Below are 111,189 nucleotides of genomic sequence, written 5' to 3' on the forward strand. Positions count from 1 at the left end.
AGCAGGTCGCGGATGTGCACCATGCCCTCGGGGTCGTCGAGCGTATCGTTGTAGACGACGAGTCGTGAATGCGAGGCGCTCTCGAACAGGCTCATCAGTTCGCCGAGCGTGATGTCGCGCCGGACCGCGACGATGTCGGCGCGATGCACCATGACATCGGCGATCCGCCGCTCATGGAGATCGAGAATGTTGCGCAGGAGCGTGCGCTCGACGGCCGAGAAGCCGATGTCGTCGGGCGTCGACGCATCGAGCACGACCTGCAGATCGTCGCGCACCGATCCGCCGCCCTTCCAGCCGAACAGATTGCGCAGCGCGCGCAGCAGCCAGCTCTCGCTCGGCGAACGGCCGACCTCGGACGGCGGCACGACGGCCGGCAGATTGCGCGTGTTGCGCGGATTGTCGTGGATGGGCTCGGAATCGGCCATGATCAATTCATCCGCTCCCGGTCGGCGTAGGGATCGGGGATGCCGAGATGGGCCAGGATCTCGCGCTCGAGCGCTTCCATCTCCTCGGCCTCGGCGTCGGTCTCGTGATCATAGCCGATCAGGTGCAGGAAGCCGTGCACGGTGAGATGGCCAAGATGGTGGTCGAACGGCTTCTGCTCCTCGTCGGCCTCGCGCCGCAGCGTCTCATAGGCGATGGCGATGTCGCCGAGCATGCGCGGCGCGTCGTCGTCGCCGCGAGGGCCGGTCGGCTGCAGCGCCGGAAACGACAGCACGTTGGTCGCCTTGTCGATGCCGCGCCAATTGCTGTTCAGGGTGCGGATGCCGGCATCGTCGGTCAGCATGACCGCGATCTCGGCGTCGCCGACATCGGCGTCGACCATCTCGGCCGCGGCGACGATGGCGCGATGTATGACGTCCTCGGCGTCGGGCTGGTCCTGCCAGCAGTCGGCGGCGACGATCACCTCGGTGGTTGGAATGGGACTTTGTGGCATCCTGGTCGAGTTCTGTGCGGATGAGCGCGCTCACGTCACGCGCCGATCGGCGAGCTTGCTTCGGGGGTCAGCGCGCCTTGGGGCCCTCATAGGCAGCGACGATGCGCGCCACCAATTCGTGGCGAATGACGTCCTCACCGGTGAATCTGACCTGGGCGATCCCTTCGACACCGTCGAGCAGGCGCGCGGCCTCCGCGAGCCCTGACGTCTGGCCGTTGGGCAGGTCGACCTGCGATGGATCGCCGGTGATGATCATGCGGCTGTTCTCGCCGAGACGCGTCAGGAACATCTTCATCTGCATCGATGTCGTGTTCTGCGCCTCGTCGAGGATGATCGCCGCGTTGGTCAGGGTGCGGCCGCGCATGAAGGCGAGCGGCGCGATCTCGATCTCGCCAGCCTGCAGCGCGCGTTCGACCACACGGGCGTCCATCAGATCGTACAGCGCGTCGTAGATCGGACGTAAGTAAGGATCGACCTTCTCGCGGAGATCGCCGGGCAGGAAGCCGAGCCGCTCGCCCGCTTCCACCGCGGGACGCGACAGGATGATGCGGTCGACTTCCTTGCGCTCGAACAGCTGCGCGGCCTGCGCCACCGCGAGCCAGGTCTTGCCGGTGCCGGCGGGGCCGATGCCGAACACCAGTTCGTGCCGCTTCAGCGCGCGGATGTAGGAATCCTGCGCGGCGGTGCGGGCGCGCACCGGGCGCTTGCGCAGGTTGATGCTCTCGAACGCGTTCTTCGCGTTCTTGGCGTCGAATTCGAACAGCGAGCCTTGCGCGACCACGGCACGGATCGCACCTTCGACGTCGCCCTGCGCGACATCCAGCCCCTTCACCGCCTGGGCATACAGCGTCTCCAGCACCCGCCGCGCCGCATCGCAGCCGTCGCGGGAGCCGCCGATGGTGATGTGATTGCCGCGGGAATCGACGACGACGCCGAGCCGGCGCTCGACCAGCGCCAGGTTCTGGCCGTAGGGGCCGACCAGCGCGGAAGCGGCACGATTGTCGTCGAAGTCGATGACGACCTGGGTCTCAGGTGGTGTGGACATGTCGCGGTCGAACTTGCGGCTGGGAGCGAGGGAAGATGAATCCGATGCGCTCTTGGGCAAGTGCTCAGCCTCCGATGGACAAGAGGGGCGAAGCGGCGTCGGGGATCGGGGCCGCCATCGTCGTGACGAGTTCGCCAAGCAGGCTGTAGCGTTCGAGACTGTCGATCCGCACCGGCAGAAACTGGCCGATGATGGCGTCGGACGCCATCACATGGGCCGGCTGCAGATAGGCCGTGCGACCGACCAGCTGACCGGGCTTGCGCGCCGCGCGCTCGAACAACACGTCGACGACCGAGCCGATCGCGGCCCTGTTGAAGGCCGCTTGCTGGCTGTCGATCAAGCTCTGGAGGCGCTCCAATCGCTCGTCCATCTCGGTCGCTGACACCATCTCCTGCATGTCCGCCGCCGGGGTGCCCGGGCGCGGCGAATATTTGAACGAATACGCTGCAGCGTAGCCGATTTGTGCGATGAGCGCGAGGGTGGCGCGAAAATCTTCCTCGGTCTCGCCGGGGAACCCGACGATGAAATCCGAAGAGAATGCAATATCGTCGCGCACGGCGCGGAAACGGTCGACGACTTTCCGATAATCGGACGCGTTATGTTTCCGGTTCATAAGTCCTAGGATGCGATCGGAGCCCGACTGAACCGGCAGATGCACGAACGGCATCACCGCGCGGAGATCGCGATGCGCCGCGATCAGGCTGTCGTCGACGTCGTTGGGATGGCTGGTGGAATAGCGGATCCGCGCCACGCCCGGAATTTCGGCGATCCGATAGAGCAGCCGGCCGAGCGTCCAGGCGCGGCCGTCCGGGCCTTCGCCATGATAGGCATTGACGTTCTGGCCGATCAGCGTGATTTCGCGGACGCCGCTTTCGGTCAGCTGCATCACATCGTCGACGATCCGCGCCACTGGGCGCGACATCTCGGCGCCGCGCGTATACGGCACCACGCAGAAGGTGCAGAACTTGTCGCAGCCCTCCTGCACGGTGACGAAGGCCGAGACGCCGCGGGCGCGGATGGCCTCGCGGCTCGGCCGGGCGAGGAAGCCGAACTTGTCCTCGGCCGGAAATTCGGTGTCGATCGCCCGCGCGCCGCGGCTGGCCTGAGCCAGCAGTTCGGGCAGGTGATGATAGCTCTGCGGCCCGACCACGACGTCGACCGTCGGTGCGCGCGCGATGATCTCCGCGCCCTCGGCCTGGGCCACACAGCCCGCGACAGCGATCTGCATGGTGCGGCCCGCGCGGGCAGCCTCCTCCTTCGCCACCCTGAGACGCCCGAGCTCCGAATAAACCTTTTCGGAGGCCTTCTCGCGGATGTGGCAGGTGTTGAGGATGACGAGATCGGCGTTGCCGGCATCGGCGGTCTCGACGAAGCCCTCAACCCCCAGCGTGTCCACCATGCGCTGGGCATCGTAGACATTCATCTGGCAGCCATAGGATTTGATGTGCAGCTTGCGCGGCGGCGTCATGAACCTTGCATGCGGTCGGAAGCGTCGGGGGCGCGCCAACCTCGGCGCCGGGCTCAGATATAGGCTAGGCGGCCGAAAATCCAGCGAGCGGGGCGGCTTTCTCGCCCAGCCGGCCAAGAATGATTGGCAATTGCCGCATATCGTCGAACACCAGGGCGGCGCCGGCGTCCCGCAAGCGGTGCGCATAGTCCGGCCGGCAATGGCTGCCGCCGTGGAACCCGAGCACCGTCATACCGGCGGCGACGCCGCCCCTGATACCGGCAATGCTGTCCTCGACGACGACGCAGGCGGCCGGCCGGGCCTGCATCTGGGCCGCGGCGAACAGGAACAGGTCGGGCGCCGGCTTGCCGTTCTCGACCTGGGAGGACGAGAAGATATGCGGGGCCAGACGGTCATAGAGCCCGGTGGCGCCGAGGCTCACGCGCATGCGCTGATGCGAGCCGGACGAGGCGACGCAGACCGGCAGGTCGAGCGCGTCGAGCACGCCGGTGATCCCTGCAACCGGTTGCAAATCCTGCTCGAAGGCGCGGAACAGCCGCTCCTGCAGCCTGACGTTGAAATCGTCGGGCAGACTGCGACCGAGCTCGGCCTCCACCTCCAACGTCGCCTGCTTCGAGGAGCGCCCGAGAAACCGGTCGAACACCTGGTCGGCGGTGATCGGATAGCCGCACAGGCTGAGAACGTCGGCATGGGCCTGACAGGAGATCACCTCGCTGTCGACCAGCACGCCATCGCAATCGAAAATGACGAGATCGAGGTTTGAAGCCGGCGCCGCGTCAGCCATTCGTCTCTTCGTCGAGAGGCACGCAATACAGCTCGAGGCGATGGTCGACGAGTTTGTAGCCGAGCTTGCGGGCGATCTCCGCCTGCAGCTTCTCGATTTCCTCGGAGGTGAATTCGATCACCTTGCCGTCGCGCAGATTGATCAGATGATCGTGATGGCTGTCGCGCATCTGCTCGTAGCGGGCGCGGCCTTCGCGGAAGTCGTGGCGCTCGATGATGCCGGCGTCCTCGAACAGTTTCACGGTGCGGTACACCGTGGAGATCGAGATCTTGTCGTCGACAGCGACACAGCGCCGGTACAGCTCTTCGACGTCGGGATGGTCGGAGGCTTCCGCGAGCACGCGGGCAATGACGCGGCGCTGCTCGGTCATTCGCATGCCGGTGGCCGCGCAACGGGCCTCGATGCCGGTGGAACTGAGCGCTGGCGTGGTTTTCAAGGAGGTCATCGTATCTCGCCTTAAGGATGCGCTTTCTGCCACCAAGCGCAGGTTACGACAAGTCCCGGCGCATCAGAAGTGCATTCAACTGTTCTCCGCCGGGCTGGAGGTAATAGCGTTCCCGCCGGCCGACGGTCGCAAATCCGGCACGTTCATAGAGGCGGCGCGCCGGCTGGTTGTTTTCCTCCACTTCGAGAAAAACCGTCTGGACGCCGCGGCCCGCCAAGTGCCCGAGATGCTGCAGCAACAGATCACGAGAAAGTCCGCGGCCGCGCTGATTTGGGTCAAGTGCGACCGACAAAACCTCGGCCTCGTCGGCGCCGATTCGCGACACGATGAACCCGACGATCTTGCGACCGAGTCGCAGCCGGTGGATCATCGTGTTGCGTTCGGCCAGCATCGTCTCGAACTCGCCCTCGCCCCAGCCGCGGTGAAACGAGGCGGCATGAATCTGAGCCAGTCGGGCCGCATCGCGCAGCGCGGCGGCCTCGATCGAGGGTTTGGGGCGGCTCAGCCACCGGAAGAACATGTTCATTGCGAAGCGGCCGTCCGCGCGGGCTCGAGTGGCGTCTTGGCCGGCGGCTTGACGTCGGGCGCACGCAAATAGAAGGGCCGTGCCGCGGCATGGGCCGGATCAGCCGCAGCCCCGAGCCAGGCCACCCATGCGATGTCCGGTCCGGCCCTTGTGTCGACCGCCACCGGCGCGACCGCGTCGGACGGCCACCGATCGGCCAGGATCGAGGCGGCGTTGCCGACGAGATGCGGCGCGCCGGATCGCGCGGCGGCGAGCACGTCGGCGATCGTCGCCACCTGGGGCGCGACCAGTTCTTCGCCGCTGCCGCTCACCACTTGATAGTAGAGATGGTCGTGCCGGGCATCGATCGCCGAGATCACCGGGCTGGTGCGGTCTTCGCTGACGATGGGGGCCGCATAGGCGGACAGCGTGGTCACGCCGACGACCGGCCTGTGCGCCGCCAATGCAATGCCGCGCGCTGCGGAGAGGCCGACGCGCAAACCCGTGAAACTACCAGGCCCGGTCGTCACCGCGATCCGGTCGAGTTCGTGGAAGCCTGCTCCCGACTGGCGCATCACGCGCGCGATCAGCGGCATCAGCGCCTCGGCGTGGCCGCGCTTCATCGACAGCGTTTCCTCGGCGCGCATCGCCGCCGAATCAATGTCCAGAACGGCAGCCGCGCAATGGTCGAGGGCAGTATCGATCGCGAGTATCAACATCCGGTCAGATTCGCATGGAGGTGGGCGCCAATACCTTTTTCGGGTATCTCGATAAAGTCGGGCGCGGCCTTCTTACATCCCCATCGGGAAAAACGCATCAAGGCGCGCCAGCGATAAGCTAAACTGCTGAACTGGCAGCCATTTAAGCAAATTTTTCCGGGCCTGCGGGAATTATCCGTCCGTTACCCTCAGGGGCGCGCGCGCCGCCGCCCTTCGAGAGCGGGGCCTCGAGGCATCGTGGCGAGGCAAGTCGGCGTCGCGCGGCGCATTGGCAGGAGCGCAGCATCGAGGGTGCCGCAAGATCCGGTGCACGGGCTGTCGGCGCAGAGCGCCGGCCACAAGCGGGATGTCATCGAATAGGCGCCAGGCCGCAGCCGAAGCCGCCATGGTGAGCAGCGAATGGCGAACGGGAGATCGCGCTATTCGCGACGCCCATTCGCTATTCGCCTCTCCCTCACATCGGCCGGACTTCGACCACCTCGGGCACGAAGTGCTTCAGCAGGTTCTGGATGCCGTGCTGCAGGGTCGCGGTCGATGACGGGCACCCGGCGCAGGAGCCCTTCATGTTGAGATAGACGATGCCGTCCTTGAAGCCGCGGAAGGTGATGTCGCCGCCGTCATTGGCCACCGCCGGGCGGACGCGGCTCTCGATCAGGTCCTTGATCATGCCGACCGTCTCGGTGTCGGCCTCGTCGAAGAACTCGTCGTCCTCGTCGGTGGATTCGTCGTTGGCGGCACTGCCATCGGCGAGCAGCGGCGCGCCGGACATGTAGTGCTCCATGATCGCGCCGAGGATGGCCGGCTTCAGGTGCTGCCATTCGCCGTCGGTCTTGGTCACGGTGATGAAGTCGGCGCCGTAGAACACGCCCGTGACGCCGTCGACCGCGAACAGGCGCTCGGCGAGGGGGGAACGGGCGGCGGCGTCGCGGCTCGCGAACTCCATCGTTCCCGTCGGCAGCACGGTCCGGCCCGGGATGAATTTCAAGGTCGCGGGATTGGGGTTAGCTTCAGTCTGGATGAACATGGCTTTCTCCGGCAGCGCCGGTTCAAGGCCGGCCTGTGGGCTTCTCTTAGCAGATGGCAAGGTGCTGCGCACGATCAAGAGGGGGAGGCCCGCGTTTCGCAGTCAACCCTATGAAAGAGCGTCGATATCCGCATCCTTGAGATCGCCGGGGACAATCACGAGCGGGATCGGGAACGCGCCGCTCGTCTTGGTGACATGGGTGACCAGCGGTCCCGGGCCTTCCGGGCCGGAATGGGCTGCGAGCACCAGGAGCGCGATGTCGCTGTCGTGCTCGATGGTCGCCAGGATCTGAGCCGTCGGCTCCCCCTCGCGGATGACCCTTTCCGGTGCGGTGATGCCGATCGTGGCCAGCAGCCCGGCGGCCTGGTCGAGTTCGGCATTCGCCTCGTCCTGGGCCTCGGCGCGCATGAGGTCGGCGACCCCCAGCCATTGCTGGTTCTGGTCCTCGGTCTCGATGACGTGCAGCATCACGATGCGGCCGCCGGCGCGCACCGCCCAGCGCCCGGCGTATCGGATCGCGCGGTCGAATTCCGCGCTTTCGTCGACCACGACCAGGCATTTCGGCGCATGGCCGGTCTGGTAGCTCTGCCGCTGCGCCGCCATCGCGCTCCCGCCTGCTGCTGCGAGTCGATCCGGTCACGATGCTGCCACAGCCCATCTCCGTTGGGGAGAGGGCCGTTGGTTCCATTTGCGACGGAGCGCGTTCGCCCCGGTCGGGACGTGCCCGCGTCAGGGCCTGCGAATGAAGCCGACGATGTCCTTGGCGGTCTTCATCGTCTCCGCGGCGATCACCTGGGCGCGCTCGCCGCCGTCGACCAGGACGGAGTCGACATAGCCCGGATCAGCGGTGAGACGCTTCATCTCGGCGGCAATCGGACCGAGCTTGGTGACGCAGAGCTCGACCAGCGCGTTCTTGAAGCTGGAGAACTGCCCGCCGCCGAACTCGCGCAGCACGTCGGCCTTGTGGCGGTCGGACAGTGCGGCATAGATGCCGACGAGGTTGTCGGCTTCGGGCCGCGTCTCCAGGCCCTTCTCTTCGGTCGGCAGCGGCTCCGGATCGGTCTTGGCCTTGCGGACCTTCTGCGCGATCGTGTCGGCATCGTCGGTCAGGTTGATGCGCGAATAATCCGACGCATCCGACTTCGACATCTTCTTGGTGCCGTCGCGCAGCGACATCACGCGCGTCGCCGGCCCGGTGATGAACGGCTCGGGCAGCGGAAAGAACAGCCCATCGCCGAAACCCTGGGCGCGGATCGAGTCGCCGAAATCATTGTTGAACTTCTGCGCGATGTCGCGCGAAAGCTCGAGATGCTGCTTCTGGTCCTCGCCGACCGGTACATGGGTGGCGCGGTACAGCAGGATGTCGGCCGCCATCAGCACCGGATAGTCGTACAGACCGACCGACGCATTCTCGCGGTCCTTGCCGGCTTTCTCCTTGAACTGCGTCATGCGGTTCAGCCAGCCGATGCGCGCGACGCAGTTGAAGATCCAGGCGAGCTCGGCATGACCGGAGACCTGGCTCTGGTTGAAGACGATGTGCTTCTTCGGGTCGATGCCGGCGGCGATGAAGGCCGCCGTGACCTCGCGGGTGTTGCGCGCGAGCTCGGCCGGGCCGCCCCAGACGTCGATCGGCATCGTGATCGCGTGCATGTCGACGACGCAATAGATGCAGTTGTGTGTCTCCTGCATCTTCACGAAATTGACGATCGCGCCGAGATAGTTGCCGAGATGCAGGTTGCCGGTCGGCTGGACGCCCGAGAAAACCCGTTCCACGAAGGCCATGGTCGCTTCTTCCAGATGATGGATTTGCTGCGTCGTTTGGCACGGGCGCCTCAAAGGTGCAAGTCGCCGGCGGGCTGCCGCCGGATGGCCCGGACCGTGTCCTGCCAGCGGACCACGTCGAGCACGACGAGCAGGGCCGCATAGAGCAACACGGCGGCCGCGATCAGCGCCAGCAGCGCGGCCGCTGCACCGATGCCGTGGCCGCCGGAAGCGTCCAGGATCCGCCCCGACGCGCCCCAGAGCACGGCGGCCATCGCTATCGCGGCGAGCGCGATGCGCAGCAGCCGGTGCCGCGATGTGCTGGAGATGGCGAAGCCGAAACGCGTGGCGCCGCGCCGGACCAGAACGGCCGCATTGGCCCAGGCGCCGAGCGCCAATCCCGCCGCGATGCCGCTGGCGCCGAAGGCCTGTCCGAGCAGAAACGCCAGCGCGATCGCGACGCCGCATCCGATCAGCGTGGCGCGCAACGGCGTCTGCGTGTCCTCGCGCGCGAAGAAGCCTGGCTGCAGCGCCTTGGTCAGCACCTGCGCCGGCAATGCGGCCGCGAGCCACGTCAGGATCCGCGCCGTCGCGACGCTGTCGTCGGCGGTGAACGCGCCGTGTTCGAACAGCAAACGGATGACCGGCTCGTTCAGGATGATCAGTCCGAGCGTCGCAGGCAGCGCGAGCCCGATCGTGAGTTCGAGGGCGCGTGACTGCACCTCGGCCAGGGCATGTTGATTGCCGGCGTGCAGGGCGCGGGTCAGTTCCGGGATCAGCACCGTCCCCATGGCGACGCCGACGAGGCCGAGCGGCAGTTCGATCAGGCGGTTGGCGAAATAGAGCCATGACACGGCCGACGGCGTCGTGGAGGCGATGATGGCGCCGCCGACCGCGAGCAACTGCGGTCCGGCGCTGGCGACCATGCCCGGCCACGCCTTGGCGAAGAAGGCGCGCATCTCTGCATCGATCGACACGCGCGCCGGTGAAGCGACGCTGCCGCCGTGCCGGCGATGGGCGAGCACCGCGAGCTGCAGCAGCCCGGCGAGGCCGATCGTGGCGGCGAGCAGCAGCGCCGCGTCTGCCGGACCCGGATGGTGTAGCAGCAGCGCGACGGTCACGGTGATCAACGCGACGTTGAAGAGCAGCGGCGCAAAGGCCGTCAGCGCAAAACGTCCTTGTGCACTGGAGAGTGCAAGCAGCACGGTCGACGGGCCGGCGAACGCGAGATAGGGTAGCATGAGCCTGGCTTCATTGACCGCCAAACCGAGCGTCTCGTCGCCGGCGAAGCCGGGGGCGAGCACCGTGATCACCCATGGCATCAGTGCCGCCAACACCAGCGTGGCCGCGAACAGCCCCGCGCTGACGGTGCCGAGCACGCGCCCGGCAAAGATGGCCGCCTGCGTCATCCCGTCCTGCCGGTAGATTCGCAGCCAGGCCGGCACCAGCGCGGCGTTGAACGCGCCTTCGGTGAGCAGTCTGCGGATGACGTTGACGAGCTGAAAGGCAGCGAGAAACGCGTCCGCGACCGGTCCGGCGCCCAGCAAAGCGGCCATCAACGCGTCGCGGACGAAGCCGAGCAGGCGCGAGGCCAGTGTTCCTGACACCACGGTCACGAATGAGCGGATCATGAGGCTTCTATAGCAGCGCCGCCTGTGATAGGCCGCAGCGTTTGTAAAACGCCGTAAACGGGGCCCGTGGATGACTGACGCGAAATACGATGTTCTCGGCATCGGCAATGCGATTTTCGACGTGTTGGTGCAGGCCGATGAAGCCTTTCTCGCCAGGCATGGCATGACCAAGGGCGGCATGACGCTGATCGACGAGGCGCGTGCGGCGGCCATTTACCGCGACATGGGCCCGGCCACCGAGATGTCGGGCGGTTCTGGCGCCAACACCATCGTCGGCCTCGCGAGCCTCGGCGCGCGTGCCGCTTACGTGGGCAAGGTCAAGGACGACCAGATCGGGCGGATGTATTCGCACGACATCCGCGCCGCCGGCGTCGCCTTCGACACCGCGCCGGCTTCCGATGGCCCGGCCACCGGCTGCTCCTACATCCTGGTCACGCCCGACGGCGAGCGCACCATGAACACCTATCTCGGCGCGGCGCAGAACCTCACGCCCGCCGACATCGATCCCGCCGAGATTGCGGCGGCGCGCATCGTCTATCTGGAAGGCTATCTGTGGGATCCCAAGGACGCCAAGGACGCGTTCGTGAAGGCCGCAGCGGTCGCGCATGATGCCGGCCGCGAGGTCGCGCTCACTCTGTCGGATGCGTTCTGCGTCGACCGCTATCGCGACGAGTTCCTCGAGCTGATGCGCGGCGGCACCGTCGATCTCGTCTTCGCCAACGAGGCCGAGCTGCATTCGCTGTATCAGACCTCCGATTTCGACGGCGCGCTGAAGCAGCTGCGTGAGGACGCCACGCTTGGCATCGTCACCCGCAGCGACAAGGGCTGCGTCGTGGTGTCGAACGACGGTGTGATCGCCGTGCCCGCGCATCCGATCGCGACGCTGGTCGACACCACCGGCGCCGGCGATCTGTTCGCCGCCGGTTTCCTGTTCGGGCTGGTGCGCAAGACCGGCTACGAGATGGCCGGCCGCCTCGGCGGCCTCGCCGCCGCCGAGGTGATCCAGCACATCGGCGCAAGGCCGCAGGTGTCGCTGAAGGAATTGGCGGCGCAGAACGGGCTGAAGGTCTAACTCAAAGGTCAGCGTGGGAACGAGACCGGCGCCGCTGGCTCGGTCCCTCCGACCTCGCCCCGCTTGTGGGGAAAGGTCGGATCGCATCGAAGATGCAATCCGGGTGAGGGGGCTCTCCGCACGGTGGGTGCGCACGGCTGCCCTTCACCCCAACCCTCTCCCCGTAAGAACGGGGAGAGGGAGCGCACCTTTCGTGCCGCGTGAGCAACTCATGAGTTCAGTGGAACAGCTCTTCGGGTGCACGCGATCTTTGTGATGATCGGCTTCCGCCCCGTTCACCCGCTCACGCCGCCTTCTGTCCGCCCGCGGCGCCCAGCCCGGCATAGACGCCGCGCTCGAAGCCGGCAAACGTCTCCAGGCACAGCCGGTCGGCGAACGGCAAGAGCTGCATCAGGATCACGCCGGTGACGTCACGGGCGGGATCGATCCAGTAGTAGGTGTTGGCGAGGCCGGCCCAGGCGAGGCTGCCGGCGCTGCGGCCCTCCGGCGTCTGCGCCGTCGTGATCATGAAGCTGAGGCCCCATTTCTTGACGATGTCGGGATAGAGGTCGACGTCGTTGGTCACGCCGGGCACGGCCGCGGCCATCTTGGTCATTTCGAGCTCGCCGATGTGGTTGTCGCGCATCGCCGCGACCGTTTCGGGCTTGAGCACCTGGTTGCCGTTGCCGCGGCCCTGGTTGAGGATCATCCGGGTGAAGCGGATGTAGTCGCCCGCTGTGCCATAAAGGCCGCCGCCGCCCATGTGGAATTCCGGCTCCTGCTCGAGCTCGAACGGGATCGGCGCCAGCGCGCCGTCGTCGCCGCGCGCATGCATGCCGACAAGGCGTTCGCGCTGTGAGGGGCCGAGCTTGAAGCCGGTGTCGTCCATGCCGAGCGGCGCGAACAGATGGTCGCGCAGATAAGCGTCGAGCTTCTGGCCGCTCGCGGCCTCCACCGCCTTGCCGACGAAATCGATGTTGATGCCGTATTCCCAGCGCGTGCCGGGGTCGGACGCGAGCGGCAATGTCAGCGCGTCGTTCTTGCAGGTGATGATGCCGGGCGTGCCGGCCTTCTGCACATAGGCCGCCATGTCGCCGTTCCACATGTCATAGCAGAAGCCGGCGGTGTGGGTCATCAGATGCCGCAGCGTGATCGCGGTCTTAGCCGGCCGCAGGATCGGCTCGCCCTGCGCATCGAAGCCATCGAGCACCTTCGGCGCCGCGAGGTCGGGCAGCACCGTGCCGATCGGCGCATCCAGCGACAGCCGGCCCTGCTCGACCAGCTGCATGCCGGCGGCGCAGGTGATCGCCTTGGTCATCGAGGCGATCCAGAACACGCTGTCGGTGGTCATCGGATCGTCGCGGCCGAGGTCGCGTTTGCCGAACGCGCCTTCGTAGATCACGCCATTGCTGTCGGCCGCGACGGCGACGACGCCGGGGATCTCCCGCGCGTCCGCCTTCTGCCGCAGCACGCCGTCGATCTCGATCTTGTTCTGCATGTTGTCCTCCCGTTCCGTTCTTGTTTGACGGTCCGTGATTGTTCCCCGGTCCGCTGCAGGCGGCAAGAAGCCGCGGGCACACATCCGGTCGCGATCTCGTGATGATGCGGTGCGCAGGGGACAGGCAGGAAAGAAACGGGACGCGCGGGCCACAGCCCTTCAAAATCGTTGCAGAATCATGATTAGTTATAGCCAGCCGCGAGTCCGACACATGGGCGCCATGTTCCCACCACGGGCCTCGGCCTGTTGTGAGTTGAAACCATTTCTGCATTAAAAGGTTCAGGAACCGGCTTTTTCAGGCCGATGATATGGCTGTGGCGGTAACATCCGCCGATGGGGGCGATATGATTTCGACATGGAGCGAGTGGAAGCGGTATCCCCGTCCCGGACGCGGTGACAATATTGAGGCACCGATCACCCCGGGAATCTATGAGGTGCGCATTGCCGCGACCGGAGCGCTGCACTCTTTCGGCGCGGTCGACAATGTGGCGCAGGCGCTGGCGCTGCTGCCGGTGGGGCAGAAATCCTGGTTCGGCCGCCGCGATCCCGCCGCTTTGCCGGATCTCGAATACCGCACCTGCGCGACCTCGACCAAGGCCGACGCCAAGGCGGCAGCGGAGCGCATGATCGGCCGTCGCGAGACCTATATGAGCGGCGCGGCCTGATTTGGGCCGTCCCGGCGACGGGTCTCGCTCACGGCATTTGGTGCCGTAGAGGTACTGATGGCCCGATCGAATGTACCGTTGATGAGGCGCGCAAACCGTGCGCCGCTACTGTGCCGTGGCTATATTCGGGGGGAAATACCGCTCGCTTTCGAGGAGTTGCCCGATGACCCCACCCGCCACCGCCCGCGCGTCCGCCGCTGCTGCCAGCCTGCGTGACCGCCTGAAGGACCCGTCGCTGCTGCGCGAGCAGTGCTACATCGACGGCGCCTGGGTCGGCATGCCGGTCTTTCCGGTCGTCAATCCCGCCACCGGCGCGGAACTCGCCAAGGTCGCGCAGCTCGGCGCGGCGGAGACCACGCAGGCGGTCGAAGCCGCCGCGCGCGCCTTCCCGGCCTGGGCCAAACTGACCGCCAAGCAGCGCTCCAACACCTTGCGCAAATGGTTCGAGCTGATCGCGGCGAACCGCGAGGACCTGGCGCTGATCCTGACCTCCGAACAGGGCAAGCCGCTGACCGAGGCGCTCGGCGAGGTCGACATCGGCGCCGCCTATATCGAGTTCTTCGCCGAGGAGGCCCGCCGCGTCTATGGCGAGACCATCCCGACGCAGAAGCCGGACGCGCGCCTGCTGGCGCTGAAGCAGCCGATCGGCGTCTGCGGCGCGATCACGCCGTGGAATTTCCCGAACTCGATGATCACCCGCAAGGTCTCGCCGGCGCTCGCCGCAGGCTGCACCGTGGTGTTGAAGCCGGCGAACGAGACGCCGCTGTCGGCGCTGGCGCTGGCCGTGCTCGCCGAACGCGCCGGAATTCCTGCAGGCGCGCTCAACATCGTCACCGGTGATGCGCCGCCGATCGGCAAGGTGCTGTGCGAACATCCGGCCGTGCGTTTCGTCGGCTTCACCGGCTCCACCGAGGTCGGCAAGATCCTGTACCGGCAGTCCGCCGGCACGGTGAAGAAGCTCGGCCTCGAACTCGGCGGCAACGCGCCGTTCGTGGTGTTCGACGATGCCGACGTCGATGCGGCGGTCGAAGGCGCCATCGTCTCGAAGTACCGCAACATGGGCCAGACCTGCGTCTGCGCCAACCGCCTCTATGCGCAGGACAAGATCTACGATTCGTTCGTCGCGAAGCTGGCGGCGAAGGTGGCCGCGATGAAGGTCGGCGAGGGCACCGAGGCCGGCGTGACGCAGGGCCCGCTGATCAATGCGGAGGCGGTCGAGAAGGTCGAGCGCCACATTGCCGACGCGGTCAAGGGCGGGGCCAAGATCGTCACCGGCGGCAAGCGCCATGCGCTCGGCCGCACCTTCTTCGAGCCGACGGTGCTGTCGGACGTGAAGGCCGATGCGCTGGTCGCGCATGAGGAGACGTTCGGGCCGCTCGCCCCCGTGATCCGTTTCAAGGACGAGGCCGACGTGATCGCGATGTGCAATGCCTCGCCATTCGGTCTGGCTTCGTATTTCTATGCCCGCGATCTCGGTCGCGTCTGGCGCGTCGCGGAGGCGCTGGAGTCCGGCATGGTCGGCGTCAACACCGGGCTCATCACCACCGAGGTCGCGCCGTTCGGCGGCGTCAAGGAAAGCGGCCTGGGACGCGAGGGCTCGCATCACGGCATCGAGGAATATCTCGAGATCAAATACGTGATGATGGCGGGGGTCTAAGGACAGGCCGTCTCGGGATCAGGCTGTCTGGGGATCAGGCTGTCTTCGGCAGCTTGTCCACCGGCACCATGTAGGACTTGTTGCCGACCTGGTAGATGACCTTGCCGGTCTTGCCGTCGTCGGTCGAGATCTGCGTCTGCCCGAACATGATGACGTTCTTGTAGACGATGCCGGTGCCCTGACGCGTGATGCCGTTGGCGATGACGCTGACCTGCGCTTCCTTGCCGTTGACGGACAGGACGCGAAAGCTCGCGCTCATGCCGTTCTCGCCCGAATAGCCGGCCCAGCTCCCAACCAGATTGCTCTCGCTGGCGGGAGGCGGTTTCTTCTCGAGCATCGCCGTGGCCTTGCCGCCGCCGGCCGAGAACAGCAGCACCGCGTTCTTGCCGTCCTTGGTGCCGAGCGTGACGGCGCCGAAGTCGATGGTCGATCCGTTGACTTGGCCGATGCCCCGCTCGGTCCGCCCATTATGGGTGTATTCCACCGTCGCCGCGGCGCCTCTGATGTTGACGACCTTGAAGCTGACCGCCTGGCCATTGGCCGTCCAGCTGCCCTTCCATTCGCCCAGCAAATTGCTCTGGTGATAGACCCGCTCCATCGCGGGAGAGATCTGGTTGGTGCTCTGAATGACCGCCATGTGCACTTCCAACGAGCGTGGCTGCTCTGTGTCTCCGTAGGCCGGATCGTGTCTGAATGTTGCTAACGACAGGTAGGTCGACGGAGTTAACGCCGGATTAACGAGTGCTTCATGGCGGCGGCGCGCGCCCCGGGACGCCGCGCGACCTATCGCCTCAGCCCTGGCAATTCGCCTCAGCCTTGGCAATGACCCGATCGGCGGCGCCCGCCCGCGCGGTCGTCGTCGGTCCGCAGCGTCCTTCAGATCCGGCGACAGTGCCTTGGCCGCGTGGACGCAGGCGAGCCGCTTGCGGAGAAGCGATTGATCGTCGACCATGGCACGGCGAACCGCCGTCCCTGCCTTGTGCGAGCTCGACCATGACCGCAGCCCCCGCGCGCACACTCGTCGGCCGGCTACCCGAGGCGGACGCGCGCCGCCTCGACGAGGACGGCTATCTGCTGCTGCGCGGCGCCATCCCGGCCGACTGGATCCCGCTGCTGCGGCAGGCGTTCGAGGCGGGCACCGTACCGTCGGAGCAATGGCCCGTGCCTCGCGGCCGCGACTGGCGCCATGCCATGGTCGATCTCGATCCGGCCGTGCAGCGCGTCTGCCGGCTGCCGGTCATGCTCGCAGCGGTCCATCATATCTTGAAGGCGCCGTTCTTCCTCGGTCAGGTCGAGGGCCGCGAGCCGCGCGCCGATGGCGGCCAGCAGCCGCTGCATCGCGACAGCGTCGAGCGCTGGCGCACCGACTCCGTGTCGGCGCTCGCTTTTCTCGATCCGTTCGGCCCCGACAATGGCGCGACGCAGGTGGTGCCCGGCACGCACCGCCGCGGCACGGATGATGCGACGGCCGCGGCCGCCGCGTTCGTCACCGCGGGCGAGGCCGGCGACATCCTGCTGTTCGACGTCGACATGCTGCATGGCGCGACGCGCAACCGCAGCGGCGCGCGGCGCCGCTCGCTGCTGATCACCTACGCCACGGCGCCGCAACAGGAGCAGTGGCGCGCGACGCGCGCCTTGCGCGCGGTGCGGATGGATCAGGATGAGATTTTCGGCGCGGCGTAGCAGCGCCGTCCCGCGGCCTTCGCGCACCGTCCAGCCACATCACGCAGGGAGAACGCTCATGAAGCTGTACGATTCCGCGACCGCGCCAAGTCCGCGCCGCGTCCGCATCTTCCTTGCCGAGAAGGGCCTCACGATTCCCATCGTTCAGCTCGACTTGCGCGCTGGCGAGCAGTTTGCGCCGGCATTCCGCGCGCTGAACCCGCAATGCACGGTTCCGGTGCTGGAGCTCGACAGCGGCGCTGCGATCACCGACATCATCGCGATCTGCCGCTACATCGAGGAGCTGCATCCCGAGCCTGCCCTGATGGGACGCAGTGCGGAGGAGCGCGCCTTGATCGAATGCTGGGTGCGGCGGATCGAGTGGGACGGCATCCATGCCATCGCGGAGGCGTTCCGAAACAGTGCGCCCGGGCTGGAGGGCCGCGCACTGCCCGGGCCGTTGTCGCTCGCGCAGATTCCGGCGCTCGCCGAGCGCGGGCGTCTGCGCGCCGCGCACTACTTCGCGTGGCTCGACGCGCGGCTGGCCGATCATGCCTTCGTCTGCGGACCCGGCTTCACCATTGCCGACATCAGCGCCATGGTGACGGTGGATTTCGCCGCGCGCGCCAAGCTCGACCCGCCGGATCATCTGCGCCATCTCAGGCGATGGTACGGCGAGGTGTCGAGCCGTCCGAGCGCAAAGGCTTGAGGCGCGCGGCCGGCCCGCGTCCTCAGCGTGATCCGAAGCGCTGTCTGGCCGCGTCGGTGACGGGCGTATACAGGCTGACGATCGTCCCCTCTGGGTCGCGAAATTGAGCGGCGCGATTGCCCCATGGCATCGTCTTCGGTGCGTGCACCACCTCGACCTCGTCCTTCAGTCGCACGAAATCCCCGTCCACGTCATCGACCTCGAACTCCAGAATGGCGCTGCGGTTGGCGCCGGGCTCCGCGCTGCCCTCCTTGAACAGCGCCACCGTCTCGGCGCTGCCGATCGCGAGCGTTGCGCGCGAGGTGACGATCTCGGCGAATGCCGGCGCCAGCCAATCCGCCTTCTGCCCGGTGACCTTCTCGTAGAAACTGACGAGGGCCTTTATGTCGGCCGCCACCAGGCGGGTCGATGCGAACTTCATGATTTTTCCCTTGCATTCGAGGATCGCTCGCCGACCCCTATGGCAGGGCTGCTGACAGCCTTGTGTCAGCAGTGATGGCCGAGCATCGCATCATTGCGCCGCGAGCTTCGCCAGCCCCTCCCAATCGAACGCAATGCCATGGCCCGGCCGCGTCGGTGCCAGAGCCATGCCATTCTCCAGCACCAGCGGATGCGCAATGTAGCGATCGAGGCCAAAGCCGTGGGCTTCGAGGAAGGAGCGGTTGGGGCAGGCGGCCAGCAGGTGCACGGTGATGTCATGCGCGCCGTGGCTGGTCACCGGCAGGTTGAACGCTTCGGCCAGCCGCGCGATCTTCATGAACGATGTCACGCCGCCGCAATTGGTGACATCGGGCTCGGGATACGAGACTGCACCGGCGGCGATGTAGTTCTTGAAGTCCCACAGCGAGCGCAGGTTCTCGCCGGCCGCGATCGGCACGCCGCCGGCGTTGAGGATGCGGGCATGGCCGGCGATGTCGTCGGGGATGGTCGGCTCCTCCAGCCAGGTGAGATCGAATGGCTGCAACGTGCGGGCGGCGCGGATCGCCTCCTCGACCGTCCACTTCATGTTGGCGTCGGCCATCAGCGGAAAGCCGTCGCCGAGATGCTGCCGCATCGCGCGCACGCGCGCGACGTCGGCGGAAAGCGCGGGCCGGCCGACCTTCATCTTGATGGCGCGAAAACCCTTGGCGAGATTGTCGTCGGTCTGCGTGAGCAGCGCGTCGACTGAGAGATCGAGGTCGATGCCGCCGGCATAGCAGGGCACATGCGCGTCGAAACCGCCGAGCAGGCGGAACAGCGGCAGCTCGGCGCGCCGCGCCTTCAGATCCCACAGCGCGATGTCCAGCGCCGACAGCGCCAGCACGACCGGGCCGCCGCGCCCGCCATAATGCAGCCCCCACCACACAAGGTGCCAGATCGCCTCGGTGTCGTCGGCCTCGTGGCCGGCAACCAGCTCGGTGATCTCGCGCCTGACGATGTCGGCCACCGCAGGGCCGTTGCGGCCGACCGTATAGGTGTAGCCGACACCCTCCGCGCCGTCGGCATCGCGCACCCGGCAGGTGATCAGCTCGAACGCCGTCATCTCGCCATGGGTGCTGTCGGACAAGGTCACACTGAGTGGAATGCGATACAGCCCGGTCTCGATCGATGCGATCACGGCCATCGGCGCGGTTCCTTCCCTGGATTTTTGGCGAAGGTTATGCTCGTGGTAGGGCCAGGGCAATTGCGAACGGCGCATGATCGACACGGGCCGGGCCTTCAAAGCGATTCACGTGCCCCTGGATGTGATGAGAGTGCATGGTGGGAGAGCGCGACATCCTGGCCCTGGGCGACCTCGACGGCTCCGAGATCCTTGGCATGCTGGCGCGAGCGCAGGAACTTGCGGCCTGCTGGCAGGCGCGCGAGATGCCGCAGACGCTTGCCGGCCGGCGCATCGGTCTCGTGGTCGATGATGGCGGCTGGCGCAACACCACCGCCTTCGATCTCGGCGTGCAATCGATGGGTGGGCTGTGCGTGCACGCCCCGATCCGCCTCAACGGGACGGAGGCGGTGGAGGATCTCGCCGCCTATCTCGACAACTGGTTCGATGCGGTGGTCTGCCGCACGCCGGAGCTGGAGATGCTGTATGCGTTGTCGCACTGGGCGCAGGCGCCGGTGGTCAACGCGCGCACGCGGCAGAACCATCCCTGCGAGACGCTCGGCGACCTCGCCTTCCTGATGCATCGCCGCAGCGCGATCGAGGGATTGAAGATCGCTGTGGTGGCGCCGGCCGCGAACATCCTGGGCTCCTGGATCGAGGCCGCGCAGGTGCTTCCGATCGACATCGTGCAGGTCTATCCGGCACGATGGCATGCGCCGGGAGATTCGCCGCGCTTTCGCGTCGCGACCGATCTCGGCGAATTGCAGGACGCCGACGTGATCATCACCGATTGCTGGCTGGGAGATGACGATTCCGGCGACCTGCAGGCCTATCAGATCACCGCAGCACTGCTGGATGGCCTGCGGCCGGACCTGGACTTCCTGCCCTGTCCGCCGGTGACGCGGGGCCACGAGGTCTCTGCCGATGCGATGCTGCATCGCGCCTGTCGGGTGGTGCAGGCCAAGGCGTTCCTGCTGCATGCGCAGAATGCCGCGCTCGAATGGGTGTTCGATCGGGGCGGGGATCGATGACTTGACCCGGGCTTACCGTGCTTTCGCGCTCGGCCGTTCTTCGATCATCTCGGCAACGCGACCGGATTGGACGAGCTCATGCACGGCCCGCTCAATGGCAGTTCTCGTCACGGTTTCGACGACAACCAGATTTGGTTTCAAGAACGGGTGTCCGCGTTCGAGGTCGGATTGAATTTCTTGGCTGAGACGAACCGGATCATAGAAGTTCAAGAGGTACCGTCGGCCTGAAACGATCATTGCGATCGTGAGCCAGCCCTTCGCAGTAACTTCCCATTCGTAGTCCGCGAAGTCATCAGGAATCTCTATGGAGACGTCCACCCTTCCAATCCTCAAGACATGCTGGGCCTCGACGCCCAGTCCACTTATCATCCGCCAAAAGAGATCAGGCGCAAGTGGCAGTTTGACGAGCTGCTCGCTCCATCGTGTGGTGTGGACATTTACGCTTTCGCCGCCCGGCGCTATGCTCGGCCATGTTTTCGATCCATTCGGTCCTGCTCGACCTCGACGGCACCCTGATCGACTCGCGTCCCGGCATCGCCGCAAGCACGCGGGCCGCCTTGCGCTCGCTCGGACATGCGCCTGACGACACGCTCGATGTCACTGCGGTCATCGGCCCGCCATTGCAGGACATGCTGCGCGTGCTGCTGCAGGCCTATGGCGACGATCGCGTCGACGACGCCGTCTTGGCCTATCGCCAGCATTATGGTGACACCGGCCTGTTCGGCAGCACGCTCTATCCCGGCATCCGCGAGGCCGTGCAGGAGATGCACGCCGCCGGCTTGCGGATCTATCTCGCGACCTCGAAGCGCGAGCTGTTCGCGCGGCGCATTCTGGAGCATCTCGATCTCGCATCGTATTTCCAGGCCATTCACGGCTCGATCCCGTCGGGGGCGCTCGACCACAAGCCCGAGCTGCTGGCGCATATTCTCACTGAGCAGAATATTGCCGCGGGCGACAGCCTGATGGTCGGCGACCGCCGTCACGACGTCGCCGGCGCTCACGCCGTGAGGATGAGGAGTCTCGGTGTGCTCTGGGGCTATGGCAGCCGCGACGAGCTCGAAACCGCGGGCGCAGACCGTCTCGTGGAAAATCCAGATGATCTGGCGCGTGCGGTGTTCGCGATGCTGAAGCGCTAGTCCGCTTCGCGGCATCGCGAATCTTGCACCTGAACCGGAAAGCCGCGAAGATCGCGCGCAAATAATCTCAGGGCAGGATTACCACGCACATGGAATTCGACGACGTCATCCTCGGCCGCCGCAGCATCCGCGGCTACAAGCCGGATCCCGTGCCGAAGGCGCTCATCGAGGAGATCATCACTCTGGCGATGCGCGCGCCGTCATCGATGAACACCCAGCCGTGGAATTTCTACGTCATCACCGGCGAGCCGCTCGATCGCATCCGCGCCGGCAACACCGAGCGGACGATCGCCGGCGTGCCGCAGTCGCGCGAGTTTCGCATCGGCCAGCCGTTCGATGGTGCGCATCGCGAGCGCCAGATCGGCGTCGCCAAGCAATTGTTCTCGGCCATGGGCATCGCGCGCGACGACAAGGAGAAGCGCCAGGACTGGGTGCTGCGCGGCTTCCGCCAGTTCGATGCGCCGGTCTGCATCATCGTCACCTATGACCGCGTGCTCGCCGGCAGCGACGATACGCCGTTCGACTGCGGCGCCGTCACCAATGCGCTCGTCAATGCCGCCTGGTCACGCGGCCTCGGCGCCGTGATCAACAGCCAGGGCATCATGCAATCGCCCGTGGTGCGCGAGCACGCCGGCATCGCCGACGACCAGGTCATCATGAAGAGCATCGCGCTCGGCTGGCCGGATCATGATTTTCCGGCGAACGCCGTGGTGTCGGAACGCAAGTCGGTCGAGGAAGCGACGGTGTTCGTCGGGTTCGAGGATTAGCTGCGCGCTCGTCGTCTCCCGCTGATGCGGCCATTGCTGGCGAATAGGGCGAAGTGTCGTCTGAAGCTGCATCTTGGCTGCGCGCTTCACGCCGCGGCTCATCGCGGCCCTGTGCTGGCGTCGCGGCGATCAAGCTGGCCCGTTCAGCAGCACCCAAAGCCGCGCAATCCGGCCGTCGACGATCTCTGCCACGTCGGCGCCGGTCACCGCGACGGGGCCTTCTTTCGGTCCCGCCTGCCAAGGCAGATGTGCCAGGCCATGGTGACCTACCGCGCTTCCCACGGGCACGAAGGCGAAATCAGGCCCGAACTGTTGCAGCAGTTCGCCGGCAATACGCGAGATTTCGGCCCGGCCCTGTACGACGTTGGTCGGCTCGAACATCACAGGCGCTTCAACGAACAGCTCGGCGATCGCCTCGGCGCGCTTCGCTGGATCGCGCTCATTGAAGACGCGGTTGAGGTTCGATCGAAGAAGATGATCGTAATCGACTGACGAATGCGACATGGCTCGCTCCTCTGATTGGTTGTCGGCGCCGCGTGCGGCAGGACTCGCGCGCGAATTGTTGGCAGTAGCTTTAGGTTGGGCAGGTCGCCGCCGAGAGTCTCGCAGAATGGATCGCCGGGCGGCGCCTTTGCCCACGCCACGAGGCTCTCGCTGTGCCGAGAGCTAGAGGGAATGCCCCAATGGCAGAGCCGCTGCTGCCTTGCGGGTCTGGATGGCGATGTTGCTTTTGACCTCCCGCACGATCGGCAAGTTCAACAACCGCTCGACGAGGAATTGCCGATAGTGCGCCAGGTCGGCGGTTACGACCTCCAGCAGGTAGTCCGAATCTCCCGACACGAGATGGCAGGCGAGAACTTCGGGCATCGCGCAGACGCTCTCCTCGAAGGCCAAGGCGTGCTCGTTCGCGTGCCCTTCGATCTTGACCGCCAGGAAGGCCGAGAATCCGAGACCGACGTCGTCACGATTGAGAACAGCGCGATAGCCCTGGATGATGCCCTCTTGCTCCAGACGCTTCACGCGGCGAAGGCAAGGGGATGGCGATAAGCCGACCCGCACGGCAAGCTCGACATTGCTCAGCCGGGCATCGGCCTGCAACTCTCCGATGATGCGCTGGTCGATCGCGTCGAGCTTGGCTTTTGGCATGTCTGTAACAACCGCAGCATGAGATGAGGCATTTGTTGCGTAACAGGCGAGCACCATAGCACAGTTCGCAAGGACATGCGTGCCGGTCCCGGGCCAGAATTGTCGACCACCAGCCAACCCGGAGCCGCTAAACATGACCAACCCCGCTGCGCCCACGGCGTTGCTCGCCGCCGTCGAACGATATTTCGAGACGATGTTCGACTCCGACGTCGATCGCTTCGATCGAGTCTTTGCACCGACGGCTCAACTGCACGGCCTGCGCGACCAGAAATTGCGCGTGCTGACCGCAGCTGCGTATCGTGATCTGCTCGCGGCCAACCCCTCTCCGCAGTCGAAAGGGGCGCAGCGTCAACAGGAGATTCTGCTGGTCGACGTTGCGTCACCATCGCAAGCCGTCGTGAAGGTGCGCGTTCGGATCGATCTGATTCTTTATCTCGACTATCTCTGTTTTCACCTGATCGACGGAGAGTGGATGGTGACGGCCAAGTCGTTCCACATCGAGCCGTAGTGTGGGCAAAGCGGCCGCCGACAGGCGGCGGCGTGCCCACCGTCGATCCGCGCAGGGATCAGCGAGATGGTGGGCACGGCGCCACCGCGATCTCGCTCTGGGAGACAGCATGGCTGCGCCTTTGCCTGCCCTACGGCACTGCCCGTCGGGCTATTCTGTCGCAGCCGTCTATGCTTGCTAATTTTCCGAAATCATGGTCTTATCCGCGCATCCCGCCTCATGCAGAGGGGCGTACGCGTCGTCACGATACGTAGAGGCGGGGAGCGGTGGCCGCGGGCCTGTCAGGTGCTGATGCGCTGGACGATTGGCAAGCCTACGGACGGTCAAGCCGTGTGGTCCTGGCGCCCCGATGCTGGCGCTAAGCCCTGGTGACATGACGTGTCATCAGGATGACGGGGGCGAACAAGCCGGTCCCCGGGGAGAGCGCGGAGCAGCCGTTCAAACTATCGCGCAGGGAGGGCCGGGATGTCTCGGCTGAACCTGTGGTACCTGCCGCCTGCATTTTTTTCCGCAGGCGGGCCATGGGAGCAGCCAGCTCCCGGCCTTCCCTGCGCCCTCGGCATTTTCCAGGGCGTGAACGATGCGCACAGCTCGGGCAAATCAGGCCGCGAGATCGCTGAGGCGCGTCCGATCTTCAGATGCTCAGCAAAAATCGCGCGTCCGCATTGTTGGTGATCAGAATGTACTCTCGGCGGAGCGCTCGCTGCTCACCTCGCCCCCCGTGCGGCGGGGCTCTCGCATTTGACGATCGGAGTGTTGCGCTCATCTGCCTCCGCGTCGTCATGGCCGGGCTTGTCCGGGCCATCCACGTCGTCCGGCATGCTGAGAACGACGTGGATGCCCGGGACGGAGCCCGGGCATGACGATGTGGAAACGGTTTCGCGAAAAACTCAGATTGGTCATATGCGAGAGCCCTGCCGGACGCGGGGCGAGGTCGGATTGCGTCGAAGATGCAATCCGGGTGAGGGGGACGCTCCGCGCACCGAACTCATGGGGAGTCCCCTTCACCCCAGCCCTCTCAGCGCGAGCGAAGCCCGGCGCGACCCTGTATCCGCCTTCGCTCTGCGAGCTACGGCGGACAAGAGCGGGGCGAGGGAGCGCACTGCCGATGCGCTACCAGTTCAGCTTTCGCTCCGAAGAAAACGCTGCCTTCGGCTCAGCAATCGCCGCGAGAGACGTACAGTCCTCAAATCTTCAGCTCACGTCCCGTGACGCGCCGGAACGCGTCGAGATAGCGCTGGCTGGTGGCGTCGACGACGCTCGGCGGCAAAGGCGGCGGCGGGGCTTCGCCGTTCCAGCGGCCGGCCTTGCGCTCGGAATCGAGATAGTCGCGCAGCGGCTGCTTGTCGAAGCTCGGCTGCGGCCGGCCGGGCTGATAGGCATCGGCCGCCCAGAACCGCGAACTATCCGGCGTCATCACCTCGTCGATCAGGATGATGTGTCCGTCTTTGTCGCGGCCGAACTCGAACTTGGTGTCGGCGATGATGATGCCCTGCTCACGCGCGAGCTTTTCGCCGAGCGAATAGACCGCGCGCGTCATGCTCTCCAGCGTGTAGGCGGTGTCGTCGCCGACCACCTCGCGCATGCGCGCGGTGGTGATGTTCTCGTCATGGCCGGTCTCGGCCTTGGTTGCCGGGCTGAAGATCGCGGGCTCGAGCTTCTCGCTCTCGACCAGGCCCGCGGGCAGCGCCTCGCCGGCGAGCGTGCCATGGGCCGCATATTCCTTCCAGGCCGAGCCGGAGAGATAGCCGCGGATCACGCACTCGATCGGAAACACATTGGTGCGCTTGCACAGCATCGCGCGGCCGAGGATCTCGTCGCGGTGCGGCTTCAGTGCCGGCACCGCGGCGATGATCTCATCAGCATCCGCCGAGATCATGTGGTGATGCACCACGCCCTCGAGCGCGTTGAACCAGTAGGCCGAGATCTGCGTCAGCACCGCGCCCTTCATCGGGATGGTCTCGTTCATCACGACGTCGAAGGCGGAGATGCGGTCGGTGGTCAGCAGCAGCACGCGGTCGTCGCCGACGGCATAGATGTCGCGGACCTTGCCGCGGCCGATCTTCGGAAGCGGCAGATTGCTGGCGAGAAGCGTGGTCATCGGGTCGAGCCTTCGAAAGGGAGCATGGCTCCCCATAGCCTATTCCGGCAGCGGAATGAACTCGTGCTCCTGCGGAACGGCGGCGAAGCGGCCGGTTTTCCAGTCCTGCTTGGCCTGCTCGATGCGCTCCTTGCTGGAGGAGACGAAATTCCACCAGACGTGGCGCGGCCCTTCGAGCGCATCGCCGCCGAGGAACATCATCCGGGTCGGCTTGACCGTGCGGACGCTGATGGCGTCGCCGGGGCGGAAGATCAGCAGCCGCGGGCCCTCGTGGCGCTCGCGCGCGATCTCGATCTCGCCGTCGACGATATAGATGGCGCGCTCCTCGTGGTCAGGATCGAGCGGCACGACGGTGCCGGCCTGCGCGGTGACCTCGACATAGAACCAGGGCGAGACCATCGTCACCGGCGAGGCTTTTCCGAACGCCCTGCCGGCAATGATGCGCGCGGAGAAGCCGGTATCGCTGACGGTCGGCAGCGCGCCCGCCGCATAATGCTGGAAGCTCGGCGCGATCTCCTCGGATTCCACCGGCAGCGCGATCCAGCTCTGCAGGCCCAGCATCTGCTGCCCGTTCTGCCGCTGCAGGTCGGGCGTGCGCTCGGAATGCGCGATGCCGCGGCCGGCGGTCATCAGGTTCATCGCGCCGGGCTGTATCTCCTGCACATTGCCCTCGCTGTCGCGATGCATGATGGCGCCGTCGAACAGATAGGTGACGGTGGCCAAGCCGATATGCGGATGCGGCCGCACGTCCATGCCCTTGCCGGAGACGAATTGCACCGGGCCGAAATGATCGAAGAAGATGAACGGCCCGACCATCTGCCGCCGTCCATGCGGCAGCGCGCGGCGCACCGCAAAGCCGTCGCCGAGATCGCGGGTGCGCGGCACGATGACGTGCTCCAGCGCATCGCAGGAGGCGGGATCGCCGAATTCGGGATCGATCGATGGCTGCCAGCTCATGGGAGGCTCCTGAAAAATCGTTGCGCCAGCTTAGCAGTTTCGCGAAGGCGAGGGCAGGGCATGACGTCGCGACATCCGTGCGATTTGAAAGCCGTCAAGGCCCGGCCTAGAGTTCCGGCGCCGATCATGGACGTGTGATGATGCCGCTCGACCACCTGGATCTTGCCCTTCGCGCCGCAGCCATCGCGCTGCTCGCCATGCTGGCCGTGTCGTTGTGGCGTGATATCGGCAGGCAGTCCGTCGGCCGGCTCGCCGTCGCGCTGGCGCTCGGCTCGGCCGCGCACGCGGCGACGTTCAACATCGGCGGCATCGCGGCGCCACTGCTCGCGGCGTCGCCGCTGATCGCGCTGGCGACCGCCGACATCGTCGTGCTCTGGCTGTTCTGCCGCGCGCTGTTCGACGACGGCTTCGCGCTGCGATGGCAGCACGGCCTGATCTGGCTCGCGGTGTCCAGCTTCAGCCTGATCAGCTGTCTCGTGCTCGGGCCGGCGGGGCATGCTCGGATCGTCATCGTCGCCAACAATCTGCTGGCGCTTGGTTTCGTCGGATTGAGTCTGGCGCAGACGATCCGGTCGTGGTCGGCGGATCTCGTCGAGGGCCGCCGTCGCGTCCGCGCCTTCGTCGTCATCGCGGCGCTTGGTTACGGCGGCGTCAACGCGCTGCTGCAGATGGTCGCGTCTGGCAGCGGTCCGTCGGAGCTCGCCAATGTCGTCAATGCGGCGATGTTCTTGGCCGTCGTCGGCGCCGTCGCGGCGATGCTGCTGAAGGTCGGTGCGTCCGATGTGTTCGCTCCCGAGGCGCCGCATGATGGTGCGATAAGCGTGCCGGAGCCGGTTGTCGCGGCCCAGCCTGCCGCCAACCGCAAGCTGGTCGACGCGTTGATGCGGCTGATGGCCGACGAGCGGATCTACCGGCAGGAGAACGTCACCATCGGCATGCTGGCGACCCGGCTCTCCATTCCCGAGTACCGGCTGCGCCGGCTGATCAATGGCGAACTCGGCTACCGCAACTTCAACACCTTCCTGAACAACCACCGCATCGAGGAAGCCAAGGCCGCGCTCGCCGATCCCGCCCAGGCCGAGGTGTCCGTGATCACCATCGCGATGGACGCCGGGTTCCAGTCGCTCGGCCCCTTCAACCGCGCCTTCAAGGCCGCGACCGGGGTGACGCCGACGGAGTATCGGCGCATGAGGTTGGCCGCGGCGTGATGTTCCGGACGCTGAAATCACAGGAGAATTCCAAAATCGGTGAGACCTTCGCCAGTTCCGGCGAGTGCATGTTTCGAAATCGGCGAGCCTCCAGGCTCCCGTCGCGGTGTGGTCCGGCAGGTCCATCTGCTGGAGCTCTCCATGACCCGCCGCCGCCTGCTGCTCGTCTTCGTGTCGACCGTCGCTCTGACTGCCCTGGCGATGGGCGCCGCCCGCGCGCGCGACGTACCCCAAGTGGCGACGGGCTTCATCGCCAGCGTGCTGTGCTCGGAGACGTTTGTCTCGGGCCTCAATCCAGACCGTGTTCTCGCCGAAACCCAGGCGGCGATGCCGGGCGCGGGGCTGCTCACCTGGGCGATGGACATTCGGGTGGATCACGCCGGCAGGGACGTTACTGTGACCCTGTTCGGGCTCGGCCGCAGCCATGCTGTCTATCGGGATGGCCTTGGCTGCCATCTGGATCATGGCGAGGCGGAGGGTTGGCCGGCGATCCGGCCTGTTGCTCGGGGGCCCGCCCCGCCGCCGGACATCGCCCCACCTCGGCCGGTCACGCCGGCCACAGCGGCTCTCGCAGCCGCGCTCGACCGCGCCTTCAGCGAACCGGAGGCGCCGCCGTTCCGGCGGACGCATGCGGTCGTCGTGCTCAAGGACGGCAAGCCGATCGCCGAACGATATGCGCCGGGCTTTACGCCCGAGACGCCGTTGCTCGGCTTCTCCGCGACCAAGTCGATGACCGCGACCCTGGTCGGCATTCTCGTCCGCCAGGGCAAGCTCGCCCTGCATGCGCCCGCGCCGGTCGCGGCGTGGGGGAGCGAGGGCGATCCGCGCCATGCCATCACCGTCGATCACCTGCTGCGCCACACCGCCGGGATCGCGCTCGGCAACTCGCTGCAGGCCTCGCTGCTGTCGGCGCTGGAGCCGGTGAACCGGATGAAGTTCGTCGAGCCCGACCGCGCCGCGTTCGCCGAATCGATGCCGCTCGAAACCGTCCCGGGCGCGGTCAGCAATTATCACGACGGCAATACCGTCATCCTCTCGCATCTCATCCGCGACGCCGTCGGGGGCAGTGCTGCGGATGTCCTGCGCTTTGCGCATCGCGAACTGTTCGATCCACTCGGCATGCGCAACGTGACCCTCGAGTTCGATGCCGCCGGCACGCCGGAGGGATCGAGCCAGATGCTGGCCTCGGCGCGGGACTGGGCGCGGCTCGGCCAGCTGTATCTCGACGACGGCGTCGTCGGCGGCCGCCGTATCCTGCCCGAGGGCTGGGTCAAGTACGTGGCCACGCCGACCCCGGGCGCCTTCGTCGGGCTCGGCGCCGGCTTCTGGACCAACCGCGGCGACAGCTTTGGCGCTACCTATCGCGTCTCCCACGGCTGGCCGCGCGATGCCTTCTTCGCCAAGGGCTCGCTCGGCCAGTATGTCATCGTCATCCCCTCCGAGCGCCTGGTCATCGCGCGTTTCGGCCGCACCTTGAACTGGCCGCCGGAGGCCGACGGCGTGGCGCAGCTCGTCAGCGACGTGATCGCGGCGACGCGGGGAGAGTAACGCTTGGATCAGGCCCTCCCCAAAGCGGTGGCCTGCGCGACACGCTCAAAGCGCTCCAGCGACATGATCGCGTCGGCAAAGCTCTGTGCCCGGCTGCTCAGCACCGGCCGCGCCAAGGTGATGAACTTGTCGCTCATCGCCTGCGCGGAGGGGAACGAGGTCGGCTCGCCGGAGGGATCGTCGTGCAGCCGCTCGTGCACGCCGTCCTCGGTGGTGATGGTGACGCGCGCGCCGAACGGATGGCTGCGGCCGAGTTCGAGCTTGTCGTCCTGCACGACATCGAACTTGTCGGCCAGCGCATTGATCGCGCTATCGCCGAGCCTCGTGTAGTCGTCCCAGCCGAAGCGGCCCTGGTCGAGCGCCAGCGCGCCGGTGAAGAACATCGAGAACTGGCCGCCGACGATCGAGGTCGGATGCCGCTTGGTGGCGGCGTCGCCGGTCAGGGTGATACCGTTGCGATGCAGGCCAACCTCGACGCGCTTGACCTGGTCCGGCGTCAGATTGTGCTCGCGGCGCAGCGCGATGATGGCGTCGATCGCCGCATGGGTATAGCGGCAGCTCGGATACGGCTTCACGCCGATCTTCATCGTCTCATAGGTCGAGCCGAGCCCGGCCACGGCCTTCTCGTGGTGCGGCGTGTCGGTGTAGCCGACCAGCAGGCCGTGCTTGCCCTCGACGGATTCGACCGCGCCGACGAAGTCGTTCTTGGCCAGCGTTGCTGCAATGACGCCGTTCATGGCCGACGCTCCGACCTGATAGCGCTTGTTCCAGGCGCCGTTGACCAGGAATTGCAGCGAGCCTGCCGCCTGGCTGCCGGAGACGCCGAACGCAGAGATGAGCTGCTGCTCAGACAGGCCGAACAGTTTGCCGGCGGCCGCCGCCGCGCCATAGGTGCCCGCGGTCGCGGTCGGATGGAAGCCGCGCGCATAATGCGAAGTCGGGTCGAGCGCGTTGCCGAGGCGGCAGCAGACCTCATAGCCGGCAACGATCGCGGTCAGCACCTCGCGGCCGGAGGCGCCGACCATTTCGCCGACGGCGAAAGCGGCCGGCACCACCGGCGCGCTCGGGTGCAGCGAGGAATCGGCGTGGGTATCGTCGAAGTCGAGCGAATGGCCCATCGTGCCGTTGAGCAGTGCCGCCACCGCCGGCGTCCACGTCCTGGAGTCGCCGAACACCGTCGCTTCGCCCGCCGAATCCAGCTTCAGCGCGGCCAGCATCTTCACCACCGCCGGCGTCGATTCCGCCTCACGGCGGGCGCGGATCGCGCTGCCGAGAAAATCCAGCGTCAGCACCTTGGCGCGGTCGAGCACCTCGGGCGGGATATCGTCATATTTCAGCTCTGCGACATAGGCGGCGAGCGTTGCGGTTTCCTGGGCCATCGTGTTTCCTCGTTTCTTGCCGGCCAGCGTAGGCAGACTGATTCCGCCTTTCAAGCCGGCCGGGCCCGGTGGGAAGCTGCCATGCCCTCGCGCCGGTGGTTTTCAAGGTGAGCGATTGATGGTGTTTTTGAAGCAGCTGTTCGGCCGGGTGCGCGCCCGCAAAGCCCAGATGGCACTGGCCGTCCGGGGCACGGTGGCTGCGACGCTTGCCTTCGCGATCGCAACCGCCTTTCAGCTCAAGCTGCCGCTGTGGGCGGTGCTGACCTCGCTGATCGTCACGCAGGGCAGCGTGGGGCGATCGCTGAAGGCGACGCGCGACTACATGTTCGGCACCATCGGCGGCGCGCTCTATGGTGGCGCCATCACCTTGCTGATCCCGCATTCGGGCGAATTGCAGCTGCTCGGCATGCTGATCCTGGCGGTGACGCCGCTCGCTTTCATTGCCGCGCTCAATCCGAGTTTGAACGCGGCGACCGTCACCGCCGTCATCGTGCTGCTGGTGCCGACCATGGGCCATCTCGATGCCGTCGGCTCGGCGGTCGACCGCGTCTTCGAGGTCACCGTGGGGGCGCTGACGGGACTCGTGGTCTCGTTCATCGTGCTGCCGTCGCGCGCCCATGTGCAGATCCGCAGTGCGGCCGGGCGGCTGCTGGAGCTGATCGCCGCGGCGATGACCGAACTGCTGGCGGGCCTGTCGCGCGGCCGCGACAACGATGCGCTGCACCGGATCCAGGACGGCATCGGCACGGCCTTGACCGCATTGAATGCGACCGGGGCCGAAGCAGAGCGCGAGCGCGCGGCGCGGCTGTCGTCCGGCGCTGATACCGGGCCGCTGCTGCGCACCATCCTGCGGCTGCGCCACGACGTGGTGATGATCGGCCGCGCCAGCGTGGTGCCGCTGCCGTCGGAACTGCAGGCGCGGCTGTCGGGGCCGGTCACGCGCGTCAGCGACGCGATCGCGAGCTATCTGCGCGGCTGCGCCGCAGCCATCCGCAACGGCTCCGGCCCGCCGCCGATCTGGCCGATCCATGTCGCGGTCAAGGCCTATGCCGAGGCGGTCGCCGCCGTGCGCACCGATGGCCTCACGCGGGGCCTGCCGGGCGACGCCGCCGAACGCTTCTTCGCGCTCGGGTTTTCGCTGGAGCAGATGCGCCAGAACCTGATCGATCTCGAACGCGTCGTGGCGGAATGGGCAGGAGCATCGACCGGCAAGCCGCATCGGCCCGAGCCGGAGGAGAAAGCCGATACGGCGGGCGCGTGAGTCTCTCATCTTGACAACCGCAGGAAGCGCAGCACCAATAGCGCGGAGTAGATGGCGGTGCCGATCGACAGCCCGATCCAGATCCCGATGGCGCCGAGCGCGGTGTGCAGGCCGAGCAGGTAAGACGCGCAAAAGCCGATCACCCAATAGCCGAGCACGGCGAGCAGCAGCGGCACGCGCGTATCCTTGATACCGCGCAGCGCGCCGACCGTGATGGTCTGCAGGGCGTCGGTGATGAAGAAGGTCGTGCCGACCAGCAGCAAGGTCGCTGCCAGCGCCGCGGTCGCCGCGGCATCGGCGAGGCCGGCGCCGAGGAACAGCTGCACGATCTCGAATCGCGCCAGTATGATGCCGAGCGTGAACAGCACGGCAAGGAGAAGGCCGAGCAGCATCGCCATCAGGCCGGCACGGCGCACGCCGCGCGCATCGCTTCGCCCTGCGGCGTGGCCGACGCGCACCGTCGCGGCCATGCTGATGCCGAACGGGACCATGAACAGGATCGCCGTGATCTGCAGCGCGATCTGATGCGCCGCGAGTGCGGGCGTGCTGATCCATCCCATCAGGATCGCGGCTGCCGAGAACAGACCGTATTCGAGCAGGAACGACAGCGAGATCGGCGCGCCGATGACGAGGAGCTGCCGCATCAGCCGCCAGTCGACGTCTCCGAGCTGCGCGAGCACGCGATAGTCGCGGAACGGCGGACGATACGTGGCGAACCACAGCCCGGCGAGAAAGGTGCCAGCATTGACCAGCGAGGTCGCGAGGCCGACGCCGGTCAGTCCGAGCCGCGGAAAACCCCACAGTCCGTACAGCAGCGGGTAGACCAGCAGCGCGTTGAGCGGGATGGCGGCGAGCGTGATCCACAGCACCGGTTCGGGACGGTTGACCGCACCCATGAAGCTGCGCAAGGCCAGGAACCACAGCATCGGTGCGATGCCCCAGGCGAGGCCGGCCAGATAAGCCTGCGCGAGATGCGCCACGCCCGGCGCCTGTCCCAGCCCGAGCAGGATGGCTTCACCATTCAACGCGATCAGCATGATCGGCAGCGCGATGACCAGGCCGGCCCACAGGCCGACACGCAGCGCGCGCCGCACCAGGGCAGTGTCCGCGGCGCCGAACGCCTGCGCCGCGAGCGGCGCCACGGCGGACATCAGGCCCATGCCGAAGGTCGAGCCGACGAAATACACCGTGCCCGCCAGGGCCGCCGCCGCGACGGCGTCGCCGCCGAGCCGGCCGATGAAGGCGAGATCGGTCGACATCATCGCGATCTGCGACAGCTGCGTCAGCGCCATCGGCGCGGCGAGCCGGATCGTCTCCCAGAGCTCGTGCGCAAGAGAAGGTGTCGGCGCCGTGGGTAGCGGCGCGGGGTCGGTTCTAGTTGTCGAGGTCATGATCGCCGGTATAGCAGCGGCTCCTGCGCAATGCACATCGCGCGGAAGCGGGCGTGTCGATGGCCGGACCATCCGCGCGGAACGACGGCGCGCCGCGGCGAAGCCGGTTGCCGCAGTCGTTCGCGACGGCGTCCCGATCTCTGTTGTGTGTGACCACATGAAGCGACAACAGCCCGCGTTCCCGCGGCACGCCATGCCCGGGTGATGCTGTATTTCGTCCCCTCGTTAGCAAGAGGGGCAGGGAAGGCCGGGTGCTTGACCACACCCATGGCCCGCCTGCAAAAGAAGTAGCAGGCGGCAGTCACCACAGGTGGGCCGCGCATCCGGCCTTCCCTGCGCCATGGTTGGAACGGCTTATACGTACTCTCCCCGGTGCGCCGTGCGTGTTGGCCACCGTCACCAGCAGATCGTTCGCCGGCTTGACCTCAGCGTCGGGAGGCCAGGACCATACGATTTCGCCGTATGCGACCGCTCCTTCGTCCACGTGCCGACCTCGAGTTGCCCCAAGCGCACGCTGAAAGCCGCCGCATCCATCGCATCCCACGCTCAACGTTCGTGACGATCGCGAAGCGTCCCTCTCAACGAGGACGGGATGGCGGCATTGTTTCTGATTTGCGGAATAAACGCAAGCCTAAAATTCGGAAAAATAAAAGCGCAAATGGCTGACGTGGTCGGAGCTGCCGGCGCCTCAGATGCGATCTGCGTCTTTGTGAGGTGAAACGTTCGAACTCGTTGCGGAGGACAGAGACGCGTTGAACGCAATCAGGTGGCCACTGCGACCTGCCGGAGCGTGGCTTGCACCACGAGGCGATGAAACGGCGTGATGACGGCGAGATAGATGCGGCCGAGTGCGTTGTGGGTCTGGACCAGGGTCGTCGCGGTCACCTGCGAGGTCGCGCCGATCGTCGCAACGTCGACCAGAACGCGGAAGTCCAGATGCTTGTCGTCGAAGCCGAGCACCAGTTGCCTTGGCGTTTCGCTGATCACCGGGAATATCCCGATCATGGGGCCCGGATGGCGTGCGTCCGCGCCCGAGGTCTTCAAGCCGAACGGCCGGACCAGCCCATTGCGGAGATTCAGGAGAGCTGCCATCCACCAGGGCGAGTGGCCGAGCATGTGCTCGGCCGCGGTGCGGGCATTGAGGCCCGGTCTGTCGACAGTGATGCGGAAGGCATCGGCGAAGTCGGCACCGGCGAGCCATCGGTCACGGTCGACATCGGCAGTGATCTCGCTGATCGTCATGCTGCTTGAGCCTCACATATCAGGGCCGCTCCTGCGCCGTACGACGCCGGTCCGTACAAGCCAAAGAGGCCGATGGCCCCATCGACAGTCCATCAACAGGTCATTGCGAGCGCTCGCAATGACGGAAGAGCGATCAGCGCGAACCTCGCTACCGCCCCCGCTCTGGCACCCGCGTTATCTTCGCGCCGAGCGCGTTCAACCGCTCGTCGATGCGCTCGTAGCCGCGTTCGATCTGGTCGGCGTTGTCGATGTAGGAAGTACCTTCGGCGCAGAGCGCGGCGAGCAGCATGGCCATGCCGGCGCGGATATCGGGGGAGACGACGCGGGCGCCGCGCAGCTGGCTGGGGCCGGCGACGATGGCACGGTGCGGGTCGCACAGCACGATGCGGGCGCCCATCGAGATCAGCTTGTCGACGAAGAACATCCGCGACTCGAACATCTTCTCGAACATCAGGATCACGCCCTCGCATTGCGTGGCGGTGACGATCGCGATCGACATCAGATCGGCAGGGAAGGCCGGCCAGGGCTGGTCCTCCAGCTTCGGCACGTGGCCGCCGAAATCATCCTTGATCTTCAAGGTCTGCTCGGAGGGCACGATGAGATCATCGCCCGCGACCTCGCAGACGATGCCGAGCCGCTCGAAGCCCATGCGGATCGAGCGCAGATGCTCGGTGCCGGCGCGCACGATGCGGAGCGGCGAGCGCGTCACCGCGGCAAGCCCGATCAGCGAGCCGACCTCGATGTGATCGGGCTGGATGGCATAGGACGCCTGGCCGAGCGCGCTGGCGCCATGGATTACCATGGTGTTGGTGCCGATGCCCTCGATGTTGGCGCCGAGCGCGACCAGGAAATGGGCGAGGTCCTGCACGTGCGGCTCGGAGGCGGCGTTGCGCAAGTAGGTCGTACCGTGGGCGGCGACGGCCGCGACCAGCGCGTTCTCGGTCGCGGTGACGCTGGGCTCGTCGAGGAATACGTCGGCGCCTTTCAGGCCGGAGGCGCGCAGCTCGATCTTGTCGGTGGCGGTGACGGTGGCCCCTAACTGCTCGAAGGCGAGGAAATGCGTATCGAGGCGGCGGCGGCCGATCACGTCGCCGCCGGGCGGCGGCAGCGCCACCTCGCCGCAGCGGGCGAGCAGGGGGCCGGCCAGCAGGATCGAGGCCCGGATGCGCGCGCACAGATCCGGATCGAGATCGGCGGCGCGGATCTCCTTGGCGTGGATCGCGAGCCGGTTGCGGCCGCGCCACTCGGCGGAGGCGCCGACCGAGCGCACCAGTTCGACCAGCGTCTCGGTGTCGCGGATGCGCGGCACGTTGTCGAGCGTGACCGGATGTTCGGTCAAGAGCGCTGCGGCAATGATCGGCAGCGCAGCGTTCTTGTTGCCCGACGGCTCGATCGCACCCTTGAGCCGGTGGCCGCCCTCGACGATGTATTGAATGGGCGCCATGCGCGAAGTCCGTTCTGAGATGGTGCTTGATCAGGGTGCAACCGGCCACGGCGGAACGTGGATCGCGGGACGGAAATAACACGGAAGGCGCACGCAGGCCACTGCCCCAGGCAAGCGACTTTCCGGAGGCGGGCCGTGCCGTGGGACATCGTCTTGGGCCACGGGAACGCTGATATTCAGGGTGGGAGCTGCCATGGTCCATGTCGTTACGGTATCGGTGCGAAAGGCGCGCGAGGCGGCACGGCGGCAGCGGGTGGCCGATACCGTCATGGCCGAGTTGGAGGCTTTGCGGAACGCCGCGGCGGCCGCTTCATCGTCTTCGGCTCGGTTGCGCAACGGCTGATGTCGTTCGACAGTGATTTCGACGTCATCGTCGACGTCCCGCGCGAGCATGAGCTTGCTGCCGTCGAACTCGCGGAGGACCTGTGTCGCCGTCAAGAGCTGCCGGCCGACATCCACCTCAGGTCTCAGGCGAGTGCGCGGCTGCTTGCGCGCATTGCCGGTCACGCGGTGACGTTGCCATGAGCGATGATCGCTGGAGCGATGTCGAGGCCGATCTGGACAGCGCCATCAACCAACTCGAGATGTCGCTCCGGCGCAATTCAAGACCATCGTAGATCCCGACCGGTAACGACGGTCGCGGGTGCGGTCGCGTACCGTCCTCAGGCCGCAGCGATCCAAGGATCGATCACCGTCAGGCCGGCCGCCGTGAATGCGCTCGTATCGCGGGATGCGACGGCGTAATCATGATCTGCTGCGATCGCAGCGATATAGCCGTCGGGCGTCGGAAAACCCTTTCCGGCAGCGCGCGCCTTGACCGCCAGCTCGGCGTAGCGCCGCGCCGCACTTGTATCGAACGGCAGGACTCGCGTGCCGAACAGCTCCAATATGCCATCGAGTGTGGCGGATAGCCTGTCTTTGCGCCGGCCCTTCGGCAGCGCGCCAATACCGAACATCAGCTCCGCGACGGTCACACTGGACAGATAGAGGGTCTCCGCAGCCTGTTCGTCGAGCCACGCGCGGACCGCTGGCGACGGTTCAGGCTTCATCGCCTCGGACACGACATTGGTGTCGAGAAGGATCATTTGAAGCGTAGCGGCTCGGCAGGCTTGGCGTCGCGGTTCTGCTCCAAGGCTTCGACGTCGGCATTGGTGAGTCCGATGTTCCGGCTCATTTCAGCCAGTGCGGTGCCGAGACGCAGCCGGCCTTCCGGCCGCACGGCGGCTTCGAGGATGGCGCGGATCTCCGCCTCCGTGCTGCGATTGTGCTGGGCCGCTCGCACCTTCAAGGCACGATGCGTCTCATCCGAAAGGTTGCGAATGGTGACGGCTGGCATGACGGCAGGATCCGGAGTCGATTCAATGATATCAATATCAAGAAATGATATCAAACGTCAAGCGCCAGCTGTCGTGGCGGGTGTATCGACCTCAGCCCGGCGGAACGGTCTGCTCCTAAACGTCGACGTTGGCGCTGAGCGAGTTGTCCTGGATGAATTCGCGGCGTGGTTCGACGACGTCGCCCATCAGCTTGGTGAAGATGTCGTCGGCCTCGTCGACCTCCTTGACCTTCACCTGGAGAAGCGTGCGCGCGTCGGTGTCGAGCGTGGTCTCCCAGAGCTGTTGCGGGTTCATCTCGCCGAGGCCTTTGTAGCGCTGCATGGCGATGCCCTTGCGGCCGGCGTCGGTGACGGCCTCGAACAGGTCGACGGGGCCGTGGATGACGGTCTGGGTGTCGCCGCGGCGCAGGGAACCCGGTTTGGCATAGGCTTCCTGCAGCCGCGCCGCGTAGTCGTCGAGCTTGCGGGCGTCGACCGAGCCGAGCAGCGCGTCGTCGATCACGGCGGCGTCCTTGACGCCGCGCACCGTGCGCTCGAACGTAAAACCCTGGCCTTCCATGAAGTGGCCGATCCAGCCGCGCTCGACCTCGTCGGCGAGCACGTCGAGCCGTTTGGCGATGTACTCGGCCGCGGCGTCCGCGGTGGCGATGTCGCGGGTGATGTCGGGCCGCAGCACGCCGGCGATCGCGGCCTGCTCGACAACCTTGCGGTCGTAGCGGTTGTGCAGGTTGCGCAGGATGTTGCGGACGAGGCGGGCCTCCTCGACCAACGCCAGCAGGTCGCGGCCCTTGCGCTCCTCGCCCTCCGCCGTCTTGAACACGCAGTCGTCGAGCCCGGTGCCGATCAGATAGTCTTCGAGCGCGCGCTCATCCTTGAGGTACTGCTCGGACTTGCCGCGCGTGACTTTGTAAAGCGGCGGCTGGGCGATGTAGAGGTGGCCGCGATCGATGATCTCGCGCATCTGGCGGTAGAAGAACGTCAGCAGCAGGGTGCGGATGTGGGCGCCGTCGACGTCGGCGTCGGTCATCACGATGATCTTGTGATAGCGCAGCTTGTCGATCGAAAACTCGTCGCTGATGCCGGTGCCGAGCGCGGTGATCAGGGTGCCGATCTGCTCGCTCGACAGCATCTTGTCCGGGCGGACGCGCTCGACATTGAGGATCTTGCCGCGCAGCGGCAGCACCGCCTGGAATTCGCGGTTGCGGCCCTGCTTGGCGCTGCCGCCGGCCGAGTCACCCTCGACGATGAACAGCTCGGATTTGGCCGGGTCCTTCTCCTGGCAGTCGGCGAGCTTGCCGGGCAGCGAGGAGACGCTGAGCGGGCTCTTGCGCGTCAGCTCGCGCGCCCTGCGGGCGGCCTCGCGCGCGGCTGCGGCCTGGATCACCTTGCCGACGATGGTCTTGGCCTCGCCGGGATGCTCCTCGAACCAGGCGGCGAGCGCCTCGTTGAGCACGTTCTCGACCACGGGGCGGACTTCCGAGGACACCAGCTTGTCCTTGGTCTGAGACGAGAACTTCGGATCCGGCACCTTCACCGACAGCACCGCGGTGAGACCCTCGCGGCAGTCGTCGCCGGTCAGCGCGATCTTTTCCTTCTTGGCGTTGGCCTCGGCATAGCCGTTGACCTGGCGCGTCAGCGCGCCGCGGAAGCCGGCGAGATGGGTGCCGCCGTCACGCTGCGGAATGTTGTTGGTGAAGCACAGCACGTTCTCGTGGTAGCTGTCGTTCCACCACAGAGCGGCCTCGACGGTGATGCCGTTGACCTCCGAGCGCACCATGATCGGGGCGGGAACGATCGCCTTCTTGTTGCGGTCGAGATATTTGACGAACTCCTCGACGCCGCCGTCGTAGTGCATCTCCTCGCGCTTCTCGACCGCATGGCGCATGTCCGAGAGCACGATGTTGACGCCGGAGTTGAGGAAGGCGAGCTCGCGCAGGCGATGCTCGAGCGTGGCGTAGTCGTATTCGACCATCTTGAAGGTGTCGGTCGAGGCCAGGAACGTTACCTCCGTGCCGCGCCGCCCGTTGGCGTCACCGACCACCGCGAGCGGCGCCACGGCGTCGCCATGGGCGAACTCGATGAGGTGTTCCTTGCCGTCGCGCCAGACCCGCAGCTGCAATTTGCTCGACAGCGCGTTGACGACGGAGACGCCGACGCCGTGCAGGCCGCCCGACACCTTGTAGGAGTTCTGGTCGAACTTTCCGCCGGCGTGCAGCTGGGTCATGATGACCTCGGCGGCCGACACGCCTTCGCCCTTGTGGATGTCGACCGGAATGCCGCGGCCGTCGTCGCGCACGGTGACGGAGTTGTCCGGATTGAGCACGACCTCGACCGCCGTGGCATGACCCGCCAGCGCCTCGTCGATCGCATTGTCGACGACCTCGTAGACCATGTGATGCAGGCCGGAGCCGTCATCGGTGTCGCCGATATACATGCCCGGGCGCTTGCGCACGGCATCCAGGCCCTTCAACACCCGGATCGATTCTGCGCCGTACTCGTTCGCGGTTGCAGGCTCGTTTTCGGCGATGGTTTGCCGGGCGGGTTCGGTCATGTGAGGCCTTTGAGAGGATCCCGAGGGGCGGTGTCGCGCCGGGATGCTGATAACGCTATTTGTGCCATGAAAGAGGAGGCGCGCCTAGCGCAAAGTGGCATATCCTAAGATATTGAAGAGATGGGTTTTTTTAACGGATTTTCAAGCCGTTCGAGGGCCCTCTGCGGGGCGCGCGAAAGGGCGATTCGGACGCCTGTTTGGCGCCGTTCGGACCGCGCCTGGAAAGGTCTCGACGGGGGTGTTCGGAGCGCGATGGTTCACGCCGGTCGACCGACGGGGTCGACCGCGGGAGGGCTCACGGCCGGGCGGCGATCCGCCCCGCCTCGACGTCGAAGATCTGGCCGAGTCCGCGGAGTTCGGCGAACGCCGCCGGGTCCGCGCCGGTCAGCCACACCTGAGCACCCAGCGTGCCGAGTTCGGTGAACAGCGCGCTGCGGCGGCCGGGATCGAGATGGGCGACGATCTCGTCGAGCAGCAGCATCGGCACGATGCCGGTGGTCTCGGCGACCAGGGTCGCGTGCGCCAGGATCAGGCCGATCAGCAGCGCCTTCTGCTCTCCGGTCGAGGCATCGCGCGCCGGCATCGCCTTGGGCGCGTAGACGACGTGCAGGTCGGTGAGATGCGGGCCATCGAGCGTGCGGCCGGCCGCGGCATCGCGCGCGCGATTGTCGCGCAGCATGGCGCGGTAGCGGTCCTCGACGGCCAGCGCGGGCTCGTTCGAGAGCGCATTCTCCATCCAGCCGTCGAGCGCGATCTCGGCGGACGGGAACGCGGAGGCGGCGCCGCGGGCGTGCAGCATCGCGGCGAGCTTCATCGCGGTCTGGCCGCGGCTCGCGGCGACGGCGACCGCGAGCTCGGCGGTTTCGCGTTCGATCGCGTCACACCAATGGTCGTCGAAATTGCGCACCTCGAGCAGCCGGTTGCGCGAGCGCAGGGACCGCTCCAGCGCCGAGACGCGGCTCGAATGCTCGCTGTCGATCGCCAGCACCAGACGGTCGAAGAAGCGCCGCCGCTCCGAGGCTGCGCCCATGAACAGCCCGTCCATCGCAGGCGTCAGCCACACCATGCGGATGTGGTCGCCGAACGCGGCGGCCGAGCCGACCGGCTCGCGGTCGATCCGGCAGCGGCGCGTGGTGTTGGCATCGCTGCGCGGCGGCTCGATGCCGGTGCCGAAGGTCGCAAGCCCGAGCGCGCCCTCGATCTCCGCGGACACCGCCCAGGAGCCGTCACCCTGGTTGTCGGCGACGTCCTCCAGGGTGGCTCGGCGCAGGCCGCGGCCCGGCGCGAAGAACGAGATCGCCTCCAGGCAATTGGTCTTGCCGGCGCCATTGGCCCCGACCAGCGCCACCATGTCCGCCTGCACGCTGACGCTGGCGGCGCGATAGCTGCGGAAATGCGTCAGCGCGAGGCGGTTGATGCGGGAGGGGGTCATTGGAAGATCTATGCCACACGTTCAAATTCCCCTCTCCCCTTGCGGGAGAGGGTGCCGCCGAAGGCGGCGGGTGAGGGGTATCTCACGGCTCGCTCAACTTCGTGAGGATGTCCTCTTGAACGGCGGACGAATTGTACAGCACATCGTTGTTCCAATAGCGAACGATGCGAAAACCGGCGGTCCTCAAGATGGAATCTCGCTCGGCGTCTGCCGTGTTATCCGCATGTTGACTGCCATCGATCTCAATGATCAGCCGCTTCTCGAAGCAGACGAAATCGACAATGTACTGCTCTACCGGAGACTGGCGACGAAACTTGTAGCGTTCGAATCTCCGATCACGCAGCAATCGCCACATCACGGCTTCCGACTCTGTCGGTTGACTTCGCATCGTCTTGGCAAAGCCGCGGATGCGTCTGGATGTCGTCCGATGGCTCGGTGATCGTGGAGGCATACCCCTCACCCGCCTCGCTTCGCTCGGCACCCTCTCCCGCAAGGGGAGAGGGGATTCTTGCCGTGTGGTTGGCCTGGCGAGGCGGACCTCCACACGTTCCGCGCGGTGCGCTTTGAAGCCGTGTTGCTTCACACCCGCATTGGCATCAGCACGTACAGCGCGTTGCGGTTGTCGCGGTCCTGGATCAGGGTCGGCGAGCCGGGATCGGCGAGGCGGAGCACTGCGACCTCGCCCTCGATCTGGGCGGCGATGTCGAGCAGATAGCGCGAGTTGAAGCCGATATCGAGCGCGTCAGCGGCGTATTCGACCTCGAGTTCCTCAGTGGCGCTGCCGGAGTCCGGATTGGTCACCGACAGCATCAGCTTGCCGGCGGACAGCGCGAGCTTCACGGCGCGGCCGCGTTCGCTGGAAATGGTGGAGACGCGGTCGACGGCGGCGGCGAAATCGGCCTTGTCGACGACCAGCTCCTTGTCGTTGTTCTGCGGAATGACCCGGCCGTAGTCGGGGAACGTGCCGTCGATCAGCTTCGAGGTCAGCACCACCTGTCCGAGCGTGAAGCGGATCTTGCCCTGCGACAGCTCGATCTTGATCTCGCTGTCATTGTCCTCGATCAGGCGCTGCACCTCGCCGACGGTCTTGCGCGGCACGATCACGCCGGGCATCTCGGCGGCGCCGGCAGGCTGCGGCAGGTCGACCTGGGCGAGACGGTGGCCGTCGGTGGCGACCGCGCGCAGGGTCGGCTGCTTGGCGCTGCCGCCGGCATGCAGATAGATGCCGTTCAGGTAGTAGCGCGTCTCCTCGGTCGAGATCGCGAACTGGGTGCGGTCGATCAGGCTCTTGATGTCCTTGGCGGGGACGCCGAAGGCATGCGTCATTTCGCCCGCGGCGAGATCGGGGAAGTCGCTCTCCGGCAACGTCTGGAGCGTGAACTTGGAACGGCCGGCGCGGATCGCCAGCACCGCGCGCTCGCCGTCGCTCTCCAGCACGATCTGGGAGCCGTCCGGCAGCTTGCGCACGATGTCGTAGAACATGTGCGCCGGCACGGTGGTGGAACCCGCGGTGGCGGTCTCGGCGGCCAAGGTCTCCGTCACTTCCAGATCGAGGTCGGTCGCGCGCAGCGACAGCCGGGCATTCTCGGCGCGCACCAGCACATTGCCCAGGATCGGGATGGTGTTGCGCCGCTCGACCACGCGATGGACGTGGCCCAGCGACTTCAGGAGTTGCGCGCGTTCGACGGTCACCTTCATTGCACTATCCGCCCGTTCCCAACTGAGCTCGTCCTGGAATGCCGGCGGGCTGAGAGCAGCGCCGCGGCCGATGGCACCTCGCGCCCGAACAGCGCTTTTTCAGCGTCCAGGAGCGTGAGGGGGAGGCGTAAAGTGGCGCGGATGGGGCCCGAGCGCAAGGGATGGCGGGCCGATTTCCCATGTTTCGGCAGGCGTTTCCACCAACCGGGGAGCTGATCCGAGGGACGTCGGAGTAACGGGACAACCGCGGCTGGGGCCGGACCTTCTGTCCGCACCCCTGGCCGTGCGGGCAGCTAGTCCTGCAGCTGCCGCTTGAGGGATTCCACTTCCTCGTTGAGTGCGGTGTCCTTGCCGACCAGCCCCTCGATCTTGCGGACCGCGTGCAGCACGGTGGTGTGGTCGCGTCCGCCGAAGCGGCGGCCGATCTCGGGCAGGGAGCGCAGGGTCAGCGTCTTGGCGAGATACATCGCGACCTGACGCGGACGCACGACATTGGCGGTGCGGCGCGACGACAGCAGGTCGGAGCGGCTGACATTGTACTGCCGCGCCACCACACGCTGGATGTCCTCGATCTTGATCCGCTTCGGCTCCTGCGGGCGCACCAGGTCGCGCACCTCGCGCTCGGCCATGTCGAGCGTGACCGGCTGGTTGTTGAGCTTGGAATGCGCCAGCAGGCGGTTGATGGCGCCTTCGAGGTCGCGGCCGTTATGGGTGATGGAGCGGGCGAGATAATCGAGCACCGGCTCCGGCACGTCGAAGCTCGCGTGATGGGCGCGGGCCGCGGCGACGCGCGACTTCAGAATCCCCAGGCGCAGATCCTCTCCGAGTGTCGCCATCTCGACGACGAGGCCGCCGGCCAGCCGCGAGCGGACGCGGTCGTCGAGGCTTTCGAGATCGGACGGCGGCCGGTCGGCTGCGATCACCACCTGGCGACCGGCATCGATCAGCGCATTCAGCGTGTGGCAGAACTCGGCCTGGGTCGACTTGCCCTGCAGGAACTGCAGATCGTCGATCACCAGCACGTCGATGCCGCGCAGCGCTTCCTTGAACGCCAGCGCCGTCTGCGATTTCAGCGCGGCGACGAAGCCGTACATGAATTTCTCGGCGGTGAGGTAGAGCACCTTGCGCTCGCCGCCGGCGTTGCCGGCCCAGGTTACGGCCTGCAGCAGATGCGTCTTGCCGAGGCCGACGCCGGCATGGATGTAGAGCGGATTGAACATCACCGGGTCGCCGCGGCGGCCATCGGCGACCTGACGCGCGGCGGCATGGGCCAGCGTATTGGCGCGGCCGACGACGAAGCTCGCAAACGTCAGCCGCGGATCGAGCGGCGAGCCGCCGAGCGCGTCATGGCTGGTCGCGAGCGACGCTGCCGCCGCCATCCGCGTCTCGGCATTGGCCGGCTTGGCGTCGCCGCGCTCGGCGCGGCGGGCTTCAACCGCAACCGGGGCTTCCTTGACGGGGGTCGCGCAGCGCATCGCCGAACGCACCGACAGATCGATCCGGTGCACCTCGGGCATCTCGGCCTGCCAGCACGACAGCACGCGCTCGGCATAATGCGCCTGGATCCAGCTCTTCAGGAACCGTGTCGGCACCGACAGATGAACGCTCTCGTCCTGGACGGCTTCGAGGTCCATGCGGGCAAACCAGCTCGTATAGACGTCTTCGCCGACGGTCGAGCGCAGCCGACCCTTCACGCGAGACCAGCGTTCCTGTTCCGAATTTGTCATGGCAAGTCGCAACTTTTCGAATTGAGTGGTGGTGTCGTGTGGCCGCCGGGCGGACGTCGAACGAAGGAACGCGTCTGCCGCAGCGAGACCTCGAGCGGAGGCTCAACTCCAGGCATGGCTTACCGTTCGGCACGCATGCCGTCGGGCAAATCGATGCTGGGGGAAGAAAGTTCTCCGCGAGGTCAGCGCATACTCTGATGCGCGAAGGAGGCGGGAGGCGGGCCGATGGCCGCGCTGGTCATGACCTTGCTGGCGATGTCGATCACTTCAGTGTTGACCGCCAAGGATGCGTGATCCGGAACTAGCCTATGGTGTTGAACCGCGATGTGTCCGTAAAGCATGCAACCTCCCCGCCTTACCGTGATTGCTCACGGCAAGTTGTCATCCCAATGCCGCCGCGTCCGAACCCCAAGATTCAGCCGCGCCGTCGTAGATCCCGTCCAACTTGTCCACTCACTGAGCGAAGCCGCCGCAAGCTTCAGCCGGTCGACCGATGCCGTATCTCTCTTGTTCAAAGCGGCGCAACGATGATGCTGCGCCTGAGAAATTTCGACAACATTCGGTCGTTCCCCATATTGCTATGGAGATTGATCCGGCCACCGCTTTGGAAAGCGTCGCCAACGCGCACACCGCCGCCGATTTGCACGTCCGCCCCGTTTCTAAAACCGCGCTGGTCTCAAGATCGTGGGCGCCGCGAGTGGATTTAAGAAATACACGATGCGACGGGACTCGCAATCCATTTGATGGATGCGGGCGTGACGAGTCTTCGCGGCACTTGCGGCGCGATGCTGCGCGTTAAGAAAGCAAGGTTTTGAATCATCGCGAGGAATCTCGGATGTGACAAACAACATCGTCTGCCCAAAATTTCTTCATAATTTTTTTACGTAGAAGGCGAGCGCAGTCGGTTTTCCAATCACTTCGTCGCGCTATGCGCTTAAGTCATTTTCGAGCCGATGTTTTTCGCGATTGCCCAAGGCGGGTAACTCCCGTCGCTCGGAGCGGCCCGCGCATCCCGCGCTCTTGACAGCGATGCGCATTCACGCCGCGCGGCAGCGCGGCCGTTTCGAGTGAGACAAAATTGTCACCGCGTAAAATTACGGAACTGCACGTACGACTACGGAAGCCGCCGGGGCGGCCTTCCATCACGATGTTCCGATACGCGCGGAGGTCGCAATGATCCTGCCATGTTGCAATGAAATAGAACGTGGCGCGACGACGCGAGAGAAGAAAAGCGTCACATGTTAATGCACAAAGCAAAAGCCGGTGCGCAAAAGAAAAGCCCGGCGCGAGCCGGGCTGTTTGCATCTTGATAGTTCGTCAGTCGTTCGAACAGTTCAATTACGAACGGTTCACTTACGGACGGTTCACTTGGCGAGCTTCGCGATCTGATGCGTGAGGCGCGACACTTTGCGGCTGGCGTTGTTCTTGTGAATGATGTTGCGCTGCGCGGCGCGCATCAGCTGCGGCTCGGCGTTGGCCATCGCCTTCAGCGCGGCTTCGCGATCGCCCTTCTTGATCGCGTCTTCGACGGAGCGAACCGCGCCGCGCATTTGGGTGCGACGCGACTTGTTGATGATGGTGCGGCGGGCAATCTTGCGCGTCGCCTTCTTCGCGGAGGTCGTGTTGGCCATGCTCTCAAATATCCTTCGGCGGCGAGCGGTCGCCGCGCTTGCGGGTCCGCGCGCGGCCCGCTTGACGCGGTCCCATCGACGCGGTGGGTTGTTCGGACGCCTCTCTGAGATTGCGATGACCGGAGCGGGTGGCTCGGCGGATCGGCGCTGCTCAAAGAACAGCGGCGGCGGGATTGCGCCCACCGCCAATGGCGCCCTTATAGGGGCAGGCCAGCGGAGCGTCAACGGTCTCGGAGCGCCGCCGGGCGCCGGGAAGCGGTCAAAAGCGCGTTCTAAACCCCTGACGAGGTTGAATTTCTAAGGCACCCCCGCTATGGCCTTGCTGCCCGCGAGGGCGTGCGAGAGAGAGCAGGTGAGGCATGATCCGCGGTTTTTTCCGCCTGGTGGGGCTGTTGCTGCTGGCCGGAAGCTTCATCTTCCTGGTCTATGACGGCGCGCGCTGGGTGGCCGACCAGACCCTGCAGTTCACCCGTTTCGGCCAGTTCTGGAACGACGTCCACCAGGCCAGCCAGGCCGCCTTCAAGGCCTGGATCGAGGCCAAGGCCCCGTTCCTGTGGGAGTGGATCGTCAAGGCGTTCCTGGATCAGCCGGTGTTCGCCGTGCTCGGGCTGCTCGGGATCCTGCTGATGCTGCTGTTCCGGCCGCGCAAGCCGCTGATCGGCTATGCGCGCGACTGACCGCGCAGGACCGGCGCGCGGCGTAACATCGCTGCGATCAGCCGCGTAGAGACCTATATATTCCCCGACCAACGGCCATCGCGCCGCCGGACCCCCTCCGGCGGGCCGGATGCCATGCCCGGAGACATCCCATGTTCTTCACGCGCAAATCCCTGTCCCTTCCGACCGCTGCCGACGCGCTGCCCGGGCGGGCCCAGCCGATCCCAACGGCCACCAGCCACTTCGTCAACGGCCGCGCCCTGCTGCCGCCCTATCCCGCCGGCCTCGAGCAAGCGGTGTTCGGGCTCGGCTGCTTCTGGGGCGCGGAGCGCAAGTTCTGGCAACTCGGCGACGGCATCCACGTCACGGCGGTCGGCTATGCCGGCGGCCATACGCCGAACCCGACCTATGAGGAGGTGTGCTCGGGGCTGACGGCGCATACCGAGGTCGTGCTGGTGGTGTTCGATCCCAAGGTCATGCCCTATGAGCGCCTGCTGAAGACGTTCTGGGAGAGTCATGATCCGACGCAGGGCATGCGTCAGGGCAACGACGTCGGCACGCAATATCGCTCCGCGATCTACATCTTCAACGATGCGCAGCGCGACGCGGCGCAGGCGTCGAAGGCGGGTTATGAGCGAGCCCTGCGCGCCAAGGGGCTCGGCACGATCACGACCGAGATCGCGCCTTCGGGTCCGTTCTATTTCGCCGAGGATTATCATCAGCAGTACCTGGCCAAGAATCCGGCCGGCTATTGCGGGCTCGGCGGCACCGGGGTCGCCTGCCCGATCGGTGTCGGCGTCAGCGCGTAAGGGCTGCGGCGCACCGCCACACCGAGAATCCGAGGTCCCTCTCTCACGCCGTGGGAGAGGGATTTTTTTTTGGGGCCGGCCGTCATCCGTGCACACTTGCGGCATGCCGGGAGCACACGCGCCAACGGTTTGTTAACCTTAACCGCGCATGACTACGGGACATCCTCATTCAAGGATTGTTCGAGTGCGCGCGTTGTTTGTTCCGGTCATTGCCGTCGTCTCTTCCATCCTGCTGTCGGGCTGCATGCACACGACCTCCCCCGTGGCCGCAATCCCAACGCAGAGCGATCTCGACGCAATGGCTTATGGGACGCCTTCTTCCAGCCCGGTTGCCGCCACCGGGCAGGGCGGGGCGATTCCGGCGCTGCGCGACGCGTTCGCCGCCGCACCGCGTGGAGCCGGAGCCTATGTGGTGCCCGCCGGCTACGCGCCGGCGCGGCGTGATGCTGCGTACCATCTCGATGCCGGCGACAAGCTGCGCGTCGTCGTCTACGGGCAGGAGGGGCTGACCAACACCTATGCGATCGACGCCTCAGGCTCGATCACGATGCCGCTGATCGGCAGCGTGCCCGCCCGCGGCCGCACCGCGGCCGGCCTTGCCGCCGAGATCACGGCCAAGCTGCGCAACGGCTACATCCGCGAGCCGTCGGTGGCGGTCGAGATCGAGGCCTATCGCCCGTTCTTCATCCTCGGCGAAGTGCAGGCGCCCGGCCAATATCCTTACGTGCCCAACATGACGGTCGAGAGCGCGATCGCGATCGCCGGCGGCTTTTCGCCGCGCGCCCGGCGCGACATCGTCACGCTGACCCACACCGATGCGTCGGGTGCCGCCCGGTACGAGGTTCCGCTCGGCACCTCGCTGAAGCCCGGCGACACGATCCAGGTCGGCGAGCGCTGGTTCTGATCTGCCGTTCCTGCGTGCGCTGAGACAGGTCGTGGAGCGACGTGAGGCTCCATCCGCCGTCATTGCGAGCCAACGGGTCCGCGCGAATGCGCGGCCCGATGACAGGCTCCGCGAAGCAATCCAGGGCTTGCGCGCGCGACTCTGGATTGCTTCGTCGCTTCGCTCCTCGCAATGACGGAGGCGTCGTTCAGCGCAGGTGCTGCGCAAAGAACGCCAGGCTGCGGGTCCAGGCGAGATCGGCGCTCGGCTTGTCGTAGCTCGCGCGTTCGTCGCAGCCGAAACCGTGCTGCGCGCCGGGATAGACGAAGATCTCGACGTCCGGCCGCTTGGCCTTGATGGTGTCGACGTCGGCGAGCGGAATGCCGGCATCCTTCTCGCCGAAATGCAGCTGGGTGGGCACGGCCGGCTTGTCGTCGGCGAAGCGCACGACGGCGCCGCCGTAATATCCCACCGCCGCCTTCAGCCCCGTGAGCTTGGTCGCAGCCACATAGGCGATGCTGCCGCCGAGGCAGAAGCCGATGACGCCGACCGCCCCCATGTCCTTCACTGCATCGATCGCGGCCTGGGTGTCGCGCAGCATCGCCGGCCAGTCGGGATTGGCGACGAACTTGCGCGCTACGGCGATTTCGTCCGGCGAATAGCCCGAGGTGAAGTTGGGCTCGACGCGATCGAAGATCGCCGGGGCGATGGCGACATAGCCTGCGGCGGCGAGACGGTCGCAGATGCTGCGGATGTGATGATTGACGCCGAAGATCTCCTGGATCACGACCAGCGCGCCTTTTGCCGTTCCGATCGGATCGGCGCGGTAGGCGCCGAGCTCAAAACCGTCCGATGCCGTCAGCTTGATGTCTTGTCCCACGTTCTGTCCTCAATGCCGTCGCGCGGCGCTGCGTCAGCGCCACATCCAGTTGGTGCCGTAGTCCTCTTTCCAGCCGGTCAACCGTCCGCGGCGGAACTTGAGGAACAGGCGGTGATGATGCGGGACCAGGCCGCTGCCGCCGAGATCGCGCAAGGCCAGAAAGGTCTCGTTGCCGGGCGTACCGTTCACGTAGATCAGCGGCTGCTCGAGCACGCGCGATGTCTCCCCGACATCCATGCCGAAGGCAAGCGGCGTCACGTTGGATAACGTCGCTGTGAAGGGCAGGCGAGCGGCAGACGGCAGCGCTCGTTGGGTTTCGGCGTGGCCTGCCGTCGGCAGGCCGAGGAGGAGTACGGCGGCAACAAGGCGCAACCTTGCGAGTGCGGACGTTCTCATGGGCTGAGCTCTCCTTCGGGCAACGGCGTCACGGTACCTTGTCATAACCCGTGCCGCGCTGCGATCCCAGCACCGCCGCGACGCACAACGTCGATTGCGGATTCATTTCGCGGTGTGCCGTTTCAAATCCCGTTGCGTCTCCGTGCCAACGCGATCATTCTCATGATGGCTGGCATCTAACCGGTGGGTGCACGCGAATCGACAAAACCGAACTTCGCCGTAAGCGAAGTCGTACGCCGGGCGGGGAAGAAACCAATGCCCAATCTCACGATCAACGGGCGGACCATGTCCGTCGACGCGGCGAACGACACGCCGCTGCTATGGGTCATCCGCGAGCAGTTGCAGATGACCGGCACCAAGTTCGGCTGCGGCGCGGGGCTGTGCGGCGCCTGCACCGTGCATGTCAACGGCGAGGCGGTGCGCTCGTGCCAGACCATGGTCGGCGACGTCACGAACAAGAAGATCACCACCATCGAGGGCCTGTCGCAGAAGGGCGATCATCCCTTGCAGAAGGCGTGGATCGCCGAGCAGGTACCGCAATGCGGCTACTGCCAGTCCGGCCAGATCATGCAGGCGGCCTCGCTGCTCGCCAAGAACAACAGCCCGAGCAAGGAGGAGATCACAGCGCATATGGACGGCAATCTCTGCCGCTGCATGACCTATTCGCGGATCCAGAAGGCGATCCAGCGCGCCGCGTCCGAGATGCGCACCGCGTCCAATTCGAGCGACCGGAGGGCGACATGAACCAGCACGTGAAGACCAACTCCTCCGTCGCGACAGATCTCAGCCGCCGCTCGTTCCTGGTCGGCACCGCGGCCACCGGCCTCGTGCTCGGCTATGCCGGCTTCGGCGATTCCGCGCTCGCCGCCGCCGCGCCCGCCAGCTTCGAGCCGAGCGTCTGGTATGCGATCGCGCCTGACGGGCTCGTCACCGTGACCTGCGGCAAGGCCGACATGGGCCAGCACATTGCGTCCACCATGGCGCAGATCGTGTGCGAGGAGCTCGGCGCCGCCTGGAAGGACATGCGCGTCCAGCTCGCCTCCAACGATCCGAAGTTCAACGACCCCGTGCTCGGCGCCCAGATCACCGGCGGCAGCTGGAGCACGATGATGAACTTCGATGCGATGAGCCGCGCCGGCGCTGCGGGGCGGATCGCGCTCACCGAGGCGGCTGCGACCGCGATGGGCGTGCCGGCCAAGGAACTGGTGGTGCGCGACTCCGTCGTGATGCATCCGAAGTCGAAGAAGCAGATGACCTATGCCGAGATCGTCAAGAGCGGCAAGATCACCAAGAGCTTCACGCCCGACGAGCTGAAGGCGATCACGCTCAAGACGCCCGATCAGTACAGCATGATCGGTGTCTCGGTGCCGCAGATCGACATTCCGTCTAAGACCAATGGCACGGCGAAGTATGGCATCGATACGATGCTGCCGGGCATGGTCTACGGCAAGGTGGTGACGCCACCGGTGCGCTTCGGCGCCACCGTCACGGCCGTCGATGACAGCGCGGCCAAGAAGGTCCCCGGCTTCATCAAGGCTGTCACGCTCGATGACAAGACCGGCTCGACCTCGGGCTGGGTGGTCGCGGTCGCCAACACCTTTGCCAATGCCAAGAAGGCGGCGGACGCGCTCAAGATCAGTTACGACAAGGGCCCGCACGCCCATGTCAGCACCGACAGCATCATCACCGAGGCGATGCGGCTGCAGGCGCAGGATGATGCCGGGCAGTTCTTCGTCAAGGACGGCGATGCCGCGGCGGCGCTCGCCGGCGCGGTCAAGGTGCTGGAGGCGGAGTACACCACCAGCATCAACATCCACGCGCCGATGGAGCCGATGAACGCGACCGCCGAGTTCAAGGGCGACATCCTGCACATCTATTCCGGCAATCAGTTCGCGACCCGCTCCGGCGCGATCGCAGCGGGAGCTGCCGGGATCGATCCGAAATACGTCGTGATGCATCAGGCCTGGCTCGGCGGCGGCTTCGGCCGCAGGCTCGATGCCGACATGATGGTGCCGGCGGTGCAGGCGGCCAAGGCCGTCGGCAAGCCGGTCAAGGTGATCTATTCCCGCGAGAACGACATGACGATGGACTACTCGCGGCCGCTCACCTATCAGAAAGTCAAGGCGGGGCTCGATGCCAGCGGCAAGCTGATCGCGCTGAGCCACGACGTCGTCTCGGCCTGGCCGACGGCGCGCTGGGGCATTCCCGACTTCCTGTCGCCGTCGGTCGACAAGAAGGGCCCGCTCGACTCGTTCACGGTCAACGGCGCCGACTTCTTCTACACCGTGCCCAACCACCATGTGCGCGCGATCAAGAACGAGCTCGCGCACAATGCGACGCCGTCCGGGCAGCTCCGCTCGGTGGCACCGGGTTGGACGTTCTGGGCGGTCGAGAGCATGATCGACGAGGTCGCGGCGGCGGCCGGTCAGGATCCGGCTCAGTTCCGCATCGCGCTGCTCGACGGCAAGGGCAAGAACGACGGCGGCGCGCAGCGGCTGCGCAACACGCTGCTCGCGGCGATGGGCCTGTCCGGCTACGGCGCCAAGAAGCTGCCGAAGGGCGAGGGCATGGGCGTGGCCTGCGTGTCGTCGCAGGAGCGGGCGACCGCGAGCTGGACGGCGTGCGTGGCGCATGTTGCGGTGGCGGACAGCGGCGCGGTCACGGTGAAGAAGCTCACCGTGGCGACCGATGTCGGCACGCAGGTGCATCCCGACAACATCCGCGCCCAGGTCGAGGGCGCGGCGCTGTGGGGCCTGTCGCTTGCGATGTACGAGAAGGCGACGTTGAAGGATGGCGGCATCGAGCAGACCAACTTCGACAGCTACACGCCGCTGCGCATGAGCCAGGTGCCGGAGGTCGCGATCGCCGTGATCGCCAATGGCGAGAAGGCGACCGGCGTCGGCGAGCCCGCGGTCACGGTGGTGGCACCAGCGCTCGGCAACGCCATCTACAACGCCTGCGGCGCGCGCCTTCGCTCGCTGCCGATCACCGCCGAGGCGGTGAAGGCCAACATGAAGGCGTAGTCGCTCGCCCCAGCTTGCCGCACTGTATCAGGAAACCGCCGGAGGTTGTCTCCGGCGGTTTTCGTTTGCCTGCGGTCCGCGCTGTCGTCACACAATTTGAACGATCGTCTTAACGCTCCGCTTACCTGAAAGCAGACAGCTTGAATGAACGGATTAAGCCGCGACGAACCCGTATCCCGGTAACCTGCTCGGGCAGCAAACCGCAGGGGTGAGCACGTATGACCGCGACAGCCGAGCAGACCGTGACCCAGAGCGCGACCAGGCGCCATCTCCTGCTCGCGTCCGATCGCGGTGACCAGAGCAGCGAGCTGGCGCGCATCCTGCGCTCGGTCGGCGACGTCGACACGATGCCGACCAACGAGATCCCCGAGAACCCCGGCAACCGTTTCTCCGGCGTCATCGTCGACATCAACCTGCGCTCGCCCGAAAGCGTGCAGCGGGTGCGCAAGAAGCTCGCCGCACGCGCCTATAGCGAGGTGCCGCGCCTGTTCGTGCTGGCGGAGGCGCTGCACCACGCCACCATGCAGGCCTGGGCGCTGGGCGCGACCGATACGATCGCGCGGCCGTTCAGCCCGGCCGACGTGTTGCAGCGAGTGCGCTCCGCGCTTCCGGCCGATGACGGCTATGACGAGACCGACCGCGGCAAGCTCCTGAACCGCGGCGTCGAGGCCGCGCAGGCGGTGATGGTCAAGATCTTCGAGAAGCTGCCAGCCGGCATTGCGCTGAGGATGGAGGACATCGTCGCCGCCGAGCGGAAGATCCTCAAGGCGATCAAGCATTCCTCGCTGCGTGAATGGCTGACCGTCGTCGGCTGCCATCACAACGACACCTACAGGCATTGCCTGTACGTCACCGGCTTCGCGGTCGGCTTCTCGATGCATCTTGGCATGCGCGAGGACGACCAGCGCCGGCTGGTCCGCGCGGCGCTGCTGCACGACGTCGGCAAGGCCTTCATCCCGGTTGCGATCCTCGACAAGCAGGGCAAGCTGACGGCCGAGGAGATCGCGATCCTGCGCCAGCATCCGCGCCGCGGCTACGAGGCGCTGTGGCGGCAGGGTGGCTTTCCGCCCGAGATGCTCGACGTGATCCTGCATCATCACGAATTCCTCGACGGCTCCGGCTATCCCGACGCGTTGCACAACGAGCAGATCAGCGACATCGTGCGCCTCACCACGATCGTCGACGTCTACGCTGCGCTGATCGAGGATCGCGCCTATCGGCCGGCCTTCACGCATTCGCGCGCATTCCAGATCATGGAGAACATGGGGCCGAAGCTGGATCAGCAATTGCTGCAGGCGTTCCGGCCCGTCGCGATGGGTGCGCATTGAGACGATCTGCCTGAGACGATCGGTCTGAGACGGAGTCCATCGACCGTCGGCAGCTGCTGAACGCAATTGCATCCCCGCGGCGACGCACTATCCTGCCCGCAATCGATCAGTTTGCGGGAGGATCGGCATGGGCGCGGCGGCAGCGGCCGAAGAGGCTATTCCCCAGGACATCGCGGCCAAGCTGGTCGATCCGGCCTGCTACGCCGACCACCGCATCCACGACGCCTATCGCTGGCTGCGCGCCAACAACCCGCTCGGCCGCGCCCAGCTCGACGCCTTCGATCCGTTCTGGGTGGTGACCCGGCACGCCGACATCCTCACCGTCAGCCGCCAGAACGATCTGTTCCACAATGCGGACCGCGCGACCACGCTGACCAACAAGGCCGTGCTGGAGCGGGTGACCAGGATCACCGGCCAGCCCAATCTGGTGCGCTCGCTGGTGCAGATGGATGCCCCCGATCATCCGAAATATCGCGCGCTGACGCAGGGTTGGTTCATGCCCGCCAACATCGCGAAGTTCGAGCCGCGCATCCGCGAGCTCGCGCGCGCGACCGTCGACCGCATGGCCGCCCGGGCTGCGGCCCATGGCGGCGCCTGCGATTTCGTCGCCGACGTCGCGCTGCATTATCCCCTGCACGTGATCATGGAGATCATGGGCGTGCCGGAACAGGACGAGCCGCGCATGCTCAAGCTGACGCAGGAGCTGTTCGGCCCGCAGGATCCGGACACGGCGCGGGTGCGCGAGGCGCTGTCGGCCGAGGTGTTCGCGGCGATGATGCAGGCGGTGGTGGCCGATTTCGGCGCCTATTTCGAACGCATCACCGAGGACCGCAGGGCGAGGCCGCGCGACGACCTCGCGACCGTCATCGCCAATGCCAGGATCAACGGCGAGGAGATGCCGCTGCACGACCGCACCAGCTACTACATGATCGTCGCGACCGCGGGCCACGACACGACGTCGTCGTCGACGGCGGGTGCGATCTGGGCGCTGGCGGAAGATCCGGACCAGTTCGCGCGCGTCAAGGCCGATCCCGAGCTGATCCCGGGCCTCGTCGACGAGGCGATCCGCTGGATGACGCCGGTCAAGCATTTCATGCGCAGCGCCACCGCCGACACCGAGCTCGGCGGCCGCCGCATCGCCAAGGGCGATTGGATGATGCTGTGCTACGCGTCGGGCAATCGCGACGAGGCCGTGTTCGAGGACCCAGATACGTTCCGCAGCGACCGCAAGCCGAACCGCCACGTCGCGTTCGGCTACGGCGCGCATCTGTGCCTGGGACAGCATCTCGCCAAGCTCGAGATGCGCCTCCTGTTCGAGGAACTGCTGCCGCGCCTGACCTCGCTCTCGCTCGACGGCCAAGTGAAGATGACGCAGGCGACCTTCGTCAACGGACCGAAGAGGCTGCCGATCCGCGTCACGATGGCCTGAGGCTTCGCTCAATCGAGCAGCTTGCGCAGCTCGGCCTTGGCGACCTTCTCCAGGGTCGAGCGCGGCATCTCGTCGACCAGTCTGACCTCGCGCGGCACCTTGAAGTCGGCGAGCCCCGCGCGGCAGGCGGCCAGCACCTTCTCCGGCAGTTCGTCGCAGGCAATGCCGGCCTGCGGGATCACGAACGCCACCGGGATTTCGTCCAGCATCGGATGCTTCCTGGCGACGACAGCCGTCTCGCGCACGCCGGGCACCGTGATGATCACCTGCTCGATCTCGGACGCCGCGACGTTCTCACCGCCGACCTTGAGCATGTCCTTGGCGCGGTCGCCGAACTTGATGAAGCCGTTCTCGAGCCGCGTGACGCGGTCGCCGGTGAGGAAGAATCCGTCGGCATCATAGCTCGTCCGCGTCGCCTCCTCGTTGTAGAGATATTCGGCAAACAGCGACAGGCCGGGCACGCCCTTGATGGCGAGATTGCCGGTGTCGCCGACCGCGGTCGGCCGGCCGTCATCGTCGGTGATGCGGATGGTGTATTCCGGCGCGGCGCGGCCGATCGACATCGGCGTGTTCGGCTGGTCGATCTCGCCGACGATGCCGTGGGTGATGGTCTCGGTCATGCCCCACCAGCCGATGATCTTGATGCCGAACCGCGCGAACGCTGGCGGCTCCGACATCGCGGTGCCCCATAGCCGGAATTTGTGATCCCTCGGCATCTCCTGGTCGAGCAGCGCCTTCATGCAGAACGGAATCGTGGAGGTCCAGGTGCAGCCGTGCTCCAGCGCGACGGGCCAGAACCGGCTCGCCGAGAAGCGCGGCTGGATCACACAGGTCGCGCCCACCCACAGGCTTGCCAGCATCGAATAGGCCAGCGCGTTGGTGTGGAACAGCGGCAGATAGGTCTGGTGCACGTCGCGCTGATGCAAATCCTCGTGCACGGCATTGACCTTGGCGCCCCATAGCGCATTGGCGTGCGTCCACAGCACCGCCTTCGGTCGCGACGTCGTACCTGACGTGTACTGCACGCTGCATGGCGCCAGCGGGTCGACCGCGCGCCGCGGCCGGTCGGCGCTATCGGCGAACAGCGTCTCGAAGCTGTCGCCCACGCCGACCGCGGCCGTGTCCGGCTGCCCCGGATCATGCGAGATCACCGCGAGCCAGCGGATGCCGCGGCAATGCGCCGAGATCATCTCGGCGTAGGCCGGCTGGGTGATCGCGGCCACGGCGCGGCAATGATCCGCGAAGTAGTTCATCTCAGCGGCCGCCGAGCGCGTATTGGTCGTGACCGCGAGCGCGCCGAGCTCGACGCAGGCGAACCAGGCGAGCATCGCCTCGACGCAATTGTCGAGATGGATCAGCACCGCGTCGCCCGGCTTGATGCCGCGCCTGACGAGACCCGCGGCGAGCGCGCCGACGCGGTCGTGAAATTCGCCATAGCTCCAGCGGCGCGCCGGCGCCTCGAACGGCGTCCAGATCAGGAACGGATGATCGCGCCGGGTTTCGCTGCGCAGCTTCAGGAGCCAGGGCACGTCCATGCCGTCGAACGGCGTGACGACGCCCGTCGCGGTCTTCATCTCGTTCATCTGTCCTCCCATTGTTCTTGTTCTTTTCGTGCGGCCCGTGTCGGCCGCTTCGTGTCCGTCCGCCTCTTTTGCCATCCGGTGCCGCCGCGATCAAATCAGGATTGAACCCGCCTCTTTCCGGGCGCGACCAATGGCGCGGCAAGACACGACCGGAGGTTCGCATGCAGGCCCTGGCACGACCATGGCGGCTGCCCGATGCCCGCTATTTCCAGATCGCGGCATTGGCCACGCTGCTGGCGATCAACTTCGCGCTCATCGATTTCGGCGCGCGCCCTGCGGCCAGCGTGATCGCGATCGCGATGGCGCTGCTCACGCAATGGGCCTGTTGCCACCTCTCCGGCACGCCTTTGGACCTCAAATCGCCGTTGATCACGGGGCTCTCGCTCAGCCTGCTGTTGCGCGCCGATGCGCTGTGGCTGCATGGCGCCGCTTCTGTCATCGCGATCGGATCGAAATTCGTGCTGCGGATCGACGGCAAGCACGTCTTCAATCCCGCCGGCCTTGCGATCGTGGTGCTGCTGTTCACCGCCAAGGGCGTGTGGATTTCGCCCGGACAGTGGGGCGCCGAGATCTGGTTCGCAGCGCTCGCCGGCTGTTTCGCCATTCTCGTCCTCAGCGCGTCCCGCCGGGCCGACATCGCCGTCTATTTCTTGGCCAGCCACGCCGCGCTGCTGATGTTCCGCGCCGTCTGGCTCGGTGATCCCCTGGCGATCCCGCTGCATCAGCTACAGAGCGGCTCGCTGCTGATCTTCACCTTCTTCATGATCTCCGATCCACGCACCACGCCCGATTCGCGCGCGGGCCGGCTGCTGTTCGCGGTGACGGTGGCGGTGGCCGCGCACTACCTGGCCTTCTTCATGCAGATGCGGCCCGCGCTCTATGTCGCGCTGATCGCGCTCTCGCCGCTCACGCTGGTGTTCGACCGGCTGATCCCGGCGGCCCGTTTTTCCTGGCGTTCGTCCGTTCCCGAAGGAGTGTCGACATGATCCTGCGTCTCAGCAACAACATCGTCCGGACCGGTGTCGCGGCCACCGCGATCCTCGCCCACGCAGCGATTGCCCCGGCCAACGCGTTCTGCGGCTTCTATGTCGCACAGGCGGACGCCAAGCTGTTCAATCAGTCCTCGAAGGTCGTGCTGGCGCGGGACGGCGACCAGACTTCGATCACCATGGCCAGCGACTTCGAGGGCGACGTCAAGGAATTCGCGGTCGTCGTTCCCGTGCCGACCTTCATCGAGCGCAAGCAGATCGGCGTGGTCGAGCCGAAGACGATCGACCATCTCGACAAATACACGGCGCCGCGGCTGGTCGAGTATCACGACGAGGATCCTTGCCATCCGATCATGTACCGCATGGCCGCTGGCGTTCCGATGCCCGCCGCAGTTGCGAGAGGCGAAGCATCCATGTCCCGCCAATACGGCGTCACCATCGAGGCGAGCTACGACGTCGCCGAATACGACGTGCTGATCCTGTCGGCGCAGGAGAGCGACGGGCTGACGCGCTGGCTGACCGACAACGCCTACCGCATCCCGCAAGGCGCGGAGGCCGTGCTCGGCAGCTACATCAAGCAGGGCATGCGGTTCTTCGTCGCCAAGGTCAATGTCGAGCGCATGAAGGCGCTCGGCAACGGCCAGTTGCGGCCGCTGCAGGTGCGCTACCAGAGTGCCAAATTCATGGTTCCCTTAAGGCTCGGCACGGTGAACGCCAAGGGGCCGCAGGATCTCATCATCTACGCGCTGACCAGGAGCGGCCGCATCGAGGCCGCCAATTATCGCACCGTGAAGATCCCCTCCGACATCGACGTCCCGCTGTATGTGAAGAACGAGTTCGGTCCGTTCTACAAGGCGCTGTTCGAACGCGCCGTGGCGCGCGAAAACATGCAGGCGGTGTTCGTCGAATATGCCTGGGACATGGGATGGTGCGATCCCTGTGCCGCCGATCCCTTGAGCAACAAGGAACTGGCCGAGCTCGGCGCGCGCTGGATCGGCAGTGATGACGACACCGCGTTCCGCGCCAGGCGCGGCGGCGGTTCCGACGCCTTCGTGACCCGGCTGCACGTGCGCTACGATGCCAAGACCTTCCCCGAGGACATCGTGTTCATCGAAACCAAGGACCGCAGCAATTTCCAAGGCCGCTACGTTCAGCACCATCCCTGGCGCGGCGAGGCGACATGCGAGGCGACCAAGTCCTATCAGGAGAGGCTCGCCGCGCGCTTCGCCAAGGAGGCGGCCGATCTCGCCGCGGTGACCGGCTGGTCACACAGCGAAATCGTCGCCAGGATGGCGCAGAGCGGCGAAACCGTCACGAAGTGACGCCGACCTTGGCTCCGTCCTGATACGAGGAAATCTCGATCAGGCTGCCGTCGGGGTCGCGGCAATAGACCGAGCGCAGGGAGCCGCGGGCGCCCTGCCTGTCGACCGGGCCTTCCTCGATGGCGATGCCGAGAGCCTTGAGATGCGCCACGACCTCGTCGGGCGTGCTGCCGGTCAGAAAACACAGGTCGTCGCTGCCGGCCATGACATGGTCGGCGGTGAACCAGTCGACCTTGTCCGCGTCCTTCGGTCGCACGTTGATCTTCTGGTTGCCGAACAGCAGCGACGTCCGCTTGGCCCGCCCCGGACCGGGGTCCGACACCTGCAACGCCATGCCCAGGACCGTTTGATACCAGGCGGTCGTGCGCTCCACGTCGGCGACATTGATCACCAGGTGATCGAGGGCATCGATCTTGACCGGCATGAACTCCTCCCTCCCGATTGAGACATCGACCTCGCCGCGACAGCGGCATTCTGATATACTACGCACCAGCCGTTCGTTAACGAACGCTCAACGATATATCCGAGGAAACGCATGATTTCACGTCGTACTGCGCTTGGTCTGATCGCTTCTGCCGTCCCGTCCGTCGCCGCCATTCGCAGTGTGTCCGCAGCGGACTATCCCGTCCGCCCGGTCCGTTTCGTGGTCGGCTATCCGCCGGGCGGCGCGACCGACATCCTCGCGCGGCTGATCGGCCAGCGGCTGTCCGAGACCTTCGGCCAGCAGTTCGTGGTCGAGAACAAGCCGGGTGCCGGCAACAACATCGGCACCGAGTCGGTCGTGAACGCGACTGCCGACGGCTACACCATCCTGCTGGTCAATCCGGCGAACTACATCAATGTCAGCCTCTACACCAACCTGAAGTTCAATTTCGTGAGCGACATCGCGCCGGTCGCCTCGTTCAACCGCGTGCCGAACGTGATGACGGTCAACAGCGACATCAAGGCCAAGACCGTCGCCGAGTTCATCGCCTATCTCAAGGAGAACCCGGGCAAGGTGAACATGGCTTCCTCCGGCAACGGCACGTCGGTGCATCTGTCGGGCGAGATGTTCATGGCCATGACCGGCACCAAGATGCAGCACGTGCCGTATCGCGGCGCGGCGCCGGCGATCACCGACATGCTCGGCGGACAGGTCCAGGTCATCTTCGACAACATGCCCTCGATCATCCAGCACATCCGCTCCGGCTCGCTGCGCGCGCTCGGCGTCACCACCCAGGAGCGTTCGGCGCTGTTGCCAGACGTGCAGGCGATCGCGGAAACCGTGCCGGGCTATGAGGCCAGCGCGCTGTTCGGCGTTGGCGCGCCGAAGAACACGCCGAAGGAGATCATCGAGAAGCTCAACAAGCAGGTCAACGCGATCCTGGCCGAGCCCGACATCAAGAAGCGGCTGGTCGATCTCGGCGGTGATCCCCTGATCCAGACGCCGGAGCAGTTCGGCGCACAGGTGGCTGCCGAGACCGACAAGTGGAAGAAGGTCGTCGAGTTCGCCGGCCTGAAGCTGGATTGACGAGAAGCGGTCGCGCTCGGCGATGACGTGCCGCCAGCGCGACACGCCATCGCCTTGGTTGGCGACCGGCTTCGCCGATTTGTCGTTTTTTGACCATGCGAGTGTGGTGCAACCCTCCTCCCACAAGAGGAATGGATCATGCGCAAGGTGATGATGGCGGCCGGCCTGGCCGGCGTTGCATTCGTCAGCGTGGCGGGCGCTGCGCCTGCTGCCGCCGGCTACGACTATCCGTGGTGCGTGCAGGGCAGGGGCGTCGGATTTCCCGGCGATTGCTCCTATCAGACCTTCGAGCAATGCCGGGCCAGCGCATCCGGCCGCAGCGCCAGTTGTGGCATCAATCCGCGCGTGGCATTCGGCCAGGCGCGCCGTCCCTCGGTCTATGTCGACATGCCGCCGCCCCGTCGTGTGCACCGCTACTCCTATTACTGAGCGCAGGCGCCCTCGGGGGATCGCGCCGCGGGGATAGTCCGTGCTTGCCCGTGCTTGCGTCGGCTTTGCGATCGTGTATACTTTGCAATACAAAGTTAAATCGCGCCGGATCCGGCTTCAGGTGAGACATGCGCGACCTCGACAAGGCGCTGGCGGACATCATCGCGATCCGCAGCCAGCTCGCAGCAGGCACGGCCTTTCGCGGCTATGGGCCGGCGACGATGGCTGCGACCGCGGCGGTCGCCTTCGCCACCGCTTCGATTCAGCAGATCGTGCTGAGCGATCCGTCCGCCGAGCCGCTGTCCTTCCTGCTCGGCTGGGCGGCAGCGGCCTGCGTCTCGCTGACACTGATCTGGTTCGAGATGCGGGCGCGCTCGCGCCGCCATCATTCCGGCCTCGCCGATGCGATGATCCACCAGGCGGTCGAGCAGTTCCTGCCGGCGGGCATCGCCGGCGTCCTGCTCGCGGTGCTCATGTGGAAGTTCGCGCCGGAGGCGCTGTGGATGCTGCCGGGGCTGTGGCAGATCCTGACGTCGCTCGGCGTGTTCGCCTCGGTGCGCTCGCTGCCGCGCACGGTCGCGCTGGCCGGCGCGTTCTATTTCCTGGCCGGGTTCGCGGTGCTCCTGATCGGCAGCGTGACCCATCTGCTGTCGCCCTGGACCATGGGCCTGCCGTTCGCGGCCGGCCAGGCACTGATGGCGGGCATTCTGTATTTTGCGACCGGAGATTCCGATGCCGAAGACTGACGGCAGCGCGCCGTTTTCCTATGACGGGCTCGATCGCGTCATCCACGAGAAGGCGCGGCTCGGCCTGCTCACCTCGCTGATGGCGCATCCGAAGGGGCTCGCCTTCGCCGACCTCAAGCAGCTCTGCGGGCTGACCGACGGCAATCTCTCGCGTCACCTGCAGGTGCTGCAGGAGGCCGGCCTGGTCGAGGTCACCAAGGGCTATGAGGGCAATCGCCCGCACACCACCTGCCGCCTGACCAAGGCCGGACGCCGCCGGTTCCTGGACTATCTCGCGGTGCTCGAACGTCTGGTCCGCGACGCGGCCGCCGCCGCCGGCAAGGAGCCTGCGCCATCCTCGGTCGGTCTCATGCCGGGCCGCGCCTGACCTTCTCATCGCATTTTTTGACCTGGAGCTTTGCAATGCAAAGTAGTCTGCAACCTAAATCGCCTGCTGTGGTGGACGGCCTGCATGTCGGCATCATCATGGACGGCAACGGCCGCTGGGCGACGCGCAAGGGCATGTCGCGGCTGCGCGGCCACGAGGCCGGCGTCGAGGCGATCCGGCGAGTCGTCGAGGCTGCCCCCGATCAGGGCATCGGCACGCTGACGCTGTATGCGTTCTCCAGCGACAATTGGCGGCGCCCACGCGCCGAGGTCGCCGCGCTGATGGCGCTGCTGCGGGTCTATCTCGCCAGCGAGGTGGACTCGCTGGTGCGCAACGGCGTTCGTCTCACCGTCATCGGCCGCCGCGACCGGCTGCCCGGCGGCATCGCCGACGCCATCGGCCGCGCCGAAGCGGCCACCCGCGATGGACGGACTCTGCATCTGCGCATCGCCGTCGACTACTCGGCGCGCGATGCGATCCTCAATGCCGCGGCCAGGGCGCGGGAGATCGACGGTCTGCTGACCCGCGAGGCATTCTCCGACCTGATCACCGGCGAGGCCGGCCTGCGCGACGTCGACCTGATCATCCGCACCTCCGGCGAGCAGCGGCTGTCCGACTTCCTGCTGTGGGAAGGCGCCTATGCCGAGCTGCATTTCGCCCAGCGCATGTGGCCCGATTTCGACGCCGCCGATCTCGCCCAGGCGCTGGCCTCGTTCCGCGGCCGCGAGCGCCGCTTCGGCGGCCTGGATGCGGCGTCACTCGCGCTGGCCGAGAGCCTTTGATCCGGCCCTGGGCGGCCGCGACACAATCTTTCCGCGCATCGGGGAATCATCTACCGCTTGCAGCACGAGCGCAGAGATCCCTCGATGAAGCACAAGCCGCCCCGGCCCGCCGGCAAATCTCCGGTCAAACCCGGATCCTCCGGCCGCGATGAAACGGCCGATGCGCTGTGTGCCGCGGCCTTGCGGCTGCTGTGTGCCGGCCAGTTGGCGCAAGCGGAGGACGCCTGCCGCCGCGCGCTGACGCTGGATGCGGCGTCTATCGACGCACTGCATGCGATGGGGCAGGTCTGCCTCGCGCTCAAGCGTGCTGACGATGCGATCGAATGGTTCGCTCGCGCGCTCAGGCTGGACATCTCCGTGCCGGCGTCCTTCGTCGGCCTCGCCCAGGCGCTGCGGCTGGCCGGCCGCCTCGACGAGGCGATCAAGGCCTATGACCGCGCGCTGCAACTGCAGCCGGATGCCGCCGAGAGCTGGGATGCGCTCGGTGAGCTGCTGCAGCTGGCGGGCCGCCATGCCGAGGCGGCACTCGCCTGTGACCGCCTGCTGCAACTCGCGCCCGATCGGGCCGCAACGTGGTTTCGTCTCGGCGAGGTGCTGGACGCGCAGGGACGCCGCGACGAGGCGGCCCTGGCATTCGACGAGGTGCTGAAGCTGACGCCCGGCCATGTCGAGGCCGCCAACAAGGCCGGCGCCGTTCATTTCGATGCCGGCCGCTACGACGAGGCGATCGCACGCTTCGACCGGTCGCTCGCGGCGAACCCGGATCAGGCCGGCGTGCTCTGCCTCAAGGGCATCTCGTTGCGGCGGCTGCGCCGCTACGGCGAGGCGCAGCCTTGCGGCCAGCGCGCACATGTGCTGGCGCCCCATGATCCCGACATTGCCAACAGCTACGGCTGTATCCTGCAGAATCTCGGCCGGCACGACGAGGCGGTGGCCGTGTTCGACACCGCGATCGCGATGCGGCCGCAGACGGCGGAATTCCACAATCACCGTGGCACCTCGCTCGCCGAGCTGCACCGCTTCGACGAGGCCTTTGCCAGCTTCGACCGCGCCGTGGCGCTGAAGCCTGACCTCGCCGACGCGCATTGGAATGCGGCGCTGTTCCGGCTGCTCACCGGCGATTTCGCGCGCGGCTGGGCGGCGCGCGAATGGGGGCGCAAATGCCGTGCCGTCGGCTTTGTCGAGCGCAGCTTCGACGCGCCGATGTGGCTCGCCGACGCGCCGCTCGCGGGCAAGACCATCCTGCTCCACAGCGACGAGGGATTGGGCGATACGATCCAGTTCGCGCGCTACGCGGCAATGGTGGAAGCGCAGGGCGCGCGCGTCGTGCTCGAGGTCGACGCGCCGCTGCAGCCGCTGTTGTCGGGCATCGATGGCGTGGCGCAGTGTCTGGCCCGCGGCGTCGATCCGATTCCGGTTGTCGACTTTCACTGTCCGCTGTCGAGCCTGCCGCTCGCCTTCGCCACCCGCCTCGACACCATCCCTGCCGCACCGTGCTATCTGCCGCGCCCGCCGGCCACGCGCTGCGCCAGCTGGGAGCAGCGCCTCGGGCCGCACGACCGTCTGCGCGTCGGACTGGTGTGGTCCGGCAATCCCGTGCATCTCAACGATCACAACCGCTCGATGCCGCTGGCGACGCTGGCGCCGCTTCTCGATCTGGGCGCGCGCTTCGTCAGCCTGCAGAAGGACGCCCGGCCGGCGGACAAGGCGTTGCTCGCGACGCGCAGCGACATCCTCGATCTCACCGCCGACATCCGCGACTTCGTCGACACCGCCGCGCTGATCGACAACCTCGATCTCGTCATCACCGTCGACACCAGCGTAGCGCATCTTGCCGGCGCGCTGGGTAAGCCAACCTGGATCATGCTGCCCTACACGCCGGATTACCGCTGGCTACTCGATCGCGACGATAGCCCCTGGTACCCGAACGTCCGGCTGTTCCGCCAGGATGAGCGCCGCGACTACGCCGCTGTCGTGGCCCGCGTCGGCGCGGCGCTGGCGCAGCGGATCGAAGCCTTCGCCGCGACGTAGACCTTGCATCAATTCGCCCGGAGCCCGATCGAGATTTCGTGGACGCGCCGCGTCAGCTCGGCGACGCTGCGCCATCCCGTCTTTTCCCGCGTGCGCTTCAGATGCGTATATACGGTCGTCACCTTGACGCCGCGGGAGGCTGCGTATTCGACCGCCGTCATACCGGCGCTCAGGGCGCAGGCCAATTGCGCCTCGGCCCGGGTCAGGCCGTGCAGATCCTGCAGCAGATGCGTCGCGGCGCTCGCCTGCAGCGGGTCGTGCACCAGCATCATCGCGGCGGCGTCGGGACAATCGGATCTGGGCCACGGATGGCGCAACGCGCGCAGAGAGATCGTGCAAGGGGGCAGCCCGTCCGGACGGGGTGCGAGGAAGTCGAGGGCCGCATCCGCATCTGCAAGACCGCCGTCGCGCGTCACCGCGTCGAACGCGCGCGCATAGCGGCTGCGGAGATCGGAGGAGCCGAACTGAATGCCGCGGGAGTCGATCCGGAACAGCCCGCTCCCGGCCGAGATCGTCTGCAGGCTCGGATTGACGTGGATGATCGCGCCTTTCGGATCGAGCAGCGCGATGCCGTCCGTCAGGAGGTCGAGCGCAGCCGTGCCGATGTCGCCGCCGGGAGCTGCGACGAGGCTGTTGCGCATCCGATGGGCGCGCTGCAAATGAGGCGTCAGTCGCCGCATCAGCGCGATCTCGCACGTGCCAACATGCCCCTGCCGCGGCGACCGCTGCAGGGTGAAGGCGACGAGCCGTTGCGGCGATTGTTCCAGCACCACCGAGAGGAAATAGCGTAGTCCAGCGCGCGGCAGAAACTCGGCATAGAACGGATCCCGGTTCATGGTGCTTTCGTCCATGACTTGATAGTCCCAGGACAATCCACTTCGCTGCTGGCGCAGCGCCACCGGCAGGCGGGGATTGCGTGGCGCGAAATGGGCGAGATAGTCATCGCCCTCGGCGGAAGCGGCGCCGCTGCTGTGGAAGATGACGGGCCGGCGCGCGGCCGTGTCGATCACTTCGAAGGTCGCGCCTTCGGCACCTATCAGCTTCCGGATCGTATCCAGCGCCGCGGTGATGCCATCCGGCTCCGCGAAGCCGTGATAGATGGCGTCCAGCGCCTGCGCATAGCGTTCGCTTTCCACGGTCATCTCTCCGCGATGGCCCGGCTGCGCGGGTCTGAGATTTCAACCCTGAGACGCAGACGATATTCCCCATCATGGGTCGTCGCGGAGAGTGCGAGGTTCACGGCCGAGGCCGCCTGGAGCCGATCGCCGCTCCAGGCGTCGCGCCCGCGGGCAGCTACTCCGCGATCGTGTCGCCGGAGCCACCGAACTCGCGCGGAAAGTCCTTCAGCTTGGGCAGGCCGTCGCGCATCGGCAGCACGGTCTCTGCATAGTTGACGTGGACGGCCGGCTCGAAGGCGAGATCGGGAAGGGTTGCCGCGAACACGTCGACGAGTCCGAGCGGCGGATGATTTGTCATCAGATGGCCGCCGCATTTGGCGCAATATTGCCGCTGACTGAGCGATGTCTTCTGGAACATCGCGACGTGCTCGGCCCCGGACGTGATCCTAACCGCGTCCGGCTTCCACAGGCTGAAAGCGTTCACCGGCCCTCCGGACCACGACCGGCAGGACCGGCAGTGACAATAGCCCATCGCCTCCGGGCTTCCGGAAACCTCGATTTGAACCAAGCCGCAAAAACATCGTCCAGAGAGCGTCATCATCATCCTCATGTGTTGTGAGAGCGGCGGACGGCATCATTCCTGAGCCCAAGCGTCTTGGCATCCGGCGACCAATGCCGGGACTGTCACGACCGGAGGTGATCCGCTTCACATTCGAAGACGACGCACGCTGGCAGGTCCCCTGATCGGAGGACGCGGGCCGCGAGATGATGGCGGTATCGATTTCGTCATCGGCGCGGCGCTCTCACGTCTTCGTTGTCAAGTCACGGGTGATTGCATGTCGGACCTCAACCCTCGGATCATCGAATTCTCGACCGACCACATTCCGGAGCCGGAGCGCGCGGCGTTCTGGCGCGAGCACTACGGGCAGGTCATGTTGCGTGTCGATTTCGAGCCCGCGTCCGACGTGGCGCTGAAGGCGCGCAATCGCGCGCTGACATTGCCGGGCCTGCAACTGCTCGATGCCTGGGCCACGCCGGCGCGGATCTCGCGATCGGGCCGCTATCTCGCCGACGGCGCCGACAATGTGATCCTCGCGATCAATCGCCGAGGCACCGCCTTCGTCGAGCATGCCAGGCAGACCTGTGAGCTGCGCGAAGGCGAGGCTGTGATCATGAGCGGTGCCGATCCCTGCGCCTTCCATCGCGCCAGCAACGGCCACTCGCTCACGCTGCTCGTGCCTCGCGTGATGATCGAGGCCGCCGACGTCAGTATCGAGGACGCGGTCATGCGGCCGATCCCGGCCGATCGGGGCGCGCTGCAGCTGCTCGATCACTATGCCAGCTGGCTGATGACCGGCAGCGGCGAGGTCGATGCGCGGCTGCTCAATCTGTCCGTGCGCCACGTTCAGGATCTGCTGGCGCTGTCGCTCGGGCCGGCAGCCGACATGGCGGAAACGATGCGTGCGCGAGGTCTGCGCGCGGCGCGGCTGAAACTCGCCAAGTCCTTCCTCATCGCCAACAGCAGGCGCCGCGATCTCTCCGTGATGACGGTCGCGGCCAGGCTGAACGTCACGCCACGTTACGTGCAGCGCCTGTTCGAGATCGACGGCACTACCTTCTCCGCCTTCCTGTCGGGCGTGCGGCTGGCGAACGCGCATCGCATGCTGTGCGATCCGGCCCATGGCCAATTGGCGATCGCCAGCATCGCCTATGATACAGGCTTCGGCGATCTGTCGCATTTCAACCGGTCGTTCCGGCGTCAGTATGGGCTGACGCCGCGGGAGGTGCGGGGCGATCGCGGCAACGGTCGCGAACCTGCGATCGAACGTAGGTCTTGAGAGGAGCGCGGGCGATGACGTCCAAGATGGTCGCGCTGAAGATCCTCGACGGCATCTTCATCTCCGCGACCGGCTTTCTGCTGCTGATCGTGGCCGGCCTGCCGGTGGAGTGGATGCTGGCCATGCTCGACATGTCGCTGCGCGAATTCCAGGCCTTCGCTCTGTTCGTCGTCTTCAGCAGCCTGCTGCTGATCCATGCCATTGCGACCTCCGACTCGGCTCCGTAAATCAAACGTGATCGCCACAGGTGGGCACGTGCGAACGGCCGCTTGAGCTGCGTCAACGGATCCCCGTGGGCCTGTGGCAAACGATGCGCCTGCTTCAGCGAAGAAGAAAGCCTCCTGGAATGGATCCGCAGGACACCCAGCTCGTCGGTGACGAACGGCCCGTTCAGCACGTCCGCACCGAATCTGCTGCTCTCGTCCCCGCTCCGACGCTGCCCGTTTCCGCAGCACATGAGCCGCCACCGCGACGGAAGAGGTGGCCGTTTCTCCTGCTCGTCCTCGCGATCGGCGCAGCGGGAGGCGGCGGTTACGTCTGGTGGCAACGGCTGCATCCGCCGCTGCCGCTCGGCATCAGCGTCAGCAACGGCCGCATCGAGGCCGACGAGATCGACATCGCGACCAAATATGCCGGCCGCGTGGCCGAACTCCGCGCCGATATCGGCGATCGCGTCGAGGCCGGGCAGATCGTCGCCCGGATGGACAGCAAGGAGCTGCAGCAGTCGCTGTCGAAGGCGCAGGCCCAGGCCGAACAGGCGCAGCACGTGGTCGACCAGGCCCGCGCCAGTCTTACGCAATTGCAGACCCAGAAGACGCTCGCCGAGCAGGAGATGGAACGCACGCGCGGCCTGCTGCAGAACGGCTGGACCACGCGAGAGCTGGCCGACCAGCGCCAGCAGGCGCTCGATGCCGCGGTCGCCGGCGTCGCCGGCGCACAGGCGAAGATTTCGGAGGCCGAGCACGGGCTCGACGCCGTCCGTCACGATGTCGCGCTCTACACGGTCCAGATCGCCGACAACTCCCTGACCGCCCCGAAGCCCGGCCGTATCCAGTATCGCCTCGCCAATGTCGGCGAGGTGCTGGCCGCCGGCGGCAAGATCTTCACCATGCTCGACATCGGCTACGTCTACATGGACGTCTTCCTGCCGACCGAGGAGGTCGGCAAGATCAAGGTCGGGAGCGACGCGCGGATCGTGCTCGATGCCTATCCGGATCGTCCGATCCCCGCGAAAGTGTCGTTCGTCGCGAGCCAGGCGCAGTTCACGCCGAAGACGGTGGAGACCCGCAGCGAGCGCGACAAGCTGATGTTCCGCATTCGCGTGCGCGTCGACCCCGACAAATTGGCGGAGCACGCCGACGCCGTCAGGAGCGGACTGCCCGGCGAGGCCTATGTCCGGTGGAATGCCGATGTGGCCTGGCCCGCGCGTCTGCAAGCTGTGCCATGAGCCCATCAGCGCCTCCGGTCGCGGTCGTGAGGCACCTGTCCCAGCACTATCGCGACGTCACCGCGCTCGACGACGTCTCGATCGAGATTCCGTCCGGATGCGTGGTCGGCCTGATCGGGCCGGATGGCGTCGGCAAGTCGTCGCTGCTGTCGATCCTGGCTGGCGCACGCGCGATCCAGCACGGGCAGGCGGCCGTGCTCGGCGCCGACATGGCCGACCGGCGCGCGCGTGAGCAGGTCTGCCCGCGGATCGCCTACATGCCGCAGGGGCTCGGCAAGAATCTCTATCCCGATCTCAGCGTGAGCGAGAACATCGCCTTCTTCGCACGTCTGTTCGGCCAGGACAGAGCTGAGCGCGACTGGCGCATCGCCGAGCTGATGGAGGCGACGGGGCTGTCGGATTTCGCCGACCGGCCGGCGAGGAAACTGTCCGGCGGCATGAAGCAGAAGCTCGGCCTGTGCTGCTCGCTGATCCATGATCCGGACTTCCTGATCCTGGACGAGCCGACCACCGGCGTCGATCCGCTGTCGCGGCGCCAGTTCTGGGATTTGATCGACCGCCTGCGCGCGCGCAGCGCCACCGCCATGAGCGTCATCGTCGCGACCGCCTATATGGAGGAGGCCGCGCGGTTCGACTGGCTGATCGCGATGAACGACGGCCGTATCCTCGCGACCGGCACGCCCGCCGAACTCAAGGCGCGGACCGGAGCCGAGACGATCGAGGACGCGTTCATCGCGCTGCTGCCCGCGAACGCTTCGGGCGATCATGCGCAGATGCCGGTCAAGGCCGAGCTCGACGGCAGCCACGAGACGGTCATCGTCGCCCGCGACCTGACCTGCCGCTTCGGCGATTTCACCGCGGTGAATGGGGTGAACTTCCAGATCCGCAAGGGCGAGATCTTCGGCTTCGTCGGCTCCAATGGCTGCGGCAAGACCACGACGATGAAGATGCTGACCGGGCTGCTGCCGCCGAGCGCTGGCGAGGCGCTGATCTTCGGCCGCTCGATGGAGGCCGGCAACCATGAATCGCGCCGCCGCGTCGGCTACATGTCGCAGGCGTTCTCGCTCTATGGCGAGCTCACGGTGCGGCAGAATCTCGTGCTGCATGCGCGCTTGTTCCACCTGCCGCTCGATGCCGCCGACGAGCGGATCGCGGAGCTGATCGATCGCTGTGATCTGATCGAGCATGTCGACGGCCTCGCGGCCGATCTGCCGCTCGGCATTCGCCAGCGCCTGTCGCTCGCGGTCGCGATCGTCCACAAGCCGGACCTCCTGATCCTCGACGAGCCGACCTCGGGCGTCGATCCGATCGCGCGCAATCAGTTCTGGCGGCTGCTGATCGAACTGTCGCGCAACGACGGCATGACGATCTTCGTCTCGACGCATTTCATGAACGAGGCGGCGCGCTGCGACCGGCTGTCGCTGATGCATGAGGGTCGTGTGCTGGCGACCGACACGCCGGACGGCCTGGTCCGGGCCAAGCAGGCGCAGACGCTCGAACAGGCCTTCATTGCGTTCCTCGAGCAGGATGCCGGGGTTGGCGACCCGCCGGTCACGCTCACGCAGGCGAGGCCCGGTCCGCATTCCGCCGATCGGTCCGCCGGTAACCAAAACCGTGCGGCCTTCAGCCTGCGGCGGCTGCTGGCCTATACGATCCGCGAAGGCCTGGAACTGATCCGTGATCCGATCCGGCTGATGTTCGCGCTGTTCGGCACCGCGTTCCTGATGATCGTGATCGGCTTCGGCATCTCCACCGACGTCAACAACCTGACCTTCGCCGCGCTCGATCGCGACCAGACGCCGGAGAGCCTGGCCTATCTCGCGGAGCTCCGAGGCTCGCGCTATTTCGTCGAGAAGGCGCCGCTGGCCGACTATGCCGAGTTGGAGCGGCGCATGAAGAGCGGCGACATCAAGGCCTCGATCGAGATCCCGCCGAACTTCGGCGTCGACATCAAGCGCGGCCGGCCGGCCTTCGTGTCGGCCTGGATCGACGGCGCGATGCCGTTCCGCGCCGAGACCATCCGCGGCTATCTCGAGGGCACGCATCAGCTCTATCTGTCCGATCCCGCGGTCAAGACGACGCAGCCGCTGCCGGCCTCGCCGGTCGATGTCGAGATCAGGTTCAATTACAACCAGTCGTTCGACAGCATCAATGCGATGGCGCCGAGCACGATCGCGCTGTTGCTGGCGCTGTTTCCGGCGATCCTGATGGCGCTGGCGGTGGTCCGCGAGAAGGAGCTCGGCTCCATCACCAACCTCTATGTCACGCCGGTGACGCGGCTGGAATTCCTGATCGGCAAGCAGCTGCCCTATGTCGCCGTCGCGCTGGTGAACTTCGCGCTGATGTATGTCATGGCGCTGGTGCTGTTCGGCGTGCCGCTCAAGGGCGCCTTCCTGCCCCTGCTGGCGGGCACCGTCGTCTACGTCTTCACGACCACCGGCTTCGGGATGCTGATCTCGACCTTCTGCCGCACCCAGATCGCGGCGCTGTTCGGCACGGCGATCCTCACCGTGATGCCCGCGACCCAGTTTTCCGGCATGCTGGTGCCGGTCTCGTCGCTGTCCGGTGTCGCGCGGATGATCGGCATGGTGTTTCCGATGACCTACTACCGCCCGATCACGGTCGGCACCTTCACCAAGGGACTGGGCTTTGCCGATGTCGGCGCCGACATCCTGGTGCTGCTGGTCTTCATTCCCATACTGACCGGGCTCAGTCTCGCGATGCTGCCGAAGCAGGAGCGGTGAGGCATGCGACGCTCGCTCTCCAACATCTTCTGGCTCGGCACCAAGGAACTGCGCAGCCTGTTCGGCGACGTCGTGCTGATCGGGCTCGTGATCTATTCGTTTACGGTGGCGGTGATCAGCCAGGCGCAGAGCAGTTCGCAGGAGCTGCACTGGGCCTCGATCGCGATCGTCGACGAGGACGGCTCCGAGCTGTCGCGCCGGTTGGCCGGCGCATTCCAGTTGCCGTATTTCCAGCGGCCCGTCCACATCAGCCAGAGCCAGGTCGAACCGCTGATGAACAGCGGCCGCTTCACCTTCGTGCTCGACATCCCGCCGAACTTCCAGCGCGACGTGCTCGCCGGGCGGAAACCCGCGGTGCAGGTCAACGTCGACGCCACCGCGATGATCCAGGCCGGGATCGGCTCCGGCTATGCGCTGCAGATCATCAACACCGAGGTCGCCTGGTTCGTCGCCCGCTCGGAGACGTCGACGCCGGCGCCGGTCACTCTGGTGACGCGCATCGCGTTCAATCCCAATGTGACGACCGCCTGGTTCGAGGGCGTGATGGGCATCATCAACAGCGTCACCATGCTCGCGATCATCCTGGCCGGCGCGGCGCTGGTGCGCGAGCGTGAGCACGGCACCATGGATCATCTGCTGGTGATGCCGCTGTCGCCGTTCGAGATCGCGATGTCGAAGATCTGGGCCAACGCGCTCGTCATCGCGGCCGCCGTCGCCGTCGCACTCTACGCCGTCGTGCAGGGAGTCCTGCGCGTGCCGATCACGGGCTCGATCCCGCTGTTCATGGCCGGCACCGTGCTCTATCTCTTTTTCGCGACCGCCGTCGGGCTGTTTCTCGGCACCATCGCGCGGTCGATGCCGCAGCTCGGCCTGCTCTACATCCTGGTGGCCGTGCCGATGAACCTGTTGTCCGGCGGAATGACTCCGGTCGAGAGCCAGCCGGTCTGGCTCGCCACCATCATGAAGGCCTGGCCCTCGACGCACTTCGTGTCGTTCGCCCAGTCGATCCTCTATCGCGGCGCCGGGCTCGACGTCGTCTGGCCGCAATTTCTGGCGGTTGCGGCCATCGGCGCGCTGATGCTGGCGCTGACCTTGTGGCGCTTCCGCGCGGCGATCGCGACAGCCGGCGCCTAGGCCGCCCCATTCCGTTGATCCAAGCAAAAAGGCCTCAGCTGAGCCGAGGCCTCTTGCATCGCGCTTGCCGTCAGTAGCGGGCCATGACAGGGCTGCCGAACTTGTAGTTCACGCCGACGCGGGCGGTATGGAACGTGAAGTCCTGCGACAGGCGCTCGACGTAGTTCGATCCGGGCGGAGCGAAGGTGCTGCCGGGCACATAAGCGGACGTGTAGTTGATGCTGCCGAGATCGGTATAGAGATATTCGAACTTGACGGTCCAATTCGGCGCGAACGCATGCTCGACGCCGGCGCCGATGGTCCAGCCGACGCGGGTCTCGTTGGCCGAGGCGGTCTTGGTGTAGCCGTTCGCCGACGTCAGATCCCAGCTTCCCTTGACGTTACCGACGGCGAGACCGCCGGTCACGTACAGCAGCGTCGTATCGATTGCATAGCCGGCGCGGCCGCGCACGGTCATGAACCAGTCGTTCCGGATGCTCTCGTTGAACGTACGGGTCGTAGGCGGATTGGCAGCGGTGTAGATCACCCGCTTGTTGAGGTCCGATCCGTTGAAATCAGCCTCGAGACCGAACACGCCGGCGCCGCTCTGCCAGTTGTAGCCGGCCTGCAGACCGCCGAGAACCCCGGCCGGATTGAGGCGGTTGTTGCTGATGCTCACGAACTGATTCTGGAAGGCGGCGCCTTCGACCTGCCAGCTGCTGGTCTGGTCCAGCACTGTGTTCAGGTTCGACCGGCCCCAGCCGTAGCCGACATTGCCGCCGAAGTAGAAGCCGGTCCAATTGTAGATCGCGACCGGCGGAGGAGCCTTGGTGTAGCGGGCCGGCAGATCCGCGGCGAGAGCGCCGAGCGAGCTGGCGAGAAGCAACGATATGGCTGACGCAAGCGTTTTCATCGGTTTCAATCCCTAGATAAAATTGGCAACTTTCAGACATAAAGTTCTCACAATCCGGCGGCTCTGGCTGTAGTTCAGCTACAACACTCGCGATCGGATAGGACTGTGATCGCGTCACTGTCGAGCGGTTGTATCGTTAGCGTTAAGACCTCGTAACTCCACGCGTGGTCATTCGATACCTCTGCTGATAATGCCGGCCAATTCGACGTGCCGCGCGACGGCAACGATTTACCAACCATCCGAACGCGCCCCGCAGCCCGCTAACGATTTCGCAAAGTGCGAGGGTGCACCGTCGGCTCGTCCCGAGGGGGACGGAGAGGGGAGAGCGATCATGATCATGAATGGGGAAGCGGTAATGGAAAACGTGCGGCGCTATCGCACCATCGCCTCCTTGTACCGGCAGACCGCGGCATTCCGGCCGCATCAGCGCGACTCGCTGCTGGCACAGGCGGCCGAGTGGGAATGTCGCGCCGTCGCCGAGCTTGAAGCCTATTTCGTCGCGCGACAGGCGCCGTCGCAGCCGCCGGCAAACTTCAACCATCACACCCCCTCCTACACGCCGCAGCCGTGGCAGATGGCGGCCGCGTAGGACGCCGGCGCGCACCGTCTCATTCCCGCGACGCGTTTTGCGCCCGAGTTGTTCGGAGTTCTGGCCCTTCTCTGACGAGAGGGGCAGGGAAGGCCGAGCGCTGGCCGCGCCCGTGGCCCGCCTGCGACAAGAAATGCAGGCGGCAGGTACCACAGGTCTGGCCGAACACGCCCGGCCTTCCCTGCGCGATGGGCTACGGCTTATACGTGCTCTCCTCGGTGCACCGGGCTTTCTGGCCACCGTATCCGCGACAACGCTTGCGCATTGCGCTGAAGACACCAGCATCGGGGTGTCAGGACCACACGACTTCGCCGTCCGCAACGAACCGTTCGTCGGCACGCCTTTGCAGGACATGCTGCGACCCGTCGCGGCCATCGCTCCCCGCCTCGCGTGCCGTGACGACCGCGATACGCCCTCTGCCCGAGGCGGTATGGGCGCAGCAGACAATAAATTCCGATAAAACGAAAGAAGAATATTTTTGCGGCGGCATCTGGACAACGGTCATCGCGTTGAACGGGCGTTCGAAATCAGCGTTTCGGCGCATCTGGTTTCAGTTCGGTCAGGACCCTGAACTGGCCCTGCAACGCCTGAACAGCCTGCCCGACGGGCGACTCAACCTGCCCAGGGCTGAGCGAGTGAGTTGCGACAGTGCATCCTCATCACAGCTGTCGTCCCGGCCAAGCCACGGCGTCGCATCGCGACGCGGTGGCGCCGACCCTGGACCCATCGCCACGGGACTCGGTGGCGCGAAGAACGCCGCTCCGGCGTGTGCGACAACGCTGACGGTGGCTATGGATCCCGGATCTGCGTCCGATACTGCTGGCGCGGTGCCGGACTTGTCCGGGATGACAGTTGAATGAGCAGCGACGGCGGGTCGACCGCGGCTGGCGCAGGACTTGCTGCAGGACTTGCTGAGGATCACGCAGCCGGCGGCGCCGGTGATGAAGGACACGATGAGATCGCTCGGGCGCGACCGCGGCATGTGTGCCTGGGACGATTTCGCCCAGTCGTCGACCGATGCCCGGCTGTCGCTGGCAGAGGCGCGATCGGGGCAGATTCCGCCGTTCCTGCTGCTTTCGGTGCCTGGCATGAGCGCCGGCGAGCATCGCATCTGTTCCGAGCTGTGGACCCGCGACCGCATCGCCGCCAGTGGCGCCGAACGGGCACGGCTGGATTTCCGCTTCGACCTGACGATCCGCGACAGGCTTCGTGTCGGATACCTTTCAAACGACTTCCACGACCACGCCACCGCGCACCTGCTCGTCGAGGCGCTGGAGGCGCATGACCGCGCACGGTGCGAGCTGCACGCCTTTTCGTTCGGGGCCGACGACCGCGGCCCGATGCGGGGCCGGCTGCACGATGCCTTCGACGGATTCCACGACGTCACGGCGCTCAGCGACAGCGCCGCCGCGGCCATGGTGCATGCCGCGCAGATCGACATCCTGGTCGACCTCAAAGGCTATACGCGCGGCGCCCGAACCGGGATCCTGATGCTGCATCCGGCGCCGGTTCAGGTGAACTTTCTCGGCTATCCGGGAACGCTCGGCGGCGGCATCTGCGACTACATCATCACCGATCCGTTCATGACGCCGCTGGCGGCCGCGGCCGATTATTCCGAGAGTTTCGCCTACATGCCGCATTCCTACCAGCCGCACGGGCGGGCGGCGATCGGCCCGCCGCCGACCCGCGCCGAGGTCGGTCTGCCGGACACCGGCGTCGTGTTCTGCTGCTTCAATCAGGCCTACAAATTCACGCCCGCCACGTTCGACCTGTGGTGCCGCCTGCTCGACGCGACGCCCGACAGTGTGCTGTGGCTGCTGGCGTCGGATCAGGCCGAGGGCAATCTGCGCGGCGAGGCGCTCCGGCGCGGCGTGGCGCCGGGCCGCCTGGTATTCGCGCCGGAGATGACTCAGAGCGAGCATCTGCGCCGGCTCCAGCTCGCCGATCTCGTGCTCGATACCGCGCCCTACGGCGCCCATACCACGGCGAGCGACGCGCTGTGGGCCGGCGTGCCGGTCGTCAGCTGCGCCGGCGATACGTTTGCCTCCCGGGTGGCCGGCAGCCTGTTGCACGCGGTCGGATGCCCCGAGCTGATTGCAAAGGACGAGGCCGATTATCTGGCGGTGGCGCTGACGCTTGCCGCCGAACCGGACCTGCTGCGGGCGGCCAAGGCCAGGCTCTGGCACAACCGGCTGGCCACGCCGCTGTTCGACGCCGCCGCCTATGCCCGGTCGCTGCAGGATCTCTACGACCAGATGTGGCACCGCCGCCGCAGCGGCGGCGCGCCGGAGCCGATCTGGGCGTCCAGCTGCTGAGCGCGGCTGTGCGCGACCGAGCCTGGGTTGCTTCGGAGGTGTCGCAACGCGTTGCCCCTACTTCGCCGCCATGCGTGCGGCCGCGAGGATCCCGATCAGCGCCGTCAGCGCGCCGACGCTGGTCGCGTTGATCGCCACCAGCGATGCGTAGTTGGAGGCGTCGACTTTCATCAACGGCGCGCCGAGGCGGGAATCGATCAGCAGATAGGACACGAACGGCAGCCCCAGCAGCGGCAGCGACGCCAGGCGCTCCGCAGGCCGGAACAGCAGCGCGCCGAGCAGGGCGCAGGGCAGCAGGAACAGCTCGACGCCGCTCTGTGCGCCGAACAGCTTGACGGAGAACACCGTGTTGGCCGTGCCGGTCAGGACCATCAGGGCGCGGCCGGCGAACGGATTGCGCCGCGCGAGCACCGGTACGCTCGCGAACAACGGCGTCGTCAGCAATGTCAGCCAGGCCGGCCACGCCGCCGCGCCCACCAGCGCATGGAGATAAAGCGGATAGAACGGCTGGTTGGAGACGATGACCAGCGCGACCTTGGCGGCGATGTCGGATTGCGGATCGCCGGCCGACGCATAGGCCTGGATGGCGGCCAGCCAGCGTCCGAATATGTTGCGCATTCAACGGCCTCGGTGCCTCACCGGCGATGGTCGCCGATCTCGAAACGCGCCGGCAGGCCAGCCGGATCAGGGGTTGCGAAAGGCAGGCAGATCATGCGTTCAGCGCGGTGCGGAGCATGCGCGCGAGATCGACGCTCTGATACGGCTTGGTCAGCAGCAGCACGCCGGCGTCGAGCCGGCCGTGATGCACGATCGCGTTCTCCGTATAGCCGGACGTGTACAGCACCTTGAGGTTCGGACGCCGCTTCAAGGCTTCGATCGCGAGCTGGCGGCCGTTCATGCCGCCAGGCATGATGATGTCGGTGAACAGCAGATCGATCCGCACGGGGCTGTCGATCAGCGCCAGCGCTTCGTCGGCCTTGCTGGCGGCCAGCGTGGTGTAGCCGAGGCGCTTGATCTGGGCGACGACATATTCGCGCACCAGCGCATCGTCTTCCACGATCAGGATCGATTCGTCGCCGCGCTCCATGCCGGCGGCGCCGATGTCCGAGATGGCGGCGTCCGCATCGGCATTGGCCTGCGGCAGATACAGCTTCACCGAGGTGCCATGACCCGGTTCGCTGTAGATCTTGATGTGCCCGTTGGACTGCTTGACGAAGCCGTAGACCATGCTCAGCCCGAGGCCGACGCCCTTGCCGACGTCCTTGGTGGTGAAGAACGGCTCGAACACCTTGTGGAGCAGATTGGCCGGAATGCCTTCGCCGGTGTCGCTCACCGCGATCATCACGTAGTTGCCGGGGATTACCTCCGGGTTCATGCGCGCATAGGCTTCGTCGAGCAGCACGTTCTTGGTTTCGAGCGTCAGCTTGCCGCCGTGCGGCATGGCATCCCGCGCGTTCAGCGCGAGATTGAGGATCGCGGTCGAGAGCTGGCTGGGGTCGATCATGGCCGGCGCGGAATCGTGCGCCAGCATGGATTCGATCTCGATCTGCTCGCCGAGCGTCCGGCGCAGCAGGCGGGCGGTATCGACGACCATGCCGTTGATGTCGACGCTGCGCGGCTGCAGCGGCTGGCGGCGCGCGAAAGCCAGGAGGTGCTTCGTCAGGTCCGCGCCGCGTGCGGCCGCGGCGTTGATCAGGCTGGTGATCTGCACCAGTTGCGGCCGGTCCCTCACCGCGTCGGCCAGGATCTCGATGGTACCGGTGATCACGGTCAGGATGTTGTTGAAGTCGTGGGCGACGCCGCCGGTGAGCTGGCCGATCGCCTCCATCTTCTGCGCCTGCCGCACCTGCGCCTCGGTGGCCTCGATTTCCTGGAAGCGTTTGACCATGGCCTCCGCGCTGCGCCGCTGCTGTGTCTCCTCCTCGAGCTGCGCATAGGCCTGCCTGAGCTGGGCACGGGAAGGCAACGTCAGGACCCGCGGCAGCAGCAGAAGCAGCGCGGCGGCGATGCCGACCGACATGAAGGCGAGCAGGCCCTTGGTGGCGGCCTCGAGCGTGTAGGCCGGCACCCAGAGCGTGAGCACCTCGATCAGCCGCGTCAGCCCGCAGATGGAAACCCACAGCGCGAAGGCCCAGAAGATGTAGCTGAACTGAAAGTCACGGCGACGATAGACCATGTAGCCGAGCACGAACGCGATGGTGAAAAATGCGAAGGAGATGAGGATGTCGGAGACTGCGTTCACCCAGATCAATTCAGGGGTCCACAGCAGGCACTCGCCATGCGGCGTGAGCATCGACATGTCCGATATCCCCAAACGTGTAGCCGGTGGTCCGTGTCGTCCCCGCGGCTCGGCCGGTTCCGTTTGCAGATCATCGAATTTCCGCTGGGCGCACAAGGGCACTGAGAGTCGCGATTCGCATGTTGGTAGATTTGCACCGGAGATCGGGGGGCACTGCAACTCTAAGTATATTGTCTGCAACCCGCCGTCGGCGGTGGTCCACCTGCCGGACTTGACTGACTGTACCGATTGGTACAATGTCCGATGATTGCTACAGATGGAGACGTCGCATGAGCGTTCTGGCCCCACCCTTCACCCTGCAGACCGCCACCCAGAAGGTACGCCTGGCCGAGGACGGCTGGAACAGCCGTGATCCGGAGCGGGTGTCGCTGGCCTATACGCCAGACAGCCGCTGGCGGAATCGCGCCGAGTTCGTCACCGGCCGCGCCGAGATCGTCGCCTTCCTCACCCGCAAATGGGCAAGGGAACTGGACTATCGGCTGATCAAGGAGATCTGGGCCTTCACGGACGATCGGATCGCCGTCCGTTTCGCCTATGAGTGGCACGATGACAGCGGTCACTGGTATCGCTCCTATGGTAACGAGAACTGGGAGTTCGATGCGCAGGGGCTGATGCAGCGGCGATACGCCTGCATCAACGATCTGCCGATCAAGGAGAGCGAGCGCAAGTATCACTGGCCGCTCGGCCGCCGGCCGGACGATCATCCCGGACTGACCGAGTTGGGATTGTAGCCTTGTGATGCGCGAGGCACGAACCGCCCGGGGCGACCTCCGTTGACCTGTCTGCTCCGAGGCAGAGCGGCCGCAGATGTGGATCTTGGCTTGTGCCCAGCTCCACCTCCGCCGTCATGGCCGGGCGTCGTCCCGGCCATCCACGGCGGGCGACATCCTGGACCTGCAGCGCCAATTGGATGCTTCGAAAACCTGAAAGCAGGCGCGTCATGCGGACGCTGAACGAGCGTGCCGACGTCATCCCCGTCATCGCCGAGGTGTTCCGCGAGTTCGGCTTCGAGGGCACATCGCTCAGCCGCATCACGGAGAAGACCGGACTCGGCAAGGGCAGCCTGTATCACTTCTTCCCCGGGGGGAAGGACGAGATGGCGCGCACCGTGCTGGCGCATGTCGACGGCTGGTTCGAGCGCGAGATCTATGCGCCGTTGCGTGACGACGCGCCGGACGTTGCGATCGCCCAGATGTGGCGCGGTGTCGACGACTATTTCCGCTCCGGCCGGCGGGTGTGTCTGGTCGGCGCCTTTGCGCTCGACGGGACCCGCGACCGTTTCGCCGCAGCGATCGCCAGCTACTTCACGCGCTGGATCGACGCCTTGCGCGATGCGCTGATGCGCGGCGGCTGGCCGGCGGCACAGGCCGCCGACAGCGCCGAGGAGGTGGTGCTCGGCATCCAGGGCGCGCTGGTGCTGGCGCGGGCGACCGGTGACGAGGCCGTGTTCGGCCGCGCGCTGGCGCGGTTCCAGCGGCGCCTGCAACGGCCAGCGACGATGTGATCAGGAACGCGCGCGCAGGCGCTGCCTCTGCAAGCGGCAGTCGGCGGGCTGAAATATCGGCGCGCGGGTTGCTGGAATTCGTGGTTGTCTTCGGCCTTGTCTCGGGCAACGTCCCGATCAGCGGCGACAATCAGGGAGGTCCGGCATGAACGGGTTAGGCGGTCTCAACAAATCCCCCAATGGTATGGTCATCGGATTGGTGCAGCTGCAGCTTCCCGTCGTGGTGACGAAGGCGGACCTCGCGCGGCAGACCGAGAGGATCGTCTGGATGGTCGGCAAGGCCCGGCGCAATCTCGGCACCATGGACCTCGTCGTATTTCCCGAATATTCGCTGCACGGCCTGTCGATGGACACCAATCCGGAGATCATGTGCCGGCTCGATGGTCCCGAGGTCGCAGCCTTCAAGCAGGCCTGCATCGACAACGCGATCTGGGGCTGCTTCTCGATCATGGAGTACAATCCGGACGGCAATCCCTACAATTCCGGCCTCATCATCGACAGCAACGGCGACATCAAGCTGTACTATCGCAAGCTGCATCCGTGGATTCCGGTCGAGCCGTGGGAGCCAGGCGATCTCGGCATTCCCGTGATCGACGGGCCGCGCGGCGCCAGGATCGCGCTCATCATCTGCCATGACGGCATGTTCCCGGAGATGGCGCGGGAATGTGCCTACAAGGGCGCCGAGATCATGATCCGCACGGCCGGCTACACCGCGCCGATCCGCGACAGCTGGCGCTTCACCAACCAGGCCAACGCGTTCCAGAACCTGATGGTGACCGCGAACGTCTGCATGTGCGGCTCCGACGGCTCGTTCGACTCCATGGGCGAGGGCATGATCGTCAATTTCGACGGCAGCATTCTCGCGCACGGCACGACCGGCCGCGCCGACGAGATCATCACCGCCGAGGTGCGTCCCGACCTGGTGCGCGAGGCGCGCATCAACTGGGGCGTCGAGAACAACATCTACCAGCTCTGGCATCGCGGCTATGTCGCGGTGAAGGGCGGCGCGATGGATTGTCCCTACACGTTCATGCAGGACATGGTGGCCGGCACCTACCGGCTGCCATGGGAGGACCAGGTCAAGATCACCGACGGCACCTCCTGCGGCTTTCCGGCGCCAACCCGCGCGTTCGGGAAGATCGCCAAGGCGGCGGAGTGACCGAAGGACGGGCAGCGCAAGCTGAAGCGCGACTACCTCCGCCGTCATGGCCGGGCGTCGTCCCGGCCATCCATGTCGTTCAGCATACGCAGAGGGACGTAGATGCCCGGGACGGCACCCGGGCATGAGGCTGTGGAGGCAGACGAGCAAAAGGTCAAAAAGTCCTATGCAAAGGCCTGGGCGGACGGCGGGCATCGACGCGCTGACCACCTGGAACCTTGACAGGCCTGCGCGCCGCCAATTATTTTATGTTTAAAATAATTGGCGAGCAGGTCCATCATGAGTGCATCGGCGAAGGTGATCCCCCGCGACTGGCTGGACTGGCCGTTCTTCGAGCCCAAGCACCGCGTGTTGTGCGAGGCGCTCGACCGCTTCGTCGGCTCGGGCAGTCTCGACGACGTCGATCATGGCAATGTTGACGCCGCCTGCCGCAAGATCGTGCGCGCCCTCGGTGCAGCAGGATTGCTCGACAGCGCGGTCGTGGCGCCGGATGCGGATGCCGGCGCGATCGACTCCCGCGCCATCTGCCTGTCGCGGGAAACGCTGGCCTATGCCGACGGCCTCGCCGACTTCGCCTTCGCCATGCAGGGGCTGGGCTCCGGCGCGATCGCGCTCGGCGGCTCGCCCGAGCTGCGCGCGCACGTGCTGCCCAAGGTGCGCGCCGGCGAATGGCTGGCGGCGTTTGCGCTGTCGGAGAAGGAGGCGGGCTCCGACGTCGCCGCGATGGAATGCGCCGCGCGGCTCGACGGCGAGACCTATGTTCTCGACGGTGAGAAGACCTGGATCTCCAATGGCGGCATCGCCGACGTCTACACACTGTTCGCCCGCACCGGCGAGGCGCCGGGGGCGCGCGGCATCTCGGCCTTCGTCGTCTATCCCGACGATCCCGGCTTCGCGGTCGCCGAGCGCATCGAGGTGATCGCGCCGCATCCGCTGGCGACCTTGCGCCTGCAGAACTGCCGCATTCCGGCGAGCCGCAGGCTCGGCGCGCCCGGCGGCGGCTTCAAGCTGGCGATGCAGACGCTCGACATCTTCCGCGCCTCGGTGGCTGCCGCCGCGCTCGGCTTCGGCCGCCGCGCGCTCGACGAGGCGCATGCGCATGCTGCGAGCCGCAAGATGTTCGGCGGCGCGCTGGCCGATCTGCAGATGACACAAGGCGCGTTCGGCGAGATGGCGACCGAGACCGATGCGGCGGCGCTGTTGACCTATCGCGCGGCCTGGCGCCGCGACGTGCAGAGGCTGCCGACCACGCGCGAGGCTGCGATGGCCAAGCTCGCCGCCACCGAAACCGCGCAGCGCGTCATCGACCGCGCATTGCAGATGTTCGGCGGTCGCGGCGTGCGCAAGGGCGAGATCGTCGAGAGTCTCTACCGCGAGATCCGCGCGCTGCGCATCTACGAGGGCGCGACCGAGGTCCAGAAGCTCATCGTCGCCCGCGAGTTCCAGAAGTCGCGCACCGGGGCTGTTCGCGGATGATGCCGTCGCCGGCCGGCGACGGGCTGGCACGAGCGCGGAAGAAAGCGGTGGCCAAGGCGGCCGAAGTGGCGCATGCTGTTTCACGGGCCGCGCCAGCGCAGGCGTTCGTCCGGAAAGGCAGCCGCGCATCACCATTCGTTCCCGACGCGACGTCGTCATCTTCAAGCAACAAGTTCCGGATCAGGGGCATCGCAGCGCCAATTGTCCGCGGGTGAGATGGAGAGGATCTCGACAGATCATGCGGCTGCTCAGCGCATGAACCCCAGCGCTCCCCTCTGAATGACGGTCCGCCGATCTCGACAACCGTCGCCGGATGTCGGCGCACAAGCGACCGAAATCAACGTCCTCTCACCCAACGTCCTCTCACTCAGCGTCCGGCCTTGCGGTCGGAGCGGAAAGCATCCCATGACAAATCTCTCGCCGCGCCACGTTCAGACCGAAGAAGCGTCTCGTCTCGGCGTCTCCTCGGGATGGTACTCGACAAAGGTCAGCGGGACGTTCGTCTCAGGTCCACATGCCTCCGAAGCCGACTGCCTCCACAAGATTGCCCAGCTGATGCCGCCGGTCAAAGCCGGTGCGAAGGCGAGACGCGCGTAGGCCGGCGTGTCGTCCGGCGGGCAGGCTGAATCGCCCCTGGAAATGCGGCACCGGCCTCGGCGCGCGCCGTCAAAAGTCCGCGGGGACCAGTTCGTAGGATCCCTTGCGTCCTCGTGCGAACACCTTTGCGGCGGTCTTGTAGATCAGGTCGCGATGGGCGTCGAAGGCGTCGAGGAAGCTTGCCTTGTCCTGCACGGGATGAGGATGGATCCGGCGGAGCGCGTCGACCGTCACGAAAAACGAGCACTCGATCGAACTCATATATCCCCAGAACCGCACCGCGTTGCGCGTGACGTCGTAGCTCCGGCTTTCATTGGGAAAGGTCAGGTTCATTGAAGTCGCTCCCTCGTGGCTCGTTCGCTCCTCGATCGCTGGCGCAGCCATCAACGTTGCCAGAATGACGTTGCCAGAATGGACGCTGTCGGAAACGGGTCCACAGCGCGTCGATGTGTCGGTCCGATGCCGGTCCGCAATGCGTTGCGGGCTCACATGCGCGACCGCGCGCTCTTTCGCATGAAATAGCCACGCATTTGTTGGTGCGGATCGCGGCCGCGCGGAGCGCCCCGCCACATTGGAATCAGGTCGGAGCGCGCAATCCGGGCGACGTGAGCCACTGATTGATCTGAACGGCGACATCCATCTGGTCGGCCTTCCGAAGCAGCTCGGCACGACCGTCGCCAATGGGCATCTGCTCGGCTTCGCTCCGCAGGCTGCAGGCCTTTTGTGTCAAGCGATATTCCAACGTCGATGATGTCTCGAAGACTTGCCGATTCAGCATGGCGGTGCTCCCTCATTTGGTGAAGACGGGAGCGCAACGGCGTTCTCATCACCGATAGATGCCACGGGCCGGTCGGCGACGATATTCATATGGGGTGCCGGCTGCGTTCCGCCTAGGCCACGATCGAATCAAATCGGGACCTTCCGGGGGCCCTCCGGCTTTGAACCGCGGCCAGGTTCAGGGCTTTCCGGCCGTGTAGTTCGGCAAGGACAGTCCACGCCGGAAATTCGCCGATTCCTCTGCCGTGGCACGGCGCGCGCTCCTCGTCGCGAACGGTTGCAGGCGTGTCGAGGCGCGCACCGCGCCGGCGGCGGGCGGTCCGTCGGCTTTTCCGATCCTGGAGTTTGCAACGGCCTGCCGTGCCAGAGCTTCCACGTTCGCCACCGAGCAGATCTTGGCGTAGTTGCGAACGATGTTGTTCGCGAGGCAATAGGCGTCCCCGGGCACCGACATCGTCTCCAAGGCCGTGATGGCGGCGTCTGTCTTGGCGTCGGCCCGGTAGGCGCTGAGTGCGTCGACGACGAGCTGGCGAACCTCGAGAGCATAGGGCGAGAACGCGTATTCGGCCGCGTAGCCGTCGATCAGCCTGCGCGCCAGCTCGCTGCCCGCCGCGACGATCGCGAGCGAGCTTGCCGCGGTGTTGACCGCCGCCATGATCAGTGCGGCCTGCGTGTTCGCGGTCGCGATCGAGCTGGACGCGTAGCGCGAGTCCTTGCTCAACTCGATGATCCCGTCGAAGAAGACGCCGCATTGCTCGTCGACGAAATCGAAACCGGCCAGTGTATAGCCCATCGGGGTGAGGTCGGCGACCGGTGCCGAGCAAACGCCGGCGAAGGCGTGCACCTCGCTGGGTTTGACCGAAACGCCATGTGAGCCGTTGCCGAGGCCGCAGCCCGAAACCAGCACCGCCGATAGAACGAAGATGGGTCGCAACACGGTAATCCTCCCAGTCGATGGATTGAAACCCGGACCGCCACGTTCGGCGATCGCCCGGCGCGTCCGGCAGCGTGCAGGTGGGCAACGGCCCCGCGGCATTCGCGCGCGGAGCCGTATCCCCCCTCCGCGCTGCCGGACGAGGTTCAGGCGGCCGCCGCCGAGACCGAAACGCCCGCGGCCTGCTGGAACACGGCGAGCAGCTTGGTGCCGTCGGGTACGCCGAGGCCGGTGCACGCATTCCAGCGGGGGCCGGCGTCGTAGCCGATCCCTCCAATCTTGTTGTTGCCCGGCGACTCGCGATGACTTCCGGGCATCTCGACATAGTTCGAAGGCATGACAGTCTCCTGTTGCAGATCGACCGTGGGCACTTCCGCGCGGGCGGTCGTCTGCGAGGTCGCTCGCCACGCCGCCGCGTCTTATTGCCCAGCGCCGCCCCGATCCGGGCATCGGCGATGGGATCGTGCGGCGCTGCGGCTCGTTGGATCGCGGAGCGCCGAAGCCGTTCGGGACTAATGCACGTCGGCGGCAGGCCTGTTGCGTATGGCTCCCTCCAACGATCTGACGTGCCCGGAAGCGCACCGCGCGATCGGGATGCTTTACGAACGGGCTGCCCTGCGACAACACGCTGACGAGCGCTGATCGCAGGGCCGCGTTGATGGGGCCTTGCCTCGCAGGAAACTCGACGATGTTCACACGCAGTATCGCGCGCCGCGCCGGTGCCGACACAGTCACTGACGGACCGGTCGATGAATTGCCGATGGCAGGAACGACGGTGAAAATCGACAAACTACGTCCAACACGACACGACCACTGCGGATCGAACCCGCGTGCCGACTGTATGCGTGGGCATTGGAGGCGGTGAGTGAATTAGGTGTGAAAAGAGATCGCCGGGCTGTTGTCCAAATCCGACACGGGTCGTCTCAGTTTCGGCCGCTCAACTGCGGTCGACCGGACCGACATCCTGTTCGCCGATTCGGTCAACCAGAAGGATCATCCAGCGCAACGTCTCGCGCTCGTCCGGTGGAAGCTCCGCGCGTTGCGACAACGCCGTCGCAGAATCGCGAAATTCGCCCCAACGACGATAGAAATCTATCAGATCCCGCGCCGGTACTTGGGCGCTCTGCCGGGTTTTGCGCTGTTTGCCATCTGCTTCAGGCATGCTCATGACGAGAGGATAGTGCAGGACGTCCCGTCGCCAGCGTGAAATAAGCGTGAAACCACTTGGAGGCACTGCACGTGCGGTGCTAGGCTTCGTGCATTTCAAGGTTGCAGTTGTCACCATCGGTGATGTTGTGCCGAACACCAGTCGCATTGAAATCAACCTCTTTGGAGCCTGCGTGGTCCGATCCTCGCGGCCGGGCGGATTCGAGATCACGGGCGCCAAGCACAAGGCGCTGTTTGCGCTGCTGGCCACCGCGCCGTTCGGGCGCCGCACACGCCCGTTTCTGCAGGACATGCTCTGGGGGACGGCCTGCTACGACACCGGACGGCAAAGCCTTCGGCGGGCATTGTCCGATATCAAGCAGATCTTGGGCGACAGTTTTGCGGAAATTCTCATCAGTACGAATTCCGACATCACGCTCGATCTGACGCGCGTGTCCTTCATCGGGCGGCCCGGCGGCGGCGAACTCCTCGAAGGCATCAACATCCGCGAAGACGGCTTCAATCGCTGGCTCGGCGCGATGCGCCTCAATCCGGAACAGATCTACTCGCTCTACAGTCTTTCATCGCAACCTCCGCCCCGTCCGCTGCTGCCGGCCATTGCGGTGCTGCCGTTCCGCACCGTCGGCGGCGCGGCCGAACATGCGGTCCTCGGCGACTGGCTGGCCGAAGAAACATCACGATCGCTGTCACGGTCGAATCTGATCGCGGTGATCTCGCACTGGTCCAGTCGTGCTCTCGACCTCGGCGTGATCGACATTCCGACCGTCCGAGCCGCACTGGCGGTCGACTATTGCGTGGCAGGCTCGCTGCGCGTCGGCGCGAACGAGCTGGTGCTGGATGCCGATTTCATCGATACCGCGTCAGGACGTATCCTTTGGACGCGGCAATTCGCGGGGCCGCTTCAAGGCTTCCTCAGCCGGTCCGCCGAGGGTGTCGGCGAGATCGTCATTGCGGTCGGGCGCGCGATTGCGGACGACGCCATCCTCCATGTGAACGGCCGACGCCTGGCCGAGGTGGAGGATCACCGCTTGTTGCTCGCAGGCGTCGATCTGATGCACCGCCCGTCGTTGCGCGCGTTCGCCAAGTCGCGCGACCTGATCGATGAGGCGCTCAGGCGCGCGCCTCATGCGGCCGAAGCGCACGCCTGGTTCGGCAAGTGGCATGTGCTCAGCGTGTTCAACGGCTGGAGTACGGACCCCACGAAGGACACGAGGCGGGCAGTGGATTGCACGGCGCGTGCCCTGGACATCGATCCCGCGAGCAGCTTCGCGCTGACGATCGACGGCTTCGCGCACACCAATCTGCTGCGACGCATGGATGTCGCGCGGGACCGCTACGATGCGGCCCTGCGGCTCAATCCGAACGAGTCGCTGGCCTGGCTCCTGACGGGCGCGCTGCATGCCTTCGGTGACGAGCCTGAGGCCGCGGTCGGCGCGGCGGAGACAGCGCGCCGCCTGTCTCCGATCGACCCCTTTCAATATTTTTACGAGTCGTTGAGCGCGAGCGCATTGTTGTCTGCGGGCCGTTACGAGGAATCGCTGGCGTTTGCCGACCGCTCGCTGCAACGCCACGACCGTCACATTTCGACACTGCGAACCAAGATCGCAGCGCTGCATTATCTCGATCGCGGCGCCGAGGCGCGCACCGTCGCCTCCGAGATCCTGCGCCGGCACCCGGATTTCACCGTTGCCAACTACCTGCGGGGTCACCCTGCGGGAGATCACGAAAGTGGCCGCAGGGTCGCAGCGGCTCTGCGTTCTGCAGGCATTCCATAGTTCACCACGGAGGGCGGCGATGTCTCAATTGGGTGGTTTCGGCGGCTTCGGGGGATTTGGAGGTTTCGGCGGATTTGGCGGGTTCGGAGGGTTCGGCGGGGCCGGGAGTTCGAACTTCAGCGGCCTCGGTCCCTTCCTCGGCGCAGGCGCTGATGCCGTCTACGATCCCGTGTTGGCGCAGGGCCTGCAGGTCACCGAGCAGGCCATCACCCACGTCGCAGGACCTCATTACGAGCCGACAGCGAAGGAGCTCGGCTTCTCGAACCCTGCGAATATGGAGTTGTGGGCCGACTGGGTTCGTGGGTCGCTCTACATCACGGACTTCCTGAAGGAGCTCGATTGGCGGGTCGACGAAGATCAAAAAAAGGTCTGTCTGTCGTACGGCCACAACACGTTCCTGGATGTGCAGCGTCCGGCGATGGCATGCTTCGAGAAGCAACTCGACTTCATGATCGCCTATCTGGATCAGCGGCCGGATCGCACCCCGGAAATCCTGACGCAAGTCGGATTTCCGACCCCCTATTTCGCGATGATCCTGGGCCTCCAGGCCGGACCCAACCGATACATTTTCGAGCTGATCGCGATCACGCAGGTGTTGGCATCGCATGTCGCAATGATCCTCAAGCACCATCTGGCGTGCCGCCGTCCGGACCGCATCGGCGCCAAGGTCATGCCCATGATCCCGACGCCGGCCCACGGAAGTTTCCCCAGCGCGCATGCCACCGAGGCCTTTGCGGTGGCGGAAGTCCTGCGGGGGTTCGTGGAATATCACTGCAACAAGCCTCACTACGCGGATTTCAAACGTCGACGTGAACTGCTGAGCAAGCTGGCCGAACGGATCGCCGTGAACCGCACCGTGGCCGGCGTGCACTATCCGATCGACACATGGGCCGGCGCAATCCTCGGACGCGCCGTCGGTCAGATCGTGCTGGCGAAGTGCCATGGCCGTGAAGTGGACGGCTACAGCTATCGCGCTGTCGGAACGAAGGACTTCTTCTTGAAGGAGTTCGTCAAAGCCGAGAACGACGAGTTCGGCGTCGCAGGCATCGGCAAGTTCGAGCTTGGCGCGAGCCCGCTATTCTCGTTCCTGTGGCGCAAGGCAAGCGACGAACTCAGCCTGCATGATGGATCGCAATGATGGAACCGAGCCAGGACGACGGACTCGCGGATCGGCCAAGGGTTCAAGCCTATCTCGGTCCCTACGAATACTGGAACTTCGGCGTAGGCCGGCCTTACGCCTTTCCCGCGATGCACGGCAATTCGCGATACATTTCGGCGTTTGCGGAGTTCGCGGACCCGATCCCTGCTCCGGAAAACGTCCCCAGCAAGGTCAAGGCTGTCGCCAGATTGCCTACTCTGTGGAAGGGGTCCCCCGACCGACCGAAATTCCTGCCGTTCGTCGTCGAGAGCCCTGCGGGCTATCGGCTCGACAGCCCGCAGGCGCTTGAGGAGTTGCTCAGGAGCGCTTCCGTGGAGGCGCGGGATCAGACGGTGCCGAACGGGCCGCAGTTGCGCGACATTCCAACATCACGCTTCCGCGTGGCGTTGCCCGTGCCGTCTCACGCCATGCATTCCGAGCTCAGCGAGCCGACCGATCCCGATTGCGAGCCCGAGCAGGGATTGCGTGCTGGGAGCGACGGCCAACGGCTCACCGTCGTGGCCATCATTGACGACGGCATCCCCTTTGCCCATCGCAATTTCCGGGATGCCGACGGCGCCCATACGCGGGTCGAGTTCTGCTGGCTGCAATCCGCCGATGTTCAGCAGGGACAGACGAGCGTGTTGTTCGGCCGTGAATACACCCGCGCCGACATCAATCGGGCGATCGCGTGCTTCGGCGATGATGAAGACCATCTTTACGACGCCGTGGGTGCAACCTGCGCTGCCGGCGATTTCGGCAGCCTGCTGGGTCATCACACCACCCACGGTTCTCATGTGATGAATCTCGCCACCGGCTACGATGCCGCCCACGGCGAGGACCCGCCGGAGCACGTCCGGATCATCGCCGTGCAGCTGCCGAACAGCGTGACCATGGATACGTCGGGCTTCGGCAAGGACATGTATTTGTTGTCGGCATTTCACTACATTTTTCATCGCGTCGACGTGATCAAGACAATGTACGGCGTCCCCGATCCGCGCCTGGTCATCAACTTCAGCTACGGCAGCACGGGCGGGCGCCACGATGGCGGCGACGAGGTCGAAGCGGCCATCGACGAACTGATCCAGATGCGCCGGCGCTGCGCGCCGACCGCGCTCGTCCTGGCCGCCGGCAACACCTTTCTCGATCGCCTGCACTTGGAAGTCCACGACTACGATTTCGATCATGACGACGTGGTTGTGCTGCCGTGGCGCATTCAGCCCAATGGCCGTACGCCGGCCTATCTCGAATTGTGGTTCTATCAGGACGCTGGTTCACCCGATCCCTTCGCCTTTTCCGTCGAGTTGCGCAACCCCTCCGGCATGATCGCGTGTTTGCGCGACGACCCGTCCAACCAATGTCAAACGTCCCTGCCTGTTGGGGTCCACCATTCGGCCCGCCTGTTCGGCGATCCGATCCGCGTCCTTTCCGTGCTGAATCCAGCCGGGCAGGTGATCGGACAGATCAGCGCGGACTTCGACCGGGCCGATATGACACCCGCCACTTCCGACGACGGTGCCGAAGGCCGCCATCGCAAGACGGGACGCCGGCGTGTCCTGGTCGCGATGGCGCCGACGGAACCGCACGACGACTGCCTGCCGGGCGCCGATTCCGGCCGATGGACCGTGACGATCCGGCGCACCACCACAGCCCGGCTGGGCGACCATCCGATCCATTGCTGGATCCAGCGCTCGACCGATTTCGAATCGTTTCGCTCCGGCAGCCGGCAGAGCTATTTCGACCTGGACACCTACGAAGAGGCCCGCTTCACGCCGCAGGGCGATCTCGCTGAAACGGACACCGTGACATCGCCCGTGAAACGTTTCGGTAGCCTGAATGGACTTGCGACAGGGCGCATGTCGCTCGTCGTCGGAGGCTACCGTCTCGGCGCAGGCCTGGGCTCGAGCCTGGCCTGCGCGCAGCCGGCGCGCTACAGCGCTGCAGGCACGCTGAGGCCTGATTGGATCGAGAAAATCGTCGATTGCTCGGCGATGTCCGACCGCTCGCGCGCCTTGCCGGGAACGATCTCGGCCGGTGTGCGCAGCGGTTCACGATCTGTCGTGCAGGGCACCAGCGCCGCGGCGCCGATCGTCGCGCGTCAGCTCGTCGAGACCTTCGTCACGGCCGACGACCACGCCGTCAAATGCGCCGAAGCGACCAACTATCTCAGCCTGCTCTGCGGCTATGTACCAGAGTCTCGCGAACAGGCAGGGCGGCCGGACGAGGATGGCTCGTGCAGCCGGCGCGCCGACCCTGAATTGATCAAGGCCAGGCTCGGTGCCGTCCTCGTGCCACCCCATCGCCAGCCCGGACTCGAACTGCGTCCGTGCGATCACGACACATCCGCACGCCCGCCCGGACCAGAGCATCCTCACGACTAGCGTGCAGCCGACCTCGAGCTGGACGCGTCCCGGCGGAATGTCCGACGCGCTGGTTTCTTGAAGTCGGATTCAGATCCACGCTTTCACACTTATCTCACGCGACAGCGTGCCGGTGCAGGACGAAGATGGTGTTGCGTCCGCACGTGCGGGCGCCATGCACATCGACAACCGAACGCTCGAGGAGATCGTTATGTCCGCAACATCGATTCGTTTGATGATGCTCCCGCTATTCGCCTACACGATCACGGCCGCCGATCCGATCGCGCCCGCGCCACCGCGCGAGGCGGCAGGAACCATGCAGGACGCGGCTTCGTCAGCTGTACAGCCCATCCAGCTCGCGCAGACCGGTTGCAGCAGCCGGGGCGGATGCCGGTGAGCCATGGTGAAGTGCAACGCATGCCATGAAGGGAGAAAGCCATGGCGAACTTATTCGAGTGGCTCGGTGCCTGGGTCCAGGTCAGCCACGACTATGACGCAGGATTCCTGCAGTTCATGTTGGCTTTGGCGACGGGCGGCCTGATCGTCGTGCTGTTTGCGATGAACGATTTCGGCGCGATGCCGATCGGCGGCATCGACAGTGTGGTCGCGAAGTTTCCCACGCGAATCCTCGCCTCGCGCGAAGAACTGAAGCGGGCGATGATCGTCTACGTCACGGCCATGATCGTGGCGCTGGTTGCGCTGTCGGTCCTCGGTCCGGCCGCACTCAAGATCGGCGGATTCACGCCGCCGGCAGCGCTCGTTCCCGTGCTGCCGCTGCTCATCGCGCTCATCCTGGTCGGCGCGATCCGCCGGGTCGGTTACCTCGAACAGATCGAGCGTAACCTCGGGCAGTTCGCGCGCGAGCGCGCCTATATCCCGGCGGCGACACTCGCAATCGCTGACAAGATGGCCGCCGCGGAGTTCGACTTCGCGCCCTATCAGGATGGTGCGATGCTGGCATTGCCCGCGATGACGGGGGTGGAGCAGGGCGATTTCACCAGGCCTCGCGGATCGCTCGAATACGGCTGGGCGCGGCTGTGCGTGCTGAGCTACGAACTCGACGCCGGCAGGTCCGCCGCCCTCGTCGGCGGGCTCGGAAATCCCGTCCTCCAGACCCTGGAGACGGAGCGTCAGACCCTGGCGAATGACGTCGTCGAATATCGCGCGCAATTGCGGTTGGGCCGGAGCTATTCGGCCGCACAGCTGCAGGCCCGCATCCGCGAGACCTTGCGCGCGTACCACATTCTGCTCGCGGGCGCGGTGCGTCGCGGGCTCGCCCCGGGGGCCGACGTCACGCTTGCGCTCGTCCGGCTCGGCTTCCTGTGCGCGGAGTCGCAGCAGCCGGTGTCGGAGCGCGGCAATCTCATCATCGGCGGGCTGGGTGTGATGGCGGCAAGCGTGCTCGTTCTGGTGATGGCCGCGGCCGGGCTGAGCGGCTGGTGGCATGCGTCGCGCAATTTTCCGGCCTCGGCGCCCGACGCGTTCCTGTGGTGTCTCTCTGCGGTCTCGGCCCATGGCGCTGCCATTCTGTTGGCGGACCGCGTGCGGACACGCGCGCTCGCGCGAGGGCGATGGTATCGCCGCGACGCGCACGGCCCGATCTCGCCACTCGCCAATCTGATCCGGGTCGGCATCGTCTGCGGGTTCGGCGGCTATGCGGTTCTCGTGTCTTGGGGCGCGATGTACCAGGAGATCGTGACGCCGGCGTTGTTGAAGGGCATGGCTGCCTACGCCATGATGCCGGCGACGACCGGTGCGTTCTATGCGTTCGCGCTCGACAACGTCGAGCTGCGCCGCAGGCCGCCGCGCTGGCTCGAGATCACCCTGCAGGCGGGCGCCACCGCGTTGTTCGGCCTGCTGGCCTGCAGTGCCTGGTTCGCCCTCGTCGGGGACGATCCGCGCACCGGCTATGATCTCGTCATCCTGGTGACGTTGTTCGGTGCGGTGATCGGCGGTTCCCTCGGCTGGTACATCCCGGCGGGCGTGGCGCAGGATCCGTATGACCCGATGGCCGAGGTGCGCACCGCGCGCGTCCACAAGCTCGAAGAGGCCGCCGGCTCGAAGTTCGGCGATACCGGCGCCGCGCAGCAATGGCTCGATATGACATCCGCCCAGCTCGGAGGCCGTACGCCGCGCGCCGCGGCCTGCGAAGGGGTCGATGGATATGACGACGCGGTTGGTCTTCTGACCGGTCGGCGAGAGCGGGTCGTTGGCTAGATCCGCAACGCGAATCACCTGTGGAGCGCGGGTCCGTGATCCGGTCCAATGGACCGGATCACGCGGCCAGGCGGATGAGGGGCAAGCAGGCAGACGATTGAAGTCCCGGCTGCCCGCGCATCCGGGACGCCGTCATCCGGTCATTCCATTCCGACAAGACGATATCTCGCCGCGGCGACAATCAGGATGAGAAGTTCGTCCTGGTCGCCGCGCCATGGATCTCCATTCCTGCGTCTCGTCATGGGGACAGCCGACATGCTTCGATGCTGGGCCATGATCGCGGATCCCAGGAGGTGAAGCCCTCAAGTGCCGCCAGCGTGCCGGCTGCCAGATGCGCGGGATAATTCTTACGAAGTTTCACGACAGGTGGCCGGGACGATCAGGCCCCGATCTCACGTCCCGCGCCCGTATGTGACGTCGCCTCCGGTGCATCCCCGGCGGTGTGCGCGAGATCGAAGAGAAACGCTGGCGCACCCGACACGATTCGAACGTGTGACCTTTGCCTTCGGAGCATTTTAAGTTGTGCTGCGCGAGAAAACGCCAGGACATCCAATGCTACGATATCCCACTATAATCATTATCGAATCTGGAATGAGCCTCCGCCGACCGTATCCTGCGGTACGCTCCGGTTTTCCTCCAAGTGCTTACGTGGTGCTTACGCGGAAGACGGGCTTCGGAGGAGAGAAAATCCATGCCTAAGCTCAGTAAACGCGTTGTCGAAAGCGCCGAACCCCAAAGCACAGACTACGTGATCTGGGATGACGAACTGCCTGGCTTTGGCCTGCGCGTCTTCAAGTCGGGCAAGCGCAGCTACCTAATTCAATACCGTTCGGCCGGCCGCTCTCGCCGCTATAGCATCGGGGTTCACGGTGTTTGGACGCCTGAGCTTGCCCGTAAGGAAGCCAAGATTCAGCTGGGGCGGGTGGCCCAAGGTGACAACCCGGCCGAGGAGCGGCAGCTCGACCACAAGGCGGTCACGGTCAAGGAACTCTGCGAACTCTACCTCAAAGACTTTGAAGCGGGCCTTATTCTCGGCAAGGGCGGACGCCCGAAGAAGTCGACAACGTTGGTGACGGACACTGGGCGCATCAATCGCCACATAATTCCGTTGATTGGCACACGCCGCGTCAAGGATCTTGTCAAAGCAGACGTCAACAAGGTCCTGAAGGACATCATGGCCGGGAAGACTCGTGCCAGCGTCAAGACCAAGACGCTTCGTGGCAGAGCCAATGTACGTGGCGGCGTCGGCACGGCAACGCGAACCGTCGGTCTCCTCGGGGGCATTCTCACCTATGCGGTGGAGGCCGGGATCATCGAGCACAATCCAGCCCACGGCATTCGCAAGCCGAAAGACAATGTCCGCAATCGTCGGCTCACGGAGGCCGAGTACCGGATGCTGGGCGAGATGCTGGAGGAAGCAGCAAAGGACGAAAAGTACGCCATAACGGTCGATATCATCCGCCAGATCGCGCTGACCGGCTGCCGTCGCAGTGAAATCATCGGCCTCAAGTGGTCAGAAGTGGATACCGAGGCGAGCTGTTTGCGTCTAGCGGACAGCAAGGAGGGTGCATCGATCCGACCAATTGGACTTCCTGTGGTGGAATTCATGGACGCCCGAAAGAGGAAGAAAGTCGGCTCTTACGTTTTTCCGGGGTACGGGGACGATAACGCATTCGGCAGCTTCCCAAACCATTGGGAACAGTTGTTCAGCAAATCGTCGCTTCCAAACTTCACGCCTCACGTGTTGCGTCACAGTTTTGCTAGCATCGCCAACGATCTCGGGTTCACCGAGGTTACGATCGCAGCGCTGGTCGGTCATTCGAAAGGTTCCGTCACAAGCAAGTACATCCATACACTCGACACCGCGCTCATCATGGCCGCTGATACAGTTTCAGGTTACATTCAAGGACTTCTCGACGGAGTAGAATTCAAGCAAACCGCCTACGCACTCGATCGCGACTCGCGGAAAGCAGCGTTGGCTCGTTTCTTAGCCCAAGCTGTTGGTGAGCGGACCGCCGAGGTGGAAGATCCGAAGGGCCTCGCTGCCTAGCGACGCCTGGGATCCGCAGATTACGGATCTGTCGAGCCGGCGACGGTCATTACTAATGTCGTGATAACTCGCACGACCTCATCGGCTGTTTCTTCGCGCTCGATGCTGCAAATTGCGGTGCCACGAGCTGATCGCTGGCATTGCTATGTCGTGAGAAGTGGGCGGCTGGCCCCTCGCAATGCGCAAGCAAAGAGGTGGATATGCTACTAACCCAACACCAGCGTCCACTTTTCACGTGTGATGAGCGGGCGGCCGCGGGCAACGGCGTTTCTTCCTTAAGGACAAGTCCAGCAAGCCCCGTATTGTCGCTGGTGCACGTCCCGCAGCAGTCCGCTCACCACAAATGCCAAAGAGTTGCGGAATGAAGCGGCGCGTGACTTTCTTGCGCTGAAAGCTCACGAAATAGGGCGTTTCAGACCGCTTCATTCCACCTGACACCATTGGATCATATGCGCAGCGATGCGCAAGGGATCGCAACCGGTGGGTGTGGATACGCGCGGCGGCGCGTATTTGTGTGCTAGAATGCGGGTCATGGACGTACGAGAGGTCGGGAAGCTGGGGCCTCGGTGACGAACAGTAGGCTGTCGAAACAGCAGCGCAACGCGAACGCCCGTAAGGCGGCCCAGGCCCAATGGGGAATGAAAAAGGGGTAGTCGGTGTTTCTGTATCTCCAATTCCGCAGAAAGCTGCGAAAGCTCGAGCGCGATCAGCGCTCGGAAGAAAAGGGTTATGAGGAGAGAATAGCGGAAGCCAAAAAGCGCGGCGCAAAAGGCGAGGAGATCTCGGACATCGATCAAGAAGGACTGAGCCTCTACTTTCATTACCAGGACGAGATACAGCAGCTTCATTCGAGCTATCTCATCTCGCAAGCGAGGCGGCTGTTCATTCCAGCGCCGCCCTTAAACGACAAGGCGATGTGGGACCACGATATTGGCGACCGTGTATTTTTGAGCGAGCAGGGTATCAACCAGTTGCGCGCCGCCATCCGAGTGGAAAAGAAGGCGCGCGCGGAGTTTGTCTTGATGTGGGTGCCGGGTTTGGTCGGGATACTCGGAACGCTGATCGGCTTGGCGTCGATTTTGAAAAAGTGAGGGGAGATGGCGGACGAACAAAATAGGGGCGGGCTGCCGGCAATGCCGGGCCTTGGCCCGATCTCGGCGCCGGCCGAGCACCATGCGGCGCACTCGCCGGGGTTCACGTTCAATCTTGCGGGCGTGCCGATACCGCTGCGCCGGACGTTCGCGGCGATCGACCGGCTTTTCGCGATCCCCATTGAGGTGGCGGGGGACGCGCTCGAAAAGAAAATGAAGGGGAACCTCGACCGCCATGTCGAGAACGTCCAGAGGACGAGGCGCAAGAAAGGCAAAAAGGAAAGCGTCGAAAACCCGTCTCCGAGAACGACGAGGGCGATCACTGAATGGGCGAGGCGCGCCGCGGAAACGGATGCTGAGGAGCCAACGCTTTCGTCGCTGTGGGAAGCGTTGCTCGACGCGATCATGGACGACGAGGCCGATGGAGAACGCCTGCTTTCTGTTGTGAAAGCCTCGCAGCCCGGCGACATCTGCTTTTTCCTGGCTAAATTCGCCCGTGCGCCTGGGCGCCGGATAGGCGAGGCAGCCCAGTGGAGCAGGCTGGAGAACTTGGGATTGGTGAAGCGGTGGCTATCCAGTTACAACGTGATAACTCTCTGCATCATTTTGTCGGTGGGTCTTTACGCCATCAATGACCTCGCGCCGCACCGCATTATCGGCATGCCGGCGCTCAGCAAGACGGCCGAGTTTTTCAGAACCATAGCGGACTACGGCATCCCGATCGGCGGCCTTTTCGCCATCGCGTTCTTCATCATGTTCGTCATGCACGAACCCACGAAACTCGGCCGCGAGCTCTGCGCCCGGTATCTCAAATACAAGCGCGAGCGCGACAGTTAAGAGTACCGTTCTCCCAGCCCCGAATCAGTGCGGTAGAATAAGGCGGGAGGTTCTTTTTTCCGGCGGGAGACCAGCGAGCATCCCTGTAGCTGGCGGCACGGTGGCTCTACTTGCCGAGGCACCGGCCATGAACAAGCTCTATGTAGGATTTCGCAAAGGAGATTGAGCCGTCGACGGCCGGCCTTTTCATAGATGACAACTCGCCGAAAATCCCGCTGGCGCGCGTATTCGATCCGGCAATGCACTCTTCAATCCGTTGCGCAACATCGACTACCGGAAAGCTCGGACGATCGCCGACGTGCTTTATACCGTCACGCCAGGGCGAGAACACGCTGACGGTCTGCAACGGCAAGCGCGCGCTCCTCAAAGCTCTCCTCAAGCCCAAGCGATTCGATCAAATCAAGGATGACGGCGAGGAAGTGGAGGGTATGATTGACGACCTGCTCGTGTCGCCGGTGCTGCGGCGCGTCCTGTGCGATCCGACCAACTCCTCGTTCAGGACCGATATCGGTCCTGGCGAACTGAACCGGGCTGAGATCGGCGACGCGTTCGTCCTCGGACTGCTTCTCATGGCGTACTTTAAGGGACAGATCGTCGTCCCTGACTTCGGCTTCCATGGACGCGAGAGCCACGGGTCCATGATACGCAAGAACCGACTTATTGCCGGCGTCAATTTCCTGTCCGAACTCTCGCCGAAACTCCGGGAAGCCATCCTATTGATAAAAGTACAAGGAGGGCAGCGGCACCACGTTCGACGATGCCGATGTCTCGGCTAAGTACTCCGGGTTGCCATCAGGAAGAAACAGAGCCAACGACTTCATCGAGGAGCGCATCGGATAGCGCTGGGCGGCGGGGGGAAATGTCCGGCACGTTTTCGCAGCCTGTGGTACTACAGCGAGCCGTGATCGGCAGGAGGGAAGCCCCTTGGGAAGGAAAATTCCGACCGTCGAGGAATTCGAGGTTGAAGGCGACGAGGTAATTCACAAGCCGACGAACGCGACGTGGACGGCATATCCGGGTCAGCCGGAGCCGCACCTTTATCGTCAAAGCATGCTTGGTAGCGTGCTTCCAAACGGCGATGATTACCGCGAGCATGAGGTGACGGAGATCGCGCTGCGGCTGCTGCGCGCGCGTCTGGACCAGTGAGGTGGTGATGGCGGCCAAGTTAAGCGAAGAAGAGGTCAAAAAGCGGATCGCGGCCGCGCAGGAGCGGCGCAAGAAGATCATCGACCTGCGCCTGGCCGTGCTCGAAGGCAATTTGGTGGTGGAAGAAGCTCTCAACGGGTTTCTGGAAGCCGCTCTATTCAATCCCGAACACCTGAACATCCCGCGCATTAATTTCAGCAACAAAGGCAACTTCGCCATCTCCCTCGCAGCGGCTCGCGGCAAGGATGAGATGTGGGATGTGCTCTGGGCGATCAACCAGCTCCGGAACGAGCTAGCGCACAACATCGACTCGAAGAAGATCGACGAAAAGGTCGCGTTTCTGCGGAAGACGTATGTCGCCGCGCTCGAGCCGAAGCCTGCCGAGTACGCGAAGACGTTATCCGACAAGGACCTCGTGGACCAAGCGTGCAGCGTGTGTGCCGGGTTCCTCGGGCAACTGACTTCCGAGGCAAAGATGCGCCGGGGGATCGTCGATCAGCACTGGAAAGGTCCGTGAACCACGGAGGCGAGGGGATATTGGACACTTGTGTCCAATAAATCCCCAGCCTTCTGGTTTGAAGGAAACGGACGCGCTGCAGGCGTGTTCCTCCCTCTACCTCTTCGACACGTCCGTTTGATGTCCGAGATAAGCGTCGAGCGCGCGCCGCACATGTTCGGATTTGTTCATGCCGGTCTTTTTGCGGACCGCGAGCTTCTACTCGTCACTGGACTTCATCAAACGCGCCTTTCGGACGCCACGAGACTGGATCCGTGATCCAGCGATTGATGTCGGACTCATGCCAGCCAGTCCCGTTCACGCTGATCTTGATCTGCGGTGGGAATGTGCCCTCAGCGATCTTGCGGTAGATGGTTGATCGGGATAGTCCGGTCCTAGCGAGGACGGTTTTTAAACGGATGATACGGTCCGATTCGCGCATGGCTGCGCGGCCTCCTGCTGGCTGTTTCTGACGGCTGCTGCGACCAAACAGGACAGTCATTAACGGCGGGCAAGAGGTTTTTCGACATGCCGTACTGTGGCGAAGAATCGATGGTAAATCGGATGGTTCAAATTCCGAGGCCCCGGCCTCGGCCAAGGTCGATGCCGTGGCTGAGGGCGAGTTCGAGGCCGAGCCGGCGGCCTGATTCGAACGCAATGCCAAGCTCGTGCTTGCGATTCTCAAGGAGAGATTCCAGTTGCGGATCACGCTCGAGGCTTCTTGCCATGTCGCCCATCGCCGAGCGCGTGGTCCTGTAGCCGGAGATGTCGCCCGCCTGGTACTGGCGCAGGCTGGCCTGGTCGAGCTTCTGCCAGTCTTCGACGAAGCGGTCGGTGCGGCGACTCGGATTGACGCGCAGTTCGGTTTCGAGCTGGAGCGCGCGGATGGCGCGGTTGACCTGGCCGCCAGCCGCCTCGCGGGCCAGTTCCGGGTTCTTCTTGTAGGCGGCTTCGGCGTCGCGCGAGCCATAAGGCCGCACCTCCTCGAAGGCCTGGCGGGCCTTCTGTAGCTCTTTGACTTGGTCGGCACTTGCCACACCACCTGTCTCCTGCACCGTGAAGATCGCATCCACGGCGCGGGCATGGCGCTTGAGCGCTCGGGTACGTGCGCGACGCAATTCCTTTTCCGAGTCCTCCGCCAGCTTCCTTTCGGGCGCCTGGATGTCGCGCCGCTCGGCGTGCGCACCGCTCCTTTCCCTTTCCGGCGTTTCCCGCTCCGGTCTCCGTCCAAGATCCGGGCCGGGCATCTCTCCAGGAGAGCGAAGGCCGTCGAACATGTCGCGCAGCTTCTCCGGCACGACCTTGCGCAGCATCTCGGCGACCCGCTCCCGGATAGTGATCCCACGCCGCTCGGCGTAGCTCTGGATCGGATCGGCGCGCTCGTAATCCGAGGCCATATCCTTGGCGCGATCGCGCGACAGGGTGCGGACCAACCGGTCCTGATGGGCAAAATCGTCATGGCCATAATGCAGGTCGACGCCCGCGCGATGCCGCGAGAGGGCGACATAGCTGCTGTGGGCATCCATGCCGGGCGTCGCCAGCACATGGACGCGGTCAACCGTCATGCCCTGTGCCTTGTGGATCGTCGCGGCATAGCCATGGTCGATCCGGTTGTAATCCTTGAGGTCGAAACGCACGGATCGGCCATCGTCGGTCTGCACGGTCATGGATTGCGCGCTGACCTGTTCGACGGTCCCGAGCGTGCCGTTCTTGACGCCAAGCCCGCGCTCGTTCTGCAGGAACATGACCCGATCCCCGCTGGCAAAAGTTCTCGCGCCGCGCTCGACCGTCACAACTACCTCGCCGCCCAGAACGCCGGCGGCGCGCATCCGCCCACGCGCTGCCTCGTTCAGGGTCCGGACCTCGTCATTGGTGTGGGTGAGGATGATCCGGCTCCGGTCCGGTGACGCCTGCCGATCGCGATCCCAGCGCTCGATCAAATCGCCACGCGCCTGCTCGCGGGTCTGGGCCTCATGCACCATGCCGTGGGTGCGGTAAGCTCCGAGCGCCTGTCCCACTTTGCCGGTCGCCAGATCGCGCGTGGCGTCGCGCTGCCAGTCCTGGCGCTGACGGCGCACTTCACCGATCTCGGCGCCGCCGTGACGCTCATGGATCGACCGGAACGCCGCACCCGCTTCGATCGCCTGCAGCTGTTGTGGATCGCCGACCAGCACCACCTTTGCGCCAGCCTCGGCAGCATGGGACAGCACGCGCTCGAGCTGCCGCGTGCCGACCATGCCGGCCTCGTCGATGACGAGCACATCGCGGGGAGTGAGCCCGTCACAGCCCTGTTTCCAGCCATGCTCCAAGCTGGCAATCGTGCGTGACGCAATGCCCGATCCGCTTTCGAGGTTTTCCGCGGCAATGCCGGAAAGCGCCGCGCCCCGGACCTCGAAGCCTGCCGCTTCCCACGCCTCGCGCGCCAGCCCCAGCATCGCGCTCTTTCCCGTCCCGGCATAGCCGACCACGATCCCGAGATCGTGCCCTTCCGTGACATGCGCCAGTGCCTCGGCCTGCTCGTTAGACAAGACCAGGCCGCGCGCTTTGGCCCGCACCAAAGCGGCTGTGCGGTCCGCGTCGCGCACCTCATGGTGCTGCCGTTCCGCCATCCGTTCAGCGGCACGGTGCAGACGCTGTTCTGCCTCGACCATTCCGCGGGTGGTGAATCGATCCTCGCCGCGGGCGTCCCGGCCGAGTTCGACCAGATCGGGCGCTCCCTGCATCGCGCCCATGACCGCATTGAACTGGTCGAGCCCGTCGCTGTGCCGGTGTGCGAACTTCGCCAGGTCGCGGCGCGTGAAGGTCGATTGCTGCTGGGTGATGGCCTCCAGACCAAGAGAGGGATCGGCGATGATCCGTGCGCCATTGCCACGCGCGATCTCTCGGTGCATCTCGGCGCGGTCGGCCTCACTGCCTTCGCCCGCACTGCCTCGAACCTCAATCCGTTTAGCGGGCGCGCCGATCTGGCTCTGTGGCTCCAGCCCGATGCCCTGGGCTTCCAGGCTGCGATGGTCGATCCGCGCGTCGATGTCGAGCTCGGCCAGGCGCTCATTGGCAAGCTCGGCCCAGCGTCTCCGCCAGCGCTCAACCATCTCGGTGCGGTTCCAGTCTCGTACCTTTTGGCCAAATCCGTTCTCATCGACCGCGCGCATGCTCAACATGACATGGGCATGGGGCTTGGGCATGCCGTTCTCGGCCACATCCCAATGCACATTGAGGTCGGCGACCATGCCGAGACCCACGAACTCGCCCCGCACGAAGTCTTGGGCCAGCTTGATCCCCTGCGCCTCACTCATCTCGTGTGGAAGGGCGAACTCCACCTCACGGGCCAGCTGGGCATCTTTGCGGGCTTCGAACGCTTCGACGTCGTTCCAGAGCCGTTCGCGATCGCTCCAGGCTTGCGGCGCATTCTCCGGCAGTATCACCTCGGAATGGACGACACCGCGCTTTCCGGAAAAGTCCTGATCACGGCCAAGCCGCTCGTCGCGCAGCCGCGAACCGGCGCGGTAGGCCGCCGACGCCACCGCGCTGCTCCCGGCCTTGCGGCCAATGACCTTGACGTGAAGATGATAGATCGCCATCGCGACCAGATCATCTACACAGCGAAGCGCACGTCGGCACGACGTATAAGCGCGCCCTCCCTCGAAAAAATCTCGGGAGGGATCGCACCGTCCCAGGCCGTCCTGATGACCTTACAGCATTCTCGCGTGCGCTCGCCTATCATTTCGGCATCGAACTCATGGAGACGATGATGCGCAAACCACGCGACTTTGATGCAGACCTGAAGGCACTCGAAGACAAAGCGCGAGGCCTGAAGACCCGCAAAGTGCGTCAGCTCGGCGAATTGGTCATCGCCACCGGTGCGGACGCGCTCAGCGCTGAAGAACTAGCAGGCGCACTGATTGTGCTGGCCGAGACGAAAGAGGCCGGGAGGAGGGAGGCATGGGCTAAGCGCGGCACCGCTTTCTTTCAAAGCCGGACGCGACGATATGCGCCGGCAACTGACCGCAACTTGGACGGCGCTCCTGCGGTACCGAGCGGCGCGCAACCGGTATCAAGCAGCAAAGGCGCGACGTGACATGCGCTCGTGGCAGGTTGAGCGCCGCAGGCGGACGCGGCAACTCATCGAACTCGGCGGTCTCGTCGTCAAAGCCGGTCTCATCGAACTCACCGGCGATGATCGCGCTATCATTCTTGGCGGACTACTCTGGATGGCTGACAAGCTCCAGAGCGATCAAGGCGAACGTGCCCGTGAGCTGTGGGCCGCAAAGGGGAAGGAAGCATTCAAATCGGACGCAACAACACCCACGGTGGCAGACAGAACTGGTTCAAAGGTTCATCGCTGATTCACGACGATGGCATGTCGGCCAAGCGAAACCCGCCAGCTGGTACAGGAGAGGCCCGGGCTCCCAGATTGCTTAACAACGAGGCATCGGTCTCGGCCATCCTCGCCGGCCGCGCTGACGTCACGACACTGTCGAGCCCGAGCGTCATCGGCGTACTCGAGGAGCAGAAGGTCGAGGGCGTAGAGCGGGCGCTGCCGTTCAAGGGGCTGATCAAGCCGAATGGCCTGCCCGCCAAGCTCTACACCGCCACCGTCTTCCCGAAAGGCTCGGAAAAGCTGCGGGACGCCTACAACGTCGAGTTGGCGAAGATGCGCGCCGACGGCCGGCTCAAGGCGATCATGGCCAAGTATCGATTCACCGATGACGACGACGCCGGCGAGGTGACCACAGCGCAGCTCTGCGCCGGCAACGGCTGACCGGCATGTCCTTCCTTGCGGCACTCTCCGCGATCTTCGAGGGGCTCGGCGTCACACTTACCGTGACCGCGCTCGGCATGTGCTATGCTGTGCCATTTGCCTTCGTAGCCGGTATCGCGCAATATGCTTGGCGCGGCCCGGCGTGGCTCGCCGTGACTGCTGTCATCGAGTTCTGGCGTTCGACCTCGGTCGTCATTCTGCTCTACGGCTTCTACTACACGCTGCCGACCTTCGGTGTCCGTCTAAGTGGCATAACGGTCGGTGCGATGGTGCTCGGACTGCATATCGGCGGCTATGGCAGCCAGGCCGTGCGCGGCGCGTTGCAGGCGCTTGACCGGGGACAGGCTGAAGCTGGCCGCGCACTCGGGCTCGCCAGCTGGCAAATCCTCATCCTCGTCGAGGTGCCGCAGGCACTACGCGCGATGGTGCCTACTTTCATCAACCAGTTCATCCAGCTGGTGAAGGGCACGTCGCTTGTGTCGCTGGTGACGCTCACGGACATGACCTTCCGCGCCAAAGAGATCGCGCAACTGCACTACGATCCGCCGACGATCTATCTGGCGCTGCTGTTTGCTTACTTCGTGCTGTGTTACCCTGCCACTGTTCTCGGCCGCTGGGTCGAGTGCAAGGTCGGGCTGGGTCGGAGGCTCGATCATGCCGTTTGACCTCGCCTTCGCCGCCTCCATCACACCTAAGATCGCCTGTGCCCTGGGCTCGACCCTCATCGTAACGGTGGCATCGTGCGCCGGCGCTTCACTCCTCGGCTTTACCCTGGAAGTGGCCAAGCGCAGCGGCCGGATCGCCGGCTACGCCCTTCGCTTCGTCATTGATGTTATCCGCTCGACGCCTCTGTTGGTGCAACTGTACTTCTTGTACTTCGTCCTGCCGGTCTATGGCATCCGCATCCCGGCGCTCGCGGTCGGCATCGTCGCAACCAGCCTCTATTATGCCGGCTATCTCGCCGAGGTGTTCAAGGCTGGCATCGACGGCGTACCCCAGGGCCAATTCGAGGCTGCAAAGGTGCTTGGCCTCGGCCGGCTTGCGGGCATTCTTCTGGTGATCGCGCCGCAGATGCTGCGCAATATCGCCGCGCCCATGGGCAACTACTTCATCGGTATCTTCAAATCGACGCCTTACCTGGCGGCTATCGCCGTGTACGAGTCATTCGGCGCCGCCCTCGACATCGCCTCCGATACCTTCCGCTACACCGAGCCGATGCTCGTCGTCGGTGCGCTCTTCCTCGCTATCGCTCTCGCCCTCGCCCATTTTCTCCGTCGCCTGGAGGCGCGCCTTGGCGCGGTCCTGCGGCGCTGACACGACAACGTAGAGATCTCATGGACACCGCCTTTTACGACCGCCTGACCGTCTGGCGTCGGCACCTCCACTCACACCCAGAGCTATCCGGCGCCGAGAGCGCCACGGCTCGCTTCATCGCCGAGCGGCTGGCCGAGCTCGACGTCCCGTTCGTCCCAGGCATCGGCGGCCACGGTGTCGTTGCCACGCTCAGCAGATCGGGCTCCGCTCGGTCGGTCGCCCTGCGCGGCGACATGGACGCCCTGCCGATCACCGAAGTCGGAGGGCTCGCCTACGCCTCCTCAGTGCCGGGTGTGATGCACGCCTGCGGCCATGATGGTCATACCGTCGCTCTCCTTGGCGCCGCCGCCATCCTCCAGGCCGATCCATCGTGGCGCGGCACGGTCCACTTCATCTTCCAGCCGGCGGAGGAGAACGGCGCCGGCGCCAAGGCCATGCTGGCCGACGGTCTATTCGAGCGCTTCCCCTCCGACCGCGTCTTCGCTTTCCATAATTGGCCGGGCATTCCCGCAGGGACCGTCGCCGTACATCACGGTCCGGTCATGGCCGCCGGCGGGCGCTGGTCGGTCACTCTGCACGGCCTCGCCGGTCACGCCGCTATTCCTCATCTGACGCGAGACCCGATCGTCGCTGCCGCCCATCTCGTGATGGGCCTGCAAACGATCGTATCGCGCAATGTCGATGCCCTCGACGCGGTCGTGCTTTCAATCGGCCAGATCAATGGTGGTGTGGTGTCGAACCAGATCCCGCCGAGCGTGACTCTGGCTGGCACGCTCCGGACGTACCGGCCGGAGGTGCGTCGCGCGGTGATCAAGCGAATGGAGGCGCTGATCGCCGGCACCTGCGAGGCCTACGAGATGCGCGCCGATGTCGAGATCACCTCGACCGGACGCCCCATCATCAACACCGAAGCCGAGGCAGATCTCGCCGCCGAGGCGGGCCGGGCGATCGGCGCATCTGTCGCCCGTGACGTTCGGCCGAGTACGACCGGCGACGACTTCGCCTTTCTGATCCAGGATCGGCCCGGAGCCTATGTCTGGATTGGCAATGGTCCCGCCGGTCCCGAGGGCGAATTGCACAATGCCGCGTACGACTTCAACGATTCCATCCTGCCCACCGCCGTCGCATGGCTCGCCGAAGTGGCGCGCCGCGCGCTCGCCTGAACGCCCGTGTCTCGTCTCAACACCGCGAAGGCCCCTCCCATGCATGACCTGACCCGCTGCGTCCATCATCCCGCCGTTGACGTCCAGGGCTTCGCCAGCCTCGCGGTGGCGACGCACCGTGCCTCCACCATCGTCTACCCCGACGGTGCCGCCTTCGCCGCCCGCCGGCATCGCGGCTTCGACGGCTACACCTACGGCCTGCACGGCACACCGACCACCCGGACGCTGGAAGCACAGCTAACCGCGCTGCATGGCGGCGTTCGCACCGTCCTGGTGCCGTCGGGCCAGGCGGCGATGATGCTGGTGTTCCTGACATTCCTCATGCCCGGCGACAAGGTGCTGATCCCCGACACGGTCTATCCGCCGGTGCGCAGCGTGTGCGAGGCCTACCTGAGGCCCCGTGGCATCGACTATGCGGCCTACGATCCTCTCATCGGTGCCGACATCGCTGATCTGATCGACGAGCGTACCCGGCTCGTCTGGATCGAGTCGCCAGGCTCCGGCTCCATGGAGGTGCAGGACGTGCCGGCGATCATCAAAGCGGCCAAGGCGAGGAATGCACTTGTCGGCTGCGACAACACTTGGGCGACGCCGCTCCTGTTCAAGCCGCTCGCACATGGCGCAGATTTCGCCTGCGAGGCGCTCACGAAGTATGTCGGCGGGCACTCCGACCTGCTGCTCGGCTCGATCTCGGTCGCCGACATTGCCCTCCGTCAGAGGATGAAGGAGGTGCTGCGTGATCTGGGCATCGGCGTCTCTCCGGACGAGTGCGCTCTTGCCCTGCGCGGGATTGAGACCATGGGCGTCCGTCTCGCCCATATGGGACGAGTCTCGGAGGACTTCGCCAGCCGTCTGACGGGGTCGAGGGTGATCGAAGCGGTGCTGCACCCGGCGCTGCCGTCATGCCCTGGACATACCTTGTGGAAACGCGACATGGGGAGGTCATCGGGCGTCTTCAGTATCTTGCTGAAGCCGTGTGATCCATCCGTATTGGAAGCGGCGCTGACGTCGCTGAAGGTCTTCGCCATCGGCGCGTCCTGGGGCGGCACGCGCAGCCTGATCGCACCGATGGCGATTGCTCAGGATCGGACGGTGACACCCTGGACCCACCCAGGCCCCGTGCTGCGTATCAGCATCGGGCTGGAGGACGTGGAAGACCTCTGGACCGACCTCAACGCGCTCCTGACGCGCCTGGAACGCGCCGATGCGCGCGATGCGTGAGGGTTGCCGGGGCGCCTTTGTAAGCCTTTTTGTTCATGGCGTCGGTGGTTACGGGAAGGCACAGCCAACAACACCGACATTCGCTCATGATCACAATCGAAGGAAAAGGTGACGCAGAAGCGTATGCTGGCGGGAACAACACGGAATTACGAAATATATTAGTATTTTCAATTAATTATGTAGTGCCCCCCCCTAGGAAACCGGAAGGCTTGTCAGATCGCGACCGCCAGCGAATGCCGGCATCGGTGGTTGCGCCTCCCCGATTCGAACCGACCGCCCACCATTTAGGCCGGCGTCCGATTTCGGACGGACGACGGTTTTGGTGGACTATCGTGGCCGGAGTTCCGAGCTAGGCTGCTCTCCGGTAGGAAAACGGTGCTCCCGCAATAGTGGGTTTCACGATGTAGCGGGCCCCGACTCGAACTCCCAATGCCTCGGGAGCTGGTTGCCACATCTTGGGGGCGCAGGCAGCGCCGTACTGCTCAGCATTGTCTTCTTCAGAGCTGACCGTCTCAGCCCTATCAGGGCGATCAGGCAGTGCCAGCACGCCAGGCCGGAAAAGCTGGCGGTTGAATAGCACTTAGAGCTGCCTTTTGTCATAGTGCGCGTTGGCAGTATTCAACTGCGGAAACGTTCCAAGCTGACGCTAGCCTCTGAAGAATCAATTCGCTATAGCGCCCGCCAGTTCTCCGCAATCGCCAAAAAAACTCGATGCCGCAGTTAATTTCCAAATGCGCTCGAATAGCCGTTGCCGTACTCCAGTGTACGCGCGAGCCCTCGGGCGTTCGCATTGACGTTCATCGCCGCACAGCAAACTCTGGTCCCGCCGAGCTTTGTGAAGTAGGAGGGGACATGGCATACAGTCGAAAAGGGGGAGATAGAAGCGAGGGGTTGCCGATTGCTCCAGCCGATCTGTTATCTGGAGAACTAAAGTCGATTCCGTTCGTTCAGCGGCTCACCTGCACGATTAACGAAGCGAGCGAGGTCACCGGCTTGGGACGCACGAAGCTTTACGAGCTAATTGGGACAGGGCAACTCATTACGACAACGGTAGGACGTCGGCGGTTAGTGCTCGTGAGCTCGCTCCAAGGCCTGCTCGACGTGAACCCCTCGCAGCCTACAGGTATGAAAAAGATTTGATAACACTTCGCGGTTTGGCAGACTTGGCCGCGGTTGTCCGTCGTTTTTCGTTCCAATTCGCCGAGTGGTTGGGGGTAACTCTGTGGAAACGCTGGCCCGTAAATTACCCAAACGTTTGAAGATAAAGAAAGATTTTGCGCTGAATCGCGGACACTCTCTCCGCTACTGAGACCACACCGACAAGATACTGCGTACCGAGCCATTGGTACAGGCCGACCAAGTGCGCGTCGTAGACTTGAACATTGGTACGGGCGAATGTGAAAAAGCTCGTTTACCGTTCCGTCTATGGTCTCCTCACAACGTTGAAAATTCTCTACGCTTTCCGACTACAAAGAAAAATCCATGATCCTAGTTTTCCCGGACAAGATGCTAGAAATCCTTCGGGTAAGCTAGCAATCTAGTTGCGCGCTCGTGTTGTCGATTGCGGGGATGCGAATATCGTTGAAGCCGGCACAAACGCTTCGATAACTTGAAGTAGCTCTTCCGCTTTACTAAGGTCATCGCTGCCGACCTTGCCGAGGAGACGCAGACTCTGGACGGCGGAATGGGCGTAGTCTCGAGCGTCGTGTACCTGGTTGTCACCGAAAAGCATCGCGGCAACATCGTAGCGAGTGTTGCACGATGCGAGGGTGTCCCCGATTTCATCGAACATCTGGATGGAGGAGCAATAGTGACTGAGCGCTTCGCGAACG

General features: G+C 65.4%; 108 protein-coding genes and 1 pseudogene (2 of these 109 running past the window's edge). 56 read left to right on the plus strand and 53 right to left on the minus strand.

Annotated elements, in window-relative coordinates; all coding sequences use genetic code 11:
* From ACQR1B_RS00535 to murJ, 12 genes are all read right to left on the minus strand, one after another.
* A protein-coding gene (locus tag ACQR1B_RS00535) for a hemolysin family protein (RefSeq protein WP_434832797.1) crosses the window boundary here: on the minus strand, positions 1-425 show its beginning. It extends 733 nt beyond the left edge of the window; the window shows 425 of its 1,158 coding nt (coding positions 1-425); it begins with the start codon at positions 423-425; the stop codon falls past the left edge of the window.
* Between the two features lie 2 nt (positions 426-427).
* A complete protein-coding gene (gene ybeY, locus ACQR1B_RS00540; protein WP_434832796.1) occupies positions 428-937 on the minus strand; it encodes an rRNA maturation RNase YbeY in 510 nt (169 codons plus the stop codon).
* A 67-nt stretch (positions 938-1,004) separates the two neighbouring features.
* Positions 1,005-2,042, minus strand: a complete 1,038-nt coding sequence (locus ACQR1B_RS00545; RefSeq protein WP_434832795.1) for a PhoH family protein — start codon at positions 2,040-2,042, stop codon at positions 1,005-1,007.
* Between the two features lie 4 nt (positions 2,043-2,046).
* The gene (miaB, locus tag ACQR1B_RS00550) at positions 2,047-3,450 is read right to left on the minus strand and encodes a tRNA (N6-isopentenyl adenosine(37)-C2)-methylthiotransferase MiaB (RefSeq protein ID WP_434832794.1); all 1,404 of its coding nucleotides are present in this window, start codon (positions 3,448-3,450) and stop codon (positions 2,047-2,049) included.
* A 64-nt stretch (positions 3,451-3,514) separates the two neighbouring features.
* Complete coding sequence (locus ACQR1B_RS00555; protein ID WP_434832793.1) at positions 3,515-4,234, minus strand: HAD family hydrolase; 720 nt, start codon at positions 4,232-4,234, stop codon at positions 3,515-3,517.
* On the minus strand, positions 4,227-4,679 hold the full coding sequence (locus tag ACQR1B_RS00560; RefSeq protein ID WP_006615442.1) for a Fur family transcriptional regulator: 453 nt from the start codon (positions 4,677-4,679) through the stop codon (positions 4,227-4,229). The genes ACQR1B_RS00555 and ACQR1B_RS00560 overlap by 8 nt, the downstream gene beginning before the upstream one ends.
* Before the next feature lie 43 nt (positions 4,680-4,722).
* Complete coding sequence (gene rimI, locus ACQR1B_RS00565; protein ID WP_434832792.1) at positions 4,723-5,205, minus strand: ribosomal protein S18-alanine N-acetyltransferase; 483 nt, start codon at positions 5,203-5,205, stop codon at positions 4,723-4,725.
* Positions 5,202-5,903, minus strand: coding sequence for a tRNA (adenosine(37)-N6)-threonylcarbamoyltransferase complex dimerization subunit type 1 TsaB (gene tsaB, locus ACQR1B_RS00570; protein ID WP_434832791.1), 702 nt, complete (start codon positions 5,901-5,903; stop codon positions 5,202-5,204). Before tsaB ends, rimI begins: the two co-directional genes overlap by 4 nt.
* Before the next feature lie 454 nt (positions 5,904-6,357).
* The gene (locus ACQR1B_RS00575; RefSeq protein WP_434832790.1) at positions 6,358-6,927 is read right to left on the minus strand and encodes a NifU family protein; all 570 of its coding nucleotides are present in this window, start codon (positions 6,925-6,927) and stop codon (positions 6,358-6,360) included.
* 108 nt (positions 6,928-7,035) lie between these two features.
* Positions 7,036-7,530, minus strand: a complete 495-nt coding sequence (locus ACQR1B_RS00580) for a universal stress protein (RefSeq protein WP_434832789.1) — start codon at positions 7,528-7,530, stop codon at positions 7,036-7,038.
* 126 nt (positions 7,531-7,656) lie between these two features.
* On the minus strand, positions 7,657-8,709 hold the full coding sequence (gene trpS / locus ACQR1B_RS00585) for a tryptophan--tRNA ligase (RefSeq protein ID WP_434832788.1): 1,053 nt from the start codon (positions 8,707-8,709) through the stop codon (positions 7,657-7,659).
* Positions 8,710-8,759: 50 nt separating this feature from the next.
* Positions 8,760-10,319, minus strand: coding sequence for a murein biosynthesis integral membrane protein MurJ (gene murJ, locus ACQR1B_RS00590; protein WP_434832896.1), 1,560 nt, complete (start codon positions 10,317-10,319; stop codon positions 8,760-8,762).
* 70 nt (positions 10,320-10,389) lie between these two features.
* Between murJ and ACQR1B_RS00595 the strand changes: the two genes are divergently transcribed.
* Positions 10,390-11,391: an adenosine kinase gene (locus ACQR1B_RS00595; RefSeq protein ID WP_434832787.1), complete on the plus strand. Its 1,002-nt coding sequence runs from the start codon at positions 10,390-10,392 to the stop codon at positions 11,389-11,391.
* 283 nt (positions 11,392-11,674) lie between these two features.
* On the opposite strand, the gene ACQR1B_RS00600 is transcribed toward ACQR1B_RS00595, so the two are convergent.
* Positions 11,675-12,868, minus strand: coding sequence for a serine hydrolase domain-containing protein (locus ACQR1B_RS00600; RefSeq protein ID WP_434832786.1), 1,194 nt, complete (start codon positions 12,866-12,868; stop codon positions 11,675-11,677).
* A gap of 344 nt (positions 12,869-13,212) precedes the next feature.
* Between ACQR1B_RS00600 and ACQR1B_RS00605 the strand changes: the two genes are divergently transcribed.
* Positions 13,213-13,533 carry a hypothetical protein gene (locus tag ACQR1B_RS00605; protein ID WP_434832785.1) on the plus strand — a complete coding sequence of 107 codons (321 nt, stop codon included), beginning with the start codon at positions 13,213-13,215 and terminating at the stop codon, positions 13,531-13,533.
* Positions 13,534-13,696: 163 nt separating this feature from the next.
* Positions 13,697-15,190: an NAD-dependent succinate-semialdehyde dehydrogenase gene (locus ACQR1B_RS00610; RefSeq protein WP_434832784.1), complete on the plus strand. Its 1,494-nt coding sequence runs from the start codon at positions 13,697-13,699 to the stop codon at positions 15,188-15,190.
* Between the two features lie 34 nt (positions 15,191-15,224).
* Here ACQR1B_RS00610 and ACQR1B_RS00615 read toward each other — a convergent pair whose 3' ends face one another.
* The gene (locus ACQR1B_RS00615; RefSeq protein WP_434832783.1) at positions 15,225-15,827 is read right to left on the minus strand and encodes a hypothetical protein; all 603 of its coding nucleotides are present in this window, start codon (positions 15,825-15,827) and stop codon (positions 15,225-15,227) included.
* Between the two features lie 356 nt (positions 15,828-16,183).
* On the opposite strand from ACQR1B_RS00615, the gene ACQR1B_RS00620 reads away from it, so the two are divergent.
* A complete protein-coding gene (locus tag ACQR1B_RS00620) occupies positions 16,184-16,873 on the plus strand; it encodes a phytanoyl-CoA dioxygenase family protein (protein ID WP_434832782.1) in 690 nt (229 codons plus the stop codon).
* A gap of 58 nt (positions 16,874-16,931) precedes the next feature.
* A complete protein-coding gene (locus tag ACQR1B_RS00625) occupies positions 16,932-17,561 on the plus strand; it encodes a glutathione S-transferase family protein (RefSeq protein ID WP_434832781.1) in 630 nt (209 codons plus the stop codon).
* 22 nt (positions 17,562-17,583) lie between these two features.
* Here the strand turns inward: ACQR1B_RS00625 and ACQR1B_RS00630 are convergent, their stop codons facing one another.
* Positions 17,584-17,982 carry a VOC family protein gene (locus tag ACQR1B_RS00630; protein WP_434832780.1) on the minus strand — a complete coding sequence of 133 codons (399 nt, stop codon included), beginning with the start codon at positions 17,980-17,982 and terminating at the stop codon, positions 17,584-17,586.
* A gap of 90 nt (positions 17,983-18,072) precedes the next feature.
* Positions 18,073-19,164 (minus strand): mandelate racemase/muconate lactonizing enzyme family protein, encoded by a 1,092-nt coding sequence (locus ACQR1B_RS00635; protein WP_434832779.1) that lies wholly within the window; start codon positions 19,162-19,164, stop codon positions 18,073-18,075.
* Between the two features lie 134 nt (positions 19,165-19,298).
* Between ACQR1B_RS00635 and ACQR1B_RS00640 the strand changes: the two genes are divergently transcribed.
* A complete protein-coding gene (locus ACQR1B_RS00640) occupies positions 19,299-20,171 on the plus strand; it encodes an ornithine carbamoyltransferase (protein ID WP_434832778.1) in 873 nt (290 codons plus the stop codon).
* A gap of 12 nt (positions 20,172-20,183) precedes the next feature.
* On the opposite strand, the gene ACQR1B_RS00645 is transcribed toward ACQR1B_RS00640, so the two are convergent.
* Positions 20,184-20,489 carry a hypothetical protein gene (locus tag ACQR1B_RS00645; RefSeq protein WP_434832777.1) on the minus strand — a complete coding sequence of 102 codons (306 nt, stop codon included), beginning with the start codon at positions 20,487-20,489 and terminating at the stop codon, positions 20,184-20,186.
* A 152-nt stretch (positions 20,490-20,641) separates the two neighbouring features.
* Here ACQR1B_RS00645 and ACQR1B_RS00650 point away from each other — a divergent pair, with 152 nt between their 5' ends.
* Both ACQR1B_RS00650 and ACQR1B_RS00655 read left to right on the plus strand, forming a co-directional pair.
* A complete protein-coding gene (locus tag ACQR1B_RS00650) occupies positions 20,642-21,307 on the plus strand; it encodes an HAD hydrolase-like protein (protein ID WP_434832776.1) in 666 nt (221 codons plus the stop codon).
* A gap of 89 nt (positions 21,308-21,396) precedes the next feature.
* A complete protein-coding gene (locus ACQR1B_RS00655) occupies positions 21,397-22,074 on the plus strand; it encodes a nitroreductase (RefSeq protein ID WP_434832775.1) in 678 nt (225 codons plus the stop codon).
* A gap of 129 nt (positions 22,075-22,203) precedes the next feature.
* Here the strand turns inward: ACQR1B_RS00655 and ACQR1B_RS00660 are convergent, their stop codons facing one another.
* Together ACQR1B_RS00660 and ACQR1B_RS00665 are read right to left on the minus strand one after the other, a co-directional pair.
* Positions 22,204-22,713, minus strand: a complete 510-nt coding sequence (locus ACQR1B_RS00660) for a nuclear transport factor 2 family protein (RefSeq protein ID WP_434832774.1) — start codon at positions 22,711-22,713, stop codon at positions 22,204-22,206.
* 27 nt (positions 22,714-22,740) lie between these two features.
* Positions 22,741-23,220, minus strand: a complete 480-nt coding sequence (locus tag ACQR1B_RS00665) for an Lrp/AsnC family transcriptional regulator (protein ID WP_434832773.1) — start codon at positions 23,218-23,220, stop codon at positions 22,741-22,743.
* Between the two features lie 133 nt (positions 23,221-23,353).
* On the opposite strand from ACQR1B_RS00665, the gene ACQR1B_RS00670 reads away from it, so the two are divergent.
* Entirely contained in the window at positions 23,354-23,728 is a 375-nt protein-coding gene (locus tag ACQR1B_RS00670; RefSeq protein WP_434832895.1) for a nuclear transport factor 2 family protein, read from the plus strand.
* Between the two features lie 1,186 nt (positions 23,729-24,914).
* Here the strand turns inward: ACQR1B_RS00670 and ACQR1B_RS00675 are convergent.
* Complete coding sequence (locus tag ACQR1B_RS00675) at positions 24,915-25,829, minus strand: phosphoribosylaminoimidazolesuccinocarboxamide synthase (protein ID WP_434832772.1); 915 nt, start codon at positions 25,827-25,829, stop codon at positions 24,915-24,917.
* Positions 25,830-25,868: 39 nt separating this feature from the next.
* Complete coding sequence (locus tag ACQR1B_RS00680) at positions 25,869-26,786, minus strand: pirin family protein (RefSeq protein WP_434832771.1); 918 nt, start codon at positions 26,784-26,786, stop codon at positions 25,869-25,871.
* 140 nt (positions 26,787-26,926) lie between these two features.
* Between ACQR1B_RS00680 and ACQR1B_RS00685 the strand changes: the two genes are divergently transcribed.
* Together ACQR1B_RS00685 and ACQR1B_RS00690 are read left to right on the plus strand one after the other, a co-directional pair.
* Positions 26,927-27,994, plus strand: coding sequence for a helix-turn-helix domain-containing protein (locus ACQR1B_RS00685; protein ID WP_434832770.1), 1,068 nt, complete (start codon positions 26,927-26,929; stop codon positions 27,992-27,994).
* 141 nt (positions 27,995-28,135) lie between these two features.
* Positions 28,136-29,542 (plus strand): serine hydrolase domain-containing protein, encoded by a 1,407-nt coding sequence (locus ACQR1B_RS00690; RefSeq protein ID WP_434832769.1) that lies wholly within the window; start codon positions 28,136-28,138, stop codon positions 29,540-29,542.
* Positions 29,543-29,550: 8 nt separating this feature from the next.
* Here ACQR1B_RS00690 and ACQR1B_RS00695 read toward each other — a convergent pair whose 3' ends face one another.
* Positions 29,551-30,921 (minus strand): MmgE/PrpD family protein, encoded by a 1,371-nt coding sequence (locus tag ACQR1B_RS00695; RefSeq protein WP_434832768.1) that lies wholly within the window; start codon positions 30,919-30,921, stop codon positions 29,551-29,553.
* A 118-nt stretch (positions 30,922-31,039) separates the two neighbouring features.
* On the opposite strand from ACQR1B_RS00695, the gene ACQR1B_RS00700 reads away from it, so the two are divergent.
* Positions 31,040-32,182: an FUSC family protein gene (locus ACQR1B_RS00700; protein WP_434832767.1), complete on the plus strand. Its 1,143-nt coding sequence runs from the start codon at positions 31,040-31,042 to the stop codon at positions 32,180-32,182.
* 5 nt (positions 32,183-32,187) lie between these two features.
* On the opposite strand, the gene ACQR1B_RS00705 is transcribed toward ACQR1B_RS00700, so the two are convergent.
* From ACQR1B_RS00705 to murA, 3 genes are all read right to left on the minus strand, one after another.
* A complete protein-coding gene (locus tag ACQR1B_RS00705) occupies positions 32,188-33,573 on the minus strand; it encodes an MATE family efflux transporter (RefSeq protein ID WP_434832766.1) in 1,386 nt (461 codons plus the stop codon).
* Between the two features lie 762 nt (positions 33,574-34,335).
* Entirely contained in the window at positions 34,336-34,815 is a 480-nt protein-coding gene (locus ACQR1B_RS00710) for a DUF2867 domain-containing protein (RefSeq protein WP_434832765.1), read from the minus strand.
* A gap of 148 nt (positions 34,816-34,963) precedes the next feature.
* Complete coding sequence (murA, locus tag ACQR1B_RS00715) at positions 34,964-36,259, minus strand: UDP-N-acetylglucosamine 1-carboxyvinyltransferase (protein WP_434832764.1); 1,296 nt, start codon at positions 36,257-36,259, stop codon at positions 34,964-34,966.
* A gap of 135 nt (positions 36,260-36,394) precedes the next feature.
* On the opposite strand from murA, the gene ACQR1B_RS00720 reads away from it, so the two are divergent.
* Positions 36,395-36,784: a nucleotidyltransferase domain-containing protein gene (locus ACQR1B_RS00720; protein WP_434832763.1), complete on the plus strand. Its 390-nt coding sequence runs from the start codon at positions 36,395-36,397 to the stop codon at positions 36,782-36,784.
* Positions 36,785-36,921: 137 nt separating this feature from the next.
* On the opposite strand, the gene ACQR1B_RS00725 is transcribed toward ACQR1B_RS00720, so the two are convergent.
* From ACQR1B_RS00725 to rpsT, 8 genes are all read right to left on the minus strand, one after another.
* Entirely contained in the window at positions 36,922-37,344 is a 423-nt protein-coding gene (locus ACQR1B_RS00725) for a type II toxin-antitoxin system VapC family toxin (RefSeq protein ID WP_434832762.1), read from the minus strand.
* Entirely contained in the window at positions 37,341-37,595 is a 255-nt protein-coding gene (locus ACQR1B_RS00730) for a FitA-like ribbon-helix-helix domain-containing protein (protein ID WP_434832761.1), read from the minus strand. Before ACQR1B_RS00730 ends, ACQR1B_RS00725 begins: the two co-directional genes overlap by 4 nt.
* A gap of 115 nt (positions 37,596-37,710) precedes the next feature.
* Positions 37,711-40,146, minus strand: coding sequence for a DNA topoisomerase (ATP-hydrolyzing) subunit B (gene gyrB / locus ACQR1B_RS00735; RefSeq protein ID WP_434832760.1), 2,436 nt, complete (start codon positions 40,144-40,146; stop codon positions 37,711-37,713).
* Between the two features lie 295 nt (positions 40,147-40,441).
* Positions 40,442-41,578, minus strand: coding sequence for a DNA replication/repair protein RecF (gene recF, locus ACQR1B_RS00740; protein WP_434832759.1), 1,137 nt, complete (start codon positions 41,576-41,578; stop codon positions 40,442-40,444).
* Positions 41,579-41,660: 82 nt separating this feature from the next.
* Positions 41,661-42,029: an endonuclease domain-containing protein gene (locus tag ACQR1B_RS00745; RefSeq protein ID WP_434832758.1), complete on the minus strand. Its 369-nt coding sequence runs from the start codon at positions 42,027-42,029 to the stop codon at positions 41,661-41,663.
* Positions 42,030-42,157: 128 nt separating this feature from the next.
* Positions 42,158-43,276, minus strand: coding sequence for a DNA polymerase III subunit beta (gene dnaN, locus ACQR1B_RS00750; protein ID WP_434832757.1), 1,119 nt, complete (start codon positions 43,274-43,276; stop codon positions 42,158-42,160).
* Positions 43,277-43,569: 293 nt separating this feature from the next.
* Positions 43,570-45,003, minus strand: a complete 1,434-nt coding sequence (dnaA, locus tag ACQR1B_RS00755; protein WP_434832756.1) for a chromosomal replication initiator protein DnaA — start codon at positions 45,001-45,003, stop codon at positions 43,570-43,572.
* A 1,364-nt stretch (positions 45,004-46,367) separates the two neighbouring features.
* A complete protein-coding gene (gene rpsT, locus ACQR1B_RS00760; RefSeq protein ID WP_012047584.1) occupies positions 46,368-46,634 on the minus strand; it encodes a 30S ribosomal protein S20 in 267 nt (88 codons plus the stop codon).
* 359 nt (positions 46,635-46,993) lie between these two features.
* On the opposite strand from rpsT, the gene ACQR1B_RS00765 reads away from it, so the two are divergent.
* From ACQR1B_RS00765 to ACQR1B_RS00775, 3 genes are all read left to right on the plus strand, one after another.
* Positions 46,994-47,311 carry a hypothetical protein gene (locus tag ACQR1B_RS00765; protein WP_434832755.1) on the plus strand — a complete coding sequence of 106 codons (318 nt, stop codon included), beginning with the start codon at positions 46,994-46,996 and terminating at the stop codon, positions 47,309-47,311.
* A 131-nt stretch (positions 47,312-47,442) separates the two neighbouring features.
* Positions 47,443-48,099, plus strand: a complete 657-nt coding sequence (gene msrA / locus ACQR1B_RS00770; RefSeq protein ID WP_434832754.1) for a peptide-methionine (S)-S-oxide reductase MsrA — start codon at positions 47,443-47,445, stop codon at positions 48,097-48,099.
* 184 nt (positions 48,100-48,283) lie between these two features.
* A complete protein-coding gene (locus ACQR1B_RS00775; protein ID WP_434832753.1) occupies positions 48,284-49,003 on the plus strand; it encodes a polysaccharide biosynthesis/export family protein in 720 nt (239 codons plus the stop codon).
* Between the two features lie 187 nt (positions 49,004-49,190).
* Here the strand turns inward: ACQR1B_RS00775 and ACQR1B_RS00780 are convergent, their stop codons facing one another.
* Positions 49,191-49,862, minus strand: a complete 672-nt coding sequence (locus tag ACQR1B_RS00780) for a dienelactone hydrolase family protein (protein ID WP_434832752.1) — start codon at positions 49,860-49,862, stop codon at positions 49,191-49,193.
* Between the two features lie 33 nt (positions 49,863-49,895).
* Positions 49,896-50,258 carry a hypothetical protein gene (locus ACQR1B_RS00785; RefSeq protein ID WP_434832751.1) on the minus strand — a complete coding sequence of 121 codons (363 nt, stop codon included), beginning with the start codon at positions 50,256-50,258 and terminating at the stop codon, positions 49,896-49,898.
* A gap of 255 nt (positions 50,259-50,513) precedes the next feature.
* On the opposite strand from ACQR1B_RS00785, the gene ACQR1B_RS00790 reads away from it, so the two are divergent.
* The 4 genes from ACQR1B_RS00790 (at position 50,514) to ACQR1B_RS00805 (ending at position 56,038) form a co-directional block, all read left to right on the plus strand.
* Complete coding sequence (locus ACQR1B_RS00790) at positions 50,514-51,002, plus strand: (2Fe-2S)-binding protein (RefSeq protein WP_434832750.1); 489 nt, start codon at positions 50,514-50,516, stop codon at positions 51,000-51,002.
* Positions 50,999-53,281: a molybdopterin cofactor-binding domain-containing protein gene (locus ACQR1B_RS00795; RefSeq protein WP_434832749.1), complete on the plus strand. Its 2,283-nt coding sequence runs from the start codon at positions 50,999-51,001 to the stop codon at positions 53,279-53,281. Before ACQR1B_RS00790 ends, ACQR1B_RS00795 begins: the two co-directional genes overlap by 4 nt.
* Positions 53,282-53,499: 218 nt before the next feature.
* A complete protein-coding gene (locus tag ACQR1B_RS00800; RefSeq protein ID WP_434832748.1) occupies positions 53,500-54,609 on the plus strand; it encodes an HD-GYP domain-containing protein in 1,110 nt (369 codons plus the stop codon).
* 127 nt (positions 54,610-54,736) lie between these two features.
* Positions 54,737-56,038: a cytochrome P450 gene (locus ACQR1B_RS00805; protein WP_434832747.1), complete on the plus strand. Its 1,302-nt coding sequence runs from the start codon at positions 54,737-54,739 to the stop codon at positions 56,036-56,038.
* An 8-nt stretch (positions 56,039-56,046) separates the two neighbouring features.
* On the opposite strand, the gene ACQR1B_RS00810 is transcribed toward ACQR1B_RS00805, so the two are convergent.
* The gene (locus ACQR1B_RS00810) at positions 56,047-57,621 is read right to left on the minus strand and encodes an AMP-binding protein (protein ID WP_434832746.1); all 1,575 of its coding nucleotides are present in this window, start codon (positions 57,619-57,621) and stop codon (positions 56,047-56,049) included.
* Between the two features lie 161 nt (positions 57,622-57,782).
* On the opposite strand from ACQR1B_RS00810, the gene ACQR1B_RS00815 reads away from it, so the two are divergent.
* Positions 57,783-58,607 carry an RnfABCDGE type electron transport complex subunit D gene (locus tag ACQR1B_RS00815; protein ID WP_434832745.1) on the plus strand — a complete coding sequence of 275 codons (825 nt, stop codon included), beginning with the start codon at positions 57,783-57,785 and terminating at the stop codon, positions 58,605-58,607.
* Positions 58,604-59,932, plus strand: coding sequence for a DUF2330 domain-containing protein (locus tag ACQR1B_RS00820; protein WP_434832744.1), 1,329 nt, complete (start codon positions 58,604-58,606; stop codon positions 59,930-59,932). The genes ACQR1B_RS00815 and ACQR1B_RS00820 overlap by 4 nt, the downstream gene beginning before the upstream one ends.
* Here the strand turns inward: ACQR1B_RS00820 and ACQR1B_RS00825 are convergent.
* Entirely contained in the window at positions 59,922-60,356 is a 435-nt protein-coding gene (locus ACQR1B_RS00825) for a VOC family protein (RefSeq protein ID WP_434832743.1), read from the minus strand. The two genes, ACQR1B_RS00820 and ACQR1B_RS00825, sit on opposite strands and share 11 nt — an antisense overlap.
* A 111-nt stretch (positions 60,357-60,467) precedes the next feature.
* Between ACQR1B_RS00825 and ACQR1B_RS00830 the strand changes: the two genes are divergently transcribed.
* The 6 genes from ACQR1B_RS00830 to ACQR1B_RS00855 all read left to right on the plus strand — a co-directional run bounded on the left by ACQR1B_RS00830 (position 60,468) and on the right by ACQR1B_RS00855 (position 65,797).
* Complete coding sequence (locus ACQR1B_RS00830; RefSeq protein WP_434832742.1) at positions 60,468-61,442, plus strand: Bug family tripartite tricarboxylate transporter substrate binding protein; 975 nt, start codon at positions 60,468-60,470, stop codon at positions 61,440-61,442.
* A 138-nt stretch (positions 61,443-61,580) separates the two neighbouring features.
* Entirely contained in the window at positions 61,581-61,871 is a 291-nt protein-coding gene (locus tag ACQR1B_RS00835) for a DUF3551 domain-containing protein (protein WP_434832741.1), read from the plus strand.
* 128 nt (positions 61,872-61,999) lie between these two features.
* Positions 62,000-62,617 carry a hypothetical protein gene (locus tag ACQR1B_RS00840; RefSeq protein WP_434832740.1) on the plus strand — a complete coding sequence of 206 codons (618 nt, stop codon included), beginning with the start codon at positions 62,000-62,002 and terminating at the stop codon, positions 62,615-62,617.
* Positions 62,604-62,984, plus strand: a complete 381-nt coding sequence (locus tag ACQR1B_RS00845) for a winged helix-turn-helix domain-containing protein (RefSeq protein ID WP_434832739.1) — start codon at positions 62,604-62,606, stop codon at positions 62,982-62,984. Before ACQR1B_RS00840 ends, ACQR1B_RS00845 begins: the two co-directional genes overlap by 14 nt.
* A gap of 35 nt (positions 62,985-63,019) precedes the next feature.
* Positions 63,020-63,766, plus strand: coding sequence for a di-trans,poly-cis-decaprenylcistransferase (locus ACQR1B_RS00850; RefSeq protein WP_434832738.1), 747 nt, complete (start codon positions 63,020-63,022; stop codon positions 63,764-63,766).
* 84 nt (positions 63,767-63,850) lie between these two features.
* A complete protein-coding gene (locus ACQR1B_RS00855) occupies positions 63,851-65,797 on the plus strand; it encodes a tetratricopeptide repeat protein (RefSeq protein WP_434832737.1) in 1,947 nt (648 codons plus the stop codon).
* A gap of 8 nt (positions 65,798-65,805) precedes the next feature.
* On the opposite strand, the gene ACQR1B_RS00860 is transcribed toward ACQR1B_RS00855, so the two are convergent.
* Both ACQR1B_RS00860 and ACQR1B_RS00865 read right to left on the minus strand, forming a co-directional pair.
* Positions 65,806-66,939, minus strand: a complete 1,134-nt coding sequence (locus tag ACQR1B_RS00860) for a helix-turn-helix transcriptional regulator (RefSeq protein WP_434832736.1) — start codon at positions 66,937-66,939, stop codon at positions 65,806-65,808.
* Positions 66,940-67,090: 151 nt separating this feature from the next.
* Positions 67,091-67,513 (minus strand): GFA family protein, encoded by a 423-nt coding sequence (locus tag ACQR1B_RS00865; RefSeq protein WP_434832735.1) that lies wholly within the window; start codon positions 67,511-67,513, stop codon positions 67,091-67,093.
* Between the two features lie 238 nt (positions 67,514-67,751).
* Between ACQR1B_RS00865 and ACQR1B_RS00870 the strand changes: the two genes are divergently transcribed.
* The 5 genes from ACQR1B_RS00870 (at position 67,752) to ACQR1B_RS00890 (ending at position 74,078) form a co-directional block, all read left to right on the plus strand.
* A complete protein-coding gene (locus ACQR1B_RS00870; RefSeq protein ID WP_434832734.1) occupies positions 67,752-68,753 on the plus strand; it encodes an AraC family transcriptional regulator in 1,002 nt (333 codons plus the stop codon).
* 14 nt (positions 68,754-68,767) lie between these two features.
* Entirely contained in the window at positions 68,768-68,980 is a 213-nt protein-coding gene (locus ACQR1B_RS00875; protein WP_434832733.1) for a hypothetical protein, read from the plus strand.
* 119 nt (positions 68,981-69,099) lie between these two features.
* Positions 69,100-70,200, plus strand: a complete 1,101-nt coding sequence (locus ACQR1B_RS00880; RefSeq protein WP_434832732.1) for an HlyD family secretion protein — start codon at positions 69,100-69,102, stop codon at positions 70,198-70,200.
* Positions 70,197-72,944, plus strand: a complete 2,748-nt coding sequence (gene rbbA, locus ACQR1B_RS00885) for a ribosome-associated ATPase/putative transporter RbbA (protein WP_434832731.1) — start codon at positions 70,197-70,199, stop codon at positions 72,942-72,944. Before ACQR1B_RS00880 ends, rbbA begins: the two co-directional genes overlap by 4 nt.
* A 3-nt stretch (positions 72,945-72,947) precedes the next feature.
* Complete coding sequence (locus ACQR1B_RS00890; RefSeq protein WP_434832730.1) at positions 72,948-74,078, plus strand: ABC transporter permease; 1,131 nt, start codon at positions 72,948-72,950, stop codon at positions 74,076-74,078.
* A gap of 70 nt (positions 74,079-74,148) precedes the next feature.
* On the opposite strand, the gene ACQR1B_RS00895 is transcribed toward ACQR1B_RS00890, so the two are convergent.
* Positions 74,149-74,970 (minus strand): outer membrane protein, encoded by an 822-nt coding sequence (locus ACQR1B_RS00895; protein ID WP_434832729.1) that lies wholly within the window; start codon positions 74,968-74,970, stop codon positions 74,149-74,151.
* Positions 74,971-75,301: 331 nt separating this feature from the next.
* Here ACQR1B_RS00895 and ACQR1B_RS00900 point away from each other — a divergent pair, with 331 nt between their 5' ends.
* On the plus strand, positions 75,302-75,559 hold the full coding sequence (locus ACQR1B_RS00900) for a hypothetical protein (protein ID WP_434832728.1): 258 nt from the start codon (positions 75,302-75,304) through the stop codon (positions 75,557-75,559).
* Positions 75,560-75,851: 292 nt separating this feature from the next.
* Here the strand turns inward: ACQR1B_RS00900 and ACQR1B_RS00905 are convergent, their stop codons facing one another.
* Entirely contained in the window at positions 75,852-76,103 is a 252-nt protein-coding gene (locus ACQR1B_RS00905) for a hypothetical protein (protein ID WP_434832727.1), read from the minus strand.
* Positions 76,104-76,512: 409 nt separating this feature from the next.
* Between ACQR1B_RS00905 and ACQR1B_RS00910 the strand changes: the two genes are divergently transcribed.
* Positions 76,513-77,874 carry a UDP-N-acetylglucosamine-peptide N-acetylglucosaminyltransferase gene (locus ACQR1B_RS00910; protein WP_434832894.1) on the plus strand — a complete coding sequence of 454 codons (1,362 nt, stop codon included), beginning with the start codon at positions 76,513-76,515 and terminating at the stop codon, positions 77,872-77,874.
* A 57-nt stretch (positions 77,875-77,931) separates the two neighbouring features.
* Here ACQR1B_RS00910 and ACQR1B_RS00915 read toward each other — a convergent pair whose 3' ends face one another.
* Entirely contained in the window at positions 77,932-78,492 is a 561-nt protein-coding gene (locus ACQR1B_RS00915) for a hypothetical protein (protein WP_434832726.1), read from the minus strand.
* A gap of 91 nt (positions 78,493-78,583) precedes the next feature.
* Positions 78,584-80,173 (minus strand): ATP-binding protein, encoded by a 1,590-nt coding sequence (locus ACQR1B_RS00920; protein ID WP_434832725.1) that lies wholly within the window; start codon positions 80,171-80,173, stop codon positions 78,584-78,586.
* Positions 80,174-80,442: 269 nt separating this feature from the next.
* On the opposite strand from ACQR1B_RS00920, the gene ACQR1B_RS00925 reads away from it, so the two are divergent.
* The 4 genes from ACQR1B_RS00925 (at position 80,443) to ACQR1B_RS00940 (ending at position 84,312) form a co-directional block, all read left to right on the plus strand.
* Positions 80,443-80,904 carry a DUF1348 family protein gene (locus ACQR1B_RS00925; RefSeq protein ID WP_434832724.1) on the plus strand — a complete coding sequence of 154 codons (462 nt, stop codon included), beginning with the start codon at positions 80,443-80,445 and terminating at the stop codon, positions 80,902-80,904.
* A 209-nt stretch (positions 80,905-81,113) separates the two neighbouring features.
* On the plus strand, positions 81,114-81,677 hold the full coding sequence (locus tag ACQR1B_RS00930; protein WP_434832723.1) for a TetR/AcrR family transcriptional regulator: 564 nt from the start codon (positions 81,114-81,116) through the stop codon (positions 81,675-81,677).
* A gap of 145 nt (positions 81,678-81,822) precedes the next feature.
* Positions 81,823-82,836, plus strand: a complete 1,014-nt coding sequence (locus ACQR1B_RS00935; protein ID WP_434832722.1) for a formamidase — start codon at positions 81,823-81,825, stop codon at positions 82,834-82,836.
* Between the two features lie 279 nt (positions 82,837-83,115).
* Complete coding sequence (locus tag ACQR1B_RS00940; protein ID WP_434832721.1) at positions 83,116-84,312, plus strand: acyl-CoA dehydrogenase family protein; 1,197 nt, start codon at positions 83,116-83,118, stop codon at positions 84,310-84,312.
* Positions 84,313-84,978: 666 nt separating this feature from the next.
* On the opposite strand, the gene ACQR1B_RS00945 is transcribed toward ACQR1B_RS00940, so the two are convergent.
* From ACQR1B_RS00945 to ACQR1B_RS00965, 5 genes are all read right to left on the minus strand, one after another.
* Positions 84,979-85,242 (minus strand): DUF1488 domain-containing protein, encoded by a 264-nt coding sequence (locus tag ACQR1B_RS00945; RefSeq protein ID WP_434832720.1) that lies wholly within the window; start codon positions 85,240-85,242, stop codon positions 84,979-84,981.
* Positions 85,243-85,486: 244 nt separating this feature from the next.
* Positions 85,487-85,687 (minus strand): hypothetical protein, encoded by a 201-nt coding sequence (locus tag ACQR1B_RS00950; protein WP_434875124.1) that lies wholly within the window; start codon positions 85,685-85,687, stop codon positions 85,487-85,489.
* A gap of 177 nt (positions 85,688-85,864) precedes the next feature.
* Entirely contained in the window at positions 85,865-86,623 is a 759-nt protein-coding gene (locus ACQR1B_RS00955; RefSeq protein ID WP_434832719.1) for a hypothetical protein, read from the minus strand.
* A gap of 143 nt (positions 86,624-86,766) precedes the next feature.
* Positions 86,767-86,958 carry a hypothetical protein gene (locus tag ACQR1B_RS00960; RefSeq protein WP_434832718.1) on the minus strand — a complete coding sequence of 64 codons (192 nt, stop codon included), beginning with the start codon at positions 86,956-86,958 and terminating at the stop codon, positions 86,767-86,769.
* Positions 86,959-87,557: 599 nt separating this feature from the next.
* Positions 87,558-87,782, minus strand: coding sequence for a hypothetical protein (locus tag ACQR1B_RS00965; protein WP_434832717.1), 225 nt, complete (start codon positions 87,780-87,782; stop codon positions 87,558-87,560).
* Between the two features lie 94 nt (positions 87,783-87,876).
* Between ACQR1B_RS00965 and ACQR1B_RS00970 the strand changes: the two genes are divergently transcribed.
* From ACQR1B_RS00970 to ACQR1B_RS01005, 8 genes are all read left to right on the plus strand, one after another.
* Positions 87,877-89,562 carry a hypothetical protein gene (locus ACQR1B_RS00970; protein ID WP_434832716.1) on the plus strand — a complete coding sequence of 562 codons (1,686 nt, stop codon included), beginning with the start codon at positions 87,877-87,879 and terminating at the stop codon, positions 89,560-89,562.
* A 169-nt stretch (positions 89,563-89,731) separates the two neighbouring features.
* Positions 89,732-90,700, plus strand: coding sequence for a phosphatase PAP2 family protein (locus tag ACQR1B_RS00975; RefSeq protein WP_434832893.1), 969 nt, complete (start codon positions 89,732-89,734; stop codon positions 90,698-90,700).
* A 401-nt stretch (positions 90,701-91,101) separates the two neighbouring features.
* Complete coding sequence (locus ACQR1B_RS00980; RefSeq protein WP_434875125.1) at positions 91,102-93,081, plus strand: S8 family serine peptidase; 1,980 nt, start codon at positions 91,102-91,104, stop codon at positions 93,079-93,081.
* Between the two features lie 154 nt (positions 93,082-93,235).
* Complete coding sequence (locus tag ACQR1B_RS00985) at positions 93,236-93,457, plus strand: hypothetical protein (RefSeq protein ID WP_434832714.1); 222 nt, start codon at positions 93,236-93,238, stop codon at positions 93,455-93,457.
* A gap of 41 nt (positions 93,458-93,498) precedes the next feature.
* Positions 93,499-95,277, plus strand: a complete 1,779-nt coding sequence (locus tag ACQR1B_RS00990) for a hypothetical protein (RefSeq protein ID WP_434832713.1) — start codon at positions 93,499-93,501, stop codon at positions 95,275-95,277.
* Between the two features lie 691 nt (positions 95,278-95,968).
* The gene (locus tag ACQR1B_RS00995; RefSeq protein WP_434832712.1) at positions 95,969-97,327 is read left to right on the plus strand and encodes a tyrosine-type recombinase/integrase; all 1,359 of its coding nucleotides are present in this window, start codon (positions 95,969-95,971) and stop codon (positions 97,325-97,327) included.
* 656 nt (positions 97,328-97,983) lie between these two features.
* On the plus strand, positions 97,984-98,418 hold the full coding sequence (locus tag ACQR1B_RS01000; RefSeq protein ID WP_434832711.1) for a hypothetical protein: 435 nt from the start codon (positions 97,984-97,986) through the stop codon (positions 98,416-98,418).
* Between the two features lie 6 nt (positions 98,419-98,424).
* Entirely contained in the window at positions 98,425-99,255 is an 831-nt protein-coding gene (locus tag ACQR1B_RS01005; RefSeq protein ID WP_434832710.1) for a hypothetical protein, read from the plus strand.
* Positions 99,256-99,566: 311 nt separating this feature from the next.
* Here the strand turns inward: ACQR1B_RS01005 and ACQR1B_RS01010 are convergent, their stop codons facing one another.
* Positions 99,567-99,872, minus strand: a complete 306-nt coding sequence (locus tag ACQR1B_RS01010) for a hypothetical protein (protein WP_434832709.1) — start codon at positions 99,870-99,872, stop codon at positions 99,567-99,569.
* A gap of 307 nt (positions 99,873-100,179) precedes the next feature.
* Here ACQR1B_RS01010 and ACQR1B_RS01015 point away from each other — a divergent pair, with 307 nt between their 5' ends.
* Both ACQR1B_RS01015 and ACQR1B_RS01020 read left to right on the plus strand, forming a co-directional pair.
* Positions 100,180-100,401 carry a hypothetical protein gene (locus tag ACQR1B_RS01015; protein WP_434832708.1) on the plus strand — a complete coding sequence of 74 codons (222 nt, stop codon included), beginning with the start codon at positions 100,180-100,182 and terminating at the stop codon, positions 100,399-100,401.
* 7 nt (positions 100,402-100,408) lie between these two features.
* Positions 100,409-100,918, plus strand: a complete 510-nt coding sequence (locus tag ACQR1B_RS01020; protein WP_434832707.1) for a hypothetical protein — start codon at positions 100,409-100,411, stop codon at positions 100,916-100,918.
* 96 nt (positions 100,919-101,014) lie between these two features.
* Here ACQR1B_RS01020 and ACQR1B_RS01025 read toward each other — a convergent pair.
* The 3 genes and pseudogenes from ACQR1B_RS01025 to traA all read right to left on the minus strand — a co-directional run.
* Positions 101,015-101,101: pseudogene (locus ACQR1B_RS01025) on the minus strand (hypothetical protein); the annotation flags it as partial.
* A 22-nt stretch (positions 101,102-101,123) separates the two neighbouring features.
* Complete coding sequence (locus ACQR1B_RS01030) at positions 101,124-101,339, minus strand: helix-turn-helix transcriptional regulator (RefSeq protein WP_434832706.1); 216 nt, start codon at positions 101,337-101,339, stop codon at positions 101,124-101,126.
* 127 nt (positions 101,340-101,466) lie between these two features.
* Positions 101,467-104,478 (minus strand): Ti-type conjugative transfer relaxase TraA, encoded by a 3,012-nt coding sequence (gene traA, locus ACQR1B_RS01035; RefSeq protein ID WP_434832705.1) that lies wholly within the window; start codon positions 104,476-104,478, stop codon positions 101,467-101,469.
* Between the two features lie 170 nt (positions 104,479-104,648).
* Between traA and ACQR1B_RS01040 the strand changes: the two genes are divergently transcribed.
* The 7 genes from ACQR1B_RS01040 (at position 104,649) to ACQR1B_RS01070 (ending at position 109,357) form a co-directional block, all read left to right on the plus strand.
* A complete protein-coding gene (locus ACQR1B_RS01040) occupies positions 104,649-104,975 on the plus strand; it encodes a conjugal transfer protein TraD (protein WP_434832892.1) in 327 nt (108 codons plus the stop codon).
* A 1-nt stretch (position 104,976) separates the two neighbouring features.
* A complete protein-coding gene (locus ACQR1B_RS01045; protein ID WP_434832704.1) occupies positions 104,977-105,243 on the plus strand; it encodes a conjugal transfer protein TraD in 267 nt (88 codons plus the stop codon).
* 68 nt (positions 105,244-105,311) lie between these two features.
* On the plus strand, positions 105,312-105,659 hold the full coding sequence (locus tag ACQR1B_RS01050; RefSeq protein ID WP_434832703.1) for a hypothetical protein: 348 nt from the start codon (positions 105,312-105,314) through the stop codon (positions 105,657-105,659).
* A gap of 5 nt (positions 105,660-105,664) precedes the next feature.
* The gene (locus ACQR1B_RS01055; RefSeq protein ID WP_434832702.1) at positions 105,665-106,324 is read left to right on the plus strand and encodes an amino acid ABC transporter permease; all 660 of its coding nucleotides are present in this window, start codon (positions 105,665-105,667) and stop codon (positions 106,322-106,324) included.
* Positions 106,314-106,973, plus strand: a complete 660-nt coding sequence (locus ACQR1B_RS01060) for an amino acid ABC transporter permease (RefSeq protein ID WP_434832701.1) — start codon at positions 106,314-106,316, stop codon at positions 106,971-106,973. The genes ACQR1B_RS01055 and ACQR1B_RS01060 overlap by 11 nt, the downstream gene beginning before the upstream one ends.
* A gap of 20 nt (positions 106,974-106,993) precedes the next feature.
* Positions 106,994-108,136: an amidohydrolase gene (locus tag ACQR1B_RS01065; protein WP_434832700.1), complete on the plus strand. Its 1,143-nt coding sequence runs from the start codon at positions 106,994-106,996 to the stop codon at positions 108,134-108,136.
* Between the two features lie 39 nt (positions 108,137-108,175).
* Positions 108,176-109,357 carry a trans-sulfuration enzyme family protein gene (locus ACQR1B_RS01070; protein ID WP_434832699.1) on the plus strand — a complete coding sequence of 394 codons (1,182 nt, stop codon included), beginning with the start codon at positions 108,176-108,178 and terminating at the stop codon, positions 109,355-109,357.
* A 1,537-nt stretch (positions 109,358-110,894) separates the two neighbouring features.
* On the opposite strand, the gene ACQR1B_RS01075 is transcribed toward ACQR1B_RS01070, so the two are convergent.
* Positions 110,895-111,189, minus strand: the 3' end of a protein-coding gene (locus ACQR1B_RS01075) for a CHAT domain-containing protein (RefSeq protein WP_434832698.1). It continues 3,380 nt past the right edge of the window; 295 of the gene's 3,675 nt are visible here — the last part of the coding sequence; its start codon lies off the right edge, out of view; it ends in the stop codon at positions 110,895-110,897.

The organism is Bradyrhizobium oligotrophicum, assembly GCF_051168495.1.
Lineage (GTDB): Bacteria > Pseudomonadota > Alphaproteobacteria > Rhizobiales > Xanthobacteraceae > Bradyrhizobium > Bradyrhizobium oligotrophicum_A.

Excerpts from the sequence above, each read along its gene's own strand:
- ACQR1B_RS00600 (WP_434832786.1), bottom strand. The coding sequence starts at position 12,868 with ATGCAGAACAAGATCGAGATCGACGGCGTGCTGCGGCAGAAGGCGGAC.
- ACQR1B_RS00690 (WP_434832769.1), top strand. The coding sequence starts at position 28,136 with ATGACCCGCCGCCGCCTGCTGCTCGTCTTCGTGTCGACCGTCGCTCTG.
- ACQR1B_RS00890 (WP_434832730.1), top strand. The coding sequence starts at position 72,948 with ATGCGACGCTCGCTCTCCAACATCTTCTGGCTCGGCACCAAGGAACTG.
- ACQR1B_RS01005 (WP_434832710.1), top strand. The coding sequence starts at position 98,425 with ATGGCGGACGAACAAAATAGGGGCGGGCTGCCGGCAATGCCGGGCCTT.
- ACQR1B_RS00560 (WP_006615442.1), bottom strand. The coding sequence starts at position 4,679 with ATGACCTCCTTGAAAACCACGCCAGCGCTCAGTTCCACCGGCATCGAG.
- ACQR1B_RS00625 (WP_434832781.1), top strand. The coding sequence starts at position 16,932 with ATGAAGCTGTACGATTCCGCGACCGCGCCAAGTCCGCGCCGCGTCCGC.
- ACQR1B_RS00845 (WP_434832739.1), top strand. The coding sequence starts at position 62,604 with ATGCCGAAGACTGACGGCAGCGCGCCGTTTTCCTATGACGGGCTCGAT.
- ACQR1B_RS00895 (WP_434832729.1), bottom strand. The coding sequence starts at position 74,970 with ATGAAAACGCTTGCGTCAGCCATATCGTTGCTTCTCGCCAGCTCGCTC.
- ACQR1B_RS00680 (WP_434832771.1), bottom strand. The coding sequence starts at position 26,786 with ATGAGCTGGCAGCCATCGATCGATCCCGAATTCGGCGATCCCGCCTCC.
- ACQR1B_RS00630 (WP_434832780.1), bottom strand. The coding sequence starts at position 17,982 with ATGAAGTTCGCATCGACCCGCCTGGTGGCGGCCGACATAAAGGCCCTC.
- ACQR1B_RS00935 (WP_434832722.1), top strand. The coding sequence starts at position 81,823 with ATGAACGGGTTAGGCGGTCTCAACAAATCCCCCAATGGTATGGTCATC.
- ACQR1B_RS00730 (WP_434832761.1), bottom strand. The coding sequence starts at position 37,595 with ATGCCAGCCGTCACCATTCGCAACCTTTCGGATGAGACGCATCGTGCC.
- ACQR1B_RS00840 (WP_434832740.1), top strand. The coding sequence starts at position 62,000 with ATGCGCGACCTCGACAAGGCGCTGGCGGACATCATCGCGATCCGCAGC.
- ACQR1B_RS00985 (WP_434832714.1), top strand. The coding sequence starts at position 93,236 with ATGCACATCGACAACCGAACGCTCGAGGAGATCGTTATGTCCGCAACA.
- ACQR1B_RS01055 (WP_434832702.1), top strand. The coding sequence starts at position 105,665 with ATGTCCTTCCTTGCGGCACTCTCCGCGATCTTCGAGGGGCTCGGCGTC.
- gyrB (WP_434832760.1), bottom strand. The coding sequence starts at position 40,146 with ATGACCGAACCCGCCCGGCAAACCATCGCCGAAAACGAGCCTGCAACC.
- ACQR1B_RS00710 (WP_434832765.1), bottom strand. The coding sequence starts at position 34,815 with ATGACGATCAGCGAGATCACTGCCGATGTCGACCGTGACCGATGGCTC.
- ACQR1B_RS00700 (WP_434832767.1), top strand. The coding sequence starts at position 31,040 with ATGGTGTTTTTGAAGCAGCTGTTCGGCCGGGTGCGCGCCCGCAAAGCC.
- rimI (WP_434832792.1), bottom strand. The coding sequence starts at position 5,205 with ATGAACATGTTCTTCCGGTGGCTGAGCCGCCCCAAACCCTCGATCGAG.
- dnaN (WP_434832757.1), bottom strand. The coding sequence starts at position 43,276 with ATGAAGGTGACCGTCGAACGCGCGCAACTCCTGAAGTCGCTGGGCCAC.
- ACQR1B_RS00665 (WP_434832773.1), bottom strand. The coding sequence starts at position 23,220 with ATGCCAAAAGCCAAGCTCGACGCGATCGACCAGCGCATCATCGGAGAG.
- ACQR1B_RS00865 (WP_434832735.1), bottom strand. The coding sequence starts at position 67,513 with ATGACGCTCTCTGGACGATGTTTTTGCGGCTTGGTTCAAATCGAGGTT.
- ACQR1B_RS00615 (WP_434832783.1), bottom strand. The coding sequence starts at position 15,827 with ATGGCGGTCATTCAGAGCACCAACCAGATCTCTCCCGCGATGGAGCGG.
- ACQR1B_RS00580 (WP_434832789.1), bottom strand. The coding sequence starts at position 7,530 with ATGGCGGCGCAGCGGCAGAGCTACCAGACCGGCCATGCGCCGAAATGC.
- traA (WP_434832705.1), bottom strand. The coding sequence starts at position 104,478 with ATGGCGATCTATCATCTTCACGTCAAGGTCATTGGCCGCAAGGCCGGG.
- murJ (WP_434832896.1), bottom strand. The coding sequence starts at position 10,319 with ATGATCCGCTCATTCGTGACCGTGGTGTCAGGAACACTGGCCTCGCGC.
- ACQR1B_RS01010 (WP_434832709.1), bottom strand. The coding sequence starts at position 99,872 with ATGGAAGCCGAAGTCAGGGACGACGATCTGTCCCTTAAAGTACGCCAT.
- ACQR1B_RS00650 (WP_434832776.1), top strand. The coding sequence starts at position 20,642 with ATGTTTTCGATCCATTCGGTCCTGCTCGACCTCGACGGCACCCTGATC.
- ACQR1B_RS00990 (WP_434832713.1), top strand. The coding sequence starts at position 93,499 with ATGGCGAACTTATTCGAGTGGCTCGGTGCCTGGGTCCAGGTCAGCCAC.
- ACQR1B_RS00655 (WP_434832775.1), top strand. The coding sequence starts at position 21,397 with ATGGAATTCGACGACGTCATCCTCGGCCGCCGCAGCATCCGCGGCTAC.
- ACQR1B_RS00900 (WP_434832728.1), top strand. The coding sequence starts at position 75,302 with ATGATCATGAATGGGGAAGCGGTAATGGAAAACGTGCGGCGCTATCGC.
- ACQR1B_RS00920 (WP_434832725.1), bottom strand. The coding sequence starts at position 80,173 with ATGTCGATGCTCACGCCGCATGGCGAGTGCCTGCTGTGGACCCCTGAA.
- ACQR1B_RS00800 (WP_434832748.1), top strand. The coding sequence starts at position 53,500 with ATGACCGCGACAGCCGAGCAGACCGTGACCCAGAGCGCGACCAGGCGC.
- ACQR1B_RS01060 (WP_434832701.1), top strand. The coding sequence starts at position 106,314 with ATGCCGTTTGACCTCGCCTTCGCCGCCTCCATCACACCTAAGATCGCC.
- ACQR1B_RS00795 (WP_434832749.1), top strand. The coding sequence starts at position 50,999 with ATGAACCAGCACGTGAAGACCAACTCCTCCGTCGCGACAGATCTCAGC.
- ACQR1B_RS00910 (WP_434832894.1), top strand. The coding sequence starts at position 76,513 with ATGAGATCGCTCGGGCGCGACCGCGGCATGTGTGCCTGGGACGATTTC.
- ACQR1B_RS01065 (WP_434832700.1), top strand. The coding sequence starts at position 106,994 with ATGGACACCGCCTTTTACGACCGCCTGACCGTCTGGCGTCGGCACCTC.
- ACQR1B_RS00965 (WP_434832717.1), bottom strand. The coding sequence starts at position 87,782 with ATGCCTGAAGCAGATGGCAAACAGCGCAAAACCCGGCAGAGCGCCCAA.
- ACQR1B_RS00610 (WP_434832784.1), top strand. The coding sequence starts at position 13,697 with ATGACCCCACCCGCCACCGCCCGCGCGTCCGCCGCTGCTGCCAGCCTG.
- ACQR1B_RS00945 (WP_434832720.1), bottom strand. The coding sequence starts at position 85,242 with ATGAACCTGACCTTTCCCAATGAAAGCCGGAGCTACGACGTCACGCGC.
- ACQR1B_RS00940 (WP_434832721.1), top strand. The coding sequence starts at position 83,116 with ATGAGTGCATCGGCGAAGGTGATCCCCCGCGACTGGCTGGACTGGCCG.
- ACQR1B_RS00855 (WP_434832737.1), top strand. The coding sequence starts at position 63,851 with ATGAAGCACAAGCCGCCCCGGCCCGCCGGCAAATCTCCGGTCAAACCC.
- ACQR1B_RS00850 (WP_434832738.1), top strand. The coding sequence starts at position 63,020 with ATGCAAAGTAGTCTGCAACCTAAATCGCCTGCTGTGGTGGACGGCCTG.
- trpS (WP_434832788.1), bottom strand. The coding sequence starts at position 8,709 with ATGGCCTTCGTGGAACGGGTTTTCTCGGGCGTCCAGCCGACCGGCAAC.
- ACQR1B_RS01020 (WP_434832707.1), top strand. The coding sequence starts at position 100,409 with ATGGCGGCCAAGTTAAGCGAAGAAGAGGTCAAAAAGCGGATCGCGGCC.
- ACQR1B_RS00595 (WP_434832787.1), top strand. The coding sequence starts at position 10,390 with ATGACTGACGCGAAATACGATGTTCTCGGCATCGGCAATGCGATTTTC.
- tsaB (WP_434832791.1), bottom strand. The coding sequence starts at position 5,903 with ATGTTGATACTCGCGATCGATACTGCCCTCGACCATTGCGCGGCTGCC.
- ACQR1B_RS00605 (WP_434832785.1), top strand. The coding sequence starts at position 13,213 with ATGATTTCGACATGGAGCGAGTGGAAGCGGTATCCCCGTCCCGGACGC.
- ACQR1B_RS00790 (WP_434832750.1), top strand. The coding sequence starts at position 50,514 with ATGCCCAATCTCACGATCAACGGGCGGACCATGTCCGTCGACGCGGCG.
- ACQR1B_RS00870 (WP_434832734.1), top strand. The coding sequence starts at position 67,752 with ATGTCGGACCTCAACCCTCGGATCATCGAATTCTCGACCGACCACATT.
- ACQR1B_RS01045 (WP_434832704.1), top strand. The coding sequence starts at position 104,977 with ATGCGCTCGTGGCAGGTTGAGCGCCGCAGGCGGACGCGGCAACTCATC.
- ACQR1B_RS01030 (WP_434832706.1), bottom strand. The coding sequence starts at position 101,339 with ATGCGCGAATCGGACCGTATCATCCGTTTAAAAACCGTCCTCGCTAGG.
- ACQR1B_RS00695 (WP_434832768.1), bottom strand. The coding sequence starts at position 30,921 with ATGGCCCAGGAAACCGCAACGCTCGCCGCCTATGTCGCAGAGCTGAAA.
- ACQR1B_RS00820 (WP_434832744.1), top strand. The coding sequence starts at position 58,604 with ATGATCCTGCGTCTCAGCAACAACATCGTCCGGACCGGTGTCGCGGCC.
- ACQR1B_RS00835 (WP_434832741.1), top strand. The coding sequence starts at position 61,581 with ATGCGCAAGGTGATGATGGCGGCCGGCCTGGCCGGCGTTGCATTCGTC.
- ACQR1B_RS00930 (WP_434832723.1), top strand. The coding sequence starts at position 81,114 with ATGCGGACGCTGAACGAGCGTGCCGACGTCATCCCCGTCATCGCCGAG.
- ACQR1B_RS00960 (WP_434832718.1), bottom strand. The coding sequence starts at position 86,958 with ATGCCTTCGAACTATGTCGAGATGCCCGGAAGTCATCGCGAGTCGCCG.
- ACQR1B_RS01040 (WP_434832892.1), top strand. The coding sequence starts at position 104,649 with ATGCGCAAACCACGCGACTTTGATGCAGACCTGAAGGCACTCGAAGAC.
- ACQR1B_RS00575 (WP_434832790.1), bottom strand. The coding sequence starts at position 6,927 with ATGTTCATCCAGACTGAAGCTAACCCCAATCCCGCGACCTTGAAATTC.
- ACQR1B_RS00825 (WP_434832743.1), bottom strand. The coding sequence starts at position 60,356 with ATGCCGGTCAAGATCGATGCCCTCGATCACCTGGTGATCAATGTCGCC.
- murA (WP_434832764.1), bottom strand. The coding sequence starts at position 36,259 with ATGGCGCCCATTCAATACATCGTCGAGGGCGGCCACCGGCTCAAGGGT.
- msrA (WP_434832754.1), top strand. The coding sequence starts at position 47,443 with ATGTTCTTCACGCGCAAATCCCTGTCCCTTCCGACCGCTGCCGACGCG.
- recF (WP_434832759.1), bottom strand. The coding sequence starts at position 41,578 with ATGACCCCCTCCCGCATCAACCGCCTCGCGCTGACGCATTTCCGCAGC.
- ACQR1B_RS00635 (WP_434832779.1), bottom strand. The coding sequence starts at position 19,164 with ATGGCCGTGATCGCATCGATCGAGACCGGGCTGTATCGCATTCCACTC.
- ACQR1B_RS00905 (WP_434832727.1), bottom strand. The coding sequence starts at position 76,103 with ATGCGCCGAAACGCTGATTTCGAACGCCCGTTCAACGCGATGACCGTT.
- miaB (WP_434832794.1), bottom strand. The coding sequence starts at position 3,450 with ATGACGCCGCCGCGCAAGCTGCACATCAAATCCTATGGCTGCCAGATG.
- ACQR1B_RS00675 (WP_434832772.1), bottom strand. The coding sequence starts at position 25,829 with ATGACCACGCTTCTCGCCAGCAATCTGCCGCTTCCGAAGATCGGCCGC.
- ACQR1B_RS00925 (WP_434832724.1), top strand. The coding sequence starts at position 80,443 with ATGAGCGTTCTGGCCCCACCCTTCACCCTGCAGACCGCCACCCAGAAG.
- ACQR1B_RS00555 (WP_434832793.1), bottom strand. The coding sequence starts at position 4,234 with ATGGCTGACGCGGCGCCGGCTTCAAACCTCGATCTCGTCATTTTCGAT.
- rbbA (WP_434832731.1), top strand. The coding sequence starts at position 70,197 with ATGAGCCCATCAGCGCCTCCGGTCGCGGTCGTGAGGCACCTGTCCCAG.
- ACQR1B_RS00620 (WP_434832782.1), top strand. The coding sequence starts at position 16,184 with ATGACCGCAGCCCCCGCGCGCACACTCGTCGGCCGGCTACCCGAGGCG.
- ACQR1B_RS00815 (WP_434832745.1), top strand. The coding sequence starts at position 57,783 with ATGCAGGCCCTGGCACGACCATGGCGGCTGCCCGATGCCCGCTATTTC.
- ybeY (WP_434832796.1), bottom strand. The coding sequence starts at position 937 with ATGCCACAAAGTCCCATTCCAACCACCGAGGTGATCGTCGCCGCCGAC.
- ACQR1B_RS00880 (WP_434832732.1), top strand. The coding sequence starts at position 69,100 with ATGGATCCGCAGGACACCCAGCTCGTCGGTGACGAACGGCCCGTTCAG.
- ACQR1B_RS00915 (WP_434832726.1), bottom strand. The coding sequence starts at position 78,492 with ATGCGCAACATATTCGGACGCTGGCTGGCCGCCATCCAGGCCTATGCG.
- ACQR1B_RS00725 (WP_434832762.1), bottom strand. The coding sequence starts at position 37,344 with ATGATCCTTCTCGACACCAATGTCGTGTCCGAGGCGATGAAGCCTGAA.
- ACQR1B_RS00875 (WP_434832733.1), top strand. The coding sequence starts at position 68,768 with ATGACGTCCAAGATGGTCGCGCTGAAGATCCTCGACGGCATCTTCATC.
- ACQR1B_RS00765 (WP_434832755.1), top strand. The coding sequence starts at position 46,994 with ATGATCCGCGGTTTTTTCCGCCTGGTGGGGCTGTTGCTGCTGGCCGGA.
- rpsT (WP_012047584.1), bottom strand. The coding sequence starts at position 46,634 with ATGGCCAACACGACCTCCGCGAAGAAGGCGACGCGCAAGATTGCCCGC.
- ACQR1B_RS00860 (WP_434832736.1), bottom strand. The coding sequence starts at position 66,939 with ATGACCGTGGAAAGCGAACGCTATGCGCAGGCGCTGGACGCCATCTAT.
- ACQR1B_RS00685 (WP_434832770.1), top strand. The coding sequence starts at position 26,927 with ATGCCGCTCGACCACCTGGATCTTGCCCTTCGCGCCGCAGCCATCGCG.
- ACQR1B_RS00670 (WP_434832895.1), top strand. The coding sequence starts at position 23,354 with ATGACCAACCCCGCTGCGCCCACGGCGTTGCTCGCCGCCGTCGAACGA.
- ACQR1B_RS00810 (WP_434832746.1), bottom strand. The coding sequence starts at position 57,621 with ATGAACGAGATGAAGACCGCGACGGGCGTCGTCACGCCGTTCGACGGC.
- ACQR1B_RS01070 (WP_434832699.1), top strand. The coding sequence starts at position 108,176 with ATGCATGACCTGACCCGCTGCGTCCATCATCCCGCCGTTGACGTCCAG.
- ACQR1B_RS00785 (WP_434832751.1), bottom strand. The coding sequence starts at position 50,258 with ATGAGAACGTCCGCACTCGCAAGGTTGCGCCTTGTTGCCGCCGTACTC.
- ACQR1B_RS00950 (WP_434875124.1), bottom strand. The coding sequence starts at position 85,687 with ATGCTGAATCGGCAAGTCTTCGAGACATCATCGACGTTGGAATATCGC.
- ACQR1B_RS00745 (WP_434832758.1), bottom strand. The coding sequence starts at position 42,029 with ATGCCTCCACGATCACCGAGCCATCGGACGACATCCAGACGCATCCGC.
- ACQR1B_RS00805 (WP_434832747.1), top strand. The coding sequence starts at position 54,737 with ATGGGCGCGGCGGCAGCGGCCGAAGAGGCTATTCCCCAGGACATCGCG.
- ACQR1B_RS00705 (WP_434832766.1), bottom strand. The coding sequence starts at position 33,573 with ATGACCTCGACAACTAGAACCGACCCCGCGCCGCTACCCACGGCGCCG.
- ACQR1B_RS00995 (WP_434832712.1), top strand. The coding sequence starts at position 95,969 with ATGCCTAAGCTCAGTAAACGCGTTGTCGAAAGCGCCGAACCCCAAAGC.
- dnaA (WP_434832756.1), bottom strand. The coding sequence starts at position 45,003 with ATGACAAATTCGGAACAGGAACGCTGGTCTCGCGTGAAGGGTCGGCTG.
- ACQR1B_RS00640 (WP_434832778.1), top strand. The coding sequence starts at position 19,299 with ATGGTGGGAGAGCGCGACATCCTGGCCCTGGGCGACCTCGACGGCTCC.
- ACQR1B_RS00830 (WP_434832742.1), top strand. The coding sequence starts at position 60,468 with ATGATTTCACGTCGTACTGCGCTTGGTCTGATCGCTTCTGCCGTCCCG.